The organism is Pantoea sp. Cy-639, from assembly GCF_011752525.1.
Classification (GTDB): Bacteria; Pseudomonadota; Gammaproteobacteria; order Pseudomonadales; family Pseudomonadaceae; genus Aquipseudomonas.
In genome coordinates this window covers 287115-393289 of the sequence record NZ_VWXI01000003.1, presented here as the reverse complement: position 1 = coordinate 393289, position 106175 = coordinate 287115, and the positions used below count along the sequence as shown (strand labels likewise).

The following is a 106175-nucleotide window of genomic DNA, read 5'->3' as shown; positions in this document are numbered from 1 at the left end:
CTCAGGCCTCCCTTTCTTGTCGCGGCGGGATCAGTCGAACAGACCGAAGGTCATGTAGCTGAACCAGGAGCGGTCCTTCTCGGCTTCTTTCGGGCCTTCCGGCAGGATCGGATCGCCATTCTCGTCCTTGGGCAGCAGCTCCTTCGGCATTTCCGAGCGGGCATCCTGGAACTGCTTGACCACGTCCTGGTTGGCGCGGGTCTCGCCTGGCGGCAGCGGTGCCGAGGAGTCGATCAGGCCCAGGGTGACCTTGGACAGCCAGGAGCGGTTGCCGTTTTCATCCTGCTTGACGACGAACTGGCCGTCGACCAGGCTCGGGTGGTCCGGGTAGTTGAGCTTGAGGGTCTCGAGGCTGGTGGCGGCCAGTTCGTCCAGATGCATGTGCTGGTACGACTCGACCATTACCGCCAGGCCGTCGCCGACCGACGGGGTTTCCTGGAAGTTCTCCACCACGTAGCGACCACGGTTGGCAGCAGCCACGTAGGCCTCGCGGCTCAGGTAGTAGTTGGCCACGTGGATTTCATAGGAGGCCAGCAGGTTGCGCAGGTAGATCATGCGCTGCTTGGCGTCCGGGGCGTAGCGGCTGTTGGGGAAGCGGCTGGTCAGCTGGGCGAACTCGTTGTACGAGTCGCGGGCGGCGCCCGGGTCGCGCTTGGTCATGTCCAGCGGCAGGAAGCGCGCCAGCAGGCCACGGTCCTGGTCGAACGAGGTCAGGCCCTTGAGGTAGTAGGCATAGTCGACGTTCGGGTGCTGCGGGTGCAGGCGAATGAAGCGTTCGGCGGCCGACTTGGCGGCTTCCGGCTCGGCATTCTTGTAGTTGGCGTAGATCAGCTCGAGCTGGGCCTGGTCGGCGTAGCGGCCGAACGGGTAGCGCGATTCCAGGGCCTTGAGCTTGTTCACGGCACTGGTATAGCTGGAGTTGTCCAGGTCGGCCTGAGCCTGCTGGTACAGCTCAGCCTCGCTGAGGTTCTCGTCAATGACTTCCTTGTTAGAGGAACAGGCCGCGGTGAGCCCGAGGATGGCGATCAGCAGCAGGTGTTTCACTTGCATGGCGGCTTGCGTCCCTTTAGACGGCCGCTGTCTTGGGCGGTGCCGTCCTGTTATGATGAGCGCCCCCGGCCAACCCCGGGGCAAAAGAAGCCGTATTTAACCACAAGCGCGCAGCCGAAACCAAAGGCTGAACGCCCGTCGATTCGAGCATGTCCGAGATCATTCAACTTAGCGCAGAGGTCCCGTCCGAACTGGGCGGCCAACGCCTCGACCAGGTCGCCGCCCAATTGTTCGGCGAGTACTCGCGTTCGCGCCTGTCCTCGTGGATCAAGGAAGGCCGCCTGACCGTCGATGGCGCGGTGCTGCGACCGCGCGACACCGTCCACAGCGGCTCCATCCTGGCCCTCGAGGCCGAACAGGAGGCCCAGGGCGAATGGGTGGCTCAGGACATCGAGCTGGACATCGTCTACGAGGACGACCAGATCCTGGTGATCAACAAGCCGGCCGGGCTGGTGGTCCACCCGGCGGCCGGTCACCCCGACGGTACCCTGCTCAATGCCCTGCTGCACCATGTTCCAGACATCGTCAACGTCCCGCGTGCCGGCATCGTGCACCGTCTGGACAAGGACACCACCGGCCTGATGGTGGTGGCCAAGACCCTGCAGGCGCAAACCAACCTCGTCGACCAGTTGCAGAGACGTTCGGTCAGCCGTATCTACGAGTGCATCGTGGTCGGCGTGGTGATCGCCGGTGGCAAGATCGACGCGCCGATCGGCCGTCACGGCGGCGAGCGCCAGCGCATGGCCGTCACCGACGGTGGCAAGCCGGCGGTCAGCCACTACCGAGTGCTCAAGCGCTTCCGTTCGCACACCCATGTGCGGGTCAAGCTGGAGACCGGTCGCACCCACCAGATCCGCGTGCACATGGCGCATGTCGGTTATCCACTGGTCGGCGACCAGACCTACGGCGTGCGCTTTCGCATTCCGCCGGCCGCCAGCGTGGCCATGGTCGAGGCGGTGAAGCACTTCCCGCGCCAGGCCCTGCATGCCCGCTTCCTGGCGCTGGACCACCCGACCACAGGCGAGCGCATGGAATGGAAGTCGGACTTGCCGGATGACTTCCAGTGGCTGCTGTCGCTGCTCGACCAGGACCGCGAGAGTTTCATCGGATGAATGGCCTGACGCAGTCGCTGATCATCCCCGACTGGCCGGCCCCGGCCTCGGTTCGCGCCTGCGTCACCACCCGCGAGGGCGGTATCAGCCTGCCGCCTTACGCCTCCTTCAATCTTGGTGACCATGTGGGCGATGACCCCGCCGCGGTCGCCGAGAATCGCCGCCGCCTGAGCGACGCGTTCGCCATCCAGCCCGCCTGGCTCAAGCAGCTGCATGGGCTGGTGGTGGCGGATGCCAACCCTGCCGTGGTGGCCGAAGCCGATGCCAGCTGGACAGACCAGCCGGGCATCGCCTGCACGGTGATGACCGCCGACTGCCTGCCTGCGCTGTTCTGTGACCGTGCCGGTACCCGCGTGGCTGCCGCGCATGCCGGCTGGCGCGGGCTGGCCGGAGGCGTGCTGGAGGCCACCCTGGACCGCCTGGCCGTGCCGCCCGAAGAGGTGCTGGTGTGGTTGGGCCCGGCTATCGGGCCGCAGGCCTTCGAAGTCGGCCTGGAAGTGCGCGATGCCTTCACTGCCGTTCATCCCGAGGCCGCAGCGGCCTTCGTCGATGGCGAGCGCCCGGGCAAGCTGATGGCCGATATCTACCAGCTGGCGCGGATTCGCCTGGCGGCGTTCGGGGTGACTGCCGTCCATGGCGGTGGTTTGTGCACGGTCAACGATTCGCGCTTCTTTTCCTATCGCCGTACCCCGCAGGGCGGGCGCTTCGCTTCGTTGGTCTGGCTGCAGCCGCGCTGAACCCGCCCGCTCCCACGCCATGAGCCCTGGGTCACTCAAATCAGCGCGCGCTGACTTCTGTCAACCCCGCTACGCTTGAATCTTCCAGAATCACCCTTATCTATTGGTCATCTCAGGCAGGTTCTTCATTACAGGTGCTGTCCATCGCTCCGCCTGCCCTTTATAGGAAGGTATCCCCATGCGAATAGACCGACTGACCAGCAAGCTGCAACTCGCGTTATCCGATTCCCAATCCCTGGCCGTGGGCATGGACCATCCGGCCATCGAGCCCCTGCACCTGCTGCAGGCGCTGATCGACCAGCAGGGCGGCTCGATCAAGCCGCTGCTGATGCAGGTCGGCTTCGACATCAACAGCCTGCGCAAGGCGTTGACCAAGGAGCTCGACCAACTACCGAAGATCCAGAACCCCACCGGCGACGTGAACATGTCCCAGGACCTGGCGCGTCTGCTCAACCAGGCCGATCGCCTGGCCCAGCAGAAGGGCGACCAGTTCATCTCCAGCGAGCTGGTGCTGCTCGCTGCCATGGACGAACACAGCAAGGTCGGCAAGCTGCTGCTTGGCCAGGGCGTGAGCAAGAAGGCCCTGGAAAACGCCATCAACAACCTGCGCGGCGGCGCGGCGGTGAACGACGCCAATGCCGAGGAATCGCGCCAGGCCCTGGACAAGTACACCGTCGACCTGACCAAGCGCGCCGAGGAAGGCAAGCTCGACCCGGTGATCGGCCGTGACGACGAGATCCGCCGCACCGTGCAGGTGCTGCAGCGCCGTACCAAGAACAACCCGGTGCTGATCGGCGAGCCCGGTGTCGGCAAGACCGCCATTGCCGAAGGCCTGGCCCAGCGCATCATCAACGGCGAAGTCCCCGACGGCCTCAAGGGCAAGCGCCTGCTGGCCCTGGACATGGGCGCGCTGATCGCTGGCGCCAAGTACCGCGGCGAGTTCGAGGAGCGCCTCAAGGCGTTGCTCAACGAACTGTCCAAGCAGGAAGGCCAGATCATCCTGTTCATCGACGAGCTGCATACCATGGTCGGCGCCGGCAAGGGCGAGGGCGCCATGGACGCCGGCAACATGCTCAAGCCGGCCCTGGCCCGTGGCGAGCTGCACTGCGTTGGTGCCACCACGCTCAACGAGTACCGCCAGTTCATCGAGAAGGACGCCGCCCTCGAGCGTCGTTTCCAGAAGGTGCTGGTGGAAGAGCCGAGCGAGGAGGACACCATCGCCATCCTGCGTGGCCTGAAGGAGCGCTATGAAGTGCACCACAAGGTGGCCATCACCGACGGTGCGATCATTGCCGCAGCCAAACTCAGCCACCGCTACATTACCGATCGTCAGTTGCCGGACAAGGCCATCGACCTGATCGACGAGGCCGCCAGCCGCATCCGCATGGAGATCGACTCCAAGCCGGAGGTGCTCGACCGTCTTGACCGCCGCCTGATCCAGCTGAAGGTGGAATCCCAGGCGCTGAAGAAAGAAGAAGACGAAGCGGCGAAGAAACGCCTGGAGAAACTGACCGAGGAAATCGAGCGACTGGAGCGCGAGTACTCCGACCTCGAGGAAATCTGGGCCTCCGAGAAAGCCGAAGTGCAGGGCTCGGCGCAGATCCAGCAGAAGATCGAGCAAGCGCGCCAGGAGCTGGAAGCCGCCCGTCGCAAAGGCGATCTCAGCCGCATGGCCGAGCTGCAGTACGGGGTGATCCCGGACCTGGAGCGCAGCCTGCAGATGGTCGACCAGCACGGCAAGACCGAGAACCAGTTGCTGCGCAACAAGGTGACCGAGGAAGAGATCGCCGAAGTGGTGTCGAAGTGGACCGGCATCCCGGTGGCCAAGATGCTCGAAGGCGAGCGCGAGAAGCTGCTGAAGATGGAGTCGCTGCTGCATGAGCGGGTGATCGGCCAGAACGAGGCGGTGACCGCCGTGGCCAACGCCGTGCGCCGTTCCCGTGCCGGGTTGTCCGACCCGAACCGTCCAAGTGGCTCGTTCCTGTTCCTCGGCCCGACCGGCGTGGGCAAGACCGAGCTGTGCAAGGCGCTGGCCGAGTTCCTGTTCGACACCGAAGAGGCCATGGTGCGCATCGACATGTCCGAGTTCATGGAGAAACACTCCGTGGCGCGGTTGATCGGTGCACCGCCAGGCTACGTCGGCTACGAGGAGGGTGGCTACCTGACCGAGGCGGTGCGTCGCAAACCGTATTCGGTGGTGCTGCTCGACGAGGTGGAGAAGGCCCACCCGGATGTGTTCAACGTGTTGCTGCAGGTGCTCGAGGATGGCCGTCTGACCGATAGCCACGGGCGTACGGTGGACTTTCGCAACACCGTGATCGTGATGACCTCCAACCTGGGCTCGGCGCAGATCCAGGAGCTGGCCGGTGATCGCGAGGCACAACGTGCGGCAGTGATGGATGCGGTGGGTGCACACTTCCGTCCGGAGTTCATCAACCGGATCGACGAAGTGGTGGTGTTCGAGCCGTTGGGCCGTGAGCAGATCGCTGGCATCACCGAGATCCAGCTTGGCCGCCTGCGCAGCCGTCTGGCCGAGCGCGAGCTGTCGCTGAGCCTGAGTCCGGAGGCGCTCGACAAGCTGATCGCCGTCGGTTACGACCCGGTGTATGGCGCACGTCCACTGAAGCGGGCGATCCAGCGCTGGATCGAGAACCCGCTGGCGCAACTGATCCTGAGCGGTCAGTTCCTGCCTGGCACGGCGATCACCGCGCAGGTGGAGGGCGACGAGATCGTCTTCGCCTGATCACGGTAGCCAATGAAGAGTCCCGCGCAAGCGGGGCTCTTTTTTATGGCCGGGCCATCGCCAGCGCGAGGCAAGGGCGCGTTCACAAGATATGACGCTCGGCCCTCGCATGGGCTTATGGGGGCGCGCTAGCCTGGGTACAGGCAGCGCAACCCCCTGATTTTTCGGGCCCGGATCTAACTTGCTGAAAATTTTGAAAAAAGTGCTTGCACAAAAATCGAAGTGCCCCTAATATTCGCCCCGCTGTCAGGCACTGAGCAGATCGCCAGCAACACCGACGATCTGAAAACAACTTACAAATCAGTAAGTTGAATGAAAAAAAGTGGTTGACAAGCAAAACGAAGAATGTAGAATAGCCGGCCTCAGCAGCGACAACGCGAAAGCGAAGAAGCTAAAGAGTACGAAGCTAACACAGGCTTCGAAGCTGTAAAGATGTACCGAAGTTCAGTTCCGCGATAGCTCAGTCGGTAGAGCAAATGACTGTTAATCATTGGGTCCCTGGTTCGAGTCCAGGTCGCGGAGCCAATCTCGGGGTGTAGCGCAGTCCGGTAGCGCGCCTGCTTTGGGAGCAGGATGTCAGGAGTTCGAATCCCCTCACCCCGACCATTTTCCGGGTCGTTAGCTCAGTTGGTAGAGCAGTTGGCTTTTAACCAATTGGTCGTAGGTTCGAATCCTACACGACCCACCATGTAAAAAGGGCATCTCGAATGAGATGCCCTTTTTCTTTTGCACACAATAAATCACAGACCCTTCCTCGTGCCCTTGTTAGCCTATGGCTTTTGTCACAAGGAGCATCCCGCCATGGCTCTCAAGGCCAGCGTATTCATCGCCACCAGCCTGGATGGCTACATCGCCCGCGAAGACGGTGGCCTCGACTGGCTGCTGGGCGCTACCCAATCCACCGACGACCATGGCTACGCCGGGTTCATGGCCAGCGTCGACACGCTGGTGATGGGGCGTGGCACTTTCGACAAGGTCATGACATTCGGTGAGTGGCCGTATCCGAACATTCGTGTGGTGGTGGTCAGCACCAGTCTCCAGCAGTTGCCTGAGGGCACGCCGGAGGGCGTCGAACTGCACCCGGGGCCGATCCCGGCGCTGCTCGAGCACTTACAGGAAACGGAGGCCAGGAGCCTGTACCTGGATGGTGGCAAGCTGATCCAGGGGTTCTTGCGGGAGGGGTTGGTGGACGAGTTGACCATTACCCGCATTCCCGTGCTGCTGGGGCAGGGGATAGCGTTGTTCGGCGGGTTGGCGAAGGATGTGCTGTTGCAGCACATGAGGACGACCAGCTACGAGAGCGGGTTTGTGCAGAGCACGTATCGCGTGCTCAGGTGAGTGGCGGGGCCGCTCCTGTAGAGAAACGCAATCTCCTGCAGGAGCGGCCTTGGGTCGCGAAAGGGCTGCATGGCAGCCCCAGGATCTTGAAGCCTCAGTGCAGCTTCAGGCGCGGCTCGGTACCCCGGCCGATCTTGCTGCCGATCATCAGCATCAAGGTGCGGAAGGCCCCGTACAGTGCCATCTGGTGCATGCGGTACAGCGACACGTAGAACATCCGCGCCAGCCAGCCTTCCAGCTTCACGCTGCCCATCAGGTTACCCATCAGGTTGCCCACCGCCGAGAAGCGCGACAGCGATACCAGCGAGCCGTAGTCCTTGTACGCGTAGGTCGGCAGCGGCTTGTTCTCGAGGCGCGCCTTCAGGCTCTTGGCCAGCAACGAGGCTTGCTGGTGCGCGGCCTGGGCCCGTGGTGGCACGTTGCGGTCGCTGCCCGGCTGCGGGCAGGCGGCGCAGTCGCCGAAGGCGAAGATGTTGTCGTCGCGGGTGGTCTGCAGGGTCGGGCGCACCACCAGCTGGTTGATGCGGTTGGTCTCCAGGCCGTCGATATCCTTGAGGAAGCCCGGTGCGCGAATGCCCGCCGCCCACACCTTCAGGCTGGCCTGGATCACTTCGCCCGAGGCGGTCTTCAGGCCATCGGCGGTCACTTCGCTGACCGCGGCGTTGGTCATCACCGTCACCCCGAGTTTTTCCAGAGTCTTGTGCACCGGCACGCTGATGCGCTCCGGTAGCGCCGGCAGCACCCGCGGGCCGGCTTCGATGATGGTGATGTGCATGTCTTTGGGCTGGATCTTGTCCAGGCCGTAGGCCGCCAGCTCGTGGGCGGCGTTGTGCAGCTCGGCCGCCAGCTCGACACCGGTGGCGCCGGCGCCGACGATGGCCACGCTGATCTGCTCGCTGGCCACGTCGCCGGCGTGGGCACGCAGGTAGTGGTTGAGCAGTTGCTGGTGGAAGCGCTCGGCTTGCTTGCGGCTGTCGAGGAACAGGCAGTGCTGGGCCGCGCCTAGGGTGCCGAAGTCGTTGGTGTTGCTGCCCACTGCGATCACCAGGGTGTCGTAGCCCAGGGTGCGCGCAGGCAGCAGCTCGTGGCCGTCGTCGTCGAGGGTCGCGGCCAGCTGGATCAGCTTGTGTTCACGGTCCAGGCCGCTCATGCGGCCCATCTGGAAGTTGAAGTGGTTCCACTTGGCCTGGGCCACGTAGTTCAGCTCGTCTTCCGAGGAGTTCAGCGAGCCGGCAGCCACTTCGTGCAGCAGTGGTTTCCAGATGTGGGTCAGGTTGGCATCAACCAGGGTGATCTCGGCCTGTTTGCGCTTGCCTAGGGTCTTGCCCAGGCGGGTCGCCAGTTCCAGGCCGCCGGCGCCGCCGCCGACAATCACGATGCGATGAGTCATGGGGATATCTCACAAGTTTTACGGAATTCGTGGACACAAGGTCCGGCCTTAGTGCTGAAGGGCGGGCGAGCGCAAGGCAGCTCATAGCACCAACCGACTCAGCAGACGGCTCAACAGGCCCAGACCAACGGTCACCGCGACCACCAGGAACAGGAGCAGCCAAGGCCGGAAGGGCCTGCGCTCGACTCGATGCTGGGGGGCGCTCAGGTACTCATCGACACGACGCTGATCTTCGGGATTCAGGCGGCTGGTCATGGTGGGCCTCGTCAGATAGACGTTTGTGGCTGCGTGTACGCCACAGCATTCACGCAAACGCGTGGACCGAATGATAATGCTTTCTATCCCTGGCGCCGAGTGTACGTGATCGCAAAGATCCTCGGCACTGGATCAAAGACTGATACCTACGTCGAACACGATGCTGCGCCCCAGGTTGCCGCGCAGGAAGTCCGGCGCGTCGGGGTGGGCGAACAGCACCCGGGCGAAAGTCGGGCCGACCAGCGACAGCGAGCGCCAACCCTGGCGCAGGTATTCGGTGGGCGGCGGGAAATGGCTGTTGAGGTCGAGCACTTCGCGCTTGAGGCTGGCGAAGGCGATGATGTCCAGCTCGCCCAGGTCCAGTCCGCGCTCGCGGTAGTTATGCGCCTTCTTGCGCAGGGTCGGCGCCAGGCGCCCGACCAGTTCCTGGGCGCTGATCCGGCGTGGGCGTACTTCGCGGCGCACCAGCTGGCTCAGCGAGAAGGCGCTGCGCCGGCGTTGCAGCTCCTCGCGCCATTCGTCGTTCAGGCGCCGGCCCTCGTCGAGCACGAAGAACACCTCGAATGCGGCATCGCGGAACAGTACGTCCGGCGGCTCCTGCCCGGCAGGGGTGAAGTCCTCGCCGCGGTAGGGAATGTTCAGCCCCTGCAGCAGGCGCTGGCAGACCCAACGCTCGCGTTCCCATTTGCGCGCATTGGACAGAAAGGCATTGGCTTGTTCGGCCTGGATGGTGAGCAGGCGCAAGTAGTCGGAGTCATCCATGGCAACAAGCTTAGCCGCATTCGTTGACGGTATTGCGATAGTCGTCGCTCAGGCCAGCCGGTCCCACATCTGGATCACGCCGACCAGGTGCACCAGGCCGTAGCCCAGGCAGATGATCGAGCTGACCACGATGAAGCGGTTGCTGCGCCCGGTGCCGACCAGCAGGAAGGCGCCTATGGTGCCGCGAACCAGGTACACCAGGGTGATGGCGATCAGCCCCAGGCGCAGCAGCGGCAGTGGCTCGATCATGCCGGCGCCGGACAGCGCGTAGGCCGCCCAGACGAACAGCACCGCCGCGATCCCCAGGGTCACCAGCGCCGGGAACCAGCGCCCCTGTTCCGCCGCCGTGGCGAAGCGCTCGCCGGCGCCGAAGAAGCGGTACCAGCGCGCGCCGCCGGCGATGATGCCAAGGTGCAGCGCGGCGGCCACCGCGCTGAGGAGGGCGGCCAGAACCAAGGCCGAGTTGTAGTGTTCCATGCGCTCGTTGCTCCCTGCGTCGAGTGATTGTCCTGGCCACAGCGTAGACCAGTGTGTTCAGTCCACCGCCTCGGCTTCGCGCAGCAGGTGGCTGAGCTTGTTCGGGCGCTGGCTCCAGGTAGCATGCTCGGGCAGCGGGTCGATGCGCTGCAGCAGCACTGGCCATGTCTGTGCCAGCTCGGCGTTGAGGGCGATGAAGTGGCGCTCGCTGTCGGGCAGTTCGTGCTCCGAGCTGATCGCCGCCTCCGGGCACTCGGGCACGCACAGCGCGCAGTCCACGCATTCCGCAGGGTTGATGACGATGAAGTTGGGGCCGAGGTGGAAGGCATCGGCCGGGCAGATGTCGACACAGTTGGTGTGCCGGCACTGGATGCAGTTGTCGGTGACGACGTAGGTCATGGTGGGCTCCAGGCTGCGGGGAGAGACGATCAGGCAGTCATGCCGCCGTCGATGACGAAGGTCTGGCCGGTGATGTAGCCCGCCTCGGGGGAGAGCAGGAAGCTGGCCAGGGCGGCGACTTCCTCGGGCTGGCCGAAGCGCTTGAGCGGCACCTGGTCGAGCACCGACTTGCGCACCGGTTCGGCGATCTGCTCGACCATCTCGGTGGCGATGAAGCCCGGGGCGATGGCATTGACCGTCAGCTTGAAGCGCGCCAGCTCCACCGCCATGGTCCGGGCCATGCCGAGCATTGCCGCCTTGGTCGCGGTGTAGGCCAGCTGGCCCTTGTTGCCCTTGAAGCCGCTGACCGACGACATCAACAGCACGCGGCCCTGGCGCTCGGCGGCCATGGCCTGGCTCAGGCAGGTGCTGAAGTACACCGCGGCGTCGAGGTTGCTGGCGATCACGTCGCGGTAGCGCGCCTGGTCGAAGTTGAACATCAGCTGATCGCCGGTGATGCCCATGTTGTTGATCAGCGCGTAGGGCGCGCCGAAGGCTTCCAGCAGGTGTTCGCAGGTGCCGCGCACCGCCTCGGCGTCGCGCCCGTCACAGGCGAAGCCGCGGGCCCAGCCGCCCTGCTCGGCGACTTCGCGCTCCAGTTGCGCGGCGCTGTCGCGTGCCGAATGGTAGGTGAAGGCGACGCGATAGCCGTCACGGGCCAGGCGCTGCACCAGGGCCTTGCCGATGCCGCGGCTGCCGCCGGTGACCAGTACCCAGGCGTTGTCTTGGGGCGATTTGCTGTCCATGTCAGTCATCCATGCAGGGCCCGGGCACGGTGTTCGGCGCGGGCGAAGAAGTCGAGGAGGGTATCGATGTAGCGCTGGCGCTGGCGGCGATGGCCGTCCAGGTGCCGGCACTCGGCGAACGGGTAGAGCCGCAGCCCCGGGCAGCGGCGGAGCAGGCGCTGCACATTGGCTGCGGCGATGTAGGGGTCGCTCTCGCCGTACAGGTAGGCCAGCGGCAAGTCGCCGGCCTGCGCCAGCGCTTCGCCGATTGGCGCGCTGCCGGTGGCGTCGGCCCAACGGCTGCGGCTCAGCCAGCCCATTACCGGGCGCAGCGGCCCGCGCCGGAAGAAATCACGTACCGACAGCGGCACGCTGTCCAGCGCCACCGAGGTGAAACCATGCTCGCCCCGGCCCAGGGCGTGGGCCAGGTGATAGCCGCCGAACGAGCAGCCCAGCAGGTGCAGGGGCAGCCCCGGCGACTCGGCAGCCAACTGGCGGGCGACGGCGAGGATGTCGTCGGCGAAGCTCGGCCCGCCCAGGGTGCTGCGGCCAAAGCCCTTGAAGTTGAACAGCGCCACGTCGTAGCCCTGCTGCTGCAGCGCCAGTGGCAATTGGTGATGCAGGAAGTAGTGCATGCCGTCCTTGAGAAACGGATGACACAGCAGCACCACGCCCCGTGGCGGGCGCACATGGCTGGGCAGCAGCAGGCCTTCCAGGCGGCTGCCGTCGGCCGGCTGCACCTGGAAGGCGCGGGCACCGGCCGGCAGCGGCTGGGCATGTCCCTGCACGCGACCGAACATCACCCGCATGAACAGCCGTGCCGCCAAGTGCCGGCGACTCATGCCGCCACCCACTGGCCGGCCTTCATCTCGGCATAGCCGAATGCCGCTTCGTAGCTCGGCCCGGCCACCCAGGCGCTGAGGAAATGCACGCCGGCCAGCGGGAAACCGTGGTGGAACACATGGCCGCTGAGGTCGGTGCCGACCATCGCGCCATAACCGGAGCCTGCGGTGTTGTTGGTGAAGCGCACGTAGGTGTGCGGCGTCGCCACCTCGGTGTGCAGCACATGGCCGCGCAAGCCCGGCACCGCCGTCAGCAGACGCTCCACCAGGACCTCGGCGGCGCGCTGCTTCTTCGCCCGGTACTCCGGGGTGCGCCGCTGCGGCCACTGGTCGATGGCGTCGAGCACGTTCAGGCACACCACCCGGCCGCCTTCGGGGTCGAGCAGGTGATAGTTGGTCACTTCCATCGGCGACAGCTGCCAGTAGGCCTGCTCGCTCAGCGCGTGCGGATGCCCGGCCAGCGCCGCGGCGTCGCGTGCCGGGCCGGCGCTGGCCGGTGCGTCGGCGAACAGCATCGATTCGCTGTGCGCCAGGCCCAGCGATTCCGGCGCCTGGTCCAGCACCAGGTACACCGTGGTGGTCGAGCGTGCCGGCTTGAGGTTGGCCAGCTTCTGGCGCACCGGCGCCAGGGGCGTGTCGGCTGCGAACAGATGCTCCACGGCATAGTGCGGCGAGGCATTGATGTACACCCGCGGCGCGAGGAACTCGCCGCGCGAGGTCGCCACGCCGCGCACCTTGCCCTGGCCGTCGTCGAGCACCTTCTCCACCCGGGTGCTCAGCAGCACCTGGCCGCCGCCCTGCTCGATGCGTTGTACCAGTTGCGCCGACAACTGCTCGGAAGCGCCGCGCACGTAGGCATTGCCACGGTTGAGGGTGGCGTACACCACGTGCAGGTAGTACAGGTAGCCCAGGTCCTCGGGGTAGCCGCCGACATAGATGCCGGGCGCGGCGAGGATCTCGATCAGCAGCGGGTCGCTGAACAGCTCCGCCAGGCCCTCGCGCACGGTCTTGTGCTTGAGGTGGCGGTGGGCGTAGCGCAGTTGGGCGATGTCCGGCTCGAAGCTGCCGTCGAGCATCTGGAACTGGTAGTAGCCATTGCGCCCGAAGGTCGCCACCTGCTCGAAGAACTGCGCGATGCCCTCGGCCTGGCCGGGAAACCGGGCCAGCAACTGTTGCTGCACCTGGTCGACGTCGTTGGCCAGGGCCAGCGCCTCGTCGCCCCGGTAGGCGCAGAAGTAGTCGTGCGGGTAGACCAGCTCCAGGCTCTGGTCCAGCCCCAGCTGGCGCAGGATGCGGATCAGGTTGCCGCCTTCCTGCATGCCGCTGAGCTTGTGCAGGCTGCAGTCGAAGGTGGCGTCCTGGCGCGGCCGGCGGAACACCGAGGCGTAGCCGCCGGCGACGATGTGCTTGTCGATCAGCAGCAGGCGCAGCCCCGGCTGGCGCTGCGCGAGCATGGCCGCGCAGGCCAGGCTGGTGATCCCCGCGCCGACGAAGATCGCATCCCAGGCCTGTCCGGTCATGCCACCAGCCCCAGCTTGTCGATCCAGGCGTACAGCTCGGCGAAGCGCTGCTGGTTGATCTGGCGGTTGTGCTCCGAGCGCCACACCGTTTCGATGGCGTCGCGGTCGTCCGGCCCGATGGGGAAGGCGAACGAGGTGTGCAACGGCATTTCGGGGTTGTAGGTGAACATGTCGATCAGCTTCGGGATCACCTGGCGGCTCATCTGTCGGACCTGCGCGATCTGCTCGGGGCTGCCGTTCTCGAAGAAGGTCTCGCTGATCCAGCGGCCGAAGGCGATGTGCCGGGCCTCGTCATAGTGGTGCTCGCGGAACAGCGCGCGGGTCATCGGCTCGACGTCCGGGCCCTGGGAAGTGTGCATGGCGCTGAGCTCGGCCACCCACTCCACCAGCAAGGTGAACAGGATGCCCACCGGCGGATCCATCGGCGGCAGGGTCTTGCTCAGCAGGTCGTGCAGGCCCACCGGCGGCTGCCACAGCTTGAGCCCGGCCTTGGCCATGAAGCGCTTGAAGGTCAGGGTATGGACGATCTCCTCCTTGGAGAAGATGCTCAGGTACTCCTGCACTTCCGGGGCGATGCGGTCGTGGAAGCGGTTGATGTAGCCCATGTACAGCGGCGGCAGGGTCTGCTCGAGGAAGATGAACATGGAGATGTCGCGGGCGGTCTCCAGCCAGGCCACCTCCAGTTTCTGCTCTTCGCTGAGCTGGTCGTAGTAGCGAGTGCCCTTGATCCACAGATGCTCCGGGTCCTTGGGCCACAGGCGCTTGTCGATCTCCTGGTCCCAGGGCAGCACGGTGGCGTGGTCCATGGTCTTGTGGTGCGAGACCTCGTTGAGCTTGCGGACCTTGGCCGACAGGCGCTCGGACAGGGGCAGTACGGGGGAGGTTTGCATGGGAATGTTCCTTGTCTGCTCAGGCGGCGGTGCGGCCCGGTCAGGCCGGGACCGCCTCGCTCTTCAGTTGCAGCACGTAGTCGCACAGGGCCTGCAGGGTCGGGATGCGGCCGCCCTCGAAGGCATTGGGGTTGAGCGACACGGCGAATTTCTTCTTGATCACCACCTGCATCTCGACGAAGTCCAGGCTGTCGAGCTCCAGCGCCTCGAGGGTGGTGGCCAGGGTCACGTCGCTCTCGTCGACGTCCTTGACGTCGAGGATGAGGTTGCGGACCACGTCGAATACTTCGTTTACCTGAGTCATTGCACAGCTCCTTGTGGGGTTTGCAGGTTCTTCACCATCAGCCCGAGGGTGATGGTCATGAGGTGGCGGCCGGCGAGGCGGACGCCGAGGTCGAGGGTGCCGACCGCCTGGTCGGGGCTTTCGATCAGTTCGATGTTGTCGATCTGGTAGGCGACATCGCCATGCAGCGCGTCCTGGGTGCGCAGCGACGGGCAGCAGGCGACCTGGTGGCTGGTCTGCACCACCAGCAGGTGGCTGGCCAGTTCCTCCAGGCTGCCGAGGGTCTGCGGCTGGCGCAGGTCCGGGGCCAGGCGGGCGAACACCGTGTTCACCTGATGGCGGACGAAGTCGCCGAACACCAGGGCGTCCAGCGCCACCCAGTCGTCGCAGTCGCGGCCCAGGCTCTGGCGGAACTGGCCGAGCCAGTCGGCCACGCTGGCGGCGGCGATGTGCTGCTGGCTGGCGCTGGACTGCCAGGCGCCGGTGTCCACCGCTTGGGCGTTGCCTTGCAGGTGCAGCGTCTGGTCATCGGCCTGGCGCAGCTTGAACTGGGTCAGCGCGCCCTTGTCGGTGGTTTCCAGGCGCACCTGGGCGTCACGCACCACCGGGCTCTTGAGCAGGGCGCGAAACTGCAGCCACTGGCCGGCGCCGGGGGCGGCCAGACGTCCCAGGTGTTGCTTGATCGGCAGCAGCACCAGCATGCCGTGGGCCACCACGTCGGGCGCGGCCATGCGTCGTGCGGCTTCGCGGTCGAAATGGATCGGGTTGCGATCACCCGACAGACTGGCCCAGTGCTCGATGTCGGCGGCGCCGAAACTCAGTTGCATGTCAGGCCACCTTGCGGATCATCACGCCGGCGTTGGCGCCGCCGAAGCCGAAGCTGAGGTTCATCACGTTGTTCAGCTGCTGGCCGAACAGGTGCTGGTTGGGCGTGTAGTTCAGGTCGCAGGCCGGGTCGGCCTCGTCCATGTGCAGGGTCGCCGGAATGGTGCCGCTGGCCATGGCCTTGAGGCAGAACACCGCCTCCAGCGAACCGGCGGCGCCGATCAGGTGGCCGGTGTAGGACTTGGTGCTGGACATCGGGATGGCGTAGGCCGCATCGCCCAGGGCGATCTTCAGCGCATTGGTCTCGTTGATGTCGTTGAGCGGGGTGGAGGTGCCGTGCAGGTTGACGTAGTCGATCTGCTGCGCGCTGACCTGGGCCTGGCGGCAGATCTCGCGGATCACCTCGACCCGGGCCTGCATGTCGTCGGCCGGCGCGGTCATGTCGTAGGCGTCGGAGTAGTTGGCGTAGCCGGTGATCTCGCCGAGGATCGTCGCGCCGCGCGCCTTGGCGCTCTCGTAGTCTTCCAGGCACAGCACTGCCGCGCCCTCGGACAGCACGAAGCCGCTGCGACCCTTGCTGAACGGGCAGCAGGCCTTGCGGGTGTCGTCCTGTTCCTTGCTCAGCGCCTGCATCACATCGATCGACCAGACGTTGAACTGTTCTTTGAGCGACTCGCTGCCGCCAGCCAGCATCAACTTGGCGCGGCCGTGGCGGATTGCCTCGTAGGCCTCGCCGATGGCGATGGTGCCGGTGGCGCAGGCTGCCACGGGGCTGTTCTGCACGCCGCGGAAGTTCCAGTTCATGGTGATGCCGGCGGTGGCGGCGTTGCACATCGACATCACCGTGGCGAACGAGGTCGCCAGGCCGTTGTCGCGGTACTCGTTGTTGTTGTCGTTGGCGGTGTCCAGGCCGCCCCAGCCGGTGCCGAGGATCACCCCGCGCTGGAATGGCGCGTAGTGGTCGTCGAGGTTGGCATCGCCGAAGGCCATCTGCAGCGCCTCGTGGGAGGCGACCAGGCTGTACTTGGCGAACAGCGGCAGCATCTTCGAGATCTTTTTCGAGAACGGGCGCATCGCCTCGCGGCTGAGCTCGTCGACGAAACCGAAGAAGCGCGCGTTGATGCTCGGGTCGTCGAAGTCGTATTTCCGGTAGCCGACCTGGTAATCCATGATGCCGTCCCAGATCGCCTGGGCATTCTGGCCGAGCGAGCAGAGGGCGCCATATCCGGTAATCGCCACGCGACGGGGCGCGGCTGAATCGTTGAAGTTCATCGATGCGGTCTCGTTGTCGAAGAAGTGAGTTGATAACTTCGATAACAAGTTGAAGATATTCGGCGAGGCAAACAACTGTCCCAAGGTACAGTTCGGGATAACTGGTTGTGGGCGTTGTTGATTTTTTTTATGACGACGTTATTCTCGCTGCCCACCCGACGGCATACGGAAACTGCCGTTAATATCGAGTGCTCAGGGAAGAGAAGTGTAATGATCAGGATGACATTCACTCATTTGACACGTTCGACATTGTCAGCGGCGCAATTGAATGAGCTGCTCGCGGTACGCAAACGGGTATTTGCCGACCGGCTCAACTGGGAAGTGTCGGTGCACGGCGATCTGGAGTGCGACGAGTACGACCATCCCGCCACCGGCTACCTGCTGGGCTATTGCCTGGGACGCCTGGTGGCCGGGTTGCGCCTGCTGGAAACCACTGGCCCGTACATGCTCGAAGGGCCGTTTCGCAGCTTCTTCCAACGGCCTGCGCCGAAGGCCTGGGGGCTGCTCGAGTCGAGTCGGTTCTTCGTCGACAAGACCGCCCTGGCCGAGCTGGGGCTGAGCCGGCTGCCGCTGACCAGCATGCTGCTGGCCGCTCTGCACCGGCACGTCCAGGGCCTTGGCCGCGAGGCGGTGGTGACGGTGGTCAGCCGCGCCATGACCCGCATCGTGTGGCGCGCCGGCTGGCATTACCAGGTGCTGGAGATCGGCCTGGCCGGGCCGGGCGAGCCAGTATGGTTGCTCGACATGCCCGTGACCCCGGCCAACCTGGAGCAGCTCGAACAGACCATCGAGCAGGGATGTGCCGGGCTGGCGATCGATATCCGCTGGCCAACGCCAGCCATGCAAATGACACAGTTGATGACGGCCTGATACTTGTACGGATTGTCCGTGAGACAAAATTGGTTCAACTACCGTTTGTCGATAATACCGATGTTGCGGATGGCTGGCTCAACACAATTATAAAAATGTAATTTACCTGGATGACACTCGGGCAGGTATCGCTCTCCTGTACGCTCGTACTAACTTGCGTACGACTTTCGCCTAATGGCGAAGTGTCATGAAGTTCATCAGGGAAGATAATCAGAGGTATACCGTGAATATGCGTTCTGGACACTTGTCGTCGCGTTCTGGACATCGAGGCGCAGGCGCCATTCGACTTAAACTGGCGTTTGAAAGATTGTTGCGCCGCTCTGGCGTGGACACTTACGCCTATTTCGTCACCGACAAGCGCCGCCCGGTGGAACCGTTCATCCTGTCGAACTATCCACAACCCTGGCTGGACGCCTACCGCGAGGGCAGCTATCACCTGATCGACCCGGTGATCCGCCACGGCCTGGGCAGCAACGCACCGTTCTCCTGGCGCCAGGCGCAGGAGCGCAGCGACGACAGCGAGCGCCTGTTCGAGCTGGCCAGTCACTACCGGCTGCACGCGGGCGCGACCTTTACCCTGCACGACGCCCAGGGCCGCTTCGCCGCCCTGAGCGTCTGCAACCCCACTGGCGAGCGCAGCTTCGACCGCCACCTGATGGAGCGCGCCGCGCACTTGCAGATGGCCTTGATCGGTTTTCACGAACGTATCCTCGCCAGCCGCTGGCTCAACGAATGGTGGGGGGCGACGGCCGATTGCCAGTTGTCAAAGCGTGAGCTGGGCGTCTTGTACTGGGTCAGCATGGGCAAGGCCTACCGCGAGATCGCCCAGCTGTGCACCATTTCCGAACGCACGGTGAAGTTCCACATGGCCAACATCGTCGACAAGCTTGGCGTCGACAACGCCAAGCAGGCGGTCTACGAAGCCAAGCGCCAGGGGTTGTGCGTGTAGACTGGAGCGTGTCTGCTTCAGGAGTACAGTGATGATTGGCGCGCAGGTGCTGTCCACTACCACCCTGGCCCTAGGCTGGCTCGGCTATGTGCCGTTGCTGCTGTGGGCCGCGAGCCGTACCCGCTGGGTCGAGCTGTTCGCCGATAGCCGCCGTCAGCACCTGCTGTTCGGCACGGTGTTCGGGCTGTTCGCCCTGTGGCTGGTGCGCCGCGACTTCGACACCGGAGTGTCCTATCACTTCATCGGCATGACCGCCGTGACCCTGCTGCTGGACTGGCCGCTGGCGATCCTCGGCGGTTTTCTCGCCCAGCTCGGCCTGCTCTTGCTTGGGCGCCAGGACCTCGCCGCCCTCGGCGTCAACGGCCTGCTGATCGTCGGCCTGCCGGTGCTGGTCACCGAGGTGTGCGCGATTCTGGTCGAGCGCGCGCAGCCGCGAAACCTGTTCGTCTATATCTTCTGCTCGGGGTTCTTTCCCGCCGCGCTGAGCGTGCTGGTGTGCCTGTCGGCCGGGCTCGGGCTACTGTGGATGGACGAGCGCTTCGCCCTGCCGGAGTGGCTGAGCGACTTCGTCGGCTACCTGTGGCTGATGATGTTCCCCGAGGCGTTCATCAACGGCACGGTGATCAGTGCGCTGGTGGTGTTCTGCCCGGAGTGGCTGGAGACGTTCAACCGCACCCGCTACCTGCAGGCGCCGTGGAAGGATGAGGAGCGCTGAAACCCGGGGCGGGACGGCGCTGGTGGGAGGAGTCCGCTGGGAGTGGGTATGTGGGAGCGCGCTCCCACAAGGCTGTTCGTGCAGGGCTTAGTGCCGCGGCTCCAGGTCCCCCGAGTACAGCTCGTCCTCGGACTCGCTCGAACCCGCGATCTTGTGTTCCTCGGCCGCCCAGGCGCCCAGGTCGATCAGCTTGCAGCGGTCGGAACAGAATGGTCGGAACGGGCTCTGTTCGCTCCATTCCACAGGTGCCCCGCAGGTCGGGCATTCAACGCTCAGTGGCTGGCTCATGGCTGGCCTCCTCGTAAAGTCAGGTAAAAGTGGTGCAGGCGGTCGATCTCGGCGTGCAGCGACGCCAGGTCGCGATCATTGACCACCACGTCATCGGCATGGCGCAGACGTTCTTCCCGGGCCAGCTGGGCCCTGAGGATCGCCTGCACCTGTTCCGGGCTGGTGTTGTCGCGCGACAAGGTGCGCGCCACCTGCAAGTCGGTCGGCGCGTCGATCACCAGGATGCGCTGGATCTTCTGGTGCTGTCCCGACTCGATCAGCAAGGGCGAGACATACACCGCATAGGGCGTCTCGGCCTTGGCCAGGTAGCTGAAGATCTCCTGGCCGATCAGCGGGTGCAGCAACTGTTCCAGCCACTGGCGTTGTGCCGGGTCGGCGAAGATCAACTGGCGCAGGGCCGCGCGGTCGAGCTGGCCATCGTCCTGCAGCACGCCGGGGCCGAAGCGCTCGACGATGCGGGCCAGGGCAGGGCGGCCGGGCTCGACCACCCAGCGCGCCGCCTGGTCGGCATCGACCAGGTGCACGCCCAACTCGACGAAACGCTCGGCGGCGGCGCTCTTGCCGCTGCCGATGCCGCCGGTCAGGCCAAGGATCCAGGGAGTGAAGGGCGCTGTGCTCATCAGGTTCCAAGCAATTGCAGGTAGGAGGCGACTATTTCATCACCCCAGAGCAATGCGATCCACCCCGCAATGGCCAGATAAGGACCAAAAGACAAGGCAGCGCCCATCTGCGCACGTTTCAGGCGCACCAAGGCCAGCCCCACCAGCGCGCCCACCAGGGAGGCCAGCATCAAGGTCAGCGGCAGGATCTGCCAGCCGCCCCAGGCGCCGAGCATGGCCAGCAGCTTGAAGTCGCCGAAGCCCATGCCCTCCTTGCCGGTGACCAGCTTGAACGCCCAGTACACCGACCACAGGCTCAGGTAGCCCGCCACCGCGCCCCACAATGCATCGCTCAGCGGCACCAGCAGCCCGAAGGCATTGACGATCAGCCCCAGCCACAACAGCGGCAGCACCAGCACATCCGGCAGCAACTGGTGCTCGGCGTCGATCAGGCTCAGGGCCAGCAGGCCCCAGGTCAGCAGCATCACCGCCAGGGCCTCGATCCCCGGGCCGAAGTGCCAGGCCACCAGCCACGACAGCAGCGCGCAGGCCAGCTCCACCAGCGGATAGCGCGGGCTGATCCGCGCCTTGCACCCCGAACAGCGTCCGCGCAGCGCCAGGTAGCTCAGCAGCGGGATGTTCTCCCAGGCGCGGATCGGCTGCTGGCAGTGCGGGCAGCGCGACGCCGGCAGGCACAAATCGAAGCGCGTGTGCTCGTCCTGCGCCAGCCCCAGCAGCGCCTGTGCTTCGCGCTGCCACTGGCGCTCGAGCATGATCGGCAGGCGGTACGCCAGCACATTGAGGAAACTGCCCACCAGCAGCCCCAGCAGCGCGGCCAGGGCGAGAAAGAACGGCGGGTGATCGACGATTACGGTCCAGGCATTCATGTTCAGATCAGGCTACCCAACTGGAAGATCGGCAAGTACATCGCCACCACCAGGCCCCCTACCAGCAGCCCGAGGATCAGCACGATGGCCGGCTCGAGCAGTGTGGTCAACTGCTCCAGCGCCTGGCCGACCTGCTCTTCGTAATGCTGCGCGGCCTTGTCCAGCATCCGGTCGAGGGTACCGCTCGACTCGCCGACCGCCACCAGCTGGCGCAGCAGCGGCGGAAACAGCCGCTCGGCCTCCATCGCCTGCTGCAGGCCGAGGCCCTGCGCCACCCCCTCGCGCAGACGCAGGATCGCCCGCTCGTGCAGGCAGTCACCACTGACCGGCGCCACCGTGCCCAGCGCATCGAGCAACGCCACCCCCGCGGCATACGACGTCGCCAGGCTGCGTGCGAATCGCGCCAGTGCCGCTTGCCCGAGCAGAGTGCCGATCACCGGGGCACGCAGCACGACCCCCACTATCCACAGTCGCGACGGTAGATGCTGTGCATAGAGGGCCCGCCCGGCAAACCCCAGCGCAGTGATCGACAGCACCAGCCACATCAGGTGATTGCCCAGCCCTGTGGATAAATCGATCACCCATTGCGTGAAGGCCGGCAACGCCTTGTCGAAACTGGCGAACAGCTCCTGGAAGCGCGGCACCACCTCAAGCAGCAGCAACGCCGCCACGCCGAGCCCGGTCAGCAGCAACAACGCCGGATACAGCATCGCCTTGCGCACCTTCTGCCGCAGTGCCCGGCGTTTCTCCAGCATCCCGGCCATCTGCTCCAGTTGCCGGTCCAGCGTCCCCGAGTGCTCACCCACCCGTACCAGGTTGCAGTACAGCGCATCGAACCACGCCGGATGACGCTGCAACGCTTCCGCCAACCCCAGCCCCGACGCCACATCCTGCTTCAACTGCGCCAGCAACCCGGCCATGGCGCTGTCCGCCGTGCTGCGCGCCATCACCTCGAACGCCTGCAACAGCGGCACCCCTGCCATCAGCAAGGTCGCCAGCTGCCGACTGAACCCCGGCGCATTCACCTTGCCCGCCCGCCGCGGCCAGCGCCAACCGAGCCCACCCGCCGGCCGTACCCGCGTGGCGCGAATCCCCTGGTGCTGTAGCCAGGCCCGTACGAACGCCGGGCTGCGCCCATTGTGCTGGCCACGCTGGGAGGTGCCGGCGGCATCGACGCCTTCCCAGGAGTAGAGACGGGTGGAAGGTTGCATGGCGAGCGTCCTTTGCGAAGTGGCGACAAGCCCGGTAACAGCTTGCCGGGCCCACGGCCAGGCGGGTTTGCCTGAGGCTCACTAGAGTAGTCCAGCGAACATGACGCCCCGCCGTGCAGGGGTGACAAAAGGTGTCGGTTCAGGCCTACTGCGCCCCTGCCGGCAGGGCGCTCCCGCGCCCGCCGCGCCTCCACGTATCACGAAGGAAGACCGTTCATGAAAGGGCAACGAGGTATTACCCTGATCGAACTGATGATCGTCGTCGCGATCATCGGCATCCTGGCGACCGTCGCCATCCCCATGTACACCAACCACCAGGCCCGGGCCAAGGCTGCCGCCGCGCTGCTGGAGATTTCCGCGCTGAAGACCGCGATGGACGTGCGCCTGAACGAAGGCAAGGACGTGCCCGACGTCGCCAGCCTCGGCGGCCAGCCCAGCACCGCGCATTGCGCGATCACCGCCAGTGGCAAGGCTGCCGACGGGACCGCCAGCATCGCCTGTACCCTGGCCGATGCACCGGCCAATGTGCTGGGCAAGACGCTGACCCTGGCCCGGACCCAGGCCGGTTGGCGTTGCGTGACCACGGTAGAGGAAGACCTCGCGCCGAATGGTTGCACGGCGCAATGAAAGTGAGGTGAAACAGGGGTTTGCGTAACCGACACGGCAGTGGTACGTTGCGCAACACGCCGGTGTAGCTCAGTCGGTAGAGCAGCGCACTCGTAACGCGAAGGTCGCAGGTTCGATTCCTGTCTCCGGCACCAGAGACCAGTTTCCAGAAGTCTATGACTGTCTACGAAACACCCCGCAAAGCCCGCCTAGCGCGGGCTTTGTTGTTTCTGTCTGTCTCGTTTTGTCTCTGGGCATCTACGCGATTTAGGGGGATCTCGGTTCGACAAGGAAACGTATCCCTGAATTGCCAGCGGTTTCGTAGACATATTCGGAAGGCTGTTTCTGGCCGAGTCTTGCCTTTGGCTACATGCTGCTTTGGGGTGAAAGTAGTCGGCTGCGACTGTCCGCTTACGGCCCAAAGCGGGCGTTCACCATGACAACGTTCGCGCCTGTCAGATCGAGCGCCGCCCGCGCGGCGCATCGCGAGCTGCGCTCGCTCCCACATCTGTTTCGGGCCAATTATTCCTGTGAGATTTGCGCGCGAACGCTTTGGTGCATGACTCGATATTGCGTCGTACCAACAAGGCGGTCGCGCGCGACTGTCACAGGCGTTACTGGCCCGAAACAAATGTGGGAGCGAGCGCAGCTCGCGATGCGCCGCGCGGGCGGCGCTCGATCTCATAGGCGCTGAAAACTTCACGGCGATCACACCCGAACACAGCACTAACCCAAGACATGGATCGTCCGCTTCGGGCCGAAAGCTGCCTGCCGCTAACACGGCCACTTCCGATTAGGCTTACACCTGCGCGGTAGGCAGTTTCCGGCAGCCTCCATTGCCTTTTCTCAACCGCCCTGAGCTTGCATTAGCAGTCACCAAGGAATAAATTCCCTCCGTCGCCGAAGCATCGGCGACGCGACCTTGGCCGGTCGGAATCGAAAGGCGCAACAGCGCCCAGTCTTCATCGCAGGCGCTTTTTTTGTGCCCGCGATGTCGCGTCATGGCGGTGGTGCGCGGGACACCTTCGGGTGTGCCGGGCCCCTTTCGTCCCGGTCGGCCAACCCGCGTACTGCTGCCACCTAAACTTGCTTGGCCGCGAGCGGTGGCAGTTCCACAACGAAAGGAACTCATGCATGACCACCAAGATCCTGAGGATCCTCGCATCCGCTCTCCGCCGCCCAACCCCCGCGGCCACTCCGTCCCTAACCTTCTATCCGATCGACAGCCACTCCCTCGCCACCCGCGCCAACCGGGAGGTGCCCCATGTCTGACCATGAACGCATGTCTTCCATCCAGAGCTACGTCTGGACCCTGGAACTGCTCGGCGAAGCCCTGGTCTAGCACGACGAGGTGCTGGAATGCGAGCACAACCCGCAATTGAGCTTTCGCAACACGGCGGGCATTCACCAGGCGATCCGGATCATCAGCCGCTTGGCCAGCGAGCAGTTCAGCAAGCTGGAGACGATGAAAGAAGAGGGTGTTTCTGCAGGCTGATACTGCGCATCATCGGGGCCGCCTTGCGGCCCTATTGCGCGAAAGTACCCAGTCGCAACACGTCGTCCACCTTGTGTTGCCGGCCCTTCAGGCGAATATTTCAGAAATGACGATTCGCCTCATTGGGGATAAATCCTGACTGGCGAACGCGCTCGTCACGCCCGCACCATCGGAATCGGCCTACCAGAACCACCCACCCCGCGACAGTTCCTGCTCGCAACTCCGATACTGCGCCCCGAACACCGAGGCTCGCGACTGGACCTTCTGCGACACGTTCTTCAGCCACGGCTTGGCGTCGTAGCTGCGGTTGCGGTAGCCGCCCCAGCCTTCGTGGTAATTCAGGTACTGGCCATAGGCGTCCCACTTGGACACGCCGTTGACCTGCTGGCTCTTCTGTATGTACCAGCCCATGAAGTCGAGGGCGTCGGCGAAGTTGTCGCGGCTGGCGCCCCAGCCGCCGGCTTCGCGCTTGTAGTCGGCCCAGGTCTCGTCCTTGGCCTGGGCGTAGCCGTAGGCGCTGCTGACCCGGCCCCAGGGGATGAAGCCGAGGAAGTAGTAGCGCGGCGGCAGGGCGTCGTGCTTGAACGAAGACTCCTGGTACATCATCGCCATTGGCACCTGCACCGGCGCGCCCCAGCGCGCCTGCATCTTCAACGCGGCTTCGTGCCATTTCGGCTTCTCACGGAAGATCTCGCAGAGGTTGTCGGGGTTGCCGGGGGGCTTGGTGGCACAGCCGGCAAGCGCCAGGAGCAGGGCCGGCATCGAGAGCCGAAGCATGACGGGGTTTCCTTGTGCTGACATCGGGAGCGCAGGTCGTTGGCGCGTTATACAGGCTTTCGGGACGCATATGAATCAGTGGCCGGCTGCTCACTCCTGAGCTGCGGGCAGGATGACAGTCCCCGGATGATCGGATCATCGACCAATTGCCCTGCCTCCTTCTCCTGCGTTCGAAAGCGCCCTGAACCATGGCATCATGCGCGCCCCAACATCCCCCCGCATGGAATCGCAGCGCGCATGAAATGGCACTTCTCCCTGGCCGTCACCCTGTCCCTGGCCTTGGCCGCGACCTCTGCCCATGCCGGAGACCATGCCATCGCCGGCGCGGGCTCGATCGCCTGCGCGCAGTTCATGAAGGCCGAGCAGTCCCAGGACAAGATCACCACCCTGGCCGTCGTCACCTGGCTCCAGGGCTTCCTCAGCGGGGTCAACATGCAGCGCAACCTTGATCTGAAAATCCCGCTGCAAGTCTTGCCTTCGGGTGCGCAGATCAAGGCGTTCACCGTGCAGTACTGTACCGATCACCCCGACAAAAGCGTGTTCGAGTCCGCCATGTGGCTGTCGCTGCAGAAGCAGCCGGCCAGTCGTTGAACTCCGACTCGGCATTCAGCTGGCGTGTTGTGTGCTTGCCTTTCAGCGCTGTTTTCAATTGGTCGCTCGTAAGACTGCGAGAGATATCTCTTGCTGCGGTGCAAGATTTTTCTTGAGTGTGCGGAGTGCGCCGTGGTGCAAGGTGGCATTCGGTTCGTGATGTGTTCTTACGCAAACCAGGAAAAGGTTCCATTCGACGCTTTAATTCTCCGTTTGTTGTGTGTTGAGTTTTCTACAATCGTTTTCGAGATTTTCTTACATTGCGCTTCAGTACTGTTGTTTCGCTGAAAGTTCGGTGCGTTGACGTCTGTTGCTTGTGCAATCTTAAATGTTGACGCGGACATGTTCAGTTCGCATCAACTAAGGAGGTTGTTTGTGAGGAATCTACTCGGCGTCGCTTCTATAGTTCTCCTGTCTTCTACCGCCGCTCAGGCATCGGTTTCTACGTCTCCAACAATACCCGAACCACTCACGACTACCCGTGCGCTGAAAACCGAGGCACTTACCGTCGCGCGTTATGATCCCAGGTGCGCCACCAGTCCTGCATTCGCTTTCATGGCCGAGTTCTGTACTAACTAACTATTGGAGCAGGAGGGCAGAGGCATCGCCTCTGCCTGATAAATATGGACGATCTGGTTTTCTATCGTAATGGCACCCCTGTGGGGCTGGTGGCGCCATCGCTGCTGCATGCGGCGGCGCTTGATGGCAAGTACATCAATGGGCCCAAGGGAATAGTGGCGTTGCAGGGGGCGGATGAGGCGTCCCTGCACGAGGCCTTGGTCAGTGCCGGTGCGCTCGTCCCGGGGAGCGAGGACGATATCCGGCAGGTCAAGACCGCGCTGCGGGAGCCGGCCACCAGCCGAACCGTAAGCTACTTGCTGTGCAACGCGGACACGTGCGCGGATGTGATACGCGATTTAAAGTCATTGCATGCTGCTCGAGTCGTTATCGCCGGTTGTGGCGGGATCGGGAGCATGGTTGCGATGCTTCTGGCGGGTAGCGGGATAAAGAAACTGACGCTGATCGATCCTGATGTGGTCGAGGCAAGCAATCTCAATCGCCAGCTTTTCTGGACGCTCAAGCATGTTGGCCAGGCCAAGGTGGTTGCTCTGCAAGAGGCCTTGGAGGCCCGTTTTGAGCACCTGGAGCTTGAGATTGACCAGGCCAATGTCACGATTGACGGTCTTATTGCAACCTGCTCGGCGCATGTGCAGGCCCTGGTGGTGACCGCAGACAACCCCGGCACATTGGCGAACGAGTCCGGGCGAGTATGTGATGAGTGTGGTATTGCGGTGTTCAGTGGCGGATATATTCATGACACCCTGCTGAGCTTCAGTTATATACCGAATGCCCACTCCTACTTTCACGGCAAGCCGCTGGCCTCGAAGTTTTCCTGGGAACGGCTGCCTAACGCAATCATGCCAAGTTATGGCCCTGTGAATGTGGCACTGGCCGCTGAAATTGCCGCGAATGTCATTCGCGCTATCTCGAACAGTAGCCTTGCAGTGCCAGAACCTGCCATCAAGTGCTGGAAGATAGGCCAGGACCCTGTTACCCGAGCGCTGGATGGCGCGAAGTAATGGACTGCGTATTTTGCCAACTTGTTCGTGGGGAAGTTCCAGGGCATGTGCTCTGGGAAGATGCTTCACATCTCGCCTTTCTCTCGATATTCCCCAATACGCCTGGCGTCACGGTGGTCATTCCCAAGCAGCACCACCCAAGCTATGCATTCGCGGTCGAGGACTCGGTGCTGCTGGACTTGACCCAGGCTGCCAAGCAAGTGGCGTTGTGCCTGGACAAGGCCCTGGACGGCGTCGCCAGAACGGCGATGGTGTTCGAGGGTTATGGCGTCGATCACCTGCATGCCAAGTTGTTTCCCTTGCATGGCACAGGTGACAGCAGTGCATTCCGGCGAATCAGTTCGTCCGTCGACAAGTTCTTCCATCGCTACGAAGGCTATGTGTCTTCCCACGACCATCAGCGCGCCGACGACAAGGCGCTGGCGGCATTGGCCAGGACCATTCGCCAGCGCTCCAGCGTGCCCTGAACCAAGAGGCTACCGGTCAGTCGTTGAATTCCGGCTCGGCATTCACCTGGCTGGCCGCTGGCGTGGCGCTGGTGGCAGCGAACCACAGCGGCCATGAACTGCGATGCCGATGCTCCACCTGCACGCAGGGGATCAGCCGTTCGCGCAGTACATCCGTCCGGCCCACGCTCACCGCCAGCCGGTACTTGGCGCTGTGCACGCACTCGCGGTCGCCGAACTCGCAACGGTCCAGTTGCGTGCCGCCGCAGGGGCCGTTCGCCAGGCCTTTGGGGCAGGTTTCGGGGCAGATGTAGAGGGTGTCCTCCAGCCGGCAACTGCCACAGGTGTCACAGCCGACCATCGGGCGTTTCACGCCTCGCTCCAGTCGATGCAGCCAGTGGGCGCCCCAGGGGCTACGCCATAGCGGTCGGGTCACGGCCCAGCCGAAGGCCTTGCTCAGCGGCGTGGTGCGGCTGAACAGCTGATGGTGCATCGCCGACAGCAGGTGATAGCGGGCCTTTGCCGGTTTCGAGGCGTTGATTTCGCGTTGGCCAAGGCGCCAGGCATGGCCGGGCGGGTGGAAGGTGACCGGGGGCTGGTCGGGGGCCTGCCAGGCGGCTTGCCAGGCTGGGGCCCAGTCTTCCAGTGTGCTGAACCGTGATTGCAGGGTGGCGATGGCTTGCTCCAGCGCTTCGAACTGCGCGAGCTCGTGAATGCCGGACAGGTGCACGCCGGCATAGCCCATCAGCTTCAGGCCGATCACCTGCAAGGCCAGGCGCTGGTTGGCGCGGTCTTTTGCGTACGCCTTGGACACGGCGGCCTCGGCGGCGAGCAGGGTGCGCATCGAGGGGGTGACAGTCACCCCGGCGACGTGCTCGAGCATGGCGGCGCGGCCTTCGGTAAGGGCCATGATGCAGGCGATCAGCGGCTTGGGCCGGGGCTGGCGCTGCATCCAGTCGAGGGCTTCGCGGTGTTTGTCGATATCGAAGCCGAGCTGCAGGATCAGCAGGTCGGCACCGGCGGCGAGCTTCTTTTCGGCCTTGCAGTACTGCGCGCCGCCTTCGGCTTCCTGGTACTTGAACGGATTGAGCGCAGCGGCCAGCAACCAGTGCGGGCGGGCCTGGCGGACGATCTGCAGGGCGGCGACGGACTCGAGATAGCGCACCGGGCGTTGGCCTGGGGTGTGGCCGGGCAGGCGGTCGCCGGTGAGCAGCAGCAACTGGTCGAGGCCGGCGGCGTCCATGTGCTGCAGTTGGCTGAGCAGGTCGTGGCGCTCGCGGTCCTTGCCGGAGAAGTGCAGCAGGGCGGGGACGGGCCTGGACAGGCTGGCGAAGGCGTCCAGGGGGGACTGGTCCAGGGCGCTGCCGACGCGGTCGCCGATGGCCACGGTCAGCGGCCAGCCGCACAGCTGGGTGCGGGCCATGAGGGTTTCGAGGGTGGCGAAACGCTCGGCGCTGGGCTTGGGGACGAATTCCAGGATGCAGGCGAAGGCGTTGGCGTCCAGGGTCGTTTTCAGCAGGCTCATGGGGTGCGGGCTACCGGGTCGGGGCAGGGTGGCAGTGTGCAGCAGGTTGGCGGGCGGGGCATGTCTGATTGCGCGGGGGATTGTACTGGTTGAGACATTCACGAGGCTCTATACCGCAGCCCCGACTCCTGCAGCAAGGGCGTCGCTGATCATGAGCGAATCTTGAGTTCATCTCAAATTTTATGAGTTTGTCTCATTTTTCTCGGCCTCGCAGAATGCCCTCATTCATTTTCAGGATCGAGGGACGACGACATGGCACTGGCACATAACCTGGGTTTCCCGCGTATCGGCCGCGACCGTGAGCTGAAGAAGGCCCTGGAGGCGTTCTGGAAGGGCGAGCTCGACGAGGCTGGCCTGCGTGCCGTGGGTCGTGGTCTGCGTGCCGCGCACTGGCAGTTGCAGAAGGCCGCCGGTATCGAGTTGCTGCCGGTCGGCGACTTCGCCTGGTACGACCAGGTGCTGACCCACTCGCTGACCTTCGGCGTGGTTCCCGAGCGATTCCGTGCCAGGGACGGTGCCAAGCCGAGCCTGCAAACCCTGTTCGCCATGGCCCGAGGCCGCAGCGACAGCTGCTGTAACGGCGCCCACGCCCAGGAAATGACCAAGTGGTTCGACACCAACTACCACTACCTGGTCCCTGAGTTCAGCGCCGACCAGCAGTTCGCCCTGAGCTGGGAGCAGTTGTTCGAGGAGGTCGAGGAGGCCCGGGCCCTGGGCCACGCCGTCAAGCCAGTGGTGATCGGCCCGTTGACCTACCTGTGGCTGGGCAAGGCCAAGGGTGCCGAGTTCGACAAGCTAGACCTGCTCGACCGCCTGCTGCCGCTGTACGACCAGATCTTCAACCGCCTGGCTGTCCAGGGGGTGGAGTGGGTGCAGATCGATGAGCCGATCCTCGCCCTCGACCTGCCACAGGCCTGGAAGAATGCCTACGAGCGGGTCTACAACATCCTCCAGCGCGCGCCGCTGAAAAAACTGGTGGCTACCTATTTCGGCGGCCTGGAAGACAACCTCGGCCTGGCTGCCAACCTGCCGGTGGAAGGCCTGCACATCGACCTGGTACGGGCCCCGGAGCAGTATCCGACCATTCTCGATCGCCTGCCGGCCTACAAGGTGCTGTCGCTGGGCCTGGTGAACGGTCGCAACGTCTGGCGCTGCGACCTGGAGCAGGCGCTGGAGGTGCTGCGCCATGCCCACGAGCGCCTGGGCGAGCGGTTGTGGGTCGCGCCGTCGTGCTCGCTGCTGCATAGCCCGGTGGACCTTGAGCGTGAAGACCAGCTCGACGAGGAACTCAAGAGCTGGCTGGCCTTCGCCGTGCAGAAATGCCAGGAAGTGGCGCTGCTGGCCAGGGCGATCAACCAGCCCGAGGCCGCCACGGTGGTCGCCGCGCTGGCCCAGAGCCGCGCCGTGCAGCAGGCACGTGCCACCTCGCCGCGTATCCACAAGCCTGCGGTACAGGCGCGGGTGGCGGCGATCAGGCCGGCTGACAGCCAGCGGTCCTCGGCCTTTGCCCAGCGCATCGTCAAGCAGCGCGCCGGGCTCGACCTGCCGGCGTTTCCGACTACCACCATCGGCTCGTTCCCGCAGACTTCGGCGATCCGCCTGGCGCGCCAGGCCTACAAGCAGGGCAAGCTGACCGAAGGCGACTATGTCGAGGCAATGCATAGCGAGATCCGCCATGCGGTGCAGATCCAGGAGCAGTTGGGGCTGGACGTGCTGGTGCACGGCGAGGCCGAGCGCAACGACATGGTCGAGTACTTCGCCGAGCAACTGGACGGCTATGTGTTCACCCGCTTTGGCTGGGTGCAGAGCTACGGCTCGCGCTGCGTGAAGCCGGCGGTGATCTTCGCTGACCTGAGCCGCCCGAAGGCCATGACGGTGGACTGGATCAGCTATGCCCAGGGCCTGACCGACAAGGTGATGAAGGGCATGCTGACCGGCCCTGTGACCATGCTGATGTGGTCGTTCCCGCGTGAGGACGTCAGCCGCGAGGTGCAGGCGCGTCAGCTGGCGCTGGCGATCCGCGACGAGGTGCTCGACCTGGAGGCGGCGGGCATCAGGATCGTGCAGATCGACGAGGCTGCGTTCCGCGAAGGCCTGCCGCTGCGCCGCAGTGCCTGGGGCCACTACCTGGACTGGGCGACCGAAGCCTTCCGCCTGTGCGCCTCGGGCGTGCGTGACCAAACGCAGATCCACACCCACATGTGCTACAGCGAGTTCAACGATGTGATCGAGTCGATCGCGGCGATGGATGCCGATGTCATCACCATCGAGACCTCGCGTTCGGACATGGAGCTGCTGGAGGCGTTCGAGCGCTTCGACTACCCGAACGAGATCGGCCCGGGTGTCTACGATATCCATTCGCCACGGGTGCCGAGCAAGGACGAGATCGTCACCTTGCTGAGCAAGGCCGCCCGGCGTATTCCGGCCGAACGCCTGTGGGTCAATCCGGATTGCGGGCTGAAAACCCGCGCCTGGCCGGAGACCGAGGCGGCCTTGGTGAACATGGTCGCTGCGGCTCGCCAACTGCGCGCCACAGCCTGACTCATCGAGGCAAGACTACCGACGGGACGCCAGGCGTCCCGTTTCCCGTTTCAGAGGAAAACCCGCATGAACCCGATCGACCGACCGAAACTGACCTTGCCGGAAGGGGCTGAGCGCCTGCTGCTGCACTCCTGCTGCGCCCCGTGCTCCGGTGAGGTGATGGAAGCCATCAGTGCTTCGGGGATCGACTACACGATCTTCTTCTACAACCCCAATATCCATCCCGAGCGCGAATACCTGCTGCGCAAGGAAGAAAACATCCGCTTCGCCGAACAGCACGGCGTGCCCTTTGTCGATGCCGACTACGACACCGACAACTGGTTCGAGAGGGCCAAGGGCATGGAGCACGAGCCCGAGCGCGGGGTGCGCTGCACGATGTGCTTCGACATGCGTTTCGAGCGCACCGCCTTGTACGCCCATGAGCACGGCTTCACGGTGATCAGCAGCTCGTTGGGCATCTCACGCTGGAAGGACATGCAGCAGATCAACGGCTGCGGCCATCGTTCGGCGGCCAAGTACCCCGGTATCACCTATTGGGACTACAACTGGCGCAAGGGCGGCGGCGCGGCGCGGATGGTCGAGATCAGCAAGCGCGAGCGCTTCTACCAGCAGGAATACTGCGGTTGCATCTATTCGCTGCGCGACACCAATCACCAGCGCAAGGCGCAAGGGCGGGACATCATCCGCATCGGCGTGCAGTACTACGGTGATGACGAGCGCTAGCGCGAACCCGCTGGCGCGGGGGCGCGTCAGCGGGGCGATGGCTGGTGTTCAGGAGCGCAGGCGGGCGTCGTGCTTCACCCGGGGGGCCAGCACAGGGCCTTGGGCCAGCCAGCCGAACGCGAGGCCCAGCACGGTCCACAGCACCACATGGATGCCCAGCGAGACCACGCGGAACTGCCACAGCAAGGTGGCGGAGAACTGCTCGGGCACTTCGTTGATGGCCGGGAACAGCTTGCCGGCCACCGCCATGATCACCCCGTACAGCACGATGGCCAGCACCGCGGCGGTCCAGCCGCCGTGACGGGCGAGCAGCTTGCGGAACAGGTTCACCGCCACCACCAGCGCGGCCAGCGATACCACCAGCATCAGGAAGAACAGCTTGGTGCGCTGACGGATGGTCTCGGGATCACCGACCGACGGTGGGTTGGCCGGGTATTTCAGGCCCGGCACCAGGATCACGCTGATGAATGCCAGCAGCGCCAGGATCGCCGCCAGACCGCGTGGGCCGATCTTCAGGCTGCCCATGCGGCCCATGGCGAAGGCGAATGCCAGGGCGAACAGGCCGCCTATGGCCACGCTGTAGGCCACGATGCCGGTGAACAGCCCGAGACCGCCCTGCACCTCGCGGCTCACCAGTTCTTCTTCCTCTTCGGCGGCGCCGTCGTCGTGGGCATGGCTGTGGGCCATGCTTTCCTCGAAGGCGATGGCCTGGTCGACCGGGGGTTCGCCGAACACCTTGGCGAAACCGAAGGCGAGCACGCCCGCCAGCAGCCCGGCGAGCATGCCGCGCAGCAGCAGATTGCCAGTCATGTCACGCTCCTCGGTCAGTGGCAGGGGAAGCCCAGCAGGTGGCGGCCGTCGTGCACGAACTCATGCACGTAGGTGCCCGAGATCAGCGAGGTGGCGCCTTGTTCGGCGCCGACGAAGTAGATCGCCAGCAGCAGGAGCAGGCCGGCGAAGATCGCCCAGGGCAGGATCTCGGCCAGTGGCAGCGAAGGCAGCGAAAGATCGCTGTCGGGTTGGGTGGCAACGGTGGTGGACATGCGAGGCTCCTGGAGAATGACGCGTTCGGTCAGGATGTTGTTGTGATGGTGGACGGCATTGGGGTCTGGCTCTCGAAGTCGATTACAGTGGCGCGACCGCACCGGGGTTTCACCGGTTTCCCAATTCGTAACAAAATAATACACCGTAGCGGTTCCAGCCATGCATGAAGGATCGAACATGAAGCCCATTCAGCTGACGCTCGTCTGCCATGGCCTGACCGAGGCGCAGCGGGTGGGGCGCTTTGCGCTCGACGATGAGCCGTTGCGGGATCCTGCGGATGTGCCAGGGCGGGTGTTCGGCGCTGCCCATTGCCTGAGCGCTCCTGAGCGGCGGGCCCGACAGACTGCCGATGGCTTGTCGGCGAGGGTCGACGAGGGGCTGCGTGACGCTGATTTCGGCAACTGGAAGGGGATGCCGCTCAAGCGGCTGGACCAGCAGGCATTGCAGGCCTGGCTGAGCGATCCGCATGCTACGCCTCATGGGGGGGAGTCCATTGCGGCCTTGTGCCTGCGTGTTGGTCACTGGATGGACACGGCGTTGGGCGAGGGGGACTGGGTTGGCATTACCCACCCGTTCGTCATTCGCGCGGCGATGCTGCATGCGCTCGGGGCGCCCCTCGAGGTGTTCCACCGGATCGATGTGTCGCCGCTGGCGCGGGTGTGCTTCAGCCGGTATGGCAAGTGGCGGATGCAGGTGGGCTGATCAGGTGGTCTTGGCCAGTATCACGGGGGCTGCGAAGCAGCGCCCCCAGGGCATGCCTACCCCCGCACCAACGCCGGCACCACACGGACATAGACCAGTTCACTCACCAGTTCCACCAGCGTCTGGGTGATTACTGCCGCCGCTGCCAGCGCCCGCACCGATTCCGGCAGCGCCAGCGCCAGCGGCAGTACCACCAGCGAATTGCGTGTCGCGGCGCTGAAGGTCACCGCCCGCGCGGCCCCTGTGGACAACTTGAACAGCCGCGCTGCCAGCATCCCCAATAGCGGCGCCAGCAGGGCAAAGCCGACGTACACCGGCAGCACCGGCAGCAGGTCGTCCAGGCGGCTGGCCACCCCGCCGATCTGCGAGCCGATCACCGCTACCAGCACCAGCGCCATGGCCGGCACCGGCAACCACGCCCAGGCGTCGTTCCACTTGGCCATCAGCGATGAGCGCCGAGCCCCGGCGCTGGTGGCCACGGCCAGCAGCAATGGCAGCATGATCAGCAGCACGAAGGCTTCGATGAACGGCGCCGCGGCAATCTCGACCTGGGCAACACCGCCGAGCATCAGTGCCAGGTACAGCGGCAGCAGCGCCAGTTGCACCAGCAGCAACACCGGCGTGGCCGCCAGGGTCAGGCGCGCATCACCCTTGCCGAGATGGGTGAACACCACCACGTAGTCGATGCATGGCGTCAGCAGTACCAGCAGCGCGCCGACCAGCACCGCCGGGTGATCGCTCAGCCCCCGGGTAGCGGCCCACACCAGCAGCGGCACCAGCACGAAGTTGGCCAGCAGCAGCGCGCCGATGAAGCGCCGGTTGCCCAGGCCGGCACGCAGGTCGAGAAACGGGATCTGCAGGAACATCGCGTACATCAGCACGGCGATGGCTGGGGTCACCAGTCGCTCCAGCGGCTGCGCCATGTCCGGCGCGAGCAGGCCGACGGCGGCGGCGAGCGCCACGGCGATGAAGTACAGGGGAATCTGGTTGCGTTCGAGTTGCTCTCTGTCCACGGGCGTCCTGGTATTTCCGACTGAATCACTGGGTCGCAGAGGGTACTATCTGGCGCAGTCCATAGGGAGTGATGCGATGCGAATTCTGGTGGTGGGCGCGAGCAAGGGCTTGGGACGGGCACTGGTCGAGGGGCTGGGAGGTGCCGGCGACACTATCACCGTGCCGGTGCTGCGTGACGAGCGTTTCTGAGGTGAGTCTCGAGCAACAGGTCCGTTCGGTTATCCACAACGATGCGTTGCGCTGGCATCTGCTGGCGCTGGTCCGGCGTTTGCGTCTGCCGGATTGCTGGATCGGCGCAGGCTTCGTGCGCAATGCCGTGTGGGATCACCTGCATGGCCGCGCCGCGAGCGCGCCGGGCGGTGATGTGGATGTGCTGTGGTTCGACCGTTCGCGCATGGACCCTGGCGAGGACGTGCGCCTGCAAGCCCAGTTGCGGGCCTGGGCGCCGCAGGTGGTGTGGTCGGTGAAGAACCAGGCGCGGATGCACCTGCGTAATGGCCAGGCGCCGTATGTTTCGACCGCTGATGCCATGCGGTATTGGCCGGAGACCGCCACGGCCGTGGCGGTACGGCGCACGGCGGGCGACGGTTGCGAAGTCCTGGCGCCGCTGGGGCTGGAGGATCTGTTCGACCTGACGCTGCGCTCGACCCCGGGCAAGGCCGAGGTGATGGCCGCGCGGGTTCGCGACAAGGACTGGCTGGCGCGTTGGCCGGGATTGCGGGTATCCGGCTGAGCAGGACTGCCTGTTATGGCCCTCGCGGGGCTTGCCCCGCGAGGGCGTCGGTCGGAGCAACGCCAGCAGTGACTTAACGCTCGATGGCCAGCGCCACGCCTTGGCCACCGCCGATGCACAGGGTGGCCAGGCCCTTCTTCGCATCGCGCTTGATCATCTCGTGCAGCAGGGTCACCAGTACCCGGCAACCCGATGCGCCGATCGGGTGACCGAGGGCAATGGCGCCACCGTTGACGTTGACCTTCGCTGCATCCCATTCCAGCTGCTTGCCCACCGCCAGGGCCTGGGCGGCGAACGCTTCGTTGGCCTCGATCAGGTCCAGTTCACCGAGCTGCCAGCCGGCCTTGTCCAGGCAACGCTGGGTCGCCGACACCGGGCCGATGCCCATGATCGCCGGGTCGACGCCGGCGCTGGCGTAGGCGGCGATCTTCGCCAGTACCGGCAGGCCCAGGGCCTTGGCCTTGGCGGCGCTCATCAGCAGCACCGCAGCGGCGCCGTCGTTGAGGCTGGAGGCGTTGCCGGCGGTGACACTGCCATCTTTCTTGAACGCGGCGCGCAGCTTGCCCAGGGACTCGGCGCTGGTGCCAGGGCGTGGCTGCTCGTCGGTGTCGAACACCAGTGCCTCGCCTTTTTTCTGCGGGATATGGATCGGCGTGATCTCGGCCTTGAAGCGTCCGGCCTCGATGGCGGCCACGGCCTTGCGCTGGGACTCGGCGGCGAAGGCGTCCTGCTGTTCGCGGGTCAGGCTGTATTTCTCCACCAGGTTCTCGGCGGTGATGCCCATGTGGTAGTCGTTGAAGGCATCCCACAGGCCGTCGGTGATCATGCTGTCGACCAGCTGGCCATGGCCCATGCGTTGGCCGGTGCGGGCCGAAGGCAGTACATAGGGCGCCAGGCTCATGCTTTCCTGGCCACCGGCGATCACGACGTCGGCATCGCCGCAGCGGATGGCCTGGGCGCCCAGGTGCAGGGCCTTGAGGCCCGAGCCGCAGACCTTGTTCAGGGTCAGCGCGGGCACCTCATAGGGCAGGCCAGCCTTGACCGCGGCCTGGCGAGCGGGGTTCTGGCCGGCGCCGGCGGTAAGCACCTGGCCGAGGATCACTTCGTCGACCTGGGTCGGGTCCAGTTGGGTCTGGGCCAGCAACTGGCGGATCACCGCGGCGCCCAGCTCGACGGCGGACACGTTGGCCAGGGCCCCCTGGAAGCTGCCGATGGCAGTGCGGGTGGCGGCGACGATGACGACTTCGTTCATTGTTGTTCTCCGGAATGCGGGCACGATCGCCACAGCATCCCCGCCCAGCGCTCATTTGGGAAGTTTGTTTTTCTTAGCGATTGATCGGAAAAGCAAATGAATGCGCCAGCCCTTCGCGGCATGTCGGGGCCAGGGAAGCGCTGGCCTGCGGGGACGCTTGGCGACCCGTCGCAGGCAGGGGGGACGAACGCGCCCGTCAGACGGCCGGGCACTGGTTGGTCACGCAGTGGATCCCGCCGCCGCCTGCGGCAATCGCATCGATATCCAGCTGCACGACCTTGCGCCCTGGGTACAGTTGGGCGAGCAGCGCCCGGGCTTTCTCGTCGGCACTGTGATCGCCGAACTGCGGGGCAATCACCGCGCCATTGATCACGAAGTAGTTGATGTAGCCTGCGGCGAAATCCGGGTTGTCCTGGTTGAACGGGCTGCGGCGTGGCTTCAGTGGCGGCGCCAGGGTGTGGACCTGCAACTTGCGGCCATCGGCATCGGTGGCGTTCTGCAGGATCGCCAGGTGCGCGCGGGTCACGTCGTGGTCGTAGGCGTCCGGGTCGTTGTCCAGGTTCGCCACCACCACGCCCGGCGCCGCAAAGCGCGCGTAGAAGTCGACATGGGCGTCGGTGATGTCCTTGCCCTTGATGCCCGGCAGCCAGATGATCTTGCGCAGCCCCAGGCGTGCCTTGAGTTCTTCCTCGACCTGGGCCTTGCTCCAGCCCGGGTTGCGGTTGCTGTTGATCCAGCTGCTCTCGGTCATGATCCCGGTGCCGTGGCCGTCGACCTCGATGGCGCCGCCTTCGCCGACCAGCTCGCTGCGTTGGTACTGGGCGCCAGCCAGCTTGGCGACGCGGGCCGCCAGCTTGCTGTCGTGGCGGTGGCGTTGCTTGCCACCCCAGCCGTTGAAGTTGAAGTCCACCGCGCCCAGCGCGCCGTCGTCGTCGACCACGAAATTGGCGCCGATGTCGCGCATCCAGATGTCGTCCAGTTCGGTCTCGACATAGCTGATGTTGTGACGGCCGCAGGCTGCTTCGGCGATGTCGCGCTCGCTGGCCCGGCAGAACACGGTGACCGGCTGGAACGCGGCGATGGCCCGGGCGATGCGCCCGAGGGCGGCCTGCACATCTGCGGTGAAGTCTTCCCAGATCGCGTCCTGGGCGCCGAAGGCGATGAAGGCGCGCTGCTGGGCCTCGCCCTCGTCGGGCATGAACCAGCGCTCGGCTGCGCGGGTGCTGGCGTGGGCGCGGCCCAGGGGCAGGCCGACGCTGGCGACGGCGCCGAGGCCGGCGACCACGGTCAGCTGTTGGAGAAAGGTTCTACGGGTGGGCATGGTTCAGTCCTGTGCAGTCTTGAAGCGGGTCCAGACGCGCATGCGCGCACGCATGTCGGCCTGGGGGATGTCCTTGCCCGGGATCAGCCGGGCGTAGGTGGCCTCGTCGAGGTAGATGTCCGGGTTGTCGCGCAGGCGCGCGTCAACCAGGGGGCGGGCCTTGGCGCTGGCGGTGGGGTAGCCGGTGAAGTCGCTGATCGCGGCCATGTTCTCGGGGCGCATGACGAAGTTGATGAAACGATAGGCGTACTCCGGGTGCCTGGCGTCGGCGGGAATGGCCATGGTGTCCATCCACACCGTGGTGCCTTCGCGGGGCACGCGGTACTGGAAGTCGATGGTCTTGCCGGCGGCCTCGGCGGCGCGCTGGGCCTGGATCACGTCGCCGCTGTAGCCCAGCGACAGGCAGGTGTTGCCGTTGACCAGCTCGGTCACCGGTTGCGACTGCAGCTTGCGCACGTAGGGGCGGATGCCCTTGAGCAACGCGCTGGCGGCGGCCAGGTCTTCAGGCCTGGCGCTGCGCGGCTCGCGGCCCAGGTAGTGGAGGACCACGGCGAGCACTTCGTCGGGCGAGTCGATCATCGAGATGCCGCAGTCGGCGAACCTGGCCGCCAGTTCCGGCTTGAACAGCAGGTCGAGGCTGTCCAGCGGGGCGTCGGGCAGGCGCTCGCGGATCTTCCTGGCGTCCAGGGTCAGGCCGATGCTGCCCCAGGTGTAGGGAACGGTGGCCTGGCTGGCCTTGGGGTACTGCTCGTGCAGCTTGCGCAGGCCGGGCTCGATATCGCCCAGGGCAGTCAATCGGGCGCGGTCCAGTGGTTGCAGGCTGCCGGCGCGCATCAACCGCTCGGCGACGGTGTCGCCGGGGAAGATCAGGTCGTAGCCGCTGCGTCCGGACATCAGCTTGGCCTCGAGCACCTCGCTGGCGTCCATGACGTCGTAGATCACCGGGATGCCGGTCTCGGCGGTGAAGCGCTTGAGGGTGTCCTCGGCAAAATAGTCGGCCCAGTTGTACAGGCGCAGGGCCTCCTGCTCGGCGTGGGCGCCGCCGGCGCAGGCCAGCAGGGCGGCGATGGCGAGCAGTTTCGATGGACGCCGTGGCATGGCTCAGGTCCTCGCGGTCGATGGGGTACGGCCGTCGAGGGTCAGCAGCGGCGCGTACAGGTCGGGGCGGCGGTCGCGGTAGATGCCCCAGCTCAGGCGGTCTTCGCGCATCAGCGCCAGGTCCAGGTCGTGCAGCCAGATGCCGCTGCTGTCGCGGTCGGCTTCGGCCAGCAGGGCGCCCTTGTGGTCGCAGATGAACGACGAGCCGTAGAAGCGCATCGACAGGCTGGCGTCGCTGGCGGCCACTTCCTCGCCGATGCGGTTGGCTGCCACCACCGGCAGCAGGTTGGCGGCGGCGTGGCCGCGCATCGCCACCTGCCAGTGGTCGCGCGAGTCGAGCCCGGCGGCGCCGGGCTCCGAGCCGATGGCGGTGGGGAACAGCAGCACCTCGGCGCCCATCAGCGCCAGGCAGCGCGCGGTCTCGGGGAACCACTGGTCCCAGCAGATGCCGATGCCCAGGCGGCCGAAGGCGGTGTCCCAGACCTTGAAGCCGGTGTCGCCGGGGCTGAAGTATTCCTTTTCCTGATAGCCGATGGCGTTGGGGATATGGCTCTTGCGGTACACCCCCAGCAGCTGGCCGTCGGCGTCGGCCACGGTCAGCGAGTTGAAGAAGGCGTTGCCGGCCCGTTCGTACCAGCTCAGCGGCAGGACCACGCCGAGCTCTCTGGCCAGGGCCGCGAAGCGGCGCAGCAGCGGGCTGTCGGGGTAGGTCTCGGCCAGCGCCTGGTGGCTGTGGCATTGCTCGATGCAGAAGTACGGCGTGGCGAACAGCTCCTGCAGCAGGATCACCTGGGCGCCTTGGGCGGCGGCCTGGCGCACCAGTTGCTCGGCGCGCGCGAGGTTGGCCGGCAGGTCCCAGCCGCAGGCCATCTGCGTGGTGGCGATACGCAGCACGGTCATGGGCGCACTCCTTGCAGCGGCCAGGCCGGCTGCTGCTGGGTGATGCAGTGGATACCGCCGCCGCCATGGGCGATATGGTCGATGCGCACCGGCACCACTTCACGGCCGGGGAAGGCCCGGGCGAGCTGCTCGGCGGCTGCCTGGTCGGCGTCGATGCCGTAGGCCGGCATGATTACCGCGCCGTTGGCCAGGTAGAAGTTGGTGTACGAGGCGCAGAACACTTCGGCGTCGCTGTCGACGGCGGCGCTGGCTTCGTACAGGTCGAGCAGCTCGAAGGCGCGGCCCTGGGCGTCGCGGGCCAGTTCCAGGGCGCGGCGGTTCTCGCGCGCCACCTCGGCGTACACCGAGCCCTTGTCGTGGGTGGCGTCCACCAGCAGCACGCCGGGGCGGGCGAAGGCGCATACGCCATCGACGTGGCCGTCGGTCATGTCGCCGGTGACGTACTGCGGGTCGCCGGGCAGCCAGATGGTCTTGCGGATGCCCAGCAGGCGGGCGAAGCAGTCTTCGAAGTCGGCCTTGCTCAGGCCCGGGTTGCGGTTGGGGTTGAGCAGCACCGATTCGGTGGTGACCAGGGTGCCTTCGCCGTCGACGTGGATCGCGCCGCCTTCGTTGCACAGCGGGGTGCTCAGGCCTTCGACACCGAGGTGGTCGAGGATGCGCCGGGCCAGGCTGCGGTCCTTGCCGTGCTCGGACTTGTTGCCCCAGGCGTTGAAGCGCCAGCTCAGGCCGGCGACTCCGTGCCGCGGGTGCACCAGGAAGCTTGGCCCGCTGTCGCGGCACCAGCTGTCGTCCACGGCCAGTTCGACCAGTTCGATGCCCGGGCCGCACAGGTCGCGGGCGGTGGCCATGGCGCTGGGGTCGACCACCATCTTCACCGGCTCGAAGCGGGCGATGGCGCTGGCCACCCGGGCATAATCGCGCTGTACATCGGCCAGGCTCACGCCCCAGCCCGATTCCCACAGTGGTCGGTTGTGCGGCCAGATCATCCAGGTGGCGGTGTGGCGGGCCCATTCGGCAGGCATGCGCCAGCCGCTGTCGTGGGACAGGTCCATAGAGAACTCCGATCTATTAGGGATTTTTATCAACGAAGCCCGCCGTCGCGGGTGTTGAGGCCAATGTTATGGCTGTGAAAGTGTTGCGACAAACGATAGATTTAGCGCATTTCTGATCAGTCAGGCTTATCAGCATGCTCAAGCATTGGCCCCCGCTCAACGCCCTGCGCGGCTTCGAAGCCGCCGCCCGCCTGGGCAGCTTCCACAAGGCCGCCGAGGCCTTGAACCTCACCCAGTCGGCGATCAGCCAGCAGATCCGCAGCCTGGAAAGCTACCTGGAACAGCCGCTGTTCCACCGCAACGGGCGCAGCGTCGCGCTCACCGATGCCGGGCACGATCTGCTCAGCACCACCCAGACCTTGCTGCAGCAACTGGCGGTGGGCATTCGCCGGCTGGACCAGTACCGCAAGCCCAACCAACTGGTGGTCAACACCACGCCAGCGTTCGCCCGGCACTGGCTGCTGCCGCGCCTGGCGGATTTCCACCAGTGCTGCCCGGAGGTCGACCTGTGGCTGTTCACCAGCTTCGAGGTGCCGGACATGGCCAGCGAGACCATCGACCTGGCGATCCGCGACGATATCAGCGCCCAGGCCGAGTGCAGCTTCACCGTGTTGCGCCAGGACCTGCTGTACCCCGCCTGCCACCCGGACTTGCCCGAACAGGGGCGTACCACCTTGCATGGCGAACGCGAGATGGACTGGAGCCATTGGCAACTGGAAGGCGGAGAGGATGTGGGGCAGCAGGGCAAGGGCCTGAATTTCTCCGATCCTGGCTTGTTGCTGGATGCGGCGGGCGAGGGGCTGGGGATCGCCCTGGTCAGCCAGTTGCTGGCACAGCGCCTGATGGCGCAGGGGCAGTTGCGCGCGCTGTCCGATCAACGGGTGCGTGGGCCGGCGTGGAACTGCCTGGTGCACCGCGACAGCCAGGACGACCCGCTGGCGCGGCGGTTCCTGGGGTGGCTGCGCGAGGCGCTGGGGTGACGGTTGTGCCGCGGGGCTGATCGCGGGACAAGCCCGTTGCCACGTTGCTTTCATGCATGTGTTGCCACATTTGCGAGTCTGGCGTGGGGGCAGGCCGGGCCTGTGACAGGGGCGGCCCGGTTTTGCATCACTCCGATCAGCTCGTAATATGTGTCGGATGACTTGCGAGGGTAGTCTCACCCTCTAGTTCAAACGGAACCGCCCCTTTTCTCCCGGGCGCTTCCCCAGCCTAAACCTGACGAGGTACAGACATTGGCCATCATTCATCCCAAGGTTCGCGGTTTCATCTGCACCACGACTCACCCGAAGGGCTGCGAGCTCAACGTCCGTGACCAGATCGAAGCCACCCGCAAGCTGGGCGTGCGCGAGGATGGTCCGAAGAAAGTCCTGGTGATCGGTGCTTCCAGCGGCTACGGCCTGGCTGCGCGCATCACCGCGGCCTTCGGCTTCAAGGCCGACACCCTGGGCGTGTTCTTCGAAAAGCCGGGCACCGAGACCAAGGCCGGTACCGCCGGCTGGTACAACGCCGCAGCCTTCGACAAGTTCGCCAAGGCCGAAGGCCTGTACAGCAAGTCGATCAACGGTGACGCCTTCTCCGACGAAGCCCGCGCCAAGGTCATCGAGCTGATCAAGAACGAAATGGGCGGCAAGGTCGACCTGGTGGTCTACTCGCTGGCCTCGCCGGTACGCAAGCTGCCGCAGACCGGCGAGCTGATCCGTTCCGCGCTCAAGCCGATCGGCCAGCCGTACAAGTCGACCGCCATCGACACCAACAAGGACACCATCATCGAGGCCAGCATCGAGCCGGCCACCGAGCAGGAAATCGCCGACACCGTCACCGTGATGGGTGGCCAGGACTGGCAGCTGTGGATCGACGCCCTGGCCGGCGCCGATGTGCTGGCCGAAGGCGCGCGTACCGTGGCCTTCAGCTACATCGGCACCGAGATCACCTGGCCGATCTATTGGCACGGCGCCCTGGGCCAGGCCAAGCAGGACCTGGACGAAACCGCCCTGCGCCTGGACAAGAAACTGGCCGGCGAGATCAAGGGTGGCGCCAACGTCGCGGTGCTCAAGTCGGTGGTCACCCAGGCCAGCTCGGCCATCCCGGTGATGCCGCTGTACCTGTCGATGGTGTTCAAGATCATGCAGGAGAAGGGCGTCCACGAAGGCACCCAGGACCAGCTGGACCGCATGTTCCGCGATCGCATGTACCGTGCCGACGGCGGCGCCATGGCGGTGGACGAGAAAGCTCGCCTGCGCCTGGACGACTGGGAACTGCGCGACGACGTGCAGGACGCATGCAAGGCCCTGTGGCCGCAGGTCACCACCGAGAACCTGTTCGAGATGACCGACTATGCCGGTTACAAGAAGCAGTTCCTCAACCTGTTCGGCTTCGAGCGCGCCGACGTCGACTACGACGCCGACGTGGCCACCGATGTGAAGTTCGACTGCATCGAGCTGTAATGGTGGTATCCCGGTGGCCGCAACGGCTGCCGGGAGGTGAAGCCTGCCGCCTGCGGCGCAGGCTTCGCTGACCTGCAGGCATTGGCTTGCAGGCGCTGGCGATAGCCAGCGATGGGCGTACACCAACTTTCTCCCGGGGGATGGCCCAAGCCGATTTTTTTGCTAGCGTTGGCGCACAACGAACGCCCGTCCGCCCTCCGGCGCGACGTCGCAGGGAGCGTGCCATGAGCAGCCTGACCCAACCCGCCAGCGCCTTTCGCCACACTGCCGCAGACGGCTACAGCCTCGGCGGTTTCCGCTGGCGCCACGCCCAGCCCGAGCCCCAGCGTCCGCTGGTGATCATCAATGCCGCCACCTCGGTGCGCTGCCGTTACTACTCACGCTTCGCCGACTATCTGTTCGCCCAGGGCTTCGATGTGCTGACCTACGACTACCGTGGCATCGGCGAGTCGCGCCCGGCGTCGCTGCGAGGTTTCCAGGCATCGTGGAGCGATTGGGGGCGACTGGATTTCGAGGCCATGCTGCAACTGGCGGCGACCGAGCATCCGGGGCAGCCGGTGCATGTGGTGGGGCATAGCTTTGGCGGCTGGGCGCTGGGGCTGGCGCCGTCGGCGGGGCAGGTGCGCCATGCGCTGCTGGTGGGGGCGCAGTACGCCTACTGGCGCGACTACGCGGCGGACCAGCGCTGGCGGCTGGTGGGCAAGTGGCATGTGCTGATGCCGCTGCTGACCCAGGTATTCGGCTACTTTCCCGGCAAGCGCCTGGGCTGGCTGGAGGACACGCCAGCGGGGGTGGTGCGTGACTGGAGCACATCGACACGGTGCTATGAGCAGCGGCCCAGTGGTCGATTGCTCGACGCGCCGCCGTTTGCCCAGGTACGCGCAGCGACCCTGGCCATCAGCCTGACCGACGATCCGTTCGGCACGGTGGCGGCGACCGAGCGTCTGCTCGGCTACCTCGAAGGCGGCGAACGCCGCCACCTGCGCCTGGCGCCGGCGGACATCGCGGTCGGGGAGATTGGCCACTTCGCGTTCTTCCACGATCGCTTTCGCGAAAGCCTGTGGCCGATTGCGCTGGGTTGGTTGCAGCAAGGACAGCTCGCGGCCGGCGTGCCGGGGCGGATCATCGAGCGAGGCTCGGCGAACTGACTGGACTGTTTCTCCACCGGCGTCAGGGGGCGCTTCGCGCCCCATCGCAGGCTTCGCCAGCTCCCACCGCGGGCCTCGGCAGATTCCACAAGGGCAATGTTGCCTCCTCTGCGGGCCGCAGGCTCTAGCAGGGCTGGCTGTTGCGGCCTCAGGCCAGGCGCTTGAGTGGCTGTTCGGCGAACTTCACGCCGGCCAGGCCATGCTTGATCAACGCGCGGATATTGCCGTGGTCGCTGCCGTCCGGGGTGGCCAGCACGCTGCGGTAGTGCTCGCCGAAGGCCAGCAGGGCCTGTTGGTCGCTCAGGCCTTCCAGCAGGGCCAGGCCGAGGGTCTTGCACGAGCCTTCGTTCTGTCCGGCGGCGTTGTGCACGTCGCCATTGTCGAACGCCTGGGGTTGGTAGGCGTAGTGCTCGGCGATGAAGGCCAGGGTGTCGGCGAATACGTGTTCGCCGCTGGCCAGGCTGCTGCGCAGGGTGTTCAGGTCAGTCACGGGGTTTTCCTTGTTCGAACGCCGCCTGTTGCTCGGCGCTGGCTTCTTTCTGGTACTGGGCTTTCCACTCGGCGTAGGGCATGCCGTACACCTGCTCGCGGGCGTCGTCCAGGCTCAGCTCGATCTGGCGATCGTCAGCCGCGGCCTTGAGCCATTTCGACAGGCAGTTGCGGCAGAAGCCGGAGAGGTTCATCAGGTCGATGTTCTGCACGTCGGTGCGCTTTTGCAGGTGATCGACCAGGCGCCGGAACGCGGCGGCTTCGAGTTCGAGCTGTTGTTGCTCAGTCATGGGGGCAATCTCTCAGGTCATGCGGTTCTTCAGATGGCGGCCGCCGTTGATGACCAGCTGGCTGCCGGTGCTGTACTGGCTCTGCAGCAGGAACAGCACGGCGTCGATCAGCGGCCGGGCGCCGGGTTCGAATTCGAGCAGGGCCTTTTTCAGGGTCTGCTGGCGGTAGTGCTCGTCGCCGCCTTCCTTGAGGATCAGCAGGCCCGGCAGGATACCGTTGACGCGCACCGTCGGCGCGTACTTTTCGGCGAACGACAGCACCATGTTCTGCAGCGCGGCCTTGGTCGCGGCATAGGCGATGTGGCTCTTGCTGCCGCGCGAGGAGGTTTCGTCGCAGACATGGATGATGTCGGCCTTGTCCACCTTGTGCAGCAGCTCGCCGAGGGCGAGGTTGAGGTGGTAGGGCGCCTCGACATGCAGGCGGAACATGGTCTCGAGGTTGTCCAGGCCGTCGTCGAGCCACAGCGAGGCGTTATGGACGATCGCCCGTAGGCCGTCGTAGTGCGTGTGCAGGTGGTCGATCAGGGCCTGACGGTCGTCGACCCGGGTGAGGTCGGCCTGGAACGGATGGATGTTCGGGTGGGCTGCCTGCGGCTGCGGGCTGCGGCTGGCGCTGACCACCGTATGGCCGGCCTGCGCCAGCTCAAGGGCCAGGGCCAGCCCGACGCGCTGGCTGGCTCCGGTGATGAGGATTGGGCTGTTCATGTTCGGGGCGGTCTGTTGGTCTGTGCGTGCGTGATGCCCCAGCATACCCGAACTGCGCGACCTTGCGAGTCCGCGCCCTCAGCGGCCGCGCAGCGCTGCGGCGCGTTCCGTGGCGTCAGCCGGCGCGGGGTTCAGCCAGCCGGCCAGCAGGCGGGTCGACAGCGGGATGAACAGGTACACCATCAAGGGTGTCAGGGCCAGGGTGCTGAGCAGTACGCGCGGCACCAGGTCGAGGGGGGCCAGCCAGTGGCCGAACAGCAGGTTGAACAGCAGCGACACCGGGAAAAATGCCAGCCAGATGGCCGTGGCCTGCTTCCAGCGCGGCGGTTTTTGCACCATGTTGGTGCCGAACCAGTCGTCGATACCGCTGACGCGCCTCTCTTTGGGGCGCTCGAACAGGCCGTCGCCGCGTTGCAGCCAGGCGCGGCGCGAGGCGGAGTGCTCCCAGGCGTGCAGGGTCTGTTCGTTGGTGAAGCGGAAGACGATCTGGAATTCGTCGCCGTCGGCGGGTGGGGCGAGGATGCCAGAGCCCAGGTAGCCGGTGAAGTCGGTGGCCAGTTGCTCGCCTTCGTGCAGCCAGGCCAGCAGGTCCTGGTAACGGCCATGGGCGGCGCGGCGCGACACCATCAAGGTGACGGGGTGGGTAGACATCGTGTATCTCCTGACGACGAGGCTGGCGGGTAGCCGGCCCCTTGGCGTGCGGCCCGGGGTGGTGGGCGGCGCAGGCATGCTTGCAAGAATCGGGCACGGATTATCGCCGGTCGATCATGACCGGTCAGTTTCAGTCGGCCGGACGGTCGTCAGAGCGGGGTTGGAGGCTGGGCGTGCAGCTCGGGGTGAGCCTGGCGATGAGCCTGGAGGATGTACTCGCGCAGGCGCTCGATCTCTTCGGCCGGGGTGTTCGACAGGTCGTAGGCCGCCAGGGTAGGGCCGATGCGCCGGCGCAGCGCGCCGTGCAGGCCGATCGGCGGGATGCCTTCGGCGGTGAAGCGCAGGGCGAACTGCACGGGGGCCTCGGGCAGGCCGCGAACCTCCAGCAAGACGCCTTTGAACGAAATGTCACGCACCCACAGCGCGCTGGGCCGGCCATGGTCGTCCAGCAGCGCCGCCGGGCGCTCCAGCGACAGCCGCCAGGGGCGCAGCATGGGGCCGTCCTCGTAGATGTCCGGCGAGCCGAGCTGCAGGTGCAGGGCGTGGAATTCGTCCTCGACCAATTGCAGGGGGAAACTCAGTTGCTGGTTGTTGTAGCTGGCTTGCAAGGTCACCTGCTCGCTGGCTACCAGGCGGGTGAGCAGGTCCTTGAGTCGACGGTCGCCATTGACCTGCAGGCTCGACATGGGATCGGCCAGGTTCAGTTGGGGCGAATGCTGCATGTCCTGGATGAAGTCCAGCTCATCCTGAGAAAGGAGGGCGTCTGCTTGCATGGTCGAACTCGAAGGGGCGATCGGTAGGTGCGATTTCTTCACGGCGATGGACAGCGACGAATCCGCTTCGTTCAGGTCACTGGTCGGATGACGCACAGGCCTGTGACTTTTGGCGGAGGCGGCCTTTTGCCACTGTCGGGTGCTAGTATCCTACGTTTTCACTCAGTTTCGGAATCCTCGCCCGATGAAAGTCGCCATTATTTCCGGTTCGGTGTATGGCACCGCCGAAGAAGTCGCCCGCCATGCCGAGTCGCTGCTCAAGGCTGCGGGCCTTGAAGCCTGGCATGCCGCCCGCGCCACCCTGCAGGACCTCGAGGGCTTCGCCCCAGACGCCTTGCTGGCGGTGACCTCGACCACTGGCATGGGCGAGCTGCCTGATAGCCTGATGCCGTTGTACAGCAATATCCGCGACGTACTGCCGGCCGCCTGGCGTGGTTTGCCGGGCGCGGTGATCGGCCTGGGTGACTCGAGCTATGGCGACACCTACTGCGGCGGCGGCGAGCAGATGCGCGAGCTGTTCGCCGAGCTGGGGGTGAACGAGGTGCTGCCGATGCTGCGCCTGGACGCCAGCGAAACCGTTACCCCGGAGACCGATGCCGAACCGTGGCTGGCCGAGTTCGCGGCAGTCTTGAAGGGGTGATGACGGTCGTACCGGTGTTATCGCAGGCTGACGCCAGCTCCCACAAGATCATGGATCGTGCGAGCCTGCGACAGGGCCGGTATGCCCCACCTCTCAGACTCGATAACTGTGGGAGCTGGCGACAGCCTGCGACAGGGCCGGTATGCCCCCCACCTCTCAGCCTCGATAACTGTGGGAGCTGGCGACAGCCTGCGACAGGTCCGGTATAGCCCCCCCAGCTCTCAGCCTTGTTCGCGCAACAGCGCCAGCCACGCCTGCGCCGCCCGTGACAGGTACGCCCCGCGTCGCCAGATGAAGGCGATGTCCCACCTCAGGTAGTCCGGCGCCCTCAAGGGCAGGCGCACCACTCCGGGCCGTTCCAGCGCGCGGGCGACGATGGCGGGCAGCAGCACCACGCCTTGCCCGGCCGCCACCAGCGCGGCGAGAAAGTCCGCCTGGCCACTGCGCCCGCCTTCCTTCGGCGTGAACCCCACCTGTTGGCAGGCGCTGAGCAAGCGATCGTTGAGCACGAAGCTGCGCTGGTACAGCAGGAAGGGCGTGTCGGCCAACTGCACCAGTTCGACCTCGTCCAGGCCCGCGAGGGCATGCCCGGCTGGCAGCAGTGCTTCCAGCGGTTCATTGCAGAACGGCACGAAGTCGAATGCCGGATCGCTCGGGGTCAGGCTGCCGCCCAGCTCCAGCTCGCCGCTTTTCACGGCCTGCTCGACCATTCGACTGCCACCTTCGAGCAGTTGGATCGAGATGTTCGGATGCCGGCGTCGGTATTCGGCGAACAACCCGGCGAACAAGGCGTCACTGCCCAGCAGCGGCAGGCCCAGGCGCAGCTCGCCGCGGGCCATCTGGCTGAGGTCGTCGAGCTCGCTCAGCAGCTCCTGGCGCTGGCGCAGCAGCACTTCGCCGCGCTCGAGGACGATGCGTCCGGCGGCGGTCAGGAGCAGTTGCGAGCCCTGGCGCTCGAGCAATGGCTGGCCGATGTCCTGCTCGAGCTGGGCGACTTGCTTGCTCACGGCCGACTGGCTGATGTGCAGGGTGCCTGCCGCCTGGGTGAAGCCGCCACGGTGGACGACCTCGATGAAGCTGCGCAGCTGTTTGAATTCCATGATCGATCGCGATTCCGGATTGGAATGGCTACCAGTCTAACAATTCGCTTCTGGCCTAGGTGGCTGACTTCTACAATGGGCACGTTGTCGAGGAACCCCCGCCATGAACCCTGCATTACTGAAGAAAACCCTGCGCCTGCTCGCCGAGCTGACGGTGCTGTTTACCCTGTTCCTGATCGGTGGCCAGTTGGCCGCCTGGCTCGCCTGGCCGATCCCCGGCGGCGTGATGGGGCTGGCGCTGCTGCTGGTGCTGTTCGCCAGCGGCGTGCTCAAGCCGGCCATGCTGCAACTGGGCGCTGGCTGGCTGATGGCCGAGATGCTGCTGTTCTTCATCCCCGCGCTGATGAGCCTGCTGGACTATGGCAGCCTGCTGCGCAGCGAAGGCTGGCGCATTCTGCTGGTGATCGCTGCCAGCACGCTGCTGGTGATGGTGGTCACTGCCGTCACCGTCGAGCTGGTATGCCGCTGGAGGTTGCGCCATGAGTCTTGAGCCCATGCCGCTGTTCTGGCTGGCGCTGACCCTGGTCGCCTACCTGGGCAGCCGTTGGCTGTACCGGCGCAGTGGTCGCTACCTGCTGTCGCCGCTGATCCTGGTGCCGGCGCTGCTGTTGGCGGTGGCTGTGCCGCTGCATACCGCCTATGCCGAATACGCCCGCGACACCCATTGGCTGATGGGCGTGCTGGGCCCGGTGACGGTCGCCTTCGCCGTGCCGATCTGGCAGCAGCGGGCGATGCTGGCGCGGCATTGGCCAGCATTGCTGGTGGGCATGCTCGCCGGCAGCGTGGCGTCGATCGGCAGTTCCTGGGCACTGGCCCATCTGCTGGCGCTGGACGAGTCGGTCAGCCTGTCGCTGCTGCCTCGTTCGATCACCACGCCGTTTGCCATGCCGGTGGCCGAGGGCCTGGGCGGCGTGCCGGAGCTGACCGCGGTGTTCGTGATGTTCACCGGGGTGCTCGGGGCGATGTTCGGCGGCATCCTGCTGCGCTGGCTGCCGCTGCGCACGCCGCTGGCGCGGGGCGCGCTGTTCGGCGTCGGTGCCCACGGCGCGGGGGTCAGCCGGGCCCAGGAGGTCGGGCGCGAGGAAGGCTCGGTGGCGGGCCTGGTGATGGTCCTGACCGGGTTGCTCAACCTGTTGGCGGCGCCGCTGCTGGTGATGCTGTTCTGACCGTTCGTGCCACTGACTCGCACGGTCATCAGGCTGGCTGCCAAGGCGACTAAACAGGGCCGTTTTGGCTTCTAGACTGTGCCTCGAGATCAAGAGCACATGCATGTGCCGAGGTGACTTGCCATGAGCGCAGCCTTGCCGAATTCCGCCATTTGTCCACCAGGACGACCGTGATGCCGCTGACCGAGATTCCACTGAGTGTCTGGCGCACCCGGAGCCTGGGCTTCAGCTTCCGTGGCCAGTCCATCCGCTACTGGACCGCAGGGCAGGGCGCGCCGCTGCTGTTGCTGCATGGCTTTCCCACTGCCAGCTGGGACTGGCACTACCTGTGGGCTCCGTTGGCCCAGCGCTTTCGCGTGGTGGCCTGTGACATGCTCGGCTTTGGCGACTCGGCCAAGCCCGCTGGCCACGACTACAGCCTGCTGGAGCAGGCCGACCTGCAGCAGGCATTGCTCGAACACTTGCGGATCCACCAACCGGTGCATCTGCTGGCCCACGACTATGGCGGCAGCGTCGCCCAGGAACTGTTGGCACGGCACCACGAGCAGCGCCTGGACGTCGCCAGTTGCGTGTTCCTCAACAGTGGCCTGTTCCCCGAAACCTGCCGGGTGCTGCTGGTGCAGAAGCTGCTGCTCAGCCGGCTGGGCTGGCTGGTCGGCCGCTCGTTCGGGCGCGATGACCTGGTGCGTAATGTCAGCCAGGTATACGGGCCGTGTACTCATCCAAGCGAGAGCGCGCTGGACGATCTCTGGAGCCTGATCGCCGCCAACCGCGGCCCGCGCATCCTGCACAAGCTGATCGCCTTCCTGCCCGAGCGCTGTGCCCAGCGCGAGCGCTGGGTCGGGGCGATGCAGCGCGAGGGCGTGCCGCTGCGCCTGATCAACGGCGCGGTGGACCCGTTGTCCGGCGCGCATATGGTCGAGCGCTACCGCCAGGTGGTGCCAGCCCCGGACACCGTGGTGCTGCAAGGCATCGGCCATTACCCGCATACCGAGGCGCCGGTGCAGGTGCTGCGCCATTACCTGGCCTTTCGCGAGCAGCCCCTGAACCACCTGCCGCAGAAGATCGCCTGGTCCTGAGCCAGCGGATCATCGCCGTGCGTTATCGCCCGCCATTCGCCGTGGTGCGCTTGATTGTCCGGTGTCCGTCGCTGGTGGACACTCGTCGTCTTCCCGTCGTCACCTGGAGCCCTGAGCATGAGCGAGCCGGTATGTCTGCAAGATCGAGTGGCGATCGTCACCGGAGCCGGTGGCGGCCTGGGGCGCGCCCACGCGCTGCTGTTCGCCGCGCACGGCGCGCGGGTGGTGGTCAACGACCTGGGCGGCAGCACCCATGGCGAGGGGGCCAATGCCTCGGCTGCCGATCGGGTGGTGGAGGAGATCCGTGCCGCCGGTGGCACGGCGGTGGCCAGCCATGACTCGGTCACCGAGGGCGCGCGTATCGTCGAGCAGGCCCTGGACAGCTTCGGCCAGGTCGATGTGCTGGTGAACAACGCCGGCATCCTGCGCGACAAGACCTTCCACAAGATGGAAGACAGCGACTGGGAGCAGGTCTACCGGGTACATGTCGAAGGCGCCTACAAGGTCACCCACGCCGCCTGGCCGCACCTGCGCGCGCAGAACTGGGGGCGGGTGATCTTCACCTCGTCGACCTCGGGCATCTACGGCAATTTCGGCCAGGCCAACTACGGTATGGCCAAGCTTGGCCTGTACGGGTTGACCCGTACCCTGGCGCTGGAGGGGCGTCGGCACGGCATCCTGGTCAACGCCATCGCCCCCACCGGCGGCACACGCATGACCGAAGGGCTGATCCCACCCCAGGTGTTCGAACGCCTGCGGCCTGAGCTGATCAGCCCGCTGGTGGTGTTCCTGGGCAGCGAGCAGTGCCAGGACAGCGGCGAGCTGTTCGAGGTGGGCGGCGGCTGGATCGGCAAGGTGCGCTGGGAACGTAGCCAGGGAGTGGGGTTCGATCCGCAAGCGGGCATTACACCGGAACAGGTGGCGGACAACTGGGCGCGGATCTGCGACTTCGAGGGCGCGGCACATCCGCAGGACAGCGTGCAGGCCATGCAGCAGATGATGGCGAACCTGCAGAAGTATCCATTGGGGTGATGTGTGCCGGGCCATGGCATGGCTGGATCGAGGTGGGCGCTGGCTTGTACCCAATCGCCGGCGCTCTGTTGCCTGGGCCGGCCTTATCGCGGGGCAAGCCCGTTCCCACAAGGTACCTGCAGTAGCAGGGGATTCTTGCAGGAATAAAAAAGGCCGCTGCAATCGCAGCGGCCAATCGAGACGTTAGATCAAGGAGCTTCAAAATCAACGTCGGTGAACCTTGGTGGCCCGAAAGGCGGGGGGGAGAGCCCTTCGTGCCGAACCAACGAGGTAAGAATAGGCACAATATTCTGTGGGAAAAATACCCGCTTTTGACATTCTCTATTACATCGCCCGCGATAATCCCTAACGTTTCTGGCATTTACCAACGCGTTCTGCGTAGCCTCTTCCTAGGGGAGAGTAGGCTCCTGTACGAATCTTTCCATCCGCAATGGTTTTTCTGATTTCTGCACTGTGCAATTTCCTACATTGCATTGAGAAAGAAATCATGGGTCCACATTTCCCTTCCGCTGTCCCTTCGGGCGTTTCGCCGATCGCCGATCAACAAACCCTTAGCGCATTTTTCGTCACGACCCTGTTGCTGCAGGCGCAAATGGCTTTGGCACCTGGTCTTCCACCTCGCGAGACACCTATCGACGATCCTGAGCGCTGGCTGGATGAGCAATGGCAGGCCTGTGCCGACCGGTGGTGGGTGGAGCAGTCTGCCGAGGTTGCTGAACAGCTGCGCGAATTGCTGGCGCTGCAGATACGTGCCCGCGCCCTGCGTCGCGGCGCCCCGAGGGCGGACATGGAAGCTTTGCTGCCAGACGCCGACCCTACGGTGGCATCTGTCTCTCTGATGACGGACACCGGTGAGCACGTGCGTATTCCTGGCTTCCTCGCGCTGAGCCACAGCCTGTTCGACGACGAGGAGCCTTTCGTGCTCCATGGCTTGGGAGCGGCTGTCTGGTTCGACACGTCTCCACGCATGGCTGACACCCTGCTCTCTTATGTGCGCAGCGAAGGTTGCTGGCAGCAGCTCATCACCGCACAAGCGCATGCGGCACTGCTGCACGCGGGAGCCGTTGAGCTGATCTTGACGCCGTTGGCGGTGCCGCTTGAGGCCTTCCTGCTTGACGAGATGCGCTTGCTGCAACGTCGATTGGTCGTCAATGCCTTGGCTGCTGGGGAGGCGGTTGAAAACGCCGTGACGCTCGGGGCCTGGTTCGAGCAATTGCAGGGGTGTGTGGTCGAGGCCATGGGGGATTTGCGCAAGGACCTGGCGCCAGCGTGGTTGCGCAACCTGTCGTCAGCCGAGGCTGCACAGTTGGCGGCACTCGAGCGGTCGGCGAGCGAGGCTGAGGTGCAGTTGGCGCAGCAGTCCGGGCACAGTGATTTCTATGACTATGCCAGCCATCGCATCGGCCTTTGGTTGACCGATCGAGGCTTTCCCGGATTGGCGGCAGAAGATGTGCAGCTGCATATCACCCATGACTTCACCCAGGATGCATCGGTGCAGGTGGTGTCACTGCTCGAGTGGGTCTGCGGTGGTGCCTACCACGGTGAGCATCTGACCGTGACGATCCAGCATGAGAGGTTACGTCTTGCCCTGGGGCAGGCGGGCGTGGCGACGGTCGCCGATGAGTTGCAGCTACAGCAGTCTTATGTCGGGCAACTCGAGCACATCTATGAAAGCGACTGGATCAGGCATCTGCTGGGCAAGGCGCTGGAGGCCAGGCTGCTGCTCGCCTGGCAGGCCGCGGACTTCCAGGGCATCGACCGCAAGGCGGTGAGATTGTTCGAGCAGGCCATGCAGCCGTCCTACGTGGGTACGGTCAATGTGGCACTGTTGTCCATCAACGGTGAGATGCTGCTGACCGATCACCTGTACCTGTATAACGACGATATCCATGTGCTGTATGCACCCGGGTCTCCGGCGGGCGATCTTCAGGCGTTTCGCTCCGCTGGGCAGATGAGTTTCGCGCTGGGCGCACTGACCGCCACGCCCCAAGGACGCGACTACCTGGTCGAGCATGTCCAGCACGCTCAGCGCCCGGCGCTGGCCCGGTATCTGAAACTGGTTGCCAGGCTGCCTCAGGAATGGTCCCGCGAGACGATCAATGTGCATGCGCAAGACATCGACGGCAGGGCGCAACTGGTCCAGCACTGGACTGACCTCAGGGTGCTGAAGATACTCGACGATCTTGAGCCGATCAGGCCATTGGTGCATGCCGAGCCGGATGAGGCGCTGCAACGACGGGTGGTGGACATCGACCACGAGTTACGCGTGCTCATGGCGGATTACCAGGCAGTTGCCGAGGTCCAGACCTTCATGGCCTATGCCCGTGACCAGGTAAGCGAGCGCATCAACCGCTACCCGGGTAACCCGGGCGGCTGGATTGATGCCGATACTGTGCTGGTCGAACTGGAGGGAGGTGTTCGTCAGTCCTTGACCCAAGTGGCGGCAGGCGGATACCCCGCGGACTTCAACTTCAAGGATTTCGCCCGGATCTCTTCCACCGTTGGCCAGGACCTGTCGCACTTGAGCAACCACGCGCTCGACGGTTACATCCGCGCCGCCAGGCTGGGGCAACGATACTGTGCTGAAATCCGCAGCAGCTACCTTGATCCGCATGGCGATAGCGATTCCAGGCCCTTGGCCCTGCATCGTCATATCACCGGCATGAAAATCCAGCGCGACTGCCTGCTGGCGCTGCAGAGCGGGCGCCTCAGCGACACGCATGCCCGTTGGCTGAGGCCGGTCTGCATGCGTTTTCACCAAGGCAGTTTCATCGATGATTGCAAACTGGCCGAGCTGAAGATCAATGGCGCCGGCGTAGCGGGAGACTATCTGCTGCAGTCGCCAAAGGCACCGGGCACCTTGGTTTACCTCAGCGATGGTCCTGATGACGGCTACTTGTACGAGGTCGGTGATTTCGTCGAACAATGGCGTGGCGATGCCATGCAGGACTGGGTCTACGAACACGTGTCGGTCGATGATGAACTGTTGATCCGCAGGTTGAACGAGGATGTGCGCAACGATGACGCCAAGGATCACTCGAGACAGATGGGGGATTCCAGGATCGCCAGGTCCTTGCAGGTGTGGCACAACATCCGTGATCTGTCGGTTGCCCTGCGCCAGCGAATAAAGCGCTTGTTGGCTGAAGCGGCACGTGATGCCTACAGCGCGGCGAGGCGCATTACCCAGGAAGTGTTCTGGCTGGTCGGTCTGGTAGCGGATGTCGTGGCCTTGGTATTCCCGCCAGCGCGTGTCGTGCTGGGCTTCATCAAGGCTGGGGTGGCGTTTTACCACAGCCTCGTGATGCTGCGCGATGGCGACAAGACTGCGGCCCTGCTAACCCTGCTCAAAGGGATCGCCAGTCTGCCAGGCTTTACTGGAGTGCTGAAGTTCTACGCTACCCGGCTGTTCGACCAGGCCAGCAAACTTTGGTCGACCCTGTTCCCCGGGCCGTCATCCGCGTTGAGTCTGTGGCTCAAGAAGCAATTCGCGATACTGAAGGCGTTGTACGAGCAGCATGAGTTGCTCAAGGATTTCGGGCAGGCAGCGATAGCGCCGCTCAAGGAGCGTTTCGAGGAGGAGCTAGCGTGGTATACGCAACTGATCGGTTCTCGGGAGGGCATGTCCCCGCCGCTGTCTCGGTGACGGAGCGGGTTCCGCGGAGCGTGGAGCTAAACGGCTGAGTCATGCCCCATCCGCCTGCTGACGGCCCCTGTCGCCGCCAGCAGGCGTTGTGCCGCCGGCCCTTGCTCGTCGGCATGGAAGATCGAAGTCGGCCCGACCACGGTCATCACTGCGGCAATCTGGCCCATGGCATTGAAGATGGGCGCGGACAGTGCATCCACGCCGGGCATCAGCAGGCCGTGGACGTGGTGCAGGCCGCGTTGGCGGATCTGGGCCAGCAAAGGCGCATACGTATCAGCCGTGTGTCCCAGCGCTGCCAGTTCCCGGTCGCGCAACTCCACGGTCTCGCGTTCCGGCAGGTGCGCGGCGAACACCAGTCCGGTGGACGAGCTGAGCAGCGGCAGCACCGAGCCGATCTGGGTGACCACCGTTACCGCACGCACCGCCGGCTCGATGCTCACCACGGTCGCGCCCTGGTTACCCCATACCGCGATGAAGCAGCTTTCGTTGAGCTCGTCACGCAGCTGCGACAGTGGCAATGCCGCGACCTTGAGCACATCGATGCTGCCCAGCGCCGCCATGCCTACCCGCAAGGCCTCGCGGCCCAGTCCGTAGTGATTGGTGGCCGGGTCCTGCTCGGCGAAGCCGCTGGCGATCAGTGCCTGCAGGTAGCGGTGGACCTTGCTCGCTGGCATCTGTACATGCTCGGCCAGGCGCGACAGCGAGGTGGACGGGGAGAGCTCGGCGAGGGCCTTGAGGATGTCGGTGCCGACTTCCGCCGAGCGGACCTTCTGCTTGCCGTTGTCGGCGGTGGTGCTGGCTTTGGCCATGGGGGAGCGTTCTATCCAGATTTTGCGGGGTGGCGCCTTTATAGCTTGACGCCTGCGCGCGAGCAAATTACGTTATTCGTAATCTGATTACGATAAAAACAATGCAGACGCGCTGCCGCCCTTGGTGCCGGTTTCAGGATCGGGCTCCGCAGCCTGCTGCCCGTAACGGCTCCATGCAGCCCGGAGGCACCGATGACCCGCGACACATCCCCTGAACGCCAGTACCTGAGCGGTTTCGGCAACGAATTCGCCAGCGAAGCCCTGCCCGGCGCGTTGCCGGTCGGGCAGAACTCACCGCAGAAGGCGCCCTACGGGCTGTACGCCGAACTGTTGTCGGGCACTGCGTTCACCATGACCCGCAGCGAGCTGCGCCGTACCTGGCTGTACCGCATCCGCCCCTCGGCGCTGCACCCGCGCTTCGAACGCCTGGCGCGCCAGCCGCTGACCGGCGCCCTCGGCCCGATCAACCCCAATCGCCTGCGCTGGAGCCCCCAGCCGATACCGGCCGAGCCCACCGACTTCATCGATGGCTGGCTGCCGATGGTGGCCAACTCGGCCTCGGAAAAACCGGCTGGGGTGAGCATCTACATCTACCGCGCCAACCGTTCGATGGAGCGGGTGTTCTTCAACGCCGACGGCGAATTGTTGCTGGTGCCCGAGCAGGGCCGCCTGCGCATCGCCACCGAACTGGGCGTGCTCGAAGTCGAACCACTGGAAATCGCGGTGATCCCGCGGGGCATGAAGTTCCGCGTCGAACTGCTCGACGCCCAGGCCCGCGGCTACATCGCCGAGAACCACGGCGCGCCGCTGCGCATCCCGGACCTTGGCCCGATCGGCAGCAACGGCCTGGCCAACCCGCGTGATTTCCTCACGCCGGTGGCACATTACGAAGACCACAGCGGCCCGGTGCAACTGGTGCAGAAGTTCCTCGGCGAGCACTGGGGGTGCGAGTTGCAGCATTCGCCCCTGGACGTGGTCGCCTGGCATGGCAGCAACGTGCCCTACAAGTACGACCTGCGCCGTTTCAACACCATCGGCACGGTCAGCTTCGACCATCCTGACCCGTCGATCTTCACTGTGCTGACTTCGCCGACCAGTGTGCATGGCATGGCCAACATGGACTTCGTGATCTTCCCGCCGCGCTGGATGGTGGCCGAGAACACCTTCCGTCCACCATGGTTCCACCGCAACCTGATGAACGAGTTCATGGGCCTGATCCAGGGCGCCTACGATGCCAAGGCCGAAGGTTTCCTGCCCGGCGGCGCTTCGCTGCACGGGGTGATGAGCGCCCACGGCCCGGACGCCGAGACCTGTGACAAGGCCATCGCCGCCGACCTGGCGCCGCACAAGATCGACAACACCATGGCTTTCATGTTCGAGACCAGCCAGGTGCTGCGTCCGAGCCTGCAGGCCCTTGAAAGCCCGCAGTTGCAGGCCGACTACGATAGTTGCTGGGCCACCTTGCCGAGCACCTTCAACCCGAACCGGAGATAACCGATGAACCACACCGCCATTGCCCGTAGCTGGGTCGAGCACGCCAACGGGCACCGCGACTTCCCGCTACAGAACCTGCCGCTGGGCATTTTCAGCCGGCCAGGCCAGGCACCGCGTTGCGGCGTGGCCATCGGCGACGCCATTCTCGACCTGGAGGCCGTGCTGGCCGCCGGGCTGTTCGATGGCGCTGCCAAGGCCGCTGTCGAGGCCACCCGCGGTGGCGCGCTGAACGCCTTCTTCGCCCTCGGGCGCCAAGCCCGCGTTGCCCTGCGCGAGCGTCTGCTGGCGCTGCTGGGTGAAGGCAGCGAGCACCAGGGCGCGCTCAAGGCGGCCTTGTATCCGGCCGCCGACTGCCAACTGCACCTGCCGGCGAAGATCGGTGACTACACCGACTTCTATGTTGGCATCGAGCATGCCAAGAACGTCGGCAAGCTGTTCCGTCCGGACAATCCGCTGCTGCCCAACTACAAGCATGTGCCGATCGGCTACCACGGCCGCGCCTCGACCATCCGCCCGTCCGGCACCGACGTGCGCCGACCCAAGGGCCAGACCCTGCCGGCCGGCCAGACCGAGCCGAGCTTCGGTCCTTGCGCCCGGCTGGACTATGAACTGGAACTGGGGATCTGGATCGGCCAGGGCAACGAGATGGGACAGTCGATCCCGGTCGGCGACGCCGCCGAGCACGTGGCCGGCTTCTGCCTGCTCAACGACTGGTCGGCGCGGGACATCCAGGCCTGGGAATACCAGCCGCTGGGTCCGTTCCTGTCCAAGAGCTTCATCACCACGGTCTCGCCCTGGGTAGTGACCGCTGAGGCCCTGGAGCCGTTCCGTTGCGCCCAGCCGGCGCGCCCGCAAGGCGATCCGCAGCCGCTGTCGTACCTGCTCGACAAGCGCGACCAGGCCGGCGGTGCCTTCGATATCGAGTTGGAAGTGCTGCTGCTGACTGAGCGCATGCGCGAGCAGAACCTGCCGGCCCACCGTCTGACCCTGAGCAACACCCGCAGCATGTACTGGACCGTGGCGCAGATGGTCGCCCACCACAGCGTCAACGGCTGCCAGCTGCAACCGGGCGACCTGTTCGGTTCGGGCACCCTGTCGGGTGCGGCGCCGGGCTCGTTCGGCAGCCTGCTGGAGATCACCGAGGGCGGCAAGCACCCGGTGGAACTGGCCAGTGGCGAAGTGCGCAAGTTCCTCGAGGACGGCGACGAGATCATCCTGCGCGCCCGTTGCGTGGCTGATGGCGTGGCCAGCATCGGCTTCGGCGAATGTCGCGGCACCATCGTCGCGGCCAACTGAGGGGACAGGGCGATGGAACTGTTCACCTACTACCGCTCCACTTCGTCGTATCGGGTGCGCATCGCCCTGGCGCTCAAGGGCCTGGATTATCAGGCCCTGCCAGTGAACCTGCTCAAGGGCGAGCAGCGTGGCGAGGCTTACCTTGCGCTCAATCCCCAGGGCCGGGTGCCGGCCTTGCGCCTGGACAGCGGCGAGCTGCTGGTGCAATCGCCGGCGATCATCGAGTACCTGGAAGAAGCCTTCCCAGAAACCCCGCTGCTGCCGCGCGCCCTCGAGGGGCGGGCCCAGGTGCGTGGTGTGGCGGCGATCATCGGTTGCGATATCCATCCGCTGCACAACGTCAGCGTGCTCAACCAACTGCGCCAGCTAGGGCACGACGAGGCCCAGGTCAACCAGTGGATCGGTCACTGGATCAGCCAAGGGCTGGCGGCGGTGGAGCGACTGATCGGCGATGAAGGCTTCTGCTTCGGCGCAGCGCCGGGGCTGGCCGATGTCTACCTGATCCCGCAACTGTACGCGGCCGAGCGCTTCAACATCGACCTTGGTGGCTACCCGCGCATTCGCCGGGTGGCCGCCCTGGCTGAGCAGCATCCGGCTTTTGCCAAGGCCCACCCGGCCAGGCAGTCCGACACGCCCAGCTGATTCGGTGTCCGTCGGCAAGGCTGGCTCCTGCAGTGTGCCCTGGTTTGTTTCGGCTTGCAGGAGCCAGCCTTGCTGGCGAGCTCGGCAACAATAAAAACAACAAACAGGCACCTTGCGATGCATAACCAGATAGTCAGCTTTCGCGCGGCGCTCGACGCGCGCCCGGTATCATCCTTCCAGCGTTACCTGCTGTTGCTGTTGATCCTGCTGTTGGTCACCGATGGTTATGACGCCCAGGTACTGGGCTATGTGATTCCGGCGCTGGCCCAGGACTGGGGGTTGGAGAAGGCCGCCTTCGGGCCGGTGTTCAGCGCCAACCTGCTGGGGCTGACGATTGGCTCGCTGGCAGTGACACCGCTGGCCGACCGTTTCGGTGTGCGCCGGGTGCTGTTGTGCTGCGTATTGCTGTACGCCAGCCTGACAGTGCTGATGGTCTTCGCCAGCTCGCTCGACAGCCTGATGCTGGCGCGCTTTCTATGCGGCATCGGCATGGGCGGTGCCATGCCCAGCGCCATGGCGCTGATGGCTGACTATGCCCCGCCCCGCTTGCGTACCTTGATGGTGACTCTGGCCGCCTGCGGTTTCTCTCTGGGTGGCGCGGCAGGCGGCTTCGTCGCCGTAGGCTTCATCGACCACTACGGCTGGCAGGCTGTGTTCCTGGCCGGTGGCATCGCGCCGTTGCTGCTGTTCCCCATCCTGTTCTTCGCCTTGCCCGAGTCGCTGGCGCGCCTGCTGCGCGATGAGCCGCCTCATGCTCGCCTGCAGCAAGTCGCTGCCCGGATGTTGCCCAGCTGGCAGGTGCCACCGGCACAGAGGACGGCCGACGAACCAGGCGCCTCCCAACTGAGTGTGCTGGCACTGTTCCGAGGAGGCTTCGCCCGACCGACCTTGTTGCTGTGGAGCACCTTCTTCGTCAGCCTGATCCTGCTGTACTTCATGATCAGTTGGCTGCCGTCATTGCTGCAGGAGAGCGGATTGGCGCTGAACCAGGCCAACTTGGTCACTTCGCTGTTCCTGTTCGCCGGTACCTTCGGCGCGGTGTGCCTGGCCTGGTGCGCCGACCGCATGGTCAACAAGGCCCGCCTGCTGTCTGGCGTGCTGCTGGGGGCGGCGCTGTTCAGCGTGCTGGTGGGGCTGAACCACGACGATCCGCGTTGGCTGGTGCCCAGCGTGTTCGCTGCAGGGTTCTGCATCATCGGCGGGCAACTGACGCTCAATGCCTTTGCCAGCAACTTCTACCCGGCCCAGGTACGGGCTACCGGCACAGGGTGGGCGCTAGGCGTGGGACGTTTTGGCTCGATCCTCGGCCCACTATTGGGCGGCCTGCTGCTCAGCCGACACTTGCCGGTGGAGCAGATCTTCTACTTTTGCGCCGTGCCGGCGCTGCTCGGGGCTCTGCTGGTCAGCCAGGTGCGGGCGCCTCAGGCACGGCAGGCGGACGTCGAAGGCCAAGCGCTAGTGGATTGAGCGTTTGCCGTTGGGGATCTGGCCGAGGCGTTCGCCGAGCTTCAGGCGTTGCAACGGATCGTCGGTCAGCAGCAGGGCGTGTTCCAGGTCGAAGCGTTCGGCCTGCGGACAATCCAGGTGCTGGTAGAGGGTGGCGCGGGCCAGGTAGTCGCCGACCTGTGCCGGGCCCAGTTGCATGACCCGTTCGGCGTCGACCAGCGCGGCGAGGTCGTTGTCGTTGCTGCTGTGCAACTGGCGCAGGTTGCGCGACAGGCGCTGGAGCATCTGCATGGGCGAGGCGCTGCGCAGGTGTTCGGCGTTGAGCGTGAGTTGCGGGCCGAACTGGCGGGCCAGCAGTTCGCGGCAGTCGACCGGATACAGGCGACGACCACCGCAGGGATCGAGCAGGTGATCGGCGCCGGGGACGCGCAGCAGGAAATGGCCGGGGAAGTTGACCCCTTCCAGCGGAATCGACAGCCGCTGCGCCAGCTCCAGGGCGAGGATGGCCAATGGCAACGGCTGGCCTCGGCGACGTTGCAGTACCTTGTCCATCAGCGCCACCTGCGGGCGCAGCGGGTGATAGTCGTCCTGCTGGAAGCCCAGGGCATTGAGCTGGCGCAGCAGCGGCTGGGCCAGCTCGTGCAGAGGCAGCAGCGGCAGGTTGCTGCTGATCTCGCGTTGCAGTTCGCGCACCTGGACCAGGCCGTCGGCAGGTTCGACAACAGGGTCGTGTTCGGCGGCGATCCACAGGGTGGCTTCGAGCAGGGCGACCGGCTCGCGTTCCAGGCAGGCCAGGCAGGCTAGACGTGGGTTCATGAGGGCTCTCCATCACGCTTAACTTTTAGCCCTGGCGCCGCGGTTCGTCCAGTGGTCCGGCCGGGCGGCGGGTGGGGCTTGCCTGCCTATACTGTTAGGAGCACCTGTCGGGGGAGCTCGTCGATGTTCGCGCTCATGCAAAGTACCCGTACCCAGTCACTGCACCTGTTCATCGACCCGCCCACGGGTCTGAAGGCCGTGGTGGTGATCCACAACGACCAGCTGGGGCCGGCGATGGGCGGCTGTCGCTATCTGCCCTATGCCGACGATGAAAGTGCCATGACCGATGCCATTCGCCTGGCCCAGGGCATGAGCTACAAGGCGGCCCTGGCCGGGTTGCCGATGGGCGGCGGCAAGGCCGTGATCGTGCGCAATCCCCATGTGGAGAACCGTGCCGCACTGTTCGAGGCTTTCGGCCGCTTCGTCGACACCTTGCAGGGGCGGTTCATCACTGCCGTGGACAGCGGTACCTCGACCCTGGACATGGACTGCATCGCCCAGGCCACCGCGCATGTCACCAGTACTACGGCTTCGGGCGATCCGTCGCCTCACGCGGCCATGGGCGTGTTCGCTGGCATCCGTGCCACGTCCATGGCTCGCCTGGGCAGCGACAATCTGGAGGGGCTGCGAGTGGCGGTGCAGGGGTTGGGCAACGTGGGCTATGCACTGGCTGAGCAGTTGCATGTGGCGGGGGCCGAGTTGCTGGTCAGCGACCTGGACTCAGGCAAGGTGCGGCTGGCGGTGGAACAGTTCAATGCCCAGCCGGTGGCGCACGAGGCGCTGGTCAGCACCCCCTGCGATATCTTCGCGCCCTGCGGCGTCGGGCCGGTACTCAACGGGCAAAGCGTGATGCAACTGCGCTGCGCGGCGGTGGCGGGTTCGGCGAACAACCAGTTGACTACCTTGCAGGTGGCCGACCAGTTGGAAAAGCGCGGGATTCTCTATGCACCTGACTACGTGATCAATGCTGGCGGCTTGATCTACGTGGCCTTGACCTATCGTGGCGAGAGCCTGACGACCATCACCTCGCACCTGGCGCGGATCCCTTCCCGGCTGACCGAGGTGTTCGCCCACGCCCAGGCGGAGAAGCGCTCACCGGCGAGGGTGGCGCATACGCTGGCGGAAAGGTTGTTGTATGGCTGATGCAGCCTACTCGGCAGGACTGGTGTCCAGCAGTTCGGCCAGGGCATCGGGCTGGCTCTTGAACGCGCGGGCGAACACGTCGCGGTTCTTGGCCATGTAGATGCCGGCTTCCTCGACCTGCTGCTCGCTCAGCGACGGCACGGCCTTGTGCAGTACCTCGGCCAGGCGCTCGGCCAGTTCGAGCATCTTGTCGTGACGGTCTGCTTCGGCCTTATCCATGAACAAGCGCTCCGGGTCGCGGCTGCTGCGGTACACCACTTCGACGGCCATTCATCACCTCTGTGCCTTTTTGCTGATTGGATTGTGGGTAACTGTATTTTTATACAGTACAGGCTCAGGCCACCGCCCTGCAACCGCAATGATGGCCTTTTATGCTGCAAACAGCGTAGTCCACAGGTGCCCTGCGGCAATCGGCCGCCTTCCAAGGCATGGGCCTGGCCCTTTAACTGCATGACACAAGACCTTCAGCCGTATCGGGGAATCGAACATCGTGAACATCAAATGGGCAGAAAAGCTGCGCAAGGGCCTGCACGGCTCGGCCGACTCGCTGGGCAACCTGTGCGTGGAGGCCTTCCACTACCTGGCACTGTTCGGCATTGGCGCGATCACCGCCTATGCGGCAGTGGTGACGTTCCTGGACATGCTGGGCAAGGGGGGGATCAGCGTCGATGACATCCTGCTGCTGTTCATCTACCTGGAGCTGGGCGCGATGGTAGGGATCTACTTCAAGACCAACCACATGCCTATCCGCTTCCTGCTGTACGTGGCGATCACCGCGCTGACGCGCCTGCTGATCGGCGATGTGTCGCACCACAAGGCGCCGGATGTCGGCTTGCTGTACGTGTGTGGCGGCATCCTGCTGCTGGCGTTCGCCATCCTGGTGGTGCGCTACGCCTCGTACCGCTACCCGTCGACCAAGGCGCTGGATGCCAACGGCAAGGAAGTGGAAGAGGGCAAGTAGGCCTCAGTTGGCCAGCCCGGCGGTGCTGAAGCACAGCCCCCGGCGCTGCTCGCCGGTCAGGGCGGCCAGCACCTCCAGCGGGTTCTGGCCCAGCTCGATGGCCAGGCCCAGGCGGATGCTGTCGATGACCCGGCGCAGGCGCACTGGGTCGTTGCGCTGGGCTTGGCTGATCAGGCGCTTGGCCACCACGCCGCTGTCGTCGGAGAGGGTCAGCATGATGCTGCCGTCCAGGCGTTCGATGCTCAGGTTGACCCGGTAGTCGGGGGCGAAGGCGGCGCTGATCTGCTCGAAGGGGTTGTGCATGGTCGGGTCCTGCCGTGGATGAATGCAGGGGTTGACCGGGACGGCGCGGGGTTGGTTCAGGCCCGTTGATCGGCACAGACGAAAACGCCCGGCAGTGCCGGGCGTTGTTGTCAGAGCCTGTCGGTCAGGCGTCGGGGTCGTTCAGTTCGAGGACTCCGCGCTTGCTGCGCAGCTTGCCGTAGAAGTGATCCAGCGCGTTGTTCAGTTTGCTGGCGGCGCCGTCGACGGCCTGGTCCAGGGACGTGGCAGTGTGGGTGACCGAGATCGGCTGATGGCCTTTGGGGCGAGCCTCCATCTGGCAGCGCTTGTCATGCGGTCCGGGCTTGGCGCCGTTGTCGTCGCGCAGGTGCACCTCGATGCGGGTGAGGTCGTCCTCGTAGCGTTCCAGCGAAGCCTGCAGGGTGCTGCGGACCCAGTGGTCGAGACGGCTGTTGCCTTCGATATGGTTGCTGCTGTTGACCTGGATTTGCATGATTCAATCCTTATTCAGCTTGCTCGCAGAGAGGCGTGCCTAGGCCATTGAGGCCCTTGGTATTTCTTCGCCTCTTGACTCTAAGGTCAGGCAACCGAAGAGTGAATTCAACCCCCTTTTGAAAATATATTTCGACTAGTCGAAAGCAAAGCTGACTTTTTGGTCGGCTGCGATTCATGCCCCCATCGCCAGGATGAGCGCAGCAATCTTGCCCGCCACCTGCACAGCTATGCAGGCGCCCATTTTGTCGGCGGATGGCCACCTCTGCCGCCCAGCGCCAGATGCCGTGATAGCGCACAACCATCAGCGCAATAGCGAACGGTGGTTGTTCAAAAACCTGCGAAGTAGGACAATTATCGGCTTCACGTCCCAACCAGCGACCTTGCATGGCCTTTCTTGCACTTGGTATCAACCATAAGACTGCCTCGGTAGACGTACGCGAGCGCGTGGCGTTTACCCCGGAGCAGCTGGTGGACGCCCTGCAGCAGCTGTGCCGACTGACCGCCAGCCGCGAGGCGGCGATCCTGTCGACCTGCAACCGCAGCGAGCTCTACATCGAGCAGGACCACCTGGCCGCCGACGCCGTGCTGCAATGGCTGGCCGATTATCACCAGCTGAGCCTCGACGAACTGCGCGCCAGCGCCTACGTCCATGAGGACCACGACGCGGTCCGGCACATGATGCGTGTGGCCTCCGGCCTCGATTCGCTGGTGCTCGGCGAGCCGCAGATCCTCGGCCAGATGAAGTCGGCCTATGCCGTGGCGCGCGAGGCCGGTACCGTCGGCCCGCTGCTCGGACGCCTGTTCCAGGCCACCTTCAGCGCCGCCAAGCAGGTCCGTACCGACACCGCGATCGGCGAGAACCCGGTATCGGTGGCATTTGCCGCGGTGAGCCTGGCCAAGCAGATCTTCGCCGACCTCGGGCGCAGCCAGGCGCTGCTGATCGGCGCTGGCGAGACCATCACCCTGGTCGCCCGCCACCTGCACGAGCAGGGCGTGCGTCGTATCGTCGTCGCCAACCGCACGCTGGAGCGTGCCAGTACCCTGGCCGAGCAGTTCGGCGCCCATGCGGTGCTGCTGTCGGACATTCCCCAGGAGCTGGCCAACAGTGACATCGTCATCAGTTCCACCGCCAGCCAGTTGCCGATCCTTGGCAAGGGCGCGGTGGAGAGCGCCCTGAAACAGCGCCGGCACAAGCCGATCTTCATGGTCGACATCGCCGTGCCGCGGGATATCGAGCCGCAGGTCGGCGAGTTGGACGATGTCTACCTGTACACCGTCGACGATCTCCACGAAGTGGTCGCGGAAAACCTCAAGAGCCGCCAGGGCGCAGCCCAGGCCGCCGAGGAGCTGGTTTCGGCCGGTGCCGACGACTTCATGGGGCGCCTGCGCGAATTGGCCGCGGTCGATGTGCTCAAGGCCTATCGGCAACAGAGCGAGCGCCTGCGCGACGAAGAATTGCACAAGGCCCAGCGCCTGCTGGCCAATGGCGGCAATCCCGAAGAAATACTGGCCCAGTTGGCCCGGGGGCTGACCAACAAACTCCTGCATGCGCCCAGCGTGCAACTGAAAAAGCTCTCCGCCGAAGGCCGCGTCGATGCGCTGGCCATGGCCCAGGAACTCTTCGCCCTCCACGAGGGCTCGACGGACAAGACCCCGCAATGAAAGCGTCGCTGCTGAACAAACTGGACACGCTCCAGGACCGCTTCGAGGAACTCACCGCGCTGCTGGGTGATGCCGAAGTCATTTCCGACCAGACGCGTTTTCGCGCCTATTCCCGTGAGTACGCCGAAGTCGAGCCGGTGATCGGCGCCTATAAAGAGTGGCGCAAGGTCCAGGACGACCTCGAGGGCGCCCAGGCGCTGCTCAAGGACGCCGACCCTGACCTGCGCGAGATGGCGGTGGAAGAAGTGCGCGAGGCCAAGGAGCAACTGGTCGGCCTGGAGTCGCAGTTGCAACGCATGCTGCTGCCCAAGGACCCTAACGACGGGCGCAACGTGTTTCTCGAGATCCGCGCCGGCACCGGTGGCGACGAGGCGGCGATCTTCTCCGGCGACCTGTTCCGCATGTATTCGCGCTACGCCGAGAAGCGTGGCTGGCGTCTGGAGATCCTCTCCGAGAACGAGGGCGAGCATGGCGGTTACAAGGAAATCATCGCTCGGGTCGAAGGCGACAGCGTCTACGGCAAGCTGAAGTTCGAGTCAGGCGCGCATCGCGTACAACGTGTGCCCGAGACCGAATCCCAGGGGCGTATCCATACCTCGGCCTGCACCGTGGCGGTGCTGCCGGAGCCCGACGAGCAGGTGGCGATCGAGATCAACCCGGCCGACTTGCGCGTGGATACCTACCGCGCCTCCGGCGCCGGTGGCCAGCACGTCAACAAGACCGACTCGGCGATCCGCATCACCCACTTGCCTACCGGCATCGTGGTCGAGTGCCAGGAGGAGCGGTCGCAGCACAAGAACCGCGCCCGGGCGATGTCCTGGCTGTCGGCCAAGCTCAACGACATGCAGACCAGCGCCGCGCAGAACGCCATCGCCAGCGAGCGCAAGCTGCTGGTCGGCTCGGGCGACCGCTCCGAGCGCATCCGCACCTACAATTACCCACAGGGCCGGGTCACCGATCACCGTATCAACCTCACCCTCTACTCCCTGGACGACATCCTCGCCGGTGGCGTGGAGGCCGTGATCGAGCCGCTGCTGGCCGAATACCAGGCCGACCAGCTGGCTGCCCTGGGAGACTGAGATGACCATCATCGCCAGCCTGCTGCGCAACGCGCAGTTGCCGGACTCGCCGACCGAGCGACTGGATGCCGAGCTGCTCCTGGCTGCTGCCCTGGGCAAGTCGCGCAGCTACCTGCACACCTGGCCCGAGCGCATCGTCGACAGCGAGGCAGCGCAGACTTTCGCCGGTTATCTCGAACGTCGTCGCACAGGCGAGCCGGTGGCCTACATCCTTGGCCTGCAGGGTTTCTGGAAGCTTGACCTGGAAGTGGCAGCGCATACCTTGATCCCGCGTCCCGACACCGAGCTGCTGGTGGAGACCGCCTTGGCGCAGGTCCCGGCCACGCCGGCGCGGGTACTCGACCTGGGCACCGGCACTGGGGCCATCGCCCTGGCCCTGGCCAGCGAGTGTCCGGCCTGGCAGGTCACTGCGGTCGATCGTATCGACGAGGCCGTGGCCCTGGCCGAGCGCAACCGCCAGCGCCTGGCGCTGGGCAATGTCCAGGTGCGTGCCAGCCACTGGTTCGACGCCCTGGCGGGTGAGCGCTTCGACCTGATTCTGAGCAATCCACCCTATATTCGTGCTGCCGACCCGCACCTGGCGGCCGGCGATGTGCGCTTCGAACCGAGCAGCGCCCTGGTGGCCGGCGAGGACGGGCTGGACGACCTGCGCCTGATCATCGCCCAGGCGCCCAGCCATCTGCTGCCGGGAGGCTGGTTGCTGCTCGAGCACGGTTACGACCAGGCGCCGGCGGTGCGCGACCTGCTGGCCGCCAGCGGTTTCGTCGACATCGCCAGCCATCGCGACCTGGGTGGTCATGAACGTATCAGCCTGGGACGCCTGCCATGTTGAGTGACCTCGAACTGTTGCGCTACAGCCGGCAGATCCTGCTGTCGCAAGTGGACATCGACGGCCAGTTGCGCCTCAAGCGCGGCAAGGCGCTGGTGGTCGGCCTGGGCGGGCTCGGCTCGCCAGTGGCGCTGTACCTGGCCGCGGCCGGTGTCGGCGAGCTGCACCTGGCCGATTTCGACACTGTCGACCTGACCAACCTGCAGCGCCAGGTCATCCACGACAGCGACAGCGTTGGCATGAGCAAAGTGGATTCGGCGATCAAACGCCTGCAGGCGATCAACCCGGAAATCACCCTGGTCGCCCATCGCCAGGCCCTGGATGAAGACTCCCTCGCCGCCGCGGTGGCGGCGGTCGATGTGGTACTGGACTGCTCCGACAATTTCTCCACCCGCGAGGCGGTCAATGCCGCTTGCGTGGTGGCCGCCAAGCCGCTGGTCAGCGGCGCGGCCATCCGGATGGAAGGGCAGTTGTCGGTGTTCGACACTCGCCGCGATACCAGCCCTTGCTACCACTGCCTCTATGGGCACGGCAGCGAAGACGAGCTGACTTGCAGCGAGGCGGGTGTGATCGGTCCGCTGGTCGGACTGGTCGGTAGCCTGCAGGCGCTCGAGGCGCTGAAACTGCTGGCGGGCTTCGGTGAGCCGTTGGTCGGCAGGCTGCTGCTCATCGATGCCTTGGGCACGCGCCTGCGCGAACTACGGGTCAAGCGTGATCCGGCCTGCACGGTGTGCGGCACGCGCCATGGCTGAGCGTTCGGCGCCAGTGGGCGTGATGGACTCGGGGGTCGGCGGATTGTCGGTGCTCGCCGAGATCCAGCGCCTGCTGCCCAACGAGTCGTTGCTGTACGTGGCCGACAGCGGCCATGTGCCCTATGGCGAAAAGAGCCCTGACTACATTCGTCAACGCCTGCGGCATATCGCTGGGTTCTTCCACGCCCAGGGGGCCAAGGCAATGGTCCTGGCTTGCAACACCGCCACCGTGGCGGCGGTGGCCGACCTGCGCGAGTGCTATCCGGACTGGCCACTGGTCGGCATGGAGCCGGCGGTCAAGCCGGCCGCAGCGGCGACCCGCTCCGGCGTGGTCGGCGTGCTGGCCACCACAGGCACCTTGCAGAGCGCCAAGTTCGCCGCCTTGCTCGATCGATTCGCCAACGACGTCAAGGTGATCACCCAGCCTTGCCCCGGGCTTGTGGAGTGCATCGAGGCGGGCGACCTGGCCAGCCCGGCCTTGCGCCAGTTGCTGGCCAGCTACGTGCAGCCGTTGCTGGAGGCGGGTTGTGACACATTGATCCTGGGTTGCACGCACTATCCCTTCCTGCGCCCGTTGCTGGCACAGATGGTGCCGGCCGAGGTGGCCATCATCGATACCGGCGCCGCCGTCGCGCGGCAGCTGCAGCGTCTGCTGGAGGCGCGTGGGCTGCTCGCCGAAGGGCCTGCGCGGGAGACGACATTCTGGAGCAGTGCCGAGCCGGATACGCTGAGCGGCGTCCTGCCGCTCCTGTGGGGGCGGTCAGGGCAGGTACAGCGTCTGCTCAGCTGACCCGTCTGTCCGGCGATCCTAGTGTGGCAGTGGCCACAGGCTGTTCAGGCTCAGGGCCTCCAGCACCAGTTCCGGTTTCCTCAGCTCCAGGCACCCCGCCAGTGCCATGGCCGCGCTCTGCGGTGTCCACTGTTCGGGGATGAACTGGAGCAGGGTCGATGGGGCCTGCAACGACTGTGGCGCCGCCACTGTCAGGTCCACCCCCTGAGCCTGTAGCGCCTGGCGTTGCTCGCTCAGCCACTGGGGCAGGCTGTTCACCCCGCTGAGCGGTTGGGTCGGTTCGTACAGCTGCAAGGCCGAATAGCGGCTGAGGATCGCCATGACTTGTGGCTTGTCGCCCCGGGTCAGCAGCGGCAGGGCATTGGCCAGCGCATGCTCGGTGGCGCGCTGGTTGCTGGTGATGATCATCTCGAACAGATCAGTGTCGAGGGTGGCGCTGGGGAGGTAATCGCAGGTACCGGCATTGATGAGCAGGCCGTCGATGGCTCCCCACTGCGCCTGCAGGCGCTGGCCGGCGGCACTGGCCTGGTCGGCGTCCTGCAGTTGGTCGGGCAGACGCAGCAAATGGCTGCCATATCGCTCCGACAATGTGTCCAGCTCACGGTTGTCCTGGCTGCTGGCCGCTACGCGATGGCCTTGGTCGAGCAATTGCTCGACCAAGGCCAGGCCAAGTCCTCTGCTGGCCCCGGTGACCCAGAAACTACGCGAAATGCTCAATGCTATGCCCCTCTGATACTGTCAGCCGGGGAGCCCCTTGAAAGCCTCCAGTGCCCGCTGACGACTGCTTTCGAGATCGACTATTGGACTTGAGTAATTATTAGTAGCAAATAGATCCGCAAACTTCATCGGTTGGTGTATCGATTTTTCATCCAGGTTCTTCAGCTCTGGCAGCCAGTGACGAATGAAGGTTCCCTGTGGATCGAAACGTTGTGACTGAGTAGTCGGATTGAAGATGCGGAAGTAGGGTACTGCATCGGTGCCGGTCGACGCGCTCCATTGCCAGCCGCCGTTGTTGGCGGCCAGGTCGCCATCTATCAGGTGGCGCATGAAGTGGCGTTCACCATGGCGCCAGTCGATCAGCAGGTTCTTGCTCAGGAACATGGCGACGATCATGCGCAGCCGGTTGTGCATCCAGCCGGTCTGCAGCAGCTGACGCATGGCGGCATCGATGATCGGGAAGCCGGTATGTCCCGTTTTCCAGGCCTCGAGGTCGTCAGGCGCCTCGCGCCAGGGCAGGGCCTCGGTGTGGGCGCGGAAGGCGCGGTGGCGCGAGACCTGTGGATAACCCACCAGGATGTGTTTGTAGAATTCGCGCCACAGCAATTCGCTGACCCACGTCTGCACGCCGGTGCTGCCACTGTCGAACTCTCCCAGGTTGCTGGCCAGGGCCGCATGCAGGCACTGGCGCGGCGAGATCACCCCCGCTGCAAGGTAGGGCGAGAGCTGGCTGGTCCCGGCCTGGGCTGGCAGGTCGCGTTGTTGCGCGTAGTCGCCAATGGCCTCCTCGACGAAGCGGGCCAGGCGTTGGTGTGCCTCGTCCTCTCCGGCGGGCCAGTGCTCGCGCAAGCTGTTGGAGGGGCGAGCGAAGCCTTCGACATGCTGTGGGATGGGATCGCTGGCGATCGCCAGGGCCGCTTGGCGCGCGATGCGCGGCGCCAGGGCAGGCAGGCTGCGATGAAGGTGTTCGAGGCAGACACGCTTGAACTGGCTGAACACCTGGAAGTACTGAGCGCTGCGGGTCAGGACGCTACCGGGCCTGAACAGCAACTGGTCGAGGTGACCCTGGACAGCGATGCCAGCGTGCTCCAGCAAGCGCCGGGTCGCTTCGTCGCGATGCTGCTCATTGACGCCGTAGTCGTCATTCCAGTGCACAGTGTCGATGCCGTGCTGGCGGCAGAGTTCGAGCAATAGTTCGGGGATCTCGTTCCAGGTCTGCGTGGTGCGTACCAGCAGGGGAATGTTCAACGCCGCCAGGGACTGGCTCATCTTGCGCAAGTTGCGTAGCCAGAAGTCGACTTTGCACGGGGCATCGTCATGACGCTGCCACTGGCCGGGGCTGGCGATCCACAGTGCCACGGTCGGGCCGCGTTGGCAGGCGGCGCTGAGTGCGGTGTTGTCGTCGACACGCAAGTCGTTGCGTAGCCAGATCAGTTGCATGCAGGGCGTTTCCGTGGCGAAAGGATCAGGTGGCCTGCAGGCAGCGCAGGGCAGCCTGTGGCGTGTCGAACAGCTGAAGGTCGGGCAGGCCGAGCGCGCGCAGCTCGTCCTGGTGCAGGCCGAGTGCCGCACCGCCGAGCAGCTTTGGCAGCTTCAGTTCGCCCAGCAGGCTGCCGAGCGGGGCCAGGTCGCTGCGGCGGCCCAGATGCAGCACCAGGGCGCGAGGTTGCAGCAGCTCCACCGCCTGGCGCAGTTGGCGGGGCTCGACTGGCCACTCGAGAATCTCCAGTGCCTGGCCGCTGCTACTGAGCAGCCAGGCGCACAACCAGAACCTGGCATCGAAGGGGCTGTCGTCGGCGCGGGCGAGCAGTACGCTGGCGCCGGCCAGTGACTGGGTATCGTGGTACACCCGCGCGCCCAGCTTGCTGCGTAGCCAGGTGTTGAAGAACACCTGTTCCAGGCGGGCGTCGAAATGCGTCTGCCAGCGCAGGGCGAGGGTGTCGAGCAATGGCAGGAACAGGCGCTCGCAGACGGTGACGGCAGGGTAGAGGGCCATGGCCTGATTCAGTGACTGGTCGAGCGGGCGTTGGCCAAGGCGGGCGATGGCGCCGACCATCTGCTCGATACGCTCGCCCCATTCGCCCTGGATCGCCGTGACGGGATCGACCGTTTCGTCCAGCAACTGGCGTACCTGGCTGACGGCCGCGCCTCGTTCCAGCCAGCGCAGCACGGCCTGTACCCGTTGTACCTGGTCCTGTGGATAAAGGCGGTGGCCCTTGGCTGTGCGCTGGGGCTTGATCAGGCCATAGCGGCGTTCCCAGGCACGCAGGGTGACAGGGTTGACGCCGGTCAGGCGGGCGACTTCGCCGATGGGGAGCAGGTCTTCAGATGGCATTGCGCAGTCCCAGGGTCTCGGGGTGGGGTTGCAGGTAGGCTTGCTGCAGCAGGTAGGGGTCGGGGTGTTGGCGCAGGTGGTGGCGCAGCAAGGTCATCGGTACGACCAAAGGCACCACGCCTTGCTGGTACTGATCGATGAGCTGGCGCAGTTCGGCTTTGTCTGCCTGTGCCAGGTCGTTGCGCAGGTAGCCGCTCAGGTGCTGCAGCACGTTGCCATGGGTACCGCGGCTGGCGCAGCGGCGCAGCGCCTGCATCAGCAGGCTGAAGTAGCGTGGGCCGATCTGCAGCGGATCGTCATCGCGGCTCATGCTGCCCAGCTGTCGGCCCAGCGTTCGGTAGGCCTGGGGGTTATGGGCCATCAGCAGGTACTTGTAGCGCGCGTGGAAGCGGACCAGGGCGCCACGGCTCAGCCCCTGGCGCAGCAGTTGCTGCCAGTCGGCGTAGGCATAGACACGGCTGATGAAGTTTTCCCGCAGCACTGGGTCGTGCAGGCGCCCTTCTTCCTCCACCGGCAGGTCCGGGCGCCGCGCGCAGATCGCCGCGGCATAAACGCCCCGGCCTCCTTGGGGAGAGGGATGGCCATTGTTCTGGTACACCTTGACTCGCTCGAGCCCGCAGGAGGGCGACTTCTGCATGAAGATGTAGCCACTGATGTCATCGAGCTCGTCCGCGACCTGCTCGGCATAGGCGCGCAAGGGGCCGGCCAGGTCGGTTGCGGTTTCGCGGATGCCGGTCACTGCCGGGTGCGCCGGGTCGCCGACCAGGCGTATCGGTTCGCGCGGTACGCCCAGGCCGATGGCGACTTCCGGACAAAGCGGTCGCCACTCGAAATGGCTTTCGAGCAGGTCCTTGAGCAGGGGCGATTGCTTGTGTCCGGCGTTGTAGCGCACGTTGAGGCCGGTCAGGCAGGCGCTGATGGCCAGGCGAGGTTTGCGGCTGAAGGCTTGCATCGTGAGCTCCGGAATGACTTGTACAGGTGTTCAGGTTTGTACAAGTTCAATTCCAGCACATCTGCAAAGTTATACAAGAAAAATTTCTTGTACAGCTTTGCCGAATGTTCTACTCCAGATGCTCCAGCAGGCGCCGGGCCGCTTCCTGGCCGCTGAGCCAGGCGCCCTCGACACGTCCGGACAGGCACCAGTCGCCACAGGCGTAGAGGCCCAGGTCGGGATCGGCCAGGGCACCCCATTCGTGGTTGCTGGCCGGGCGGGCATACAGCCAGCGATGGGCGAGGGCGAACGTGGGAGGGGGCACCACGCAGCCGACCAGTTCGGCGAACTCGCCCCACAATTGTTCGATCACCTCCTCCTTGGGCAGGTCGATGTGCTGCTTGCTCCAACTGGAGGTGGCATGCAGCACCCAGGTGTCGAGTTGTTCATCGCGACCAGGCTTGCTGCGGTTGCGGGCCAGCCAGTCGAGCGGGTTGTCCTGCACGAAGCAACCTTGCATGGGCGTGTCCAGCGGCGTCTGGAAGCCCAGGGCGATGGCCCAGGTCGGCTCCATCTGCACGCCGGCGGCGACGGCGGCGAGTTTCGGCGCGGCGGCCAGCAGGGGCGTGGCCTGGGGCGCTGGCACGGCGATCACCACACGGCTGAACGGCCCGTGGCTGCAGCCTTCGGTATCCTGCAGGTGCCAGAATTGCTTGCCACGGAATACCTCGGCGATGCGGCAGCCGAAGTTGACCGTGACATCCTTGAGCAGGCCGCGGGTGATGGCGCTCATGCGCGGCACTCCGACCCAGCGCAGTTGCTCGTCGGGCGAGGGGCTGAGTTCGCCGTCGCGGTAGTTGTACAGCTGCGGTTTCCATTGCGCGGCCCAGCCAGCGGCGACCCAGTGCTGGACCTGTTCGACGAAGCGTCGGTCACGGGCGGTGAAGTACTGGGCGCCGAGGTCGAGCGCGCCGGCCTCGCTGCGTTTGCTGGCCATGCGCCCGCCACTGCCGTGGCCCTTGTCGAACAGGTGGACGGTCTGCCCGGCCTTTTGCAGGGCCTGGGCGACGGAAAGGCCGGCGATACCGGCACCGATGATGGCAATAGGTACTGTCATGATGGCCTCTTCGAACCTAGCTGTGTGCAGACTACGCTGCCAGGCAAACCTGTACAATACGCCAATTTTGTATAAGGTTATTCCGCTCGATAGGACAGGTTCGCCTATGTTTATCCGAGAGCGTTCGGTCAAAAAAGTGCCTTGATCTTAAAAATAGACCACGGCCGCCAACTGTGAGGACACAGCCATGCATATATTGCTGACCGGCGGTACCGGGCTGATCGGCCGACACCTTTGCCAGCTGTGGCGAGGGCAGGGGCATCGCCTGAGCGTGTGGAGCCGAACCCCCGACGAGGTAGCGAAACACTGTGGCCCCGGGGTGCGTGGTGTGGCGCGGCTCGACGAGATCGCCGCCGACGATCCACTGGACGCGGTGGTCAATCTGGCCGGCGCGCCCATCGCCGACCGACCCTGGACCGCAGCCCGGCGCAGCCTGCTCTGGGCCAGCCGGATCACCCTGACGGAACAACTGCTGGCCTGGCTGGAAAGCCGTGAGCAGCGCCCCGGGGTATTGATCTCCGGGTCTGCCGTAGGCTGGTATGGCGACAGTGGCGAGCGCGAGCTGACCGAAGCCTCGCCACCGGTGAAGGAAGATTTCGCCAGCCAGCTGTGCATAGCCTGGGAAGAGACGGCAAGCCGTGCCGAGGCGCTCGGCATCCGCGTGGTGCTGGTGCGCACGGGGCTGGTGCTGGCCAGTGACGGCGGCTTCTTGTCGCGCCTGCGCCTGCCTTTCAGGCTGGGCCTGGGCGGGCCTCTGGGCAATGGCCGGCAGTGGATGCCGTGGATCCATATAGAAGACCAGATCGCCCTGATTGATTTTCTCTTGCAGCACAACGAGGCCAGCGGTCCTTATAATGCCTGCGCGCCAGAGCCTGCGCGCAACCGCGAGTTCGCCAGATGCCTGGGCCGTGCCTTGCACCGTCCTGCGCTGCTGCCGATGCCGGCGCTGCTGCTCAAGGTCGGGCTTGGCGAGTTGTCGACCCTGCTGCTCGGTGGCCAGCGTGCTCGCCCGGTTCGCCTGCTGGCTGCGGGTTTCACTTTCCGCTTCAACGATCTGCAATCGGCCCTGGACAACTTGTCCAGCCGCCTCTGACATAGGACGCTGCATGACCGATCACGCCCTGCTGCTGGTCAACCTGGGCTCGCCGGCCTCCACCTCGGTGGCCGACGTGCGCCGTTACCTCAACCAGTTCCTGATGGACCCGTACGTGATCGACCTGCCATGGCCGGTACGCCGGTTGCTGGTGTCGCTGATCCTGATCAAGCGGCCGGAGCAGTCGGCCCATGCCTATGCCTCGATCTGGTGGGACGAGGGCTCGCCGCTGGTGGTGTTGACCCGCCGCCTGCAGCAGGCGATGACTGCGCACTGGCCCCACGGTCCGGTGGAAATCGCCATGCGCTATGGCCAGCCGGCGCTCCCGGAGGTACTGGCACGTCTGGCAGCCCAAGGTGTGCGCAAGGTGACCCTGGCACCGCTTTATCCACAGTTCGCCGACAGTACCGTGACCACGGTGGTCGAACTGGCGAAGCAGACCATTACCGAGCGCGGTCTGCCCTTGCAGATGCGCGTGCTGCAGCCGTTCTACGAGCATCCTGACTACATCGAGGCCCTGGCCGCCAGCGCCCAGCCCTACCTGGAGCAGGACTACGATCACCTGCTGTTGAGCTTCCATGGCCTGCCCGAGCGCCACTTGAAGAAACTCGACCCTACCGGCCAGCATGATTTCCAGGCAGCCGACTGCTGCAAGGACGCCAGCGCCGAGATGCGTGCGCTGTGCTACCGCGGCCAGTGTCTGGCAACCGCACGAGCGTTCGCGGCGAAGATGGGCATCCCGGATGGCAAGTGGTCGGTGTCGTTCCAGTCGCGCCTGGGGCGCGCCAAATGGATCGAACCCTATACCGAGACGCGGCTGGACGAGCTGGGCAAGGCTGGGGTGAAGAAGCTGCTGGTGATGTGCCCGGCGTTCGTCGCCGACTGCATCGAGACCCTGGAAGAGATCGGCATGCGTGGCAGCGAGCAGTTCATCGAGGCGGGCGGCAAGGAGTTGGTGCTGGTGCCGTGTCTGAATGATCACCCGGAATGGGTGAGGGTGTTGGCGGGGATGTGCGAGCGGGCCTGAGGGCCGCTTGCAGGGCGTTGGGGGAGCGGGCTTGTCCCGCGATGGTATCAGCTACGATCACCATCGCGGAGCCAGCTCGCTCCCACAGCGTTGTTCCCGGCTAGATCAAGGCAACTGGTCGTCCAGCTTCTTGTTCTTCCAGCCGTCGTTGCCTGGCAGGATCAGGTTCAGGGCGATGGCCACCACGGCGCACAGGGCGATGCCCTTCAGGCCCCAGTCGTCCGGGCCGTCGCCGCTGCCGATCAACACGCCGCCGATACCGAACACTAGGGTCACCGAGACGATCACCAGGTTGCGCGCTTCGGACAGGTCGATCTTGTGGCGGATCATGGTGTTCATGCCCACCGCTGCGATCGAGCCGAACAGCAGGCACAGGATGCCGCCCATGACCGGCACCGGAATGCTTTGCAACAGGGCGCCGAACTTGCCGATGAAGGCCAGGGTGATGGCGAAGAACGCCGCCCAGGTCATGATCTTCGGGTTGTAGTTCTTGGTCAGCATCACTGCGCCGGTCACTTCGGCGTAGGTGGTGTTGGGCGGGCCGCCGAACAGGCCGGCAGCAGTGGTCGCCAGGCCGTCACCCAGCAGGGTGCGGTGCAGGCCAGGCTTCTTCAGGTAGTCGCGGCCGGTCACGCTGCCGACTGCGATCACTCCGCCGATGTGCTCGATCGCCGGTGCCAGGGCGACCGGGACGATGAACAGGATAGCCTGCCAGTTGAAGGCTGGCGCGGTGAAGTTGGGCAGTTCCAGCCATGGCGCGGCGGCGATCTTCGCCGTGTCGACTACGCCAAAGGCGAACGACAGGGCGAAGCCCACCAGCACGCCGGCAATGATCGGCACCAGGCGGAAGATGCCCTTGCCGAACACCGCGACGATCAGGGTGGTCAGCAGGGCCGGCATGGAGATCATCATGGCGGTCTTGTACGGCATCAGCGCGCTGCCGTCACCGGCCTTGCCCATCGCCATGTTGGCGGCGATCGGCGCCATGGCCAGGCCGATGGAGATGATCACCGGACCGATTACCACCGGGGGCAGCATGCGGTCGATGAAGCCGGTGCCCTTGATCTTCACCATCAGGCCCATGAAGGTGTACACGAAACCTGCGGCCATCACCCCGCCCATGGTCTCGGCCAGGCCGAACTGGCCCTTGGCGAGGATGATCGGGGTGATGAAGGCGAAGCTCGAAGCCAGGAATACCGGTACCTGACGGCCCGTGACCAGCTGGAACAGCAAGGTGCCGATACCGGCAGTGAACAGCGCCACGTTCGGGTCGAGGCCGGTGATCAGCGGCATCAGCACCAGGGCGCCGAACGCCACGAAGAGCATCTGCGCACCCGAGACGACCTGGCGCCACAGCGGGTCGTTGAAGCCGTCCTGCATGGTCAGGCGTCCTTCTGCTTGGTGCCGAAGATCTTGTCACCGGCATCGCCCAGGCCTGGCACGATGTAGCCGTGCTCGTTCAGGCGCTGGTCGATCGAGGCGGTGTAGATCTGCACGTCGGGGTGGGCTTTCTCGACCACCGCGATGCCCTCGGGGGCAGCGACCAGGACCATGGCGCGGATTTCCTTGCAACCGGCTTTCTTCAGCAGGTCGATGGTGGCGACCATCGAGCCGCCGGTGGCCAGCATCGGGTCGATGATCAGGGCCAGGCGCTGGTTGATGTCCGGCGCGAGTTTTTCCAGGTAGGTGTGCGCTTCGAGGGTTTCCTCGTTGCGGGCGACGCCGACGGCGCTCACCTTGGCGCCCGGCACCAGGCTGAGGACGCCGTCGAGCATGCCGATACCGGCGCGCAGGATCGGCACCACGGTGATCTTCTTGCCGGCGATTTTCTCGACTTGCACCTTGCCGCACCAGCCGTCGATCTCATAGGTCTCGAGCGGCAGGTCCTGGGTGGCTTCATAGGTCAGCAGTGCACCGACTTCCTGGGCGAGTTCGCGAAAATTCTTGGTGCTGATGTCGGCACGGCGCATCAGGCCGAGCTTGTGGCGGATCAGCGGATGGCGGATCTCACGAGTAGGCATAGGGGGAGGGCTCCGGGAGGCGGGCAAAAAAACCGCGCTAGATTAATCTATTCAGTCCTTGATGTCGTGCAGTCATTGTGCACGTTAGTCCATTAATGCTTGATCTGGGACGAGCGGATGCGTACCTTTGCCCGCTTTTCCAAAACGCACCCCCTGGAGAGCGCCATGTCCGCCGATCTCGAGCATATCCGTCAAGTGATGCGCGAGGCTGATTGCCTGTACAACGAAGCCGAGGTCGAGGCGGCCATTGCCGAGGTTGGCGAGCGGATCTGCAAGGACCTGCACGACAAGAACCCGGTGGTCTTCTGCGTGATGAACGGCGGGCTGATCTTTGCCGGCAAGCTGCTGACCCACCTGCAGTTCCCGCTGGAGGTCTCGTACATCCACGCGACCCGCTACCGCAACCAGACCAGCGGCGGTGAGCTGTTCTGGAAGGCCAAGCCGGAAGTCTCGTTCATCGACCGCGACGTGCTGATCGTCGACGACATCCTCGACGAGGGCCATACCCTCAGCGCCATCATCGAGTTCTGCAAGCATGCCGGCGCCCGCTCGGTGCACACCGCCGTGCTGATCGACAAGGATCACGACCGCAAGGCCAGCCCGGACCTGAAGGCCAGCTACTTCGGCCTGTCGTGCGTGGACCGCTACATCTTCGGCTACGGCATGGACTACAAAGGCTACTGGCGCAACGCCAATGGCATTTTCGCGGTACAGGGGCTCTGATCATGCGCCAGCCTTCGTTCCTCGATCAGTCGTTGTTCACCGGGTTGGCGCAAAAGGCCAGCGACAGCCAGCGCGGTCGCGCGCACCACAACTTCCATGACATGGAAGAGGCCTGTCATCGCATGGCCGTGGGCTTGCAGCCGCATACCTACATTCCGCCGCACCGCCACCTGCACGATGACAAGGCCGAAGCACTCATCGTGCTGAAAGGCCGTCTGGGCCTGTTGATTTTCGACGAGCAGGGCCAGGTGCTCGACAAGCGTGTGCTGCAGGCCGGTGGCGAGTGCCTGGGTGTCGATCTGGCACCGGGCACCTACCACGGGCTGGTGGTGCTCGAGGCGGATAGCGTGATGTTCGAGTGCAAGTCCGGGCCGTACCGTCCGGTCGGTGAGGGTGAGCATGCCCACTGGGCGCCCCGCGAGGGTGAGCCGGGCGTCGCCGAGTACCACGCCTGGATGTGCGCGCAGTTCGACTGATGCACGGCAACGCCTCCGATCCTGACCCGAGCGGTCGGGTCGGAAGCGTTGGAAAGACCATGCTAGAGTGCCTTCTCATACGAAGGAGCCCTACATGCGTGCGATCGTTCCCCTCCTGCTGGCGTTGAGCCTGCCGCTTTCCGCTGCCCCGCTGCATAGCCAGTTCCTCCCTCCGGACGACCTTTCCCTGCGCCAGTCGGCGCCGGTCGGCCAGCAACTCTTGCAGGTCACCGACTACAGCGTGGTGGTCGGCACCCAGCGCCAGTCCGACCAGCAACCCATCCCGATCACGTCGTCATTGCAGATGCGCCTGAAAGGCAAGCCGCTGAGCAAGGGCTCGACCATTGCCCAGGTGCTGATCAACTTCGATGGCGAGGGTGGCAAGAGCCTGAAGAAGCCTTCCTACGACGACAAGAGCAGGACGTTGACCCTGAATTACCCGATGGCCAACTACCGGGTGATCATGGACCTGCTGCGCAACGAGACCCTGTATGTGCAGTTCCTCACCTATGGCAACGGCCATATCTGGGCCGACCTGCATACCGGCACCGTACGTACGCGTTGAGGCCCGCCGCCGGGCAGGGGTACACTGCCGGCCTTCGAAAATCCCCGTGATGGCCCAGTTGGAGTCGGCGATGCGCAAAGACAAGAAACAAGTGATTGGTGACGAGATCAGCGATGACTACATCAAGACCTTCCTGCAGTTCGAGCCGGCAGATGGCCTGACCTCGCCTTCGCATCACAAGCTGATCAAGGCCTACCGTGGCCTGCGTGTCGACGACTTCGCGCGTTATGTCGGTTTCTTCGTCGCGGCCGGCTACGACCTCGATGGCAAGGACGAGCACGGCAAGACCTTCGTCGAGGCGATCGCCGACCAGCGCAACGCACCGGAATACATCGAGATCATCGCCAACGCACGCGGCTGATCCCGGGCGCGGCTCGACGAGTCCTGTTCTCTCGTTCGCGCCAGCCTGTAGCCAGGTACAAAAAAACGCCCCGAGGGGCGTTTTTTCGTTTCAGCCGGTTCAGGCGTAGTGCTTGGCCGGGCTGCTGTCCACCAGTTCCAGGGCCACGTCGTTGTCGGCGCTGATCTTGTGGTAGAGCGCGGCGTCGTTGGCCAGGGTCTTCTCGCGTGCCGGGAAGATCTCCTTGAGCTTGGCGGCCCAGGCACCCTTGGCCTGCTCGGGGAAGCAGCGCTCGATCAGGTCGAGCATGATCGACACGGTCACCGAGGCACCAGGCGAGGCGCCGAGCAGGGCGGCCAGGCTGCCGTCCTGGGCCGAGACCAGCTCGGTGCCGAACTGCAGGATGCCGCCTTTCTTCGGGTCCTTCTTGATGATCTGCACGCGCTGGCCGGCCACTTCCAGGCGCCAGTCCTCGGCCTTGGCCTCGGGGTAGAAGCGGCGCAGCGACTCCAGGCGCTGTTCCATCGACTGCATCACTTCGCTGACCAGGTACTTGGTCAGGTCCATGTTGTCACGGGCCACGGCCAGCATCGGGCCGATGTTGCCCATGCGTACCGACAGCGGCAGGTCCATGAACGAGCCGTGCTTGAGGAACTTGGTGGTGAAGCCGGCGTATGGGCCGAACAGCAGCGATTTCTTGCCGTCGACCACGCGGGTGTCCAGGTGCGGCACCGACATTGGCGGCGCGCCGACCGCAGCCTGGCTGTAGACCTTGGCCTGGTGCTGCTTGACGATCTCGGGGTTGTCGCAACGCAGCCACTGGCCGCTGACCGGGAAGCCGCCGAAGCCTTTGCTTTCCGGAATCCCGGACAGTTGCAGCAATGGCAGGGCCGCGCCGCCGGCGCCGAGGAAGACGAAACGGGCGTCGACTTCGCGGCTGCCGCCGCTGTTGACGTCCTTGATGCTCACGGTCCAGCCGCTGCCGTTGCGGCGCAGGCCGACGACTTTCTTGCTGTACTTGACCTGGGTCTGTGGGCTGTTGCCCAGCAGTTTGAGCAGCTTGTTGGTCAGGGCGCCGAAGTTGACGTCGGTACCTTTCATGACGCGGGTGGCGGCGATGCGCTGGTCGGCCGCGCGGCCGGGCATCATCAGTGGCATCCACTCCTTCATCAGCGCCTTGTCTTCGGTGTATTCCATCTCGGCAAAGGCGTGATGCTGCTTGAGCAGCTCGAAACGCTTCTTGAGGAAGGCAATACCCTTGTCACCCTCTACATAGCTCAGGTGCGGCACCGGGTTGATGAAGGCGCGCGGCGAGCTGAAGCTGCCTTTCCTGGCCAGGTAGGCCCAGAACTGGCGCGAAACCTCGAACTGGGCGTTGATGTGCACGGCCTTCTTGATGTCGATGCTGCCATCGGCGGCCTGCGGGGTATAGTTCAGCTCGCACAGGCCGGCGTGGCCGGTACCGGCGTTGTTCCAGGGGTTGGAACTTTCCGCGGCCCCGGAGTCCATCGCCTCGACGACCTCCAGTTTGAGGGTCGGGTCGAGCTCCTTGAGCAGTACGGCCAGGGTGGCACTCATGATGCCCGCGCCTACCAGTACTACATCAACCGATTCGTTCTGCGCCATTTAACGCGTCTCCACAATCTACAGCACCTAATTGACAGCATAGGATTCCTGGGGTGGCCAGGATCGCCATGTCCGACTCTTCGCAGTTCTTGCAACTTCCGCGGATACCGCCAATCAGTCTTGGGTGTTCGGGTATTGAACGCCCTTTGCCACGGGTGCGGCAATTCGACTTATGGTCAAGTGATCCGTCGTGCGTTATGGACCGGCCTCAGGCTCCCATCCAGGATGAGCGCTGTTGCCGTCTGTTCAGGGCTGTTCGTGAGACATCTGCCGCTTTTACACATGCCAGACTGTTCATTTGCTCGCCACACTCTCGTGAAGTTGTGAAAAACCGTTTTTTCACGCTCTTTTGGAGTCGTGAACCTCAAAAGTGGACTGCGCGATGGCAACCCGCAGGTTCATGCGAAGCAGAAGGCCGGGAACAGCAGGCACGACAGCCAATGCAAGACCTGAGTGGAAGGCTCTCTGTGGGCGAAGCGTCGAGGGTGCCGGGGTCAAGCGGCGAATGCGGGGCCCGATCAGGAGACGTCCTTATAATCGGGGGGAGATTATAACGAGGTCGCGGGCAGAAAGGTCGTACTTCTTGGGATTTATTGCTGCATTTGTCAGGCCGGCAGGGTGCGCCGTCGCCAGTGGTGGCTTGCGCGGGTGCAATCCGGGGTGTTTGCAAGCTGCAGGAAAACGGGGCGTGCTGGCGTGGCGGCTTTTTCGTGTGGCTTGCCGCTTCCAGCTTGCCGCTAGGTATACTGTGGGCCTTTGCCGCTTTTTCTGGAGAAACGCGCATGTTGCAACGTCTGTTGTTCGGTTTGTTCGCGGTGGCCAGCCTGAGCCTGGCCGGTTGTGCCCACAGCCCGCAACAACTCAGCCCGCAGCCCAAGCTTACCGCCCAGCTTGCCCCGGTCGGCCATGGCCAGCCGGTGGTGGTCAAGGTGGTCGATGGCCGGGCTTCGCAATCGCTGGGGACCCGTGGTGGCATGTACCCCGAGACCAGCACCATCACCGTCACGGGCAACGATGTGCTGCCCAAGCTGCAAGCCCAGGCCGAAGCCGCGGTGCGCCTGCTCGGCTTCACCCCGACGGCCAACGCCTACAACGCGCCGCAGCTGACCGTGACCCTGGCCGAGCTCAAGTACCAGTCGCCCAAGGACAAGATGTATGTGACCGAGGCGACCATCGGCGCGACCTTCCGTGCCGACGTGGCCAATGCCAACCGCCGCTACAGCGGCCGTTATGGCGCCTCGCTGGATCAGCGCTTCGGCATGGCTCCGAACCAGGAGACCAACACCAAGCTGGTCGGTGATGTGCTCAGCGATGCCCTGACTCGCCTGTTCAAGGATCCGACCATCGGTCAGGTTCTGGGCGAGTAAGCGTTTCGTGGCATCAGAAAAACCCGCTGCCTGGCAGCGGGTTTTTTATTGGCCGAGTCAGCAAGGAATAGGGCTCAGGCGGCCTGGACGTGGAAGTCCAGCAGGCTGATTCCGGTCCCCAGGTCGACTTCAGGCAGATCGTCGTGGGTGTGCCCGCCCAGCGCGCAATACACCAGCCATTGGCGATCCTGGACGTTGATGGCGAAGCCGTCGATCAGTGCCTGTTGTTCATCGCTCTGGGTAACGAGGTAGAGGCGGTCCTGGTTTTCGGCGTGCAGCATGTCAAGCTCCGGTCAGTGGAAGGCCGACAGGGTGGCCTGCCTTGATGACGAGCGTGTGACAGATGAAATTAAACCGACTGCTGGTCGCAAAGTCACGGCGTCGGGCCAGTGCTTGGGTAGAATGCCGGGCTTTGCCGCACGTGATACCGAGGTCGCGCAATGTCGTTGCAAATGCTCTGGGGCTTTCTGGCCGCCCATCCGGCCAAGCTGATCAATCTGTTGGCCCTGCTGATCACCTGCCCGGGCGGGTTGCTGCTGCACAGCGCCCGGCGGCGAGAGACGGTGGCCCGCGAACGCCTGGCCGTGGACGAAGGCGTGGTGGATACCCTCGGGCAGCGGGTACCGCGCTACTTCTACATTCTCGGTTTTGCCTGCCTGGCGATGGCCTTGCTGCTGTCCTGGTTCAGTACCCGGATCTGAAGGCCCGATGCCTGCCCTGTAGAGGGCGCGCAGGACGCTGATGGGACTTGCCCCGCGATCACCGGCAAGGCTGGTGCCAGTCAACGCATCGCGGGGCAGCGAGCTCCCGTTTCAGGCGGAAGCAGGTTCGCGCTTGACCTGGTACTGATTACGGACCGGCGTCGCATACTGCTGCACCAGGTACGGCTGGTGTTCCACCGGGCAGGCGTCCAGGCGCCGTTGCCACTCTTCCCTGGCCTTGGCCAGCTCGTCGGCCGGGAACAGTTTCTCGGCGCCGGGCACTGCCAGTGTCGTGTCCTTTTCCGCCCACATCGCGTAGGCCAGGTAGTGCACCGGGAACAGCCGGTAGCCGCCGAGGATCTGCTGGTCGATGGCCAGCGCCAGTTGCTTGGTGTCCTCGTGGTATTCGGTCACCGGCGGGGCGAAGTTGATGTGTACCCGGCCTTTGTAGCCGGTGATGCCCTGGGCGATGCTGTTGTCGTCCTCGCCCGGGGCCTTCTTGTAGCTGCCGGTGGTGGCGCGGATGTACAACTCGCGAGCCTTGGCCAGGTCGCAAGGGTCGTACTCGTAGCTGATAGAGACCGGAATCAGGTTCAGGTCCTGGATCACGGTACCGAACGGCTCGTCCTTGCGGCTCATGTGGAACATCTTGAGGATCGCCGAATCGGTACGGTCGTCGCCGTCCTTGGCCCGGCCCTCGGCCTGGGCGATCCAGATCGACACGCAATCATGGCGGATCGAGTGGTTGATGTAGGCCGACAGCAGCTGGTAGGCGGCCAGCTTCTCGCGGCGGCCGCTGATCGAACGGTGCACGATGAAGCTCTTGTTCAGCCGCATCATGTCGCTGACGAACGGTTTTTGCAGCAGGTTGTCGCCAATGGCGATGCGTGGCGTCGGCAGGCCGGCGTGGTAGACGGCGTAGTTGACGAAGGCCGGGTCCATGACGATGTCGCGGTGGTTGGCCAGGAACAGGTAGGCGGTACCGGACTTGAGCTGTTCGACGCCGCTGTAGGTGACGCCGTCGGTGGCGCGGTCGATGGTCCGGTCGACGTAGTACTCGACCTTGTCCTGTAGCGTGGAGACGCATTTGACGCCAGCGAACTCCTGGCGCAGGCGCCGGGCGATCAGCGGTTTGAGCAGCCAGCCGAAGGCGCCCGCCGCGCGCGGGAAGCGGAAGTGGGTGAGGATATCGAGGAATGCCGGATCGCTGAGCAGGCGTGCCAGAACAGCAGGCACTTCAGCGTCGTCGTAGGGTCGGATGGCATCGAATTCGCCCATCATGCTCTCTTGTTGGAAACGGCTAGGGTAATAAAGTAGGGACGGGGTCCGAAAAACGGCTCGGACACACACAGACCCTGTAAACAGACCGGCAATTATACGCACAAGTCACTCGGGAGGCCGCGATGCTGGAGACTGCGATCTACGATTGCCCTTATTGTGGTGAAGAAGTCGAGACGACGGTGGATCTGTCCGGCGGTGATCAGGAATATATCGAAGACTGCCAAGTCTGCTGCAAGCCTATTCGCTTTGTACTGCAGGTACATGGCGACGAATGGATGCTCGATGTCTACGGCGAGAACGACTGATGCGACGGATCTACGAGCCGGAAAGCCTGCTGGAGGCGCAGATGCTGGTGGACATGCTGGCCAGCGAAGGCGTCGCGGTGCACCTGGTCGGCCGCGACCTGATCGGGGCGGCTGGCGAGTTGCCGATGCAAGGCCTGCTTGGCCTGGCGGTAGCGGACGAACAGGCTGGCTACGCGCGACAGCTGATCGACGCGTACAATGCCGCCCAGCCACTTGCCGGCGACGAACCGGAGAGTTACCCCGGAACCCTGATCTGCTAGGTTTATTTCGCCCATGTGTGGACGCTTCGCCCTGTTTCGCTGGTCCCAGGCTTTCGCCGGCCTGCCGGGATTTCCCCCGGGCCAGCAGGCCCAATGGAATATCTCGCCTGGCGCCTCGGTATTGATCCAGCGCCGTCTCGATGGCCAGTTGCAACTGGCCAGCGCCCGCTGGGGGCTGACCCCGGCCTGGCTCACCGACCTGTCCCGCACCCCGGCCCAGGCCCGGGCGGAAACCCTCGCCGAGCAGCCAATGTTTCGCGATGGCTTGCGCCAACGGCGCTGCCTGATACCCGCCAACGGTTTCTATGAATGGCGCGGCACCGCGCGCAAGCGTCCGTATTGGGTGACCCCGGGGGAGGGCGCGTCGCTGTTCTTCGCTGGTGTATGGGAGGCCTATCCGGTACAGGAGCAGGTCTGGCTGAGTTGCGCGGTGATCACCCAGGCGGCGATGAATCAGCGTCGACCGTTGATCCTGGATGAGGCGGAGCAGGCGATCTGGCTCGATCCGGACACGCCGCTGCCACGTCTTCACGAGCTGCTGGCCAAGCCACCGGGCACGCTGCGCGAGCGTGCCTTGGCGTACTTCGTCAATGACCCGAAGCTCGACGGGCCGGAGTGCCTCACTCCCGCCTGAGGTACCGAGGTATCCCGCGCAAGTTGCAGGAGCCGGCGAAGCCGGCTCCATGCGCATGTTTCGCCAGCAAGGCTGGCCCCAGCGGGGCCTTACACCCTGAACTGATTGATCAGTCGCCGCTGCTGTTCGGCCAGCTTGGTCAGCTCGGCGCTCGCCTGGCTCGACTCATCCGCGCCACCGGCCACTTCACCCGCCACCTGGCCGATGTTGATCACGTTGCGATTGATGTCCTCGGCTACCGCGCTCTGTTCTTCGGCGGCGCTGGCGATCTGGGTGTTCATGTCGTTGATCACCGACACGGCCTGGGTGATGCTTTCCAGCGATTCGGCGGCACGGCTGGCCTGCAGCACGCTGACATCGGTCTTGCCCTGGCTGTCCTCCATCACCCTGACCACTTCGCGGGTGCCCTGTTGCAGTTGCTGGATCATCTGCTGGATTTCTTCGGTGGCCTGCTGGGTTTTCTGCGCCAGGTTGCGCACCTCGTCGGCGACCACGGCGAAGCCTCGGCCTTGCTCGCCGGCACGGGCGGCCTCGATGGCGGCGTTGAGGGCCAGCAGGTTGGTCTGTTCGGCAATGGCGCGGATGGCCACGAGGATGGCATTGATGTTCTCGCTGTCGCGCGCCAGGTCCTGAACCACGGTGACCGCGCGGCCGATCTCGGCAGCCAGGGCGCTGATCGACTCGGAGGTATCGCGGACAATATCCAGGCCCTGGTTGGCGGCGCGGTCGGCCTCGCTGGCGGCCTGGGCCGCTTGCGTGGCATTGCGTGCCACGTCCTGGGCGGTGGCGGTCATTTCGTGCACGGCAGTGGCCACCTGGTCGATCTCGGCCATTTGCTTGTGCACGCCCTGGTTGGTGCGGATGGCGATATCGGCGGTGTGTTCCGAGGAGTCGCTGACTTTCTGCACCGAACTGACCACCTGGCTGATCATTGCCTGCAGCTTGGCCAGGAAGGTATTGAAGCCCGTGGCGATGGCACCCAGTTCGTCGGCCCGGTCGCTTTGCAGGCGGCGAGTCAGGTCACCTTCGCCCTGGGCGATATCGTCGAGCATGGCCACCATCTGACGCAGCGGGCGGGCGATGCCCACGGCCAGCAGCCAGATCACCAGCAGACCGACGGCGGCGATGGCCAGGCCGACCAGGGTCATGCCGGTGATGTCGGTGCGACGCTGGTCGGCCAGGTCGTTCTGCAGCGCGTGGACATCGGCCATGACCGTGCTCAGCGGCAGTTCCAGCAGCAGGGTCCAGCGTGCATCGGTGCTGGCGACCTTGAACGGCAGATAGAGCTCGATGCGGTCCTTGTCCGGGTCGACTTCATAGTGCAGGTCTTCACCGGTCAGGCTCTTCAGTGTGGCGGCCTCCTCGCTGTCGAGCACATCGCTGGCTTTTTCGCCGAACTTCGCCGGATCCCGGGTATAGGCGACCAGACGACCGTTGCTCGACACCAGGGCCAGTTCGCCGGCACCGTCATACAGCTGGCGGTCGGCGGCATTGAGCAGGTCCTGGATGAAGTTCACCGACAGGTCGGCCCCGGCCATGCCCTGGAACTGGCCATCGATCATGATCGGTTCGACGAACGAGGCGAGCATGACCGTCTTGTCGCCGACCTTGTAGGGGGCCGGGTCGATCACGCAGCCTTTCTTCGACTCTTTAGGGCACAGGTAGTACTCGCTGGCGCGCACGCCGGTGGCCAGGACCGTACGGTCGTCGACATCGGCCAGCTTGTCCTGGCCGAGGCTGCCGTCGCCATTGCGGAACCACCAGGGCAGGAAGCGCCCGCTGGCGCTGTCGATACCGATCTGGTGGCTGCCGACGTAGCGGGCGTCGTCATGGTCGAGGGCGTTGGGTTCCCAGCCCAGATAGGCACCGAGCACCGTCGGGTTGACCTCCACGGTGCGTTTGAGCTGGTTGATCAACTGCTCGCGGTCGATGCGCAGCAGCGGACGGCCATCGGCGCCTTGCATGCCGAGCATGGCGTTGCTGGTGGCCAGGCCGCGGGCGATCGACAACGGGGCTTCCAGGCGCCGCTGGATTTCGCTCACCTGGGTGCGCGCCAGGGCCGATAGGCGCTGTTCGATCACGTTTTCGAATTGCTGCTGGGTACGCTGCTGCACCAGGGCCTGGGTACGTTCGCCGGCATAGACGGCATACAGCACCAAGGCTGCGACAATGCTCAGCACGATGGCGCCGGCCAGGGCTGCCACGGAAAACTGGATCGACTTGAACTTCATGAAAAGCTCCGCGCACAAGGGGGTCGTGTTCAGGGGTTATCGGCGGGGTAATACGAAAGCATGAGGGGGGTGGAGAAATCTTCCCTGCGGCTATGGCGGGGGCGGGCGTCTGGCCCTAGGATACGCGGCACGTAAAAAGGGAGTGTTCAAATGCGTAAGTCATTCGTTGTCAGCCTGCTGAGTGCCAGTGTCCTGCTGGGTGGCTGCCAGGCGGTCAATACCACCAGCGGTGGGGCCGTCGGCGTCGAGCGCAAGCAATACATGTTCAGCATGCTCTCGACCGATGAGGTCAACCAGATGTATGCCCAGTCGTACCAGCAGACCCTCGGCGAGGCGTCGAGCAAAGGCGCGCTGGACAAGAGCAGCGCCGACGCCCGGCGGGTGCAGGCCATCGCCGACCGGCTGATCGCCCAGGCGCCACAGTTCCGGCCGGATGCCGCGCAGTGGAAATGGGAAGTCAACGTGATCAAGAGCGACGAGCTCAACGCCAACTGCGGCCCGGGTGGCAAGATCATCGTCTACACCGGGCTGATCGACCAGCTCAAGCTCACCGATGCCGAGATCGCCGCGGTGATGGGCCACGAGATCGCCCACGCCCTGCGCGAGCATGGTCGCGAGGCGATGTCCAAGGCCTACGGCGTGGAAATGGCCCGCCAGGGCGCCAGCGCCATCTTCGGCCTCGGCCAGGACAGCATGGCGCTGGCCGACACCGTGGTGAACTACTCCATGACCCTGCCCAACAGCCGCGCCAACGAGAACGAAGCCGACCTGATTGGCCTTGAACTGTCGGCCCGCGCCGGCTACGACCCGAACGCCGCGATCACCCTGTGGAACAAGATGAGCAAGGCCTCCGAAGGTGCGCCGCCCGAGTTCATGAGCACCCACCCGGCCTCCGCCAGCCGGATCGCCTCGCTGCAGGCGGCCATTCCCAAAGTGATGCCGCTGTACCAGGCCGCGAAGAAGTAAGTCTGCCTACAGGTGGGCAAGTCCTTGCCCACCCTTGCAAAGGCTGACGCGATCCTTGCCGGCGCCGGCGAGTCTGGCGCTTGCCGTCAGGGGGGGCAGTCAGCCAATCCAGCCACTGGTCTTCATCGCCGAGTACACCGCGACGACGGCCAGCACGAAGAACGCCGCGGCCGCCAGGCGACGGATCAGCGCCAGCGGCAGTTTCTCCGCCGCGAAGTTGCCGGCCAGCACCACCGGCACGTTGGCGATCAGCATGCCCAGGGTGGTACCGAGGATCACCATGATCAGGTGTGGATACTGGGCCGCCAGCATCACCGTGGCGACCTGGGTCTTGTCGCCGATCTCGGCCAGGAAGAACGCGATCAGGGTGGTCAGGAACGGCCCGAAGCGGCGGGCGTTGCTGGTTTCGTCATCGTCCATCTTGTCCGGTACCAGCGTCCACAGGGCGGTGGCGGTGAAGCTCGCCGCGAGGATCCAGTGCAGCACCGATTCGGTGAAGAAACTGCTGACCCAGGCGCCGACAGCACCGGCCGCCGCATGGTTGGCCAGGGTGGCGGCGATGATCCCGGCGATGATCGGCCAGGGTTTGCGGAAGCGGGCCGCGAGGATGAGCGCGAGCAACTGCGTCTTGTCGCCGATTTCGGCGAGGGCAACGATGGCGGTGGGGACGAGCAGAGATTCCAGCATCAGGATTCCTACGGGGGCGGGTCGACACGGCTATGACACGTACGACCTCCCCGCCCCGGGTAAGGTGTGCGTGTCATAGGTCTTGTCAAACCCTGGATCTGTCTGTGCAGATCGTGGGTCGCACGCGCCATGGCCTGTGGGCCAAGTGTGTTGACGCGTGCCGGGCGAGCAGGGCACTCGCGGGAGACTACTCCCCTAGGACGGAGCGGATTCTGCCTATGCCGAACGCATTCGGCAAGCCCCGTTTTTATCCGCGTGTTGCCCGGTAGATGCGAAAGCCTTGTGCCTCGGCGCGTATCTCGCAATTGCCCAGCGCCCCTTCGATCAACGGCTGGTAGCGCAGGAAACTGTTGGCGACGATCCGCATTTCTCCGCCTCTTTGCAGATGTTGGCTGCATTTTTTCAGCAGGTTTTCCGACGCCTGGTAATCGGTGTGGACCCCGGTGTGGAACGGTGGATTGCTCAGGATCAGGGCCAGCCCGGTCGGTGCCGCATCGATGCCGTCACCGCTGATCACATCGCCTTCCAGGCCGTTGGCGGCGAGGGTCAGGCGACTGGCGGCGACCGCGAAGGCATCCACGTCGAGCAAGGTTACCCGGCTCTGTGGATAACGCCGCTTGACCGTCGCGCCGAGCACTCCGGCGCCACAGCCGAAGTCCAGCACATGACCGACGGGCAGGCCATCGAGGTGTTCCAGCAGCAAGGCGCTGCCCTTGTCCAGGCGGCCGTGGCTGAACACCCCCGGCAGGCTGATCACCTGCAGTGGACCGTCCTCGAGCGCCAGCTCGAAACGCTCGGCCAGGCTTTCCAGCGGCTTGGCCAGAGGTGCGTTATCCACGCTCACCTGCCACAGCTGGCAATGCCGGGCGCTGTCGAGCTTGCGAGGCTTGCCCAGTGCCTGCAGCTGTTTGGCCGCGCCCTCGATGCCGCCGCGCTTTTCGCCCACCAGGTACAGCATGCGCCCGGCCAGGCGCGAAGCCAGGGCGTTGAGCAGGTAGGCCGCCAGTTCGCGGGACTTGGGCAGGAACAGCACCGCGGCCTCGAAGTCGACCGCGGGCACCTCGACGCCATAGTGGCTGCGCCCGCTGAAGCGACTTTCCAGCAGGGCCTGGTCGCCCGCGTGCCAGGTCCAGGCATGGGCTGCGGGCAGTTGACCGAGCAGGCCGTCGGCGGGAGCGCCTGCGATCAGCAGCGGGCCCTGGAACAGCTCTGCCTGGCGGAGCAACACTTCACTGCGCGGGTCCATGGACGACGCCTCCTGAAAAAAGTGGCGCAGTGTACCAGAGGCTTCGCTGGATCAGCCGACCACTCGCCGTGGCTGGCCGGCGAACCAGGCCTGGGCGTTTTCGCCGAGCTGGCCGACGATGCGCTGGCGCGACTCCACCGCGCCCCAGGCGCTGTGCGGGGTGATGACCAGGCGGGGAATGTCCGCCGCCAGCAGCGGGTTGCCACCCACGGGGGGCTCGACGCTGAGCACGTCGGTGGCCACACCGCCCAGGTGGCCGCTACGCAGGGCGTCGGCCAGCGCCTGCTCGTCGATCAGGCCGCCACGGGCGGTGTTGACCACCAGTGCGCCAGGCTTGAGCAGGGCCAGTTCGCGAGCGCCGAGCATGTGCCGGGTCTGCTCGTTGAGTGGGCAGTGCAGGGTCAGTGCGTCGACCTGGGGCAGCAGTTCCTCCAGTGGCAGGCGCTCGGCGCGAGGCGGGCGACCAGGAATCTGCCCGCTCAGCACGCGCATGCCGAACGCCTCGGCCAGCCGGGCCACCGCGCCGCCGAGTTCACCGTGGCCGAGGAGCCCGAGAGTCTTGCCCTCCAGCTCGACGATGGGGAAGTCCAGCAGACAGAACTGGCTGGCCTTGGCCCATTGGCCGGCAGCCACCGCCTGGTTGTAGTCGCACAGCCGGGTGGCCAGGGCCAGCAGCAGGGCCAAGGTGTGCTGGGCCACCGAGGGTGTGCCGTAGCCCTGGCAATTGCACACGGTGATGCCCTGCGCGCGGGCAGCGGCCAGGTCGACATTGTTGGTGCCGGTGGCGGCCACCAGAATCAGCTTGAGCTGCGGGTTGGCGGCCAGCGCCGCGGCGTCGAGCATCACCTTGTTGCTGACCACCGCGACGGCGCCCCGTAGCCGCTCGGCAACCTGCTCGGGCGCGGTGGCAGGGTATAGCTGCAGTTCGTCGAACTGATCGCGCAACGGCGAGAGGTCGAGATCCCCCAGGTCCAGGGACTGGTGATCGAGGAACACGGCACGACGTGGGCTGGGCATCAGGGACTCCGGTGAGGGGCTGGGCGTCGGCGCAGTGTCCGTTCCAGGGGCGCCGCTCGTCAACGGCGGTGGCCGCGCTCATACCTTGGCCGGTCAAATCATTCCTTCGGCTGATTTGACCGGTGCGTCACCGAACTACAGTGGATGCCTGAACTGTCCTGCCCGCTTTGAAGAAAAGGGATACCCATGCTGCAGACGCGCATCATCAAGCCCGCCGAGGGCGCCTACCAATACCCGCTGCTGATCAAGCGCCTGCTGATGTCCGGCAGCCGCTACGAGAAGACCCGCGAGATCGTCTATCGCGACCAGATCCGCCTCAGCTACCCGCAACTGGTCGAGCGCATCGCCCGCCTGGCCAACGTGCTCACCGCCGCCGGGGTCAAGGCGGGCGACACGGTGGCGGTGATGGACTGGGACAGCCACCGCTACCTGGAGTGCATGTTCGCCATCCCGATGATCGGCGCGGTGGTACACACCATCAACGTGCGCCTGTCTCCCGAGCAGATCCTCTACACCATGAACCACGCCGAGGACCGCTTCGTGCTGGTCAACAGCGACTTCGTCGGGCTCTACCAGGCGATTGCCGGGCAGCTGAGCACGGTGCAAGGCACGCTGCTGCTGACCGACGGCGCGGAAAAAACCGCCGAATTGCCCGGCCTGATCGGCGAGTATGAACAGTTGCTGGCAGCGGCCAGTGCGCACTACGACTTTCCCGACTTCGACGAGAACTCGGTGGCCACCACCTTCTACACCACGGGGACCACCGGCAACCCCAAGGGCGTGTACTTCACCCATCGCCAGCTGGTGCTGCACACCCTGGCCGAAACCTCGGTGCTCGGCAGCCTGGACAGCGTCAGGTTGCTCAGCAGCAATGATGTCTACATGCCGATCACGCCCATGTTCCACGTGCATGCCTGGGGGATCCCCTACGCGGCGACCATGATGGGGATCAAGCAGGTCTACCCGGGGCGTTACGAGCCGGACATGCTGATCCGCCTGTGGCGCGAGGAGAAGGTGACCTTCTCCCATTGCGTGCCGACCATCCTGCAGATGCTGCTCAACTGCCCGACGGCCGCCGGCCAGGATTTCGGCGGCTGGAAGATCATCATCGGCGGCAGCGCGCTCAACCGCGCGCTGTACGAGGCGGCGCTGGCCCGTGGCGTGCAGCTCACGGCCGCCTACGGCATGTCCGAGACCTGCCCGTTGATCAGCGCCGCGCACCTGAACGATGAGCTGCAGGCCGGCAGCGAGGACGAGCGCATCAGCTACCGGATCAAGGCCGGCGTGCCCGTGCCGCTGGTCGAGGCCGCCATCGTCGATGGCAATGGCCGCTTCCTGCCGGCCGATGGCGAAACCCAGGGCGAGCTGGTGTTGCGCGCGCCCTGGTTGACCATGGGCTACTTCAATGAGCCGGAAAAGAGCGAGGAGCTGTGGCAGGGTGGCTGGTTGCATACCGGTGACGTCGCGACCCTGGACGGCATGGGCTTCATCGACATCCGCGACCGGATCAAGGATGTGATCAAGACCGGAGGCGAATGGATCTCCTCGCTCGATCTGGAGGACCTGGTCAGTCGTCACCCGGCGGTGCGCGAGGTCGCGGTGGTCGGCGTGCCTGATCCGCAATGGGGCGAGCGTCCGTTCGCGTTGCTGGTGGTGCGGGAGGGACAGGCCATCGACGCCCGCATCTTGAAGGAGCATCTCAAGCCCTTCGTCGAGCAAGGACACATCAACAAGTGGGCGATTCCCAGCCAGATCGCCATTGTTACTGAAATTCCCAAGACCAGTGTCGGCAAGCTCGACAAGAAGCGCATCCGCCTGGACATCAGCCAATGGCAGGCCAGTGGTAGCGGCTTCCTCTCCACTCTCTAGCCTTTTCCAGGGCCGGGCGCAGATGTGCTCGGCCCGCAAGCTAGAGCCATCCGTGCCTTGTAAAAGAAAAAATATAGGCCATGCTTCCCGACGGCCTCGGATTCAGGCCCGCCACCAGGGGCCCGTCGCCGGTGCCTGGCATAAATCACACTTTCGAGGGATCAAGCACCTGTGACCGGTGGCTATAGTCGGGCCAGGGAATTTTCAGGAATGGGGGAGGGCGTCGCACGTCAAGGGCGATGTCCTGGGCAGGGGCCTGCTTCGCCGAGTGCCCGGGCCGTTTCTGGAAGGACTCACTGCCATAACAATAAAGTACATGGAGTAGCGTCGATGACATCTGCAAACCCGTTCTGGCGCCGGGCACGACTGCCCCTGGCCGTCAGCCTCGCTTCTACGCTCGCAAGTCCTGCTTTCGCTGTCAGCTTCAATATCGGGGAAATCGAAGGCCAGTTCGACTCGTCGCTCTCCGTTGGCGCCAGCTGGTCGACGGCCAATCCCAACAAGAACCTCATCGGTGCCAACAACGGCGGCAGAGGGTTGTCGCAGACCTCCGACGATGGCCACCTGAACTTCAAGAAAGGCGAGACCTTCTCGAAGATCTTCAAGGGCATCCATGACCTCGAACTCAAGTACGGAGATACCGGCGTATTCGTGCGCGGCAAGTACTGGTATGACTTCGAGCTCAAGGATGAACACCGCCCGTTCAAGGACATCAGCGATTCGGGACGCAAGGAGGGCGCGAAGTCCTCGGGCGCCGAACTGCTCGATGCCTTCGTCTACCACAACTACTCGATCAGCGACCTGCCCGGCACCGTGCGCCTGGGCAAGCAGGTGGTGAGCTGGGGTGAAAGTACCTTCATCGGTGGCGGCATCAACGCCATCAACCCCATCGACGTGTCGGCGTTCCGTCGCCCGGGTGCGGAGATCAAGGAAGGCCTGATCCCCGTCAACATGTTCTACCTGTCGCAGAGCCTGACCGACAACCTGACGGCAGAGGGGTTCTACCAGCTTGAGTGGGACCAGACCGTCGTCGACAACTGCGGTACCTTCTTCTCGCAACCTGACGTGATCGCCGACGGTTGCAACAACAACCTGGCGGTGCTCGCCAAGCAGTCGGCTGTCGCGGGACGGCTGGGGCCGATCGCCGCGCCGACCATGCGGGCACTGACCAGCCAGGGGGTGAGCTGGGGCTCGCCTGACGAAGGCGTGATCGTGCGCCGCGGCGCCGATCGCGATGCCCGGGACAGTGGCCAGTTCGGGGTGGCCTTGCGCTACATGTACGAACCGCTGAACACCGAGTTCGGTGGCTACTTCATGAACTATCACAGCCGTGCGCCGATCTTCAGTGGCCGCGGTGCCAATGCCCGGTTCTACAACCCCACCAACCTCGCTACAGCCCTTGCCAGGGCGGGTGTGCCGGGTGGCGCGATCAGTCCTGCCCTGCTCAAGCAGCTCATGCCGTTGTATGTGGCGGGCAACTCCAGCTACTACGTGGAGTATCCCGAGGATATTCGCCTGTATGGCCTGAGTTTCTCCACCACCCTGCCTACCGGCACGGCCTGGAGCGGCGAGATCAGCTACCGGCCGAACGCCCCGGTGCAGTTGAATACCACCGATATCCTGTATTCGGGCCTGACGCCGCTCGATCCCAATACGTCGGTCCTGAAGGGCACCCCGGACACTGACCAGCCCGGCTACCGGCGCAAGGAAATTACCCAGCTGCAGACCACCTTCACCCACTTCTTCGACCAGGTGATGGGTGCCGAGCGCCTGACCATGGTGGGCGAGGTGGGCTGGACGCACGTGGGTGGGCTGGAAAGCAGTTCCAAGGCGCGCTACGGGCGTGATCCGGTCTATGGTCCGGGGCCGCTGCCCAATGGCAATTGCCAGACCCTCAACGCCACCACCCTGGCGGGTGTCGATCAGAACAACCTTTCCCGTTACTGCGAGAACGACGGCTTCACCACCACCGACTCCTGGGGTTATCGCGTTCGGGCCATCTGGGACTACAACAACGTCTTCGCCGGCGTGAACCTGCGCCCGAGCGTGGCCTGGTCCCACGACGTCTCCGGTTACTCGCCGGGCCCCGGTGGCAACTTCGAGGAAGGCCGCAAGGCGATCAGCCTGGGCCTGGATGCCGAGTACCAGAACACCTACACGGCGAGCCTGTCGTACACCAACTTCTTCGACGGCAAGTACACCACCGTGGATGATCGCGACTTCGTCGCCCTCAGCTTCGGCGTGAACTTCTAAGCACTCAGATCCAGGACGACAACAGAATGAAAATGACCTCACGTCTGCTGCAAGCCGGTGTACTGGGCATGTCCCTGCTGGCGACCAGCGTCATGGCGGCGGTTTCCGCCGACCAGGCGGCCAAGCTGGGCTCGACCCTGACGCCGATGGGCGCGGAGAAGGCTGGCAACGCCGATGGCTCGATCGGGCCGTGGGAGCCGCTGTCGAAGTCTGCCGGCAGCGTCGACAGCAAGGGTTTCCTGTCCGATCCCTACGGCAGCGAGAAACCACTGTTCACCATCACCGCGCAAAACGCCGAGCAGTACAAGGACAAGCTCTCGCCGGGTCAGCTGGCGATGCTCAAGCGCTATCCGGACAGCTACAAACTCCCGGTGTACAAGACCCACCGCGGCGCCACCGTGCCGGACGACGTCTTTGCCGCGATCAGGGAAAACGCCACCAAGACCACGCTGGTCGCCGGTGGCAACGGCCTGGAGAACTTCCGCACGGCCATTCCGTTCCCGATTCCCAAGGACGGTCTGGAAGTGATCTGGAACCACATCACCCGCTACCGTGGCGGCAGCGTGACCCGCCTGGTGACCCAGGCCACCCCGCAGCAGAACGGCTCGTACAGCCTGGTGTACTTCCAGGACCAGTTCGTCTTCCGCGACAAGATGAAGGACTACGACCCGAGCAATCCGGGCAACATCCTGTTCTATTTCAAGCAGGAAGTGACCGCCCCGGCGCGCCTGGCCGGTACCGTCCTGCTGGTCCACGAAACCCTCGACCAGGTCAAGGAGCCGCGCAAGGCGTGGATCTACAACGCCGGCCAGCGCCGCGTGCGCCAGGCGCCACAAGTGTCCTACGATGGCCCGGGTACTGCCGCCGATGGCCTGCGTACCTCCGACAACCTCGACATGTACAACGGCGCTCCGGATCGCTATGACTGGAAGCTCGAAGGCAAGAAGGAGATGTACATCGCCTCCAACGCCTACAAGCTCGACGATCCGAAACTCAAGTACGCCGACATCATCAAGGCCGGCCACATCAACCAGGACCTGACCCGATACGAACTGCGCCGTGTCTGGCACGTGGTCGCGACGCTCAAGCCCGGTCAGCGGCACATCTACGCCAAGCGTGACTTCTATATCGACGAGGACACCTGGCAAGCCGCAGTGATCGATCAGTACGACGGTCGCAACCAGCTGTGGCGCGTGTCCGAGGCTCACGCCCAGCCGTACTACAACGTGCAGGTGCCGTGGTACACCCTTGAAGCGATCTACGACCTGCAGTCGGGGCGCTACCTGGCACTGGGCATGAAGAACGAAGAAAAGAGCGCCTACAACTTTGGCTTCAGCGCCAGCAAGGCCGAGTTCCAGCCGGCAGCCTTGCGCCAGACTGGCGTTCGTTGAGCTGAGCAACGTCCACTCCGTGTGATCCCCCAGAACGCCCCGGCTTGCCGGGGCGTTTCTGTTCAGGCGGTTATTCTTCTGGCGGACTGGGTGATATCGACCTATCCGTATGGTTGATGCTCGTCGGCGTTGTTTCTTTTTGTCGTAGTCTTTTTGCGCAAAGCGCGGACATCATCTTCAAATGCGTAGCGTTTGCCGCTAGTCTCGCAACAATCCGTACCGCCGCAAAACTTCCAATCAGAACGAGCCGGCCATGACAGACCTGTCCCGTACGCATGGAGTCGCCAGCCAGGCCTTGGGCTTGCTGGACGGGCGTTTCTTCCGGCCACCCCTGCCTGACGCCCACGTTCCCAGGGCTCGCCTGTGCCAGCGCCTGCTGGCAGGACTGCCGGGGAGGTTGCTGCTGGTGAATGCGCCGGCAGGGTTTGGCAAGAGTTCGCTTGCCATCGAATTCTGCCAGGAGCTGCCCAGCCACTGGCGTAGTCTCTGGCTGGGGTTGAGCCAGCGTGATGCGGATCCTGGCCGTTTCCTCGAGCGCTTGCTCGAAGGCCTTCAGCAATTCTGCCCGGCCCTTGGTGGCCAGGCGCTGGGGTTGCTGAAAATGCGTCAGCGCCATCAGCCCTTCGCCTATGAGGAGTGGCTCGATGGCCTGCTCGACGAGCTCGCGCTCTATCTGCAGCCCGACACGCCCGTATTGCTGGTGCTGGATGACTACCACCTCGCGCAAGGACCGGTCCTCGATCGTTGCCTGCAGTTCTTCCTCAATCATCTGCCGCCGGGCCTGCTGCTGCTGGTGACCAGTCGCCAGCGGCCGGACTGGCACCTGGCGCGGCTGCGCCTGTCCCGTCAGCTGACCGAACTCAATGAGCAGGACCTGCGCCTGACCCCCGACGAAGCCCTTGCGGTGGTCGGTCGCCAGCCTGCGGGGCTCAGGGGTCAGGCCCTCGACAACCTGATCCAGCGTAGCGATGGCTGGGTCGCTGGCCTGCGCTTCTGGCAGCTGGCCGCCAGCGAGTCGGGTGACGAGCATGCTTTGCCCCAGGCGTTGCACGGCGGCGAGGGGCTGATCCGTGACTACCTGCTCGAAGAGGTCATCGACATCCTGCCGGCGCCGGTGCAGGCCTTCCTTTACGACACCGCCTGCCAGGAGCGTTTCTGCGCCGAACTGTGCGATGCCTTGCGAGAACGCCAGGACAGCGCCGAGGTCCTGCGTTACCTGCAGGCCCACCAGGTGTTCCTGGTGCCGTTGGACGAACATGGGCGCTGGTTCCGCTATCACCACCTGTTCTCCGACCTGTTGCGCAGCCGCCAGGCCGGGGCTCTGGCCGATCTGCACTTGCGGGCCTGCCGTTGGTTCGAAGGGCAGGGCCTGCTGGACGAGGCGGTGGAACAGGCCTTGCGCGCGGGCCATCTGGATGTCGCGGCCGACCTGGTACAAAGCCTGTCGGAAGAACAATTGTTGGCCGAGCAGAACGTCGGCATGCTGCTGCGCTGGAAAATGGACTTGCCCGACAGCCTGCTGATCAGCACGCCGCGACTGATCGTCCTGTATAGCTGGGCGCTGGGCCTGGCCTGCCAGCTGGACGCCGCCGAGGAACTGGCGTCGCACCTGAGCCGTTTCCTGCCGGCGCCCTCGGCCACCGCGCAGAAGTCGATGCTGGCCCAGTGGCTCGCGCTCAGTGGTGTCATCGCCCGTGGCCGGGGCGACCGGGAGCGTACGCTGGCCTACTGCAGCGAGGCGCTGCAGAGCCTGCCATGCAAGCGCTACGGGCAGCGCCTGGTGTGCCTGTCGACCTTGTCGAACCTGGCCATCGCCGATGGCGATTTCTGGCGCGCGCGCGGCTGGAACCGCGAGGCCCTGGAGTTGGCCCAGCGCGTCGGCAACCCGTTGTTCGAAGCCCTGGCGCATTACGATCGGGCCAGGGTGCTGCATGCCCGCGGCGAAGTGTTCAGAGCGCTGGACGAGGTACGCCAGGGGTTGCAGCGCCTTCAGGGGCTGTCGAGCCAACGGCTGTATGCCGTGCGCGCACGCTTGACCCTCTACGAGGGCTATCTGCTGGTCGCCAGCCTGCAACCCACCTTGGGGCGCACCCGCTTGCGTGCAGGCCTGAGCGAGGCGCGCAGCTGTCGCGACATCAGTGTGTTGATCGGGCACTGCGTGATCGCTTCGCTCGACGGGCGCGAGGGGCGCTTTGCCGAAGCGTTCGCCGAACTGGCCGAGGTCGAGCGGCTGATGCATATCTGGGATGTACCGCCGATCTTCTACCTGGCCATGATCACCCTGGTGAAATGCGAGCTGTGGCTGGCCCAGGGGCGTACCGACCTGGCCGAGTCCTGGCTGTTGCGCCTGGGGCAGACCTATGGCGGCGAGCAACCTGCGGCGGCGCCGGAATTCCATCCCTTGCTGCCGTTGCATATCGAACTGCAACAGGCCCTGCTCGAGCGGGTACTGGCGCGGGCAAAGGATGCCGAGTCACGCTTGTATGCACTGGTCGAGCGCGGTCAGGCCAGTGGCGGCATGACCCTGGTGGTGAGCGCACTGTGCCAGTTGATCGCCTTGCTGCTGGCCGAAGGGCAGGAGGCGCAGGCCGTCCGGTTGCTGGGGCAGGCGCTCGAGGCTGCCCAAGGCGGCGCGTTGCAGGCGTTCCAGCGCTTGATCGGCGAGCAGCCGCACTGGCTGCGCGAGCAACTGGGCGTACGCGCCGCCTGCCCAGTGCATGCCGAACTGCTGGCGCTCCTGCCAGAGATACCGGCCACGCCAGGGGCCAGCACCGAGGCATTGAGTGGCCGTGAGCTGGCGGTACTGGAACTGATCGCTCAGGGCTGTTCGAACCAGCAGATCAGCGAGCGCCTGTTCATTTCCCTGCACACGGTCAAGACCCACGCCAGCCATATCAACAGCAAGCTCGGCGTCGAGCGCCGCACCCAGGCCGTGGCCAGGGCCAAGTCCCTGGGCTTGCTGGCCTGAGGCATGACGGGGCGCTAAGATAGTGGCCTTTGGCTATTGCCAAGGCGCCGTTTATCCGGGCTCATCTTTCCCGACCCGCTGCCGATACACATTTCGGCGGTTTGCATCGCCACGCGCCACTCTCCCTCTTCTTCCAATACAGGTCGTGTTGATGCTGCAGTACGGGCAAAAAAGCTTTCTGATCGTCGACGACTTCACCGACTTCCGGACGTCGACCCGCTCCATGCTCCGTGAACTGGGCGTGCGTGACGTGGACACCGCCGACAGTGGCGAGCAGGCCCTGCGTATGTGTGGGCAGAAGCGTTACGACTTCATCCTTCAGGACTTCCACCTGGGTGACGGCAAGAAGAACGGCCAGCAGGTGCTCGAAGACCTGATCATCGACAAGCTGATCAGCCATGAGTGCGTGTTCATCATGGTCACGGCCGAGAGCAGCCAGGCAATCGTCCTCAGCGCCATCGAGCATGAGCCCGACGCCTACCTGACCAAACCGTTCAACCGGGTCGGCCTGGCCCAGCGCCTGGAAAAACTGGTGCAGCGCAAGACACTGCTCAAGCCTATCCTGCAGGCCCTCGATCGTGGCCGTCCGGCCGAGGTGCTCGCGGCTTGTGCCGAGCTGTGCAAGAAAGACCCGCGCTTTGCGCCCCTGTGCCTGCGCTACCGCGCCGATGCCTTGCGCGACCTCAATCGTTTCGACGAATTGGAGAAGTTTCTCAAGAACATCCTCGCCAGCCGTCCGCAGCCGTGGGTCTATGCCGCGCTTGGCAGCCTGTTGCACAAGCGTGGCCAGAACGCCCAGGCCCAGGGCGTCTACGAGCAGGCGCTCAAGGCGTTTCCGATCATGCCCAACCTGTACGATGGCATGGCCGAGGTGCTGGTGGCCCAGGGGGAAAACCGCCGTGCCCAGCACATGCTCGAAGAAGCCGTGCGCCTGTCGCCACTGGCTGTGCGCCGCCAGGCGGCGCTGGGCAAGCTGGCCCTGGACAATGCCGATTTCGAAAGTGCTTCCAAGGCTTATCGCCATGCGGTGAACCAGGGGCAGAGCTCACGCTACAAGGATGCCGAAAGCAACCTCGGCCTGGCCCAGGCGCTGATGAACAAGAACACCGGCAATGGCCTCGATGCCCGCACCCGGGTCGAGATCAACGCGGTGCTCAGTGAAGTGGCCAAGGAGAACGTCGACGACCAGGGACTGCAGGTCCGGGCCCGCCTGATGAAGGCCGCCAGCCTGCAGCAGGCCGGCGATCCCGACACGGCGGCCAAGCTGACCGAGCAGGCCATGCAACGCCTGGAAAAGATGGAGCAGTTCTTCTCGGTCGAGGCGGCGCTGACCGTGGCCAAGCAGTTGCAGATGCTCGGCCAGGACGCGGCGGGTACTTCGATCCTCAAGGGCTGCGTGGAAACCTACGGCGACGACCCCAAGGTCATGCAGAGCGTGGCCAAGCTGACCGACGACCCTGCCGTGCTCGGCGCCGTGACCGAGGCGGTGGACCTCAATCGCCAGGGCGTGCGCAGCTATCAGGGCGGCCAGCTCAACGAGGCGCTGGGCATGTTCCGCAAGGCACTGTCGCTGCAGCCGAAGAACATCAGCATCGCCTTGAATACCGCCCAGGCGCTGTTGCGCATCGGCGGCGAGACGCCCTCGGCAGAGGTCATGCAGGAATGTCGCAACTGCCTCACCAGCGTGGCCGGTATTCCCGCCAGCGACAGTCGCTACGACCGTTACCGCAAACTGCACATCCGGGTCTTTGGCGCATGAATCAGGACAACCAGGGGCTGGATTTCTCCACGGTGATCGCCTCCACCGTGCACGACCTGAAGAACTCCCTGTCGGCCCTGATCCAGGCCCACAACCAGTGGCTGGCGCGCCTGCCCGAAGAGTGGCGCGTCGGTACCGAACAAGGGGTGATGGAGCACGAGCTCAGCCATCTGAACGGCATGCTGGTGCAATTGCTGGGCCTGTACAAACTGGGCGTCAACCAATTGCCGATCTGCCCCGACTACCATGAACTGGACGACTTCATCGAAGCCCAGCTCGCGGCTCAGGAAGAGGTGATCAAGCACCGCGACATCCTCGCCACCTGGCGGATCGAAACCGAAAGCCCGCTGGGATTCTTCGACCGTGAGCTGGTCGCCTCGGTGGTCGCCAACGTGCTCACCAATGCCATCCGCTATGCCGGCCATGCCTTGCTGATCAGCATCGAGGAGCAGGGCGAGCAGTTGGTCATCAGTGTCAACGATGATGGCGCCGGTTATCCACAGCGCATGCTCGAGCGCCAGAACGACTACGTGCAGGGGATCGACCAGCAGAGCGGCAGCACCGGGCTGGGTCTGTACTTCGCCGCGCGGATCGCCGCGCTGCACGAGCGCAATGGCGTGCGCGGACGCATCGAGATCGCCAATGGCGGGGCACTGGGTGGCGGGTTGTTCCGTTTGTATCTTCCTTGAACGGGCGGGTAATGGTCTGATGGGCGGGTACGCATTCACTCGAGCCTCAAGATGAACCCACCGTCCACCGCCCTTATCCGCGAAACCTTTCCCGTCGGCCCCCTGCAATGCAACTGCACGCTGATCGGCGATCCGCTGAGCAAGAAGGCGATCGTCGTCGATCCGGGTGGCGACGAGCAGAAGATCCTCGCCCGTTTGCAACACCATGGCCTGACCCTGGTGAGCATCATCCACACCCATGCCCATTTCGATCATTTCCTCGCCTCAGGCCGGCTCAAAGAGCTGACCGGCGCGACCTTGCACCTGCACAAGGATGACCAGCCGCTGTGGGACAACCTGGAGATGC

107 protein-coding genes, 4 tRNA genes and 2 riboswitches (1 of these 113 only partly in view) are annotated in these 106175 nt (G+C 64.9%); of the genes, 59 read left to right on the top strand and 52 right to left on the bottom strand.

The window, feature by feature from the left end; all coding sequences use genetic code 11:
* Positions 1-30: 30 nt before the first annotated feature.
* Positions 31-1050: an outer membrane protein assembly factor BamD gene (locus F3J43_RS06215; protein WP_166883932.1), complete on the bottom strand. Its 1020-nt coding sequence runs from the start codon at positions 1048-1050 to the stop codon at positions 31-33.
* Positions 1051-1199: 149 nt separating this feature from the next.
* Between F3J43_RS06215 and rluD the strand changes: the two genes are divergently transcribed.
* The 7 genes from rluD (at position 1200) to F3J43_RS06180 (ending at position 6980) form a co-directional block, all read left to right on the top strand.
* Positions 1200-2162, top strand: coding sequence for a 23S rRNA pseudouridine(1911/1915/1917) synthase RluD (gene rluD, locus F3J43_RS06210; protein WP_166883931.1), 963 nt, complete (start codon positions 1200-1202; stop codon positions 2160-2162).
* Positions 2159-2899 carry a peptidoglycan editing factor PgeF gene (pgeF, locus tag F3J43_RS06205; protein WP_166883930.1) on the top strand — a complete coding sequence of 247 codons (741 nt, stop codon included), beginning with the start codon at positions 2159-2161 and terminating at the stop codon, positions 2897-2899. The genes rluD and pgeF overlap by 4 nt, the downstream gene beginning before the upstream one ends.
* A 178-nt stretch (positions 2900-3077) precedes the next feature.
* Positions 3078-5642, top strand: coding sequence for an ATP-dependent chaperone ClpB (clpB, locus tag F3J43_RS06200; protein ID WP_166883929.1), 2565 nt, complete (start codon positions 3078-3080; stop codon positions 5640-5642).
* A gap of 449 nt (positions 5643-6091) precedes the next feature.
* Positions 6092-6167, top strand: a tRNA-Asn gene (locus F3J43_RS06195).
* 4 nt (positions 6168-6171) lie between these two features.
* Positions 6172-6248 (top strand) — tRNA-Pro (locus F3J43_RS06190).
* A gap of 6 nt (positions 6249-6254) precedes the next feature.
* Positions 6255-6330: transfer RNA gene (locus F3J43_RS06185), tRNA-Lys, on the top strand.
* A gap of 113 nt (positions 6331-6443) precedes the next feature.
* A complete protein-coding gene (locus tag F3J43_RS06180; protein WP_166883928.1) occupies positions 6444-6980 on the top strand; it encodes a dihydrofolate reductase family protein in 537 nt (178 codons plus the stop codon).
* A gap of 94 nt (positions 6981-7074) precedes the next feature.
* Here the strand turns inward: F3J43_RS06180 and F3J43_RS06175 are convergent, their stop codons facing one another.
* From F3J43_RS06175 to F3J43_RS06120, 12 genes are all read right to left on the bottom strand, one after another.
* The gene (locus F3J43_RS06175) at positions 7075-8370 is read right to left on the bottom strand and encodes an NAD(P)/FAD-dependent oxidoreductase (RefSeq protein ID WP_166883927.1); all 1296 of its coding nucleotides are present in this window, start codon (positions 8368-8370) and stop codon (positions 7075-7077) included.
* An 81-nt stretch (positions 8371-8451) separates the two neighbouring features.
* Positions 8452-8625: a DUF3094 family protein gene (locus F3J43_RS06170; RefSeq protein WP_166883926.1), complete on the bottom strand. Its 174-nt coding sequence runs from the start codon at positions 8623-8625 to the stop codon at positions 8452-8454.
* A 132-nt stretch (positions 8626-8757) separates the two neighbouring features.
* Positions 8758-9387: a DUF1780 domain-containing protein gene (locus tag F3J43_RS06165; protein ID WP_166883925.1), complete on the bottom strand. Its 630-nt coding sequence runs from the start codon at positions 9385-9387 to the stop codon at positions 8758-8760.
* A gap of 48 nt (positions 9388-9435) precedes the next feature.
* A complete protein-coding gene (locus F3J43_RS06160; protein ID WP_166883924.1) occupies positions 9436-9864 on the bottom strand; it encodes a hypothetical protein in 429 nt (142 codons plus the stop codon).
* 57 nt (positions 9865-9921) lie between these two features.
* Complete coding sequence (gene fdxA / locus F3J43_RS06155; protein ID WP_166883923.1) at positions 9922-10263, bottom strand: ferredoxin FdxA; 342 nt, start codon at positions 10261-10263, stop codon at positions 9922-9924.
* A gap of 29 nt (positions 10264-10292) precedes the next feature.
* On the bottom strand, positions 10293-11048 hold the full coding sequence (gene fabG, locus F3J43_RS06150; RefSeq protein ID WP_166883922.1) for a 3-oxoacyl-ACP reductase FabG: 756 nt from the start codon (positions 11046-11048) through the stop codon (positions 10293-10295).
* 5 nt (positions 11049-11053) lie between these two features.
* A complete protein-coding gene (locus tag F3J43_RS06145) occupies positions 11054-11869 on the bottom strand; it encodes an alpha/beta hydrolase (RefSeq protein WP_166883921.1) in 816 nt (271 codons plus the stop codon).
* On the bottom strand, positions 11866-13389 hold the full coding sequence (locus F3J43_RS06140) for a phytoene desaturase family protein (protein WP_166883920.1): 1524 nt from the start codon (positions 13387-13389) through the stop codon (positions 11866-11868). The genes F3J43_RS06145 and F3J43_RS06140 overlap by 4 nt, the downstream gene beginning before the upstream one ends.
* Positions 13386-14279, bottom strand: coding sequence for a diiron oxygenase (locus F3J43_RS06135; RefSeq protein ID WP_205297661.1), 894 nt, complete (start codon positions 14277-14279; stop codon positions 13386-13388). Before F3J43_RS06135 ends, F3J43_RS06140 begins: the two co-directional genes overlap by 4 nt.
* Before the next feature lie 40 nt (positions 14280-14319).
* A complete protein-coding gene (locus F3J43_RS06130) occupies positions 14320-14583 on the bottom strand; it encodes an acyl carrier protein (protein ID WP_166883919.1) in 264 nt (87 codons plus the stop codon).
* The gene (locus F3J43_RS06125; RefSeq protein ID WP_166883918.1) at positions 14580-15389 is read right to left on the bottom strand and encodes a MaoC family dehydratase; all 810 of its coding nucleotides are present in this window, start codon (positions 15387-15389) and stop codon (positions 14580-14582) included. Before F3J43_RS06125 ends, F3J43_RS06130 begins: the two co-directional genes overlap by 4 nt.
* 1 nt (position 15390) lies before the next feature.
* A complete protein-coding gene (locus F3J43_RS06120) occupies positions 15391-16659 on the bottom strand; it encodes a beta-ketoacyl-[acyl-carrier-protein] synthase family protein (protein ID WP_166883917.1) in 1269 nt (422 codons plus the stop codon).
* 129 nt (positions 16660-16788) lie between these two features.
* Here F3J43_RS06120 and F3J43_RS06115 point away from each other — a divergent pair, with 129 nt between their 5' ends.
* From F3J43_RS06115 to F3J43_RS06105, 3 genes are all read left to right on the top strand, one after another.
* Positions 16789-17529 (top strand): acyl-homoserine-lactone synthase, encoded by a 741-nt coding sequence (locus tag F3J43_RS06115; RefSeq protein ID WP_353618206.1) that lies wholly within the window; start codon positions 16789-16791, stop codon positions 17527-17529.
* A gap of 187 nt (positions 17530-17716) precedes the next feature.
* Positions 17717-18478, top strand: coding sequence for a helix-turn-helix transcriptional regulator (locus F3J43_RS06110; RefSeq protein ID WP_353618202.1), 762 nt, complete (start codon positions 17717-17719; stop codon positions 18476-18478).
* Between the two features lie 31 nt (positions 18479-18509).
* Entirely contained in the window at positions 18510-19193 is a 684-nt protein-coding gene (locus tag F3J43_RS06105; RefSeq protein ID WP_166883914.1) for an energy-coupling factor ABC transporter permease, read from the top strand.
* An 87-nt stretch (positions 19194-19280) separates the two neighbouring features.
* Here F3J43_RS06105 and yacG read toward each other — a convergent pair whose 3' ends face one another.
* From yacG to F3J43_RS06085, 4 genes are read right to left on the bottom strand one after another with little or no spacing between them, the layout of a single operon-like run.
* Positions 19281-19481, bottom strand: a complete 201-nt coding sequence (gene yacG, locus F3J43_RS06100; RefSeq protein WP_166883913.1) for a DNA gyrase inhibitor YacG — start codon at positions 19479-19481, stop codon at positions 19281-19283.
* The gene (coaE, locus tag F3J43_RS06095) at positions 19478-20101 is read right to left on the bottom strand and encodes a dephospho-CoA kinase (protein ID WP_166883912.1); all 624 of its coding nucleotides are present in this window, start codon (positions 20099-20101) and stop codon (positions 19478-19480) included. The genes yacG and coaE overlap by 4 nt, the downstream gene beginning before the upstream one ends.
* Positions 20101-20967, bottom strand: coding sequence for a prepilin peptidase (locus F3J43_RS06090; protein WP_166883911.1), 867 nt, complete (start codon positions 20965-20967; stop codon positions 20101-20103). The genes coaE and F3J43_RS06090 overlap by 1 nt, the downstream gene beginning before the upstream one ends.
* 2 nt (positions 20968-20969) lie before the next feature.
* Complete coding sequence (locus F3J43_RS06085) at positions 20970-22178, bottom strand: type II secretion system F family protein (RefSeq protein ID WP_166883910.1); 1209 nt, start codon at positions 22176-22178, stop codon at positions 20970-20972.
* Between the two features lie 216 nt (positions 22179-22394).
* On the opposite strand from F3J43_RS06085, the gene F3J43_RS06080 reads away from it, so the two are divergent.
* The 3 genes from F3J43_RS06080 (at position 22395) to F3J43_RS06070 (ending at position 24056) form a co-directional block, all read left to right on the top strand.
* On the top strand, positions 22395-22805 hold the full coding sequence (locus F3J43_RS06080; RefSeq protein WP_166883909.1) for a pilin: 411 nt from the start codon (positions 22395-22397) through the stop codon (positions 22803-22805).
* Positions 22806-22863: 58 nt separating this feature from the next.
* Positions 22864-22939, top strand: a tRNA-Thr gene (locus F3J43_RS06075).
* A 979-nt stretch (positions 22940-23918) separates the two neighbouring features.
* Complete coding sequence (locus F3J43_RS06070; RefSeq protein WP_166883908.1) at positions 23919-24056, top strand: hypothetical protein; 138 nt, start codon at positions 23919-23921, stop codon at positions 24054-24056.
* 403 nt (positions 24057-24459) lie between these two features.
* Here F3J43_RS06070 and F3J43_RS06060 read toward each other — a convergent pair whose 3' ends face one another.
* Entirely contained in the window at positions 24460-25056 is a 597-nt protein-coding gene (locus F3J43_RS06060) for a transglycosylase SLT domain-containing protein (RefSeq protein ID WP_166883907.1), read from the bottom strand.
* Between the two features lie 237 nt (positions 25057-25293).
* Here F3J43_RS06060 and F3J43_RS06055 point away from each other — a divergent pair, with 237 nt between their 5' ends.
* The 3 genes from F3J43_RS06055 to F3J43_RS06045 all read left to right on the top strand — a co-directional run bounded on the left by F3J43_RS06055 (position 25294) and on the right by F3J43_RS06045 (position 27694).
* Positions 25294-25647 carry an HdeA/HdeB family chaperone gene (locus tag F3J43_RS06055; protein WP_166883906.1) on the top strand — a complete coding sequence of 118 codons (354 nt, stop codon included), beginning with the start codon at positions 25294-25296 and terminating at the stop codon, positions 25645-25647.
* Positions 25648-26270: 623 nt separating this feature from the next.
* Entirely contained in the window at positions 26271-27227 is a 957-nt protein-coding gene (locus F3J43_RS06050; RefSeq protein ID WP_166883905.1) for a HesA/MoeB/ThiF family protein, read from the top strand.
* A complete protein-coding gene (locus F3J43_RS06045) occupies positions 27227-27694 on the top strand; it encodes an HIT family protein (protein WP_166883904.1) in 468 nt (155 codons plus the stop codon). Before F3J43_RS06050 ends, F3J43_RS06045 begins: the two co-directional genes overlap by 1 nt.
* A gap of 16 nt (positions 27695-27710) precedes the next feature.
* Here F3J43_RS06045 and F3J43_RS06040 read toward each other — a convergent pair whose 3' ends face one another.
* On the bottom strand, positions 27711-29198 hold the full coding sequence (locus F3J43_RS06040; RefSeq protein WP_166883903.1) for a methylenetetrahydrofolate reductase C-terminal domain-containing protein: 1488 nt from the start codon (positions 29196-29198) through the stop codon (positions 27711-27713).
* 252 nt (positions 29199-29450) lie between these two features.
* Here F3J43_RS06040 and metE point away from each other — a divergent pair, with 252 nt between their 5' ends.
* Together metE and F3J43_RS06030 are read left to right on the top strand one after the other, a co-directional pair.
* Complete coding sequence (gene metE / locus F3J43_RS06035) at positions 29451-31739, top strand: 5-methyltetrahydropteroyltriglutamate--homocysteine S-methyltransferase (RefSeq protein WP_166883902.1); 2289 nt, start codon at positions 29451-29453, stop codon at positions 31737-31739.
* Between the two features lie 66 nt (positions 31740-31805).
* Complete coding sequence (locus tag F3J43_RS06030; protein WP_166883901.1) at positions 31806-32462, top strand: epoxyqueuosine reductase QueH; 657 nt, start codon at positions 31806-31808, stop codon at positions 32460-32462.
* Between the two features lie 48 nt (positions 32463-32510).
* Here F3J43_RS06030 and F3J43_RS06025 read toward each other — a convergent pair whose 3' ends face one another.
* Positions 32511-33272 carry a CbtA family protein gene (locus F3J43_RS06025; protein WP_166883900.1) on the bottom strand — a complete coding sequence of 254 codons (762 nt, stop codon included), beginning with the start codon at positions 33270-33272 and terminating at the stop codon, positions 32511-32513.
* A gap of 14 nt (positions 33273-33286) precedes the next feature.
* Complete coding sequence (locus tag F3J43_RS06020; RefSeq protein ID WP_166883899.1) at positions 33287-33505, bottom strand: CbtB domain-containing protein; 219 nt, start codon at positions 33503-33505, stop codon at positions 33287-33289.
* Positions 33506-33542: 37 nt separating this feature from the next.
* Positions 33543-33668, bottom strand: a riboswitch (cobalamin riboswitch).
* 15 nt (positions 33669-33683) lie between these two features.
* On the opposite strand from F3J43_RS06020, the gene F3J43_RS06015 reads away from it, so the two are divergent.
* Entirely contained in the window at positions 33684-34208 is a 525-nt protein-coding gene (locus tag F3J43_RS06015) for a histidine phosphatase family protein (protein ID WP_166883898.1), read from the top strand.
* Between the two features lie 56 nt (positions 34209-34264).
* Here F3J43_RS06015 and F3J43_RS06010 read toward each other — a convergent pair whose 3' ends face one another.
* Positions 34265-35221, bottom strand: coding sequence for an arsenic resistance protein (locus F3J43_RS06010; RefSeq protein ID WP_166883897.1), 957 nt, complete (start codon positions 35219-35221; stop codon positions 34265-34267).
* A gap of 191 nt (positions 35222-35412) precedes the next feature.
* Between F3J43_RS06010 and F3J43_RS06000 the strand changes: the two genes are divergently transcribed.
* Positions 35413-35955 (top strand): nucleotidyltransferase family protein, encoded by a 543-nt coding sequence (locus tag F3J43_RS06000; RefSeq protein WP_166883604.1) that lies wholly within the window; start codon positions 35413-35415, stop codon positions 35953-35955.
* Positions 35956-36028: 73 nt separating this feature from the next.
* Here F3J43_RS06000 and F3J43_RS05995 read toward each other — a convergent pair whose 3' ends face one another.
* From F3J43_RS05995 to F3J43_RS05975, 5 genes are all read right to left on the bottom strand, one after another.
* A complete protein-coding gene (locus F3J43_RS05995) occupies positions 36029-37207 on the bottom strand; it encodes an acetyl-CoA C-acetyltransferase (RefSeq protein WP_166883896.1) in 1179 nt (392 codons plus the stop codon).
* A 196-nt stretch (positions 37208-37403) separates the two neighbouring features.
* Positions 37404-38528 (bottom strand): agmatine deiminase family protein, encoded by a 1125-nt coding sequence (locus F3J43_RS05990; protein WP_166883895.1) that lies wholly within the window; start codon positions 38526-38528, stop codon positions 37404-37406.
* Positions 38529-38531: 3 nt separating this feature from the next.
* Complete coding sequence (locus F3J43_RS05985; protein WP_166883894.1) at positions 38532-39626, bottom strand: extracellular solute-binding protein; 1095 nt, start codon at positions 39624-39626, stop codon at positions 38532-38534.
* A 3-nt stretch (positions 39627-39629) separates the two neighbouring features.
* A complete protein-coding gene (aguB, locus tag F3J43_RS05980; RefSeq protein WP_166883893.1) occupies positions 39630-40526 on the bottom strand; it encodes an N-carbamoylputrescine amidase in 897 nt (298 codons plus the stop codon).
* On the bottom strand, positions 40523-41578 hold the full coding sequence (locus F3J43_RS05975) for an agmatine deiminase family protein (protein ID WP_166883892.1): 1056 nt from the start codon (positions 41576-41578) through the stop codon (positions 40523-40525). Before F3J43_RS05975 ends, aguB begins: the two co-directional genes overlap by 4 nt.
* A 134-nt stretch (positions 41579-41712) precedes the next feature.
* On the opposite strand from F3J43_RS05975, the gene F3J43_RS05970 reads away from it, so the two are divergent.
* The 3 genes from F3J43_RS05970 to F3J43_RS05960 all read left to right on the top strand — a co-directional run bounded on the left by F3J43_RS05970 (position 41713) and on the right by F3J43_RS05960 (position 45170).
* Positions 41713-42558 (top strand): LysR substrate-binding domain-containing protein, encoded by an 846-nt coding sequence (locus tag F3J43_RS05970; RefSeq protein ID WP_166883891.1) that lies wholly within the window; start codon positions 41713-41715, stop codon positions 42556-42558.
* A 258-nt stretch (positions 42559-42816) separates the two neighbouring features.
* On the top strand, positions 42817-44022 hold the full coding sequence (gene fabV / locus F3J43_RS05965; RefSeq protein WP_353618205.1) for an enoyl-ACP reductase FabV: 1206 nt from the start codon (positions 42817-42819) through the stop codon (positions 44020-44022).
* A 224-nt stretch (positions 44023-44246) separates the two neighbouring features.
* Positions 44247-45170: an alpha/beta hydrolase family protein gene (locus F3J43_RS05960; protein WP_166883889.1), complete on the top strand. Its 924-nt coding sequence runs from the start codon at positions 44247-44249 to the stop codon at positions 45168-45170.
* A gap of 148 nt (positions 45171-45318) precedes the next feature.
* Here F3J43_RS05960 and F3J43_RS05955 read toward each other — a convergent pair whose 3' ends face one another.
* The 5 genes from F3J43_RS05955 to F3J43_RS05935 all read right to left on the bottom strand — a co-directional run bounded on the left by F3J43_RS05955 (position 45319) and on the right by F3J43_RS05935 (position 48078).
* Positions 45319-45660: a HopJ type III effector protein gene (locus tag F3J43_RS05955; protein ID WP_166883888.1), complete on the bottom strand. Its 342-nt coding sequence runs from the start codon at positions 45658-45660 to the stop codon at positions 45319-45321.
* The gene (locus F3J43_RS05950) at positions 45653-45949 is read right to left on the bottom strand and encodes a DUF1244 domain-containing protein (protein WP_166883887.1); all 297 of its coding nucleotides are present in this window, start codon (positions 45947-45949) and stop codon (positions 45653-45655) included. Before F3J43_RS05950 ends, F3J43_RS05955 begins: the two co-directional genes overlap by 8 nt.
* Positions 45950-45961: 12 nt before the next feature.
* Positions 45962-46654 (bottom strand): dihydromonapterin reductase, encoded by a 693-nt coding sequence (folM, locus tag F3J43_RS05945; protein ID WP_205297658.1) that lies wholly within the window; start codon positions 46652-46654, stop codon positions 45962-45964.
* A 78-nt stretch (positions 46655-46732) separates the two neighbouring features.
* Positions 46733-47305 carry a putative antibiotic biosynthesis monooxygenase gene (locus F3J43_RS05940; RefSeq protein WP_166883885.1) on the bottom strand — a complete coding sequence of 191 codons (573 nt, stop codon included), beginning with the start codon at positions 47303-47305 and terminating at the stop codon, positions 46733-46735.
* 149 nt (positions 47306-47454) lie between these two features.
* A complete protein-coding gene (locus tag F3J43_RS05935) occupies positions 47455-48078 on the bottom strand; it encodes a hypothetical protein (RefSeq protein WP_166883884.1) in 624 nt (207 codons plus the stop codon).
* A gap of 184 nt (positions 48079-48262) precedes the next feature.
* Here F3J43_RS05935 and F3J43_RS05930 point away from each other — a divergent pair, with 184 nt between their 5' ends.
* The gene (locus F3J43_RS05930; protein WP_166883883.1) at positions 48263-48718 is read left to right on the top strand and encodes a flavodoxin; all 456 of its coding nucleotides are present in this window, start codon (positions 48263-48265) and stop codon (positions 48716-48718) included.
* Positions 48719-48939: 221 nt separating this feature from the next.
* Here F3J43_RS05930 and F3J43_RS05925 read toward each other — a convergent pair whose 3' ends face one another.
* Entirely contained in the window at positions 48940-49818 is an 879-nt protein-coding gene (locus F3J43_RS05925) for a LysR family transcriptional regulator (protein ID WP_166883882.1), read from the bottom strand.
* 103 nt (positions 49819-49921) lie between these two features.
* On the opposite strand from F3J43_RS05925, the gene F3J43_RS05920 reads away from it, so the two are divergent.
* The 5 genes from F3J43_RS05920 (at position 49922) to F3J43_RS05900 (ending at position 56738) form a co-directional block, all read left to right on the top strand.
* Positions 49922-50308, top strand: coding sequence for a CidA/LrgA family protein (locus F3J43_RS05920; protein ID WP_166883881.1), 387 nt, complete (start codon positions 49922-49924; stop codon positions 50306-50308).
* Complete coding sequence (locus tag F3J43_RS05915) at positions 50298-50984, top strand: LrgB family protein (protein WP_166883880.1); 687 nt, start codon at positions 50298-50300, stop codon at positions 50982-50984. The genes F3J43_RS05920 and F3J43_RS05915 overlap by 11 nt, the downstream gene beginning before the upstream one ends.
* Before the next feature lie 173 nt (positions 50985-51157).
* Entirely contained in the window at positions 51158-52063 is a 906-nt protein-coding gene (locus tag F3J43_RS05910) for an alpha/beta fold hydrolase (protein WP_166883879.1), read from the top strand.
* Between the two features lie 117 nt (positions 52064-52180).
* Positions 52181-53095, top strand: a complete 915-nt coding sequence (locus F3J43_RS05905; protein WP_166883878.1) for an SDR family oxidoreductase — start codon at positions 52181-52183, stop codon at positions 53093-53095.
* 487 nt (positions 53096-53582) lie between these two features.
* Positions 53583-56738 (top strand): dermonecrotic toxin domain-containing protein, encoded by a 3156-nt coding sequence (locus tag F3J43_RS05900; RefSeq protein WP_166883877.1) that lies wholly within the window; start codon positions 53583-53585, stop codon positions 56736-56738.
* A gap of 26 nt (positions 56739-56764) precedes the next feature.
* On the opposite strand, the gene F3J43_RS05895 is transcribed toward F3J43_RS05900, so the two are convergent.
* Complete coding sequence (locus tag F3J43_RS05895) at positions 56765-57547, bottom strand: IclR family transcriptional regulator (RefSeq protein ID WP_166883876.1); 783 nt, start codon at positions 57545-57547, stop codon at positions 56765-56767.
* A 192-nt stretch (positions 57548-57739) separates the two neighbouring features.
* Here F3J43_RS05895 and hmgA point away from each other — a divergent pair, with 192 nt between their 5' ends.
* From hmgA to F3J43_RS05875, 4 genes are all read left to right on the top strand, one after another.
* On the top strand, positions 57740-59041 hold the full coding sequence (hmgA, locus tag F3J43_RS05890) for a homogentisate 1,2-dioxygenase (protein WP_166883875.1): 1302 nt from the start codon (positions 57740-57742) through the stop codon (positions 59039-59041).
* A gap of 3 nt (positions 59042-59044) precedes the next feature.
* Complete coding sequence (gene fahA / locus F3J43_RS05885) at positions 59045-60337, top strand: fumarylacetoacetase (protein WP_166883874.1); 1293 nt, start codon at positions 59045-59047, stop codon at positions 60335-60337.
* 12 nt (positions 60338-60349) lie between these two features.
* Positions 60350-60979 (top strand): maleylacetoacetate isomerase, encoded by a 630-nt coding sequence (gene maiA / locus F3J43_RS05880; protein ID WP_166883873.1) that lies wholly within the window; start codon positions 60350-60352, stop codon positions 60977-60979.
* 117 nt (positions 60980-61096) lie between these two features.
* Complete coding sequence (locus F3J43_RS05875) at positions 61097-62446, top strand: MFS transporter (protein WP_166883872.1); 1350 nt, start codon at positions 61097-61099, stop codon at positions 62444-62446.
* Here F3J43_RS05875 and F3J43_RS05870 read toward each other — a convergent pair.
* Positions 62435-63241 (bottom strand): SirB1 family protein, encoded by an 807-nt coding sequence (locus tag F3J43_RS05870; protein ID WP_166883871.1) that lies wholly within the window; start codon positions 63239-63241, stop codon positions 62435-62437. The genes F3J43_RS05875 and F3J43_RS05870 overlap by 12 nt on opposite strands.
* Positions 63242-63364: 123 nt before the next feature.
* On the opposite strand from F3J43_RS05870, the gene F3J43_RS05865 reads away from it, so the two are divergent.
* The gene (locus F3J43_RS05865; RefSeq protein WP_166883870.1) at positions 63365-64384 is read left to right on the top strand and encodes a Leu/Phe/Val dehydrogenase; all 1020 of its coding nucleotides are present in this window, start codon (positions 63365-63367) and stop codon (positions 64382-64384) included.
* Between the two features lie 6 nt (positions 64385-64390).
* Here F3J43_RS05865 and F3J43_RS05860 read toward each other — a convergent pair whose 3' ends face one another.
* Positions 64391-64654, bottom strand: coding sequence for a YebG family protein (locus F3J43_RS05860; RefSeq protein WP_166883869.1), 264 nt, complete (start codon positions 64652-64654; stop codon positions 64391-64393).
* Positions 64655-64874: 220 nt separating this feature from the next.
* Here F3J43_RS05860 and F3J43_RS05855 point away from each other — a divergent pair, with 220 nt between their 5' ends.
* Complete coding sequence (locus tag F3J43_RS05855; RefSeq protein WP_166883868.1) at positions 64875-65345, top strand: phosphate-starvation-inducible protein PsiE; 471 nt, start codon at positions 64875-64877, stop codon at positions 65343-65345.
* A 3-nt stretch (positions 65346-65348) separates the two neighbouring features.
* Here F3J43_RS05855 and F3J43_RS05850 read toward each other — a convergent pair whose 3' ends face one another.
* Complete coding sequence (locus F3J43_RS05850; protein WP_166883867.1) at positions 65349-65648, bottom strand: DUF3509 domain-containing protein; 300 nt, start codon at positions 65646-65648, stop codon at positions 65349-65351.
* A gap of 124 nt (positions 65649-65772) precedes the next feature.
* Positions 65773-66120: an HPF/RaiA family ribosome-associated protein gene (locus F3J43_RS05845; RefSeq protein ID WP_166883866.1), complete on the bottom strand. Its 348-nt coding sequence runs from the start codon at positions 66118-66120 to the stop codon at positions 65773-65775.
* A 386-nt stretch (positions 66121-66506) separates the two neighbouring features.
* Between F3J43_RS05845 and hemA the strand changes: the two genes are divergently transcribed.
* From hemA to murI, 5 genes are read left to right on the top strand one after another with little or no spacing between them, the layout of a single operon-like run.
* A complete protein-coding gene (gene hemA / locus F3J43_RS05840; protein ID WP_166883865.1) occupies positions 66507-67784 on the top strand; it encodes a glutamyl-tRNA reductase in 1278 nt (425 codons plus the stop codon).
* Entirely contained in the window at positions 67781-68863 is a 1083-nt protein-coding gene (prfA, locus tag F3J43_RS05835; protein WP_166883864.1) for a peptide chain release factor 1, read from the top strand. The genes hemA and prfA overlap by 4 nt, the downstream gene beginning before the upstream one ends.
* A 1-nt stretch (position 68864) precedes the next feature.
* A complete protein-coding gene (gene prmC / locus F3J43_RS05830; RefSeq protein ID WP_166883863.1) occupies positions 68865-69695 on the top strand; it encodes a peptide chain release factor N(5)-glutamine methyltransferase in 831 nt (276 codons plus the stop codon).
* Positions 69689-70444, top strand: coding sequence for a molybdopterin-synthase adenylyltransferase MoeB (locus F3J43_RS05825; RefSeq protein ID WP_166883862.1), 756 nt, complete (start codon positions 69689-69691; stop codon positions 70442-70444). The genes prmC and F3J43_RS05825 overlap by 7 nt, the downstream gene beginning before the upstream one ends.
* Complete coding sequence (gene murI, locus F3J43_RS05820; protein WP_166883861.1) at positions 70437-71234, top strand: glutamate racemase; 798 nt, start codon at positions 70437-70439, stop codon at positions 71232-71234. The genes F3J43_RS05825 and murI overlap by 8 nt, the downstream gene beginning before the upstream one ends.
* Positions 71235-71252: 18 nt before the next feature.
* On the opposite strand, the gene F3J43_RS05815 is transcribed toward murI, so the two are convergent.
* The 5 genes from F3J43_RS05815 to F3J43_RS05795 all read right to left on the bottom strand — a co-directional run bounded on the left by F3J43_RS05815 (position 71253) and on the right by F3J43_RS05795 (position 76334).
* Positions 71253-71951: an SDR family NAD(P)-dependent oxidoreductase gene (locus F3J43_RS05815; RefSeq protein ID WP_166883860.1), complete on the bottom strand. Its 699-nt coding sequence runs from the start codon at positions 71949-71951 to the stop codon at positions 71253-71255.
* Positions 71952-71972: 21 nt separating this feature from the next.
* A complete protein-coding gene (gene phrB / locus F3J43_RS05810; protein WP_166883859.1) occupies positions 71973-73391 on the bottom strand; it encodes a deoxyribodipyrimidine photo-lyase in 1419 nt (472 codons plus the stop codon).
* Between the two features lie 25 nt (positions 73392-73416).
* Complete coding sequence (locus tag F3J43_RS05805) at positions 73417-74286, bottom strand: MerR family transcriptional regulator (RefSeq protein WP_166883858.1); 870 nt, start codon at positions 74284-74286, stop codon at positions 73417-73419.
* Positions 74276-75238, bottom strand: coding sequence for a DUF523 and DUF1722 domain-containing protein (locus tag F3J43_RS05800; RefSeq protein ID WP_166883857.1), 963 nt, complete (start codon positions 75236-75238; stop codon positions 74276-74278). Before F3J43_RS05800 ends, F3J43_RS05805 begins: the two co-directional genes overlap by 11 nt.
* A gap of 109 nt (positions 75239-75347) precedes the next feature.
* Positions 75348-76334, bottom strand: coding sequence for an NAD(P)/FAD-dependent oxidoreductase (locus F3J43_RS05795; protein ID WP_166883856.1), 987 nt, complete (start codon positions 76332-76334; stop codon positions 75348-75350).
* Positions 76335-76521: 187 nt separating this feature from the next.
* On the opposite strand from F3J43_RS05795, the gene F3J43_RS05790 reads away from it, so the two are divergent.
* Together F3J43_RS05790 and hemH are read left to right on the top strand one after the other, a co-directional pair.
* Positions 76522-77427, top strand: coding sequence for a TIGR01777 family oxidoreductase (locus F3J43_RS05790; protein ID WP_166883855.1), 906 nt, complete (start codon positions 76522-76524; stop codon positions 77425-77427).
* Between the two features lie 13 nt (positions 77428-77440).
* Positions 77441-78454, top strand: coding sequence for a ferrochelatase (hemH, locus tag F3J43_RS05785; RefSeq protein WP_166883854.1), 1014 nt, complete (start codon positions 77441-77443; stop codon positions 78452-78454).
* Positions 78455-78559: 105 nt separating this feature from the next.
* Here the strand turns inward: hemH and F3J43_RS05780 are convergent, their stop codons facing one another.
* Complete coding sequence (locus tag F3J43_RS05780) at positions 78560-79834, bottom strand: uracil-xanthine permease family protein (protein ID WP_166883853.1); 1275 nt, start codon at positions 79832-79834, stop codon at positions 78560-78562.
* Between the two features lie 2 nt (positions 79835-79836).
* Positions 79837-80475 carry a uracil phosphoribosyltransferase gene (upp, locus tag F3J43_RS05775; RefSeq protein ID WP_028691132.1) on the bottom strand — a complete coding sequence of 213 codons (639 nt, stop codon included), beginning with the start codon at positions 80473-80475 and terminating at the stop codon, positions 79837-79839.
* 165 nt (positions 80476-80640) lie between these two features.
* Between upp and F3J43_RS05770 the strand changes: the two genes are divergently transcribed.
* The 4 genes from F3J43_RS05770 (at position 80641) to F3J43_RS05755 (ending at position 82600) form a co-directional block, all read left to right on the top strand.
* Positions 80641-81198 carry a hypoxanthine-guanine phosphoribosyltransferase gene (locus F3J43_RS05770; RefSeq protein ID WP_166883852.1) on the top strand — a complete coding sequence of 186 codons (558 nt, stop codon included), beginning with the start codon at positions 80641-80643 and terminating at the stop codon, positions 81196-81198.
* Between the two features lie 2 nt (positions 81199-81200).
* Positions 81201-81674: a WbuC family cupin fold metalloprotein gene (locus F3J43_RS05765; RefSeq protein ID WP_166883851.1), complete on the top strand. Its 474-nt coding sequence runs from the start codon at positions 81201-81203 to the stop codon at positions 81672-81674.
* A 94-nt stretch (positions 81675-81768) separates the two neighbouring features.
* Positions 81769-82239 (top strand): hypothetical protein, encoded by a 471-nt coding sequence (locus F3J43_RS05760; RefSeq protein WP_166883850.1) that lies wholly within the window; start codon positions 81769-81771, stop codon positions 82237-82239.
* A gap of 70 nt (positions 82240-82309) precedes the next feature.
* Positions 82310-82600, top strand: coding sequence for a PA4642 family protein (locus F3J43_RS05755; RefSeq protein ID WP_166883849.1), 291 nt, complete (start codon positions 82310-82312; stop codon positions 82598-82600).
* A 99-nt stretch (positions 82601-82699) separates the two neighbouring features.
* Here F3J43_RS05755 and mqo read toward each other — a convergent pair whose 3' ends face one another.
* Complete coding sequence (gene mqo, locus F3J43_RS05750) at positions 82700-84205, bottom strand: malate dehydrogenase (quinone) (RefSeq protein WP_166883848.1); 1506 nt, start codon at positions 84203-84205, stop codon at positions 82700-82702.
* 782 nt (positions 84206-84987) lie between these two features.
* Here mqo and F3J43_RS05745 point away from each other — a divergent pair.
* Positions 84988-85572: a YajG family lipoprotein gene (locus F3J43_RS05745; RefSeq protein ID WP_166883847.1), complete on the top strand. Its 585-nt coding sequence runs from the start codon at positions 84988-84990 to the stop codon at positions 85570-85572.
* Positions 85573-85646: 74 nt separating this feature from the next.
* On the opposite strand, the gene F3J43_RS05740 is transcribed toward F3J43_RS05745, so the two are convergent.
* Positions 85647-85853 carry a hypothetical protein gene (locus F3J43_RS05740; protein ID WP_166883846.1) on the bottom strand — a complete coding sequence of 69 codons (207 nt, stop codon included), beginning with the start codon at positions 85851-85853 and terminating at the stop codon, positions 85647-85649.
* Between the two features lie 159 nt (positions 85854-86012).
* Here F3J43_RS05740 and F3J43_RS05735 point away from each other — a divergent pair, with 159 nt between their 5' ends.
* On the top strand, positions 86013-86273 hold the full coding sequence (locus tag F3J43_RS05735; RefSeq protein ID WP_166883845.1) for a hypothetical protein: 261 nt from the start codon (positions 86013-86015) through the stop codon (positions 86271-86273).
* Positions 86274-86384: 111 nt separating this feature from the next.
* On the opposite strand, the gene F3J43_RS05730 is transcribed toward F3J43_RS05735, so the two are convergent.
* Positions 86385-87551, bottom strand: a complete 1167-nt coding sequence (locus F3J43_RS05730) for a 1-acyl-sn-glycerol-3-phosphate acyltransferase (RefSeq protein WP_166883844.1) — start codon at positions 87549-87551, stop codon at positions 86385-86387.
* 125 nt (positions 87552-87676) lie between these two features.
* Here F3J43_RS05730 and F3J43_RS05725 point away from each other — a divergent pair, with 125 nt between their 5' ends.
* From F3J43_RS05725 to F3J43_RS05715, 3 genes are read left to right on the top strand one after another with little or no spacing between them, the layout of a single operon-like run.
* On the top strand, positions 87677-87859 hold the full coding sequence (locus F3J43_RS05725) for a CPXCG motif-containing cysteine-rich protein (protein ID WP_166883843.1): 183 nt from the start codon (positions 87677-87679) through the stop codon (positions 87857-87859).
* On the top strand, positions 87859-88119 hold the full coding sequence (locus F3J43_RS05720) for a putative signal transducing protein (protein ID WP_166883842.1): 261 nt from the start codon (positions 87859-87861) through the stop codon (positions 88117-88119). Before F3J43_RS05725 ends, F3J43_RS05720 begins: the two co-directional genes overlap by 1 nt.
* A gap of 13 nt (positions 88120-88132) precedes the next feature.
* Positions 88133-88753 carry an SOS response-associated peptidase gene (locus tag F3J43_RS05715; RefSeq protein WP_166883841.1) on the top strand — a complete coding sequence of 207 codons (621 nt, stop codon included), beginning with the start codon at positions 88133-88135 and terminating at the stop codon, positions 88751-88753.
* A gap of 89 nt (positions 88754-88842) precedes the next feature.
* On the opposite strand, the gene F3J43_RS05710 is transcribed toward F3J43_RS05715, so the two are convergent.
* A complete protein-coding gene (locus F3J43_RS05710; RefSeq protein WP_166883840.1) occupies positions 88843-90984 on the bottom strand; it encodes a methyl-accepting chemotaxis protein in 2142 nt (713 codons plus the stop codon).
* Positions 90985-91134: 150 nt separating this feature from the next.
* Between F3J43_RS05710 and F3J43_RS05705 the strand changes: the two genes are divergently transcribed.
* Positions 91135-91950, top strand: coding sequence for a M48 family metallopeptidase (locus F3J43_RS05705; protein WP_166883839.1), 816 nt, complete (start codon positions 91135-91137; stop codon positions 91948-91950).
* 99 nt (positions 91951-92049) lie between these two features.
* On the opposite strand, the gene F3J43_RS05700 is transcribed toward F3J43_RS05705, so the two are convergent.
* From F3J43_RS05700 to F3J43_RS05690, 3 genes are all read right to left on the bottom strand, one after another.
* Positions 92050-92640, bottom strand: a complete 591-nt coding sequence (locus F3J43_RS05700) for a TMEM165/GDT1 family protein (RefSeq protein ID WP_502706597.1) — start codon at positions 92638-92640, stop codon at positions 92050-92052.
* A gap of 84 nt (positions 92641-92724) precedes the next feature.
* Positions 92725-92846: riboswitch (yybP-ykoY riboswitch) on the bottom strand.
* Between the two features lie 38 nt (positions 92847-92884).
* On the bottom strand, positions 92885-93883 hold the full coding sequence (locus tag F3J43_RS05695) for a methyltransferase (RefSeq protein ID WP_166883837.1): 999 nt from the start codon (positions 93881-93883) through the stop codon (positions 92885-92887).
* 51 nt (positions 93884-93934) lie between these two features.
* Positions 93935-94900 carry a 2-hydroxyacid dehydrogenase gene (locus tag F3J43_RS05690; protein WP_166883836.1) on the bottom strand — a complete coding sequence of 322 codons (966 nt, stop codon included), beginning with the start codon at positions 94898-94900 and terminating at the stop codon, positions 93935-93937.
* A gap of 186 nt (positions 94901-95086) precedes the next feature.
* Between F3J43_RS05690 and F3J43_RS05685 the strand changes: the two genes are divergently transcribed.
* The 7 genes from F3J43_RS05685 to F3J43_RS05655 form a co-directional block, all read left to right on the top strand.
* The gene (locus tag F3J43_RS05685; protein WP_166883835.1) at positions 95087-96769 is read left to right on the top strand and encodes a fatty acid--CoA ligase; all 1683 of its coding nucleotides are present in this window, start codon (positions 95087-95089) and stop codon (positions 96767-96769) included.
* Positions 96770-97099: 330 nt separating this feature from the next.
* Positions 97100-99022, top strand: a complete 1923-nt coding sequence (locus F3J43_RS05680; RefSeq protein ID WP_166883834.1) for a DUF1302 domain-containing protein — start codon at positions 97100-97102, stop codon at positions 99020-99022.
* A 26-nt stretch (positions 99023-99048) separates the two neighbouring features.
* A complete protein-coding gene (locus F3J43_RS05675; RefSeq protein WP_166883833.1) occupies positions 99049-100413 on the top strand; it encodes a DUF1329 domain-containing protein in 1365 nt (454 codons plus the stop codon).
* A 253-nt stretch (positions 100414-100666) separates the two neighbouring features.
* Positions 100667-103381, top strand: a complete 2715-nt coding sequence (locus F3J43_RS05670) for a winged helix-turn-helix domain-containing protein (protein WP_166883832.1) — start codon at positions 100667-100669, stop codon at positions 103379-103381.
* 151 nt (positions 103382-103532) lie between these two features.
* Positions 103533-105140, top strand: a complete 1608-nt coding sequence (locus F3J43_RS05665) for a tetratricopeptide repeat-containing response regulator (RefSeq protein WP_166883831.1) — start codon at positions 103533-103535, stop codon at positions 105138-105140.
* Complete coding sequence (locus F3J43_RS05660) at positions 105137-105829, top strand: sensor histidine kinase (RefSeq protein ID WP_166883830.1); 693 nt, start codon at positions 105137-105139, stop codon at positions 105827-105829. The genes F3J43_RS05665 and F3J43_RS05660 overlap by 4 nt, the downstream gene beginning before the upstream one ends.
* A gap of 51 nt (positions 105830-105880) precedes the next feature.
* Positions 105881-106175, top strand: partial view of an MBL fold metallo-hydrolase gene (locus F3J43_RS05655; protein ID WP_166883829.1) — the start only. 350 nt of this gene lie beyond the right edge of the window; 295 of the gene's 645 nt are visible here — the first part of the coding sequence; it begins with the start codon at positions 105881-105883; its stop codon lies beyond the right edge, outside the window.

What these genes read in the sequence shown, in the direction of transcription:
- F3J43_RS05975 (WP_166883892.1), bottom strand. Translation starts at nt 41,578, where the DNA reads ATGGACCTGTCCCACGACAGCGGCTGGCGCATGCCTGCCGAATGGGCC.
- F3J43_RS05875 (WP_166883872.1), top strand. Translation starts at nt 61,097, where the DNA reads ATGCATAACCAGATAGTCAGCTTTCGCGCGGCGCTCGACGCGCGCCCG.
- F3J43_RS06105 (WP_166883914.1), top strand. Translation starts at nt 18,510, where the DNA reads ATGATTGGCGCGCAGGTGCTGTCCACTACCACCCTGGCCCTAGGCTGG.
- prmC (WP_166883863.1), top strand. Translation starts at nt 68,865, where the DNA reads ATGACCATCATCGCCAGCCTGCTGCGCAACGCGCAGTTGCCGGACTCG.
- F3J43_RS06070 (WP_166883908.1), top strand. Translation starts at nt 23,919, where the DNA reads ATGACCACCAAGATCCTGAGGATCCTCGCATCCGCTCTCCGCCGCCCA.
- coaE (WP_166883912.1), bottom strand. Translation starts at nt 20,101, where the DNA reads ATGAGCACAGCGCCCTTCACTCCCTGGATCCTTGGCCTGACCGGCGGC.
- F3J43_RS06055 (WP_166883906.1), top strand. Translation starts at nt 25,294, where the DNA reads ATGAAATGGCACTTCTCCCTGGCCGTCACCCTGTCCCTGGCCTTGGCC.
- F3J43_RS05755 (WP_166883849.1), top strand. Translation starts at nt 82,310, where the DNA reads ATGCGCAAAGACAAGAAACAAGTGATTGGTGACGAGATCAGCGATGAC.
- F3J43_RS06140 (WP_166883920.1), bottom strand. Translation starts at nt 13,389, where the DNA reads ATGACCGGACAGGCCTGGGATGCGATCTTCGTCGGCGCGGGGATCACC.
- F3J43_RS05860 (WP_166883869.1), bottom strand. Translation starts at nt 64,654, where the DNA reads ATGGCCGTCGAAGTGGTGTACCGCAGCAGCCGCGACCCGGAGCGCTTG.
- clpB (WP_166883929.1), top strand. Translation starts at nt 3,078, where the DNA reads ATGCGAATAGACCGACTGACCAGCAAGCTGCAACTCGCGTTATCCGAT.
- F3J43_RS05805 (WP_166883858.1), bottom strand. Translation starts at nt 74,286, where the DNA reads ATGCCATCTGAAGACCTGCTCCCCATCGGCGAAGTCGCCCGCCTGACC.
- F3J43_RS05705 (WP_166883839.1), top strand. Translation starts at nt 91,135, where the DNA reads ATGCGTAAGTCATTCGTTGTCAGCCTGCTGAGTGCCAGTGTCCTGCTG.
- F3J43_RS06060 (WP_166883907.1), bottom strand. Translation starts at nt 25,056, where the DNA reads ATGCTTCGGCTCTCGATGCCGGCCCTGCTCCTGGCGCTTGCCGGCTGT.
- F3J43_RS05990 (WP_166883895.1), bottom strand. Translation starts at nt 38,528, where the DNA reads ATGCCCACCCGTAGAACCTTTCTCCAACAGCTGACCGTGGTCGCCGGC.
- F3J43_RS05825 (WP_166883862.1), top strand. Translation starts at nt 69,689, where the DNA reads ATGTTGAGTGACCTCGAACTGTTGCGCTACAGCCGGCAGATCCTGCTG.
- F3J43_RS05740 (WP_166883846.1), bottom strand. Translation starts at nt 85,853, where the DNA reads ATGCTGCACGCCGAAAACCAGGACCGCCTCTACCTCGTTACCCAGAGC.
- metE (WP_166883902.1), top strand. Translation starts at nt 29,451, where the DNA reads ATGGCACTGGCACATAACCTGGGTTTCCCGCGTATCGGCCGCGACCGT.
- F3J43_RS05735 (WP_166883845.1), top strand. Translation starts at nt 86,013, where the DNA reads ATGTCGTTGCAAATGCTCTGGGGCTTTCTGGCCGCCCATCCGGCCAAG.
- hemH (WP_166883854.1), top strand. Translation starts at nt 77,441, where the DNA reads ATGACCGATCACGCCCTGCTGCTGGTCAACCTGGGCTCGCCGGCCTCC.
- F3J43_RS05850 (WP_166883867.1), bottom strand. Translation starts at nt 65,648, where the DNA reads ATGCACAACCCCTTCGAGCAGATCAGCGCCGCCTTCGCCCCCGACTAC.
- F3J43_RS05760 (WP_166883850.1), top strand. Translation starts at nt 81,769, where the DNA reads ATGCGTGCGATCGTTCCCCTCCTGCTGGCGTTGAGCCTGCCGCTTTCC.
- hemA (WP_166883865.1), top strand. Translation starts at nt 66,507, where the DNA reads ATGGCCTTTCTTGCACTTGGTATCAACCATAAGACTGCCTCGGTAGAC.
- pgeF (WP_166883930.1), top strand. Translation starts at nt 2,159, where the DNA reads ATGAATGGCCTGACGCAGTCGCTGATCATCCCCGACTGGCCGGCCCCG.
- F3J43_RS06170 (WP_166883926.1), bottom strand. Translation starts at nt 8,625, where the DNA reads ATGACCAGCCGCCTGAATCCCGAAGATCAGCGTCGTGTCGATGAGTAC.
- F3J43_RS05910 (WP_166883879.1), top strand. Translation starts at nt 51,158, where the DNA reads ATGCCGCTGACCGAGATTCCACTGAGTGTCTGGCGCACCCGGAGCCTG.
- F3J43_RS05675 (WP_166883833.1), top strand. Translation starts at nt 99,049, where the DNA reads ATGAAAATGACCTCACGTCTGCTGCAAGCCGGTGTACTGGGCATGTCC.
- F3J43_RS06110 (WP_353618202.1), top strand. Translation starts at nt 17,717, where the DNA reads ATGAAGTTCATCAGGGAAGATAATCAGAGGTATACCGTGAATATGCGT.
- F3J43_RS05680 (WP_166883834.1), top strand. Translation starts at nt 97,100, where the DNA reads ATGACATCTGCAAACCCGTTCTGGCGCCGGGCACGACTGCCCCTGGCC.
- F3J43_RS05985 (WP_166883894.1), bottom strand. Translation starts at nt 39,626, where the DNA reads ATGCCACGGCGTCCATCGAAACTGCTCGCCATCGCCGCCCTGCTGGCC.
- F3J43_RS05780 (WP_166883853.1), bottom strand. Translation starts at nt 79,834, where the DNA reads ATGCAGGACGGCTTCAACGACCCGCTGTGGCGCCAGGTCGTCTCGGGT.
- fahA (WP_166883874.1), top strand. Translation starts at nt 59,045, where the DNA reads ATGAACCACACCGCCATTGCCCGTAGCTGGGTCGAGCACGCCAACGGG.
- F3J43_RS05745 (WP_166883847.1), top strand. Translation starts at nt 84,988, where the DNA reads ATGTTGCAACGTCTGTTGTTCGGTTTGTTCGCGGTGGCCAGCCTGAGC.
- phrB (WP_166883859.1), bottom strand. Translation starts at nt 73,391, where the DNA reads ATGCAACTGATCTGGCTACGCAACGACTTGCGTGTCGACGACAACACC.
- F3J43_RS05795 (WP_166883856.1), bottom strand. Translation starts at nt 76,334, where the DNA reads ATGACAGTACCTATTGCCATCATCGGTGCCGGTATCGCCGGCCTTTCC.
- F3J43_RS06175 (WP_166883927.1), bottom strand. Translation starts at nt 8,370, where the DNA reads ATGACTCATCGCATCGTGATTGTCGGCGGCGGCGCCGGCGGCCTGGAA.
- F3J43_RS05695 (WP_166883837.1), bottom strand. Translation starts at nt 93,883, where the DNA reads ATGGACCCGCGCAGTGAAGTGTTGCTCCGCCAGGCAGAGCTGTTCCAG.
- F3J43_RS05730 (WP_166883844.1), bottom strand. Translation starts at nt 87,551, where the DNA reads ATGGGCGAATTCGATGCCATCCGACCCTACGACGACGCTGAAGTGCCT.
- F3J43_RS06165 (WP_166883925.1), bottom strand. Translation starts at nt 9,387, where the DNA reads ATGGATGACTCCGACTACTTGCGCCTGCTCACCATCCAGGCCGAACAA.
- F3J43_RS05870 (WP_166883871.1), bottom strand. Translation starts at nt 63,241, where the DNA reads ATGAACCCACGTCTAGCCTGCCTGGCCTGCCTGGAACGCGAGCCGGTC.
- F3J43_RS06120 (WP_166883917.1), bottom strand. Translation starts at nt 16,659, where the DNA reads ATGAACTTCAACGATTCAGCCGCGCCCCGTCGCGTGGCGATTACCGGA.
- F3J43_RS06015 (WP_166883898.1), top strand. Translation starts at nt 33,684, where the DNA reads ATGAAGCCCATTCAGCTGACGCTCGTCTGCCATGGCCTGACCGAGGCG.
- F3J43_RS06160 (WP_166883924.1), bottom strand. Translation starts at nt 9,864, where the DNA reads ATGGAACACTACAACTCGGCCTTGGTTCTGGCCGCCCTCCTCAGCGCG.
- F3J43_RS05660 (WP_166883830.1), top strand. Translation starts at nt 105,137, where the DNA reads ATGAATCAGGACAACCAGGGGCTGGATTTCTCCACGGTGATCGCCTCC.
- aguB (WP_166883893.1), bottom strand. Translation starts at nt 40,526, where the DNA reads ATGACCGTGCTGCGTATCGCCACCACGCAGATGGCCTGCGGCTGGGAC.
- F3J43_RS06145 (WP_166883921.1), bottom strand. Translation starts at nt 11,869, where the DNA reads ATGAGTCGCCGGCACTTGGCGGCACGGCTGTTCATGCGGGTGATGTTC.
- F3J43_RS05685 (WP_166883835.1), top strand. Translation starts at nt 95,087, where the DNA reads ATGCTGCAGACGCGCATCATCAAGCCCGCCGAGGGCGCCTACCAATAC.
- F3J43_RS05800 (WP_166883857.1), bottom strand. Translation starts at nt 75,238, where the DNA reads ATGCAAGCCTTCAGCCGCAAACCTCGCCTGGCCATCAGCGCCTGCCTG.
- upp (WP_028691132.1), bottom strand. Translation starts at nt 80,475, where the DNA reads ATGCCTACTCGTGAGATCCGCCATCCGCTGATCCGCCACAAGCTCGGC.
- F3J43_RS05665 (WP_166883831.1), top strand. Translation starts at nt 103,533, where the DNA reads ATGCTGCAGTACGGGCAAAAAAGCTTTCTGATCGTCGACGACTTCACC.
- F3J43_RS05995 (WP_166883896.1), bottom strand. Translation starts at nt 37,207, where the DNA reads ATGAACGAAGTCGTCATCGTCGCCGCCACCCGCACTGCCATCGGCAGC.
- F3J43_RS05925 (WP_166883882.1), bottom strand. Translation starts at nt 49,818, where the DNA reads ATGGAATTCAAACAGCTGCGCAGCTTCATCGAGGTCGTCCACCGTGGC.
- F3J43_RS05770 (WP_166883852.1), top strand. Translation starts at nt 80,641, where the DNA reads ATGTCCGCCGATCTCGAGCATATCCGTCAAGTGATGCGCGAGGCTGAT.
- F3J43_RS05950 (WP_166883887.1), bottom strand. Translation starts at nt 45,949, where the DNA reads ATGACTGAGCAACAACAGCTCGAACTCGAAGCCGCCGCGTTCCGGCGC.
- F3J43_RS05915 (WP_166883880.1), top strand. Translation starts at nt 50,298, where the DNA reads ATGAGTCTTGAGCCCATGCCGCTGTTCTGGCTGGCGCTGACCCTGGTC.
- F3J43_RS06130 (WP_166883919.1), bottom strand. Translation starts at nt 14,583, where the DNA reads ATGACTCAGGTAAACGAAGTATTCGACGTGGTCCGCAACCTCATCCTC.
- F3J43_RS06040 (WP_166883903.1), bottom strand. Translation starts at nt 29,198, where the DNA reads ATGAGCCTGCTGAAAACGACCCTGGACGCCAACGCCTTCGCCTGCATC.
- folM (WP_205297658.1), bottom strand. Translation starts at nt 46,654, where the DNA reads ATGAACAGCCCAATCCTCATCACCGGAGCCAGCCAGCGCGTCGGGCTG.
- F3J43_RS05900 (WP_166883877.1), top strand. Translation starts at nt 53,583, where the DNA reads ATGGGTCCACATTTCCCTTCCGCTGTCCCTTCGGGCGTTTCGCCGATC.
- fdxA (WP_166883923.1), bottom strand. Translation starts at nt 10,263, where the DNA reads ATGACCTACGTCGTCACCGACAACTGCATCCAGTGCCGGCACACCAAC.
- F3J43_RS05845 (WP_166883866.1), bottom strand. Translation starts at nt 66,120, where the DNA reads ATGCAAATCCAGGTCAACAGCAGCAACCATATCGAAGGCAACAGCCGT.
- F3J43_RS06050 (WP_166883905.1), top strand. Translation starts at nt 26,271, where the DNA reads ATGGACGATCTGGTTTTCTATCGTAATGGCACCCCTGTGGGGCTGGTG.
- F3J43_RS06020 (WP_166883899.1), bottom strand. Translation starts at nt 33,505, where the DNA reads ATGTCCACCACCGTTGCCACCCAACCCGACAGCGATCTTTCGCTGCCT.
- F3J43_RS06080 (WP_166883909.1), top strand. Translation starts at nt 22,395, where the DNA reads ATGAAAGGGCAACGAGGTATTACCCTGATCGAACTGATGATCGTCGTC.
- F3J43_RS06125 (WP_166883918.1), bottom strand. Translation starts at nt 15,389, where the DNA reads ATGCAACTGAGTTTCGGCGCCGCCGACATCGAGCACTGGGCCAGTCTG.
- F3J43_RS05720 (WP_166883842.1), top strand. Translation starts at nt 87,859, where the DNA reads ATGCGACGGATCTACGAGCCGGAAAGCCTGCTGGAGGCGCAGATGCTG.
- maiA (WP_166883873.1), top strand. Translation starts at nt 60,350, where the DNA reads ATGGAACTGTTCACCTACTACCGCTCCACTTCGTCGTATCGGGTGCGC.
- F3J43_RS06115 (WP_353618206.1), top strand. Translation starts at nt 16,789, where the DNA reads ATGACGACGTTATTCTCGCTGCCCACCCGACGGCATACGGAAACTGCC.
- mqo (WP_166883848.1), bottom strand. Translation starts at nt 84,205, where the DNA reads ATGGCGCAGAACGAATCGGTTGATGTAGTACTGGTAGGCGCGGGCATC.
- F3J43_RS06180 (WP_166883928.1), top strand. Translation starts at nt 6,444, where the DNA reads ATGGCTCTCAAGGCCAGCGTATTCATCGCCACCAGCCTGGATGGCTAC.
- F3J43_RS05970 (WP_166883891.1), top strand. Translation starts at nt 41,713, where the DNA reads ATGCTCAAGCATTGGCCCCCGCTCAACGCCCTGCGCGGCTTCGAAGCC.
- F3J43_RS06215 (WP_166883932.1), bottom strand. Translation starts at nt 1,050, where the DNA reads ATGCAAGTGAAACACCTGCTGCTGATCGCCATCCTCGGGCTCACCGCG.
- F3J43_RS06085 (WP_166883910.1), bottom strand. Translation starts at nt 22,178, where the DNA reads ATGCAACCTTCCACCCGTCTCTACTCCTGGGAAGGCGTCGATGCCGCC.
- F3J43_RS05865 (WP_166883870.1), top strand. Translation starts at nt 63,365, where the DNA reads ATGTTCGCGCTCATGCAAAGTACCCGTACCCAGTCACTGCACCTGTTC.
- F3J43_RS05725 (WP_166883843.1), top strand. Translation starts at nt 87,677, where the DNA reads ATGCTGGAGACTGCGATCTACGATTGCCCTTATTGTGGTGAAGAAGTC.
- F3J43_RS05690 (WP_166883836.1), bottom strand. Translation starts at nt 94,900, where the DNA reads ATGCCCAGCCCACGTCGTGCCGTGTTCCTCGATCACCAGTCCCTGGAC.
- F3J43_RS05670 (WP_166883832.1), top strand. Translation starts at nt 100,667, where the DNA reads ATGACAGACCTGTCCCGTACGCATGGAGTCGCCAGCCAGGCCTTGGGC.
- F3J43_RS06025 (WP_166883900.1), bottom strand. Translation starts at nt 33,272, where the DNA reads ATGACTGGCAATCTGCTGCTGCGCGGCATGCTCGCCGGGCTGCTGGCG.
- F3J43_RS05895 (WP_166883876.1), bottom strand. Translation starts at nt 57,547, where the DNA reads ATGGCCAAAGCCAGCACCACCGCCGACAACGGCAAGCAGAAGGTCCGC.
- F3J43_RS05765 (WP_166883851.1), top strand. Translation starts at nt 81,201, where the DNA reads ATGCGCCAGCCTTCGTTCCTCGATCAGTCGTTGTTCACCGGGTTGGCG.
- F3J43_RS05920 (WP_166883881.1), top strand. Translation starts at nt 49,922, where the DNA reads ATGAACCCTGCATTACTGAAGAAAACCCTGCGCCTGCTCGCCGAGCTG.
- fabG (WP_166883922.1), bottom strand. Translation starts at nt 11,048, where the DNA reads ATGGACAGCAAATCGCCCCAAGACAACGCCTGGGTACTGGTCACCGGC.
- rluD (WP_166883931.1), top strand. Translation starts at nt 1,200, where the DNA reads ATGTCCGAGATCATTCAACTTAGCGCAGAGGTCCCGTCCGAACTGGGC.
- F3J43_RS06045 (WP_166883904.1), top strand. Translation starts at nt 27,227, where the DNA reads ATGGACTGCGTATTTTGCCAACTTGTTCGTGGGGAAGTTCCAGGGCAT.
- yacG (WP_166883913.1), bottom strand. Translation starts at nt 19,481, where the DNA reads ATGAGCCAGCCACTGAGCGTTGAATGCCCGACCTGCGGGGCACCTGTG.
- F3J43_RS06030 (WP_166883901.1), top strand. Translation starts at nt 31,806, where the DNA reads ATGAACCCGATCGACCGACCGAAACTGACCTTGCCGGAAGGGGCTGAG.
- F3J43_RS05935 (WP_166883884.1), bottom strand. Translation starts at nt 48,078, where the DNA reads ATGCAAGCAGACGCCCTCCTTTCTCAGGATGAGCTGGACTTCATCCAG.
- F3J43_RS05940 (WP_166883885.1), bottom strand. Translation starts at nt 47,305, where the DNA reads ATGTCTACCCACCCCGTCACCTTGATGGTGTCGCGCCGCGCCGCCCAT.
- F3J43_RS06135 (WP_205297661.1), bottom strand. Translation starts at nt 14,279, where the DNA reads ATGCAAACCTCCCCCGTACTGCCCCTGTCCGAGCGCCTGTCGGCCAAG.
- F3J43_RS05710 (WP_166883840.1), bottom strand. Translation starts at nt 90,984, where the DNA reads ATGAAGTTCAAGTCGATCCAGTTTTCCGTGGCAGCCCTGGCCGGCGCC.
- F3J43_RS05905 (WP_166883878.1), top strand. Translation starts at nt 52,181, where the DNA reads ATGAGCGAGCCGGTATGTCTGCAAGATCGAGTGGCGATCGTCACCGGA.
- F3J43_RS05960 (WP_166883889.1), top strand. Translation starts at nt 44,247, where the DNA reads ATGAGCAGCCTGACCCAACCCGCCAGCGCCTTTCGCCACACTGCCGCA.
- murI (WP_166883861.1), top strand. Translation starts at nt 70,437, where the DNA reads ATGGCTGAGCGTTCGGCGCCAGTGGGCGTGATGGACTCGGGGGTCGGC.
- hmgA (WP_166883875.1), top strand. Translation starts at nt 57,740, where the DNA reads ATGACCCGCGACACATCCCCTGAACGCCAGTACCTGAGCGGTTTCGGC.
- F3J43_RS06090 (WP_166883911.1), bottom strand. Translation starts at nt 20,967, where the DNA reads ATGAATGCCTGGACCGTAATCGTCGATCACCCGCCGTTCTTTCTCGCC.
- prfA (WP_166883864.1), top strand. Translation starts at nt 67,781, where the DNA reads ATGAAAGCGTCGCTGCTGAACAAACTGGACACGCTCCAGGACCGCTTC.
- F3J43_RS05715 (WP_166883841.1), top strand. Translation starts at nt 88,133, where the DNA reads ATGTGTGGACGCTTCGCCCTGTTTCGCTGGTCCCAGGCTTTCGCCGGC.
- F3J43_RS05930 (WP_166883883.1), top strand. Translation starts at nt 48,263, where the DNA reads ATGAAAGTCGCCATTATTTCCGGTTCGGTGTATGGCACCGCCGAAGAA.
- F3J43_RS05790 (WP_166883855.1), top strand. Translation starts at nt 76,522, where the DNA reads ATGCATATATTGCTGACCGGCGGTACCGGGCTGATCGGCCGACACCTT.